A 112,827-nucleotide genomic window follows, 5' to 3' on the forward strand; every position below is an offset into this window, starting at 1 on the left:
TAACCTTGTTTGCGAAGCACGAACGCCTGCCGACGGATGTGCTCGAGGGCTTCGGGCGGTAGCTTTCTGGCGTCGATTTTCTCCATGCCAGAATTATATCAATATCTATTTGATTGCCGGGTTAATATCTACAGAACGTGCTGGCCGACGAGCCCTCGCTGTTCTTCATGCTGTGCCCTGACGAGGCCGCGCAAGCCGCCGGTGAGGACGGTCCGCCGCTGGTTTCCGCGGTGAGCGCAAGCTTCCAGGAAGCGGCCCGCTGGCTGGACGGCGGTGCGACGGTCGAACGGCTGCCGCTGCCTGCCGGCTGGAAAGAGGCGATTGAGCGCTATGGCCGTGCCAATCTCAAGCCACCGGAAGAAAAACGCCCCAAGCGGCGCTATGCAGCGAGCGGAGACCGGAATGAGCGCCCGGGACACTGAGCGCGGCGCCGCGGACGAGTTGCCTGCGGAAGAAGGCGGCTTCCTGTCCCGCTGGTCGCGCCGCAAGAAGGCTGCAGCCGCCGGCACCCCGTTGCCAGAGCCGCTCACGGCTCCACCACCGCCACAGGCAGCCGAGCCGCCCGACGCGGTGGCGGAGCCGTTGCCGGATCCGGCGCTGCTGACCTTCGACGATGACTTCACTCCCTTCCTCAAGGCCCGGGTGGCGCCCGAACTCAAAAAGGCGGCGATGAAGAAGCTGTTCGCCGAGCCGGGCTTCAACGAGATCGACGGGCTCGATGTCTATCTCGACGACTTCAATCTTGTTCCCGATCTGCCGGCTGCGGATCTGGCCACCCTGAGACATGCCAGGGAGGTGCTGTGGCCGGTCGGCGAGGCCGGCGCCGAGGAGGCCGAAGCGGTCCCGAGTACGACGCCGAGCATGATGCCGGAAGCGGATCAGGCAAGCTGCCCGCAGGAAAGCGAGTGTGCTGTTGGCGCCACATCCGGGCAGCCGCAGGCGGATGAGGAGATCGAGAACGGCGCGACGGGGCGCGATCGCGAGCGCGGACCGCGAGCGGTTTGAGACGCTTCAGCGTCCGGCCGCGGCCAGCTGGCGCGCGAGTCCGGCAACCTGGGGGTCCCGGTCGGACCGTGCCTGGGCGATGAGGCCACGCGCGAAATCATCACTGTACATGCCCAGCGCGCGCAGTGCGGCGGCCCGGATGCGTGGATCCTGGTCACCGAGGGCGAGCTGGCCGAGCAGCTGCATCGCTTCGCTGGAGCGTTGCAGGCCGAGCGCTTGCACCACCTGTTCGCGCACGTCGAAACTGCCCGAATCGATTGCCGAGGTGAGTGCGTCGATCGAGCTGCCTGGTCCCACCGCGGCCTTGCCGGCGGCAACCGGGGCGACATGTGCGTTGGCGCGGGGTGGTGGCGGTGCTGCATCGAGCGCTGCCATTGCAGCCCCATCCTGGGGTGCGGCGCGGCAGCTTCCGGATACATGGATGAAAAGTTCGGCGCGGGTCGGGGAGTTGACCATCGCCCAATTGCAGTTGCCAAGCACCGCGGCCAGCGCAGCGTCGAAACGCATTGCGCTCAGCCACCAGGCCCGCGGCGTCGGATCGAGCTTGCCCGCGACGCTCACTCTCAGGCCTGCGGCCGTGGCGATTCCCCGCAGCGCCTCCTCCTGGCTTGCCTCGCCGCGATAGGTGAATCGGCCTTGCGGATCGCGCAGCGCCTCCGCGGCGAAGGTCGGTGAGGCGAGCCCGAGCCAGCAGGCCGCGGCGAGGACTACCCGGCGGCGCTCAATGTGCGCGGTTTTCGGTGCGCTGCGCCACATGTTCGCTGACCTTGCGATCGAGTTCCGGACGCCAGGATGCCGGCATGATCGCCAGTATTTCGTCCATCAGTTTCCCGGCATCGTCACTGACCGGCCACTCTGCTCCGCGTTGCTTCAGTGCGGCCAGCCACATATAGGATTTGGCGAGGCGCTCGGCCGAGGGCCGGCCACCGTCCGCTGTCCTGCCGGCGCCGAAATACAGTTTCGCCAGGGGTAGGTAGGCGGGCAGGTAGCCCGACGACGCGGCATGTTCGATCCACCACGCCGCGGTATCCAGGGTTTCGGCGCTGGCATCCTTGTCCGTTGCCAGCAGCGTGCCGAGCTCGAGTTGGGCCGCCGGATCGTCACGTTGCGCCGCACGGGTGAGCCATGCGATCGCGCCTGCGCGGTCGGGCGGGCTACGCCGCATCAGCAGGCCGGCGAGCGTGCTATGCGCGGAGAGATCGCCTGACTCCGCTGCCTGCGTGCATAGCGCCAGGCCTCGTGCTTGCGATTCGGGTACGCCGTGTCCGTCGAAGACAAGGGCGCCGAGCGGGCACAGTGCCGCCGCGTAGCCTTGGTCGACGGCGCGCTGGTACCACTGCGCCGCCTCGGCTGGCCGGGCTTCGCCGCCGGTGCCATCGCGCAGGCAGTCGCCATAGAAGTGTTGCGCGGCAGGCAGATTGACCGCCGCGGCGCGGCCGAACCATTTGCAGGCACCAACCTCGTCCCGCGCTCGTCCCCAGCCCATGCGGTGAAACAGGCCGAGCGTGAAGTCCGCAAGGCCGTTGCCATCGCGCGAGGCCGCGAGATAGCGCGCATAGGCCAACGTGTAGTCGCCCGCCGCGAGTGCGGTCTGCGCATCCTCGAGTCCGCGGGTGAGGTCGCGCACGCGCTCGGTGGTGGTGCCCTGCGCCATTGCCGGCAGGGCCGCAAAGGCCATCGCGAGAAGAAAAACGGCCCGCCTGGCGAGCGGGCCGCATGCAGCAGAAACGCTCACTGCGTCAGTTCCGCGAAGGGAAGATGCCTTGAAGCGCGATGATGTAGTTGATCGCAATGTAGGGCGGACGGTTCTCGTGCGCCTGGCTGCCACCGGCCGCCGCGACAGCGGTGGTTGCCGTGGCGGTCAGTGCCCCGGCGGCCATCGTCACGTTCGGAGCCTGGTTCGAGTACTGCGCGCCACGCGGCTTGCTGGCCCACACGTTGCCGGTCGGAGCATCCTGGTTGCCGCTGGCGCTCTGGCCGTTGGCGGTAACGCTTACCGTGGTGCTGGCCGAGTGGCTGTGGTTGGGCATCTCGTTCAGTGTCAGCGCAACCTGCTCCTGGCCGCCGCGCTGGCCGAGCTGGTAACTGGACAGACCGGCGCCTTGCCGCGGGCCGACGACGACGCGGCCGCGGGTGTCCGGCAACGCAAAGGTGGTGCGGCCGTCGCCACCGTATGTGGTGCCGAGGAGCGAGAACAGCGCAGTGTTGGTCGAGATTGCGAGCAGCTGGCCATCGGTGAAGGCGAAGCCACGCGGCGCGAAGTTGCCGGCGAACAGGCACATGCTGCCGAGCATCGGCTCGGTGCCACTGCAGGCATGCGCACTGGGTGCGAGCATTGCACCGGAAGCCAGTGCCAGCGCAAGCGCGGAGCGGGCCGCGGCGGAGCGAATCTTGAGGGTCATGCGGTGGTACCTCCTTTGAGGGAAGGGGTGCGGGCGGCGCTGCAGCCACCCGCATGAGAGCCAATCAGAGGCGGGCGTTCCTGCGCTGCCAGCCGAGAAGGCCGAGGCCAAGCATCACGAGCAGCGCAGCCGCGGGTTCGGGGACAGTGCCACCACCGCCGCCGTTCGGCGTCTCGACATCAACGCTCTCGAGGGTAATGGACGAACGCAGTGATGAAGCAAAGGAGGCGTCTTCGTTCTGTTCGCCAATCTGCCCCTCAAGCAGGACCTCGCCCCAGAAATCAAGCATTTGCCCCGGGTTCAGGACGAAGGTAAGAAGCTCGTCAAGGGAGTCGGAGAGCTCGGCGCCTGACGTTCCGACAGGATTTCCATTCACCATGTCACGGAATCCAAGGGGAGGTGAGTCGATAACGGTGTCACTTTCGAGCGCCGAGAACAGAAGCTCATTCGGGCAATCGGGGCGGGCCGCATCGCAGAGTCGGAAGTTCGACCAGGCGAATGCGTCGGGACCGTCCGCGTCGGCGGCGTTACCGACCACTACCCGTAACTTGACCGTGTAGACGTCGGTAGCTGAGTTGTTTGTGAGCTTCAGGAGGTGATCGGCGGCGCTGAGTGCCCGACTCGTCGCATTGACAGTTGCGCCCATCGACAGATTGATTGCCGTTCCGTCACCGGTATGGGTCAATTGACCACCGATGGAAGGGCTTGGTGACGCGGCGCCACTGGCGATGGTCGATGATGATGCCGTACCGCCAACCGTGACGCTCATGTCGCCGCTCTGGGTTGTCCCGAACACCAAGGCGGATGCCGCTTCATCGAATTCGACAGTGGCATTGATCACCAGGTCCGTTGGTACAGGCATCGCCTGTGCAGCCGACCCGCCGAACAGTGCGGCGGCGGCGATGGCCAATGGTGCCGCAATCCGACGTGCCCTGCGCGCCGGTGCTCCCCACTCGAAAGCTGCTTTCATGAAATCCCCCTGTAGATTTCGACGCGGCCACCGCGGTGCCCGCAACGGATTGATTCGCAAACCGGACCCTCGGACGGCGGACAGGAAAGCGGCTTGGCTGCCCACAAAGCAAGGAGCTTGCCGATTGCGCCAAGCGGCTGTTTTTGCAATGTTTCACGAATTCCAGGGGATTGAGAATCAGTTGCGTGTAAAAATTTCCGACAAGTATATCGAACGACATAGAAGTGCGGCGTATCGGACGATTCGCCGGCGCTGCACCCGATTGGCGTATGCTTGCGCCGGACCGAACCCGGCAATTGCCGCCTCTCCGGCGGCCCAATTCTGAGGAGCAAGCGCAATGGCGATGGATGTCGTCGACTACGAGATTTTCGGCACCGACATGCAGTATGTGGAAGTGGAGCTGGACCCCGGCGAGGCTGCCGTCGGCGAAGCCGGGGCGATGATGTACATGCAGGACGGCATCGAGATGGACACCATCTTCGGTGACGGCTCCAGCCAGCAGGGCGGTCTGTTCGGCAAGCTTCTGGGGGCGGGCAAGCGGCTGGTGACCGGCGAGTCCCTGTTCACCACGGTGTTCCACAACGAAGGGCAGGGCAAGAAACGGGTGGCGTTTGCCGCGCCCTACCCCGGACGCATCATTCCGATGGACCTGAGCAGGCTTGGCGGCACGCTGATCTGCCAGAAGGACGCCTTCCTGTGCGCAGCGAAGGGCGTGGCGCTGGGCATTGCCTTCCAGCGCAAGATGGGTGCAGGATTCTTCGGCGGTGAAGGTTTCATCATGCAGAAGCTCGATGGCGACGGCATGGCCTTCGTGCATGCCGGTGGAACGCTGGTCGAGCGTCAGCTTGCCGCGGGCGAGGTGCTGCGGGTCGACACCGGCTGCGTGGTGGCCTTCACGCCCAACGTGGATTTCGACATCCTGTACGTCGGCAAGCTCAAGTCGGCGCTGTTTTCGGGCGAGGGCCTGTTCTTCGCGACGCTGCGCGGCCCGGGCCACGTGTGGCTGCAGTCGCTGCCGCTATCCCGGCTGGCCAACCGGATCGTCATGTCGGCACCTGTGGCGGGGGGCTCGAGCCGTGGCGAGGGCTCCCTGCTGGGCGGGCTCGGCGGCCTGCTCGACGGCGACAACAACTGACGACTGCCCCGGCGACAAGCCGGGGCAGTCGTTGCTGTCACAGTGCGTCGGCAATGTTGAGCGGATTGGCGGTGGTGACCACCCGTTCGTTCGGCAGTACGTCATTGGTGACCACCTGCGGACAGCGCAGGCAGGCGCTGGTGCCTTCCTGGTTCCACCACACGCAATCGCGGCGGATGGCACAGGGTGGCGGTCGGCTCACCACCACCGGCGCGAGACGCACGGTTCGGATCGCCAGCCGGCACTTGCGACGCGGTTCGTCCCAGTGCATGCAGGCGGTGCTCTGTGCGCAGGGTCCGCTGATGCGGAACACTTCCGCCGGGTCGAGCGGTGCGGTCATGGCGCGCAGCTCCGGGGTCACCGGAACCGCGCGATCCAGGTAACGTACTTCTGGCTTGTCGACGCTGCCGCCGACCACGGCAAACGCCTGCGCGCCCGGCTCGGTCGATTGCACGCTGGGGCATTGCGGAATCTTCGTGGTCATGGCGGCGATCCTCGGTCAGAAGCCCTGCATGCCGGTCATGATTCCCGGTCCCCACTTGCCGTTGATGATCACCGGCTCCTTGCCCCCGATGATGAGGCCGCCGATCTGGATGCGCGGCACCACGGTGCCGCACCAGTCGTCGTCGAGGGCGACGAGGCTGAGCCCGCCGCCGCTTACCGCAGCCGCTTGGTCGGCGTCGAGTTCACTCATCGCCTGGCGTGCGGCGCTGGCGCGCTGCAGGCCTTCGGCCGCCAGGCTGGCGATGTCGTTTGCCGATACGCGTTCGGCACGGGGAAGTTGCTTGGTAGTCATGGCAGTCACTCCTGATCGGGTTGTCGGATTCCGCCCGGCCGGTATCGCGGGAGGCGACCCTGCGGGAACGTGGGATCCAGACTAGAGGCCCGACACTTTCGTGGCTGTGGTCCGATACCGGCCGGAGTGTGAACTGCGGCGCAACCGGCGAACGAGACATTTCATGGACCCGGCGCGCCGCGCATTATCACAGCCGTCCGTCGATGACGTGCCGCCACCTGCTCTCACCGGGCTGCTCCGGGGAGGGACAAGCGTTTCGCGGATTGCGGGATGACGGGGACCGGCTCACCGCCTGCGACCGGTCTATCGATACATTGCCTGGGGCGGTAGCTCCACCGTGCAGCGGTAGCTGAGTTCGGCAACGCCTTCGCCGCGCGGTTGGCCGAAAGTTATCCATCCGCTGTCGGAGAGCACGAGTTCTTCGCGATGCAAACTGACGGTACGGCCTTCGCTGCCAGTCACGAAAGTGCCGTTGCTGCTGCAATCGATCAGCGCGAACTTCCCGGCACGCTCCTCGATGTAGCAGTGGCGTCGCGACGACAGTTCGTCCCTGAGCACGACGTCGGAAGCCGGGTCGCGGCCGATCGACAGGCTGGGCGTGGCATGGCCGAGAATCCAGTTGCGGTCGCCGAAGGCGAGATGCAGTTCGTGGGTGGCGAGGGTGAGGTCGAAGCCTTCGAATACCGCGGTCACCTTGCCGAGGTCGTCGCAGACCAGCTCCCACAACTCGAATGGCCGATTGATGCCCTTGAGCGGCCTGGGCGGCAATTGGCGCAGCATGCGCTGCTTGCCCCGGGACAGGCGGGCGGCGGTCTCGCTGGTGGTGAGTGCCCTGCCGGGCGAGGCAAGTTCGCACAGCCGTGCGGCGATGTTGACCGTCTCGCCGAACACATCCGCCTCGCTTTCGAGCACCGGGCCGAAGTGGAAGCCGATGCGGATGTCGATCGGGCTCTCGCCGCTCGAGGGCAGCTCGCCGATCTCGAAAGTCATGGCGATGGTGGTGTCGATGACCGGGCCCGCGTCGGCAAAGACCGCCAGCAGTCCATCACCGGTCAGCTTGACCACCCGGCCGCCATTGTTCGCGACCACCTTCTGCATGGCTTTCAGACAGCGGTCGACGCGGGCGAATGCTTCGCGATTGCCGAGACGCTCATACAGTTGCGTGCTGCCCGCCAGGTCGGCGAACAGGATGACGCATTCGACAGCACGGGAAGACGCGGGTAGGTTCATCTGGTCTGTATCTCGAACATGCGGAAAAGCCGCCATGCGCGAGGAAAAAATGCACGTTTTCAGATAGTTTGCCACAGCCTGAGCAGCTTGGAAGTCCCCCACTCGAGCGGGCCGGGTCCTTTCCCGCCGTGTGCCGGGGCGCAGAGCGTACGCGAACAGGGCCCGGAAAACGACGTTGGCATGTTCCGTCGAAAGCGCGGCGCGATGGTGCCGGACGAGCGGTTATCATCGGAGGGCCGAAATTGCATGATCCCTGCACCGACGATGAATCCATCCGCCCTGCTCGCCGACGATCAGACCCTGCTGCGCATCGGCGCCTCGATCCTGCTGACGATCCTGGTGCTCGCAGCGCGCCATGCCACCAGTCGCGCGATCCGCCGCCGTGCCGACATTCTCGACGGGCAACAGCGCCGCCAGCTCTTCTATGCGCGCAGCGGCTTCAACCTGCTGCTGTTCTTTTCGCTGCTCATGCTGTGGTTCGGCCAGGTACAGGATCTGCTGCTGTCGCTTACCGCCGTGATCGTCGCGGTGGTACTGGCCACCAAGGAGCTCATCATGTGCGTCAGCGGTTTCGCGTTGCGTACCGGTGCGAGCAGCTTTTCGGTGGGGGACTGGATCGAGGTCAACGGGATGCGGGGCGAGGTCGTCGAATACGATCTGCTGTCCACCACCGTGCTCGAACTCAATCCGCCGCGCCTTGGCCACAGCTACACCGGCAACAAGCTGGTACTGCCGAACAGCCTGTTTCTGACGCACCCGGTGCGAAACGAAAAGCTGCCGGGCGGCTATGTCTTCCACCCCTTCGAGATCGTTGTCGAGGGGCAGATCGATGCCCGCAGGGCGTGGCGCTGGCTCAAGGACGAGTGCGAACGGCTCGGCGCAGACTTTGCGGCCGAAGCGCAGCGTTACGGCAGGCTCATAGACAAGAAGCTGGGCGTGGACGTGCCCGGGCCGGAGGCTTCGGTGCGCATCCGCACCACGGACCAGGGCAAGCTCGCCTTCGATCTCACCCTGTTCTGCCCGGCAAGACGCGCCGACGAGCTCGAGACCGCGCTCACCGCCGGCCTGCTCGCGGAGATCGGCGCCGGACGGTTCGATCGCGCCGCCTGAAGCCGGATCAACTGCGCTGCTGGCGAAGGTCGCTGGGCGCGCCGCCTTCAAGGCGTGACCAGACCCGCCGCAGGTCGCGTGCGGAGCCGAACCCGCACAGCTCCGCGACCCGCTCGACCGCCATGCCGGTATCGAGCAGCAGGCGGCGGGCCTGGGACAGGCGCAGGCGCTGCTGGTATTCGACCACACCGATGCCGGCGTGGCAGGCGAACAAGCGCGCGAGGTGCCGGGCGCTGACGTGGGCCACATCGGCCAGCGCCTCGAGCGACCAGCGACGGTTGGGTTCGCGGGCGATCGCGTCCTGTGCACGATGAACCGCCGGATGCAGGTGATTGCGCCAGGCCAGCCACGGTGAGAGCTGTGGGTCGTGCCCGCTGCGACGCATGAACACCACCTGCCTTCGCGCCACTGCGGCCGCAAGCTCTGGTCCGCAGTGACGCTCGATCAGGTAGAGCGCCAGGTCGATGCCGGTGGTGATGCCCGCGCTGGTGAGCACCGGGCCGTCCTCGACGAAGATCCGGTCTTCGAGGACCCGGGCTTCCGGGGCGAGCCTGCGCAGGTCATCGATCAGGTTGTGATGGGTGGTGCACTGCCGCCCGCTCAGCAGGCCCGCCCGCGCCAGCAGCAGGGCCGCGGAGCAGACGCTCGCGAAGCGCGTATCCGGCCGGGCGGTGCGGCGTAGCCAGTCGATTACTGCCTGCGCTTCGGGGCGTGCGTAGTCCTCGCTTTCGCGGGCGTTGCCGGCGACGATCACCAGACTGTCCGGCGGCAGCGCCTCGGGCAGGGGGGCCAGACCGTCGAGACTCAGGCCCATCGAGGTTGGCAGCGGCGACACCGGTGCGCAGTTGACCAGACCGAGATCGCCACCCATCTCGGCCGCCATGCGCAAGGCTTCGGCCGGGCCTGCGTAATCGAGCAGCAGGACGTTGGGCGTCAGCACGAAGAACACCGAGAGGCTCATGCCGTACCCCGCAGTCTCGCCATCAGCCGGGTGCCGAAGAGGTTCACCGCCAGCCCGGCCATGAGCAGCGCGCCACCGGCAAGATGCACCGTCTGGAGACGCTCGCCATAGACCAGCCAGCCGGTGCTCAGACCGACCAGCGGTACCAGCAGCGCAAAGGGCGCCACCTGGTTGGCCGGATAGCGCGCCAGCAGCCGGCTCCACAAGCCGTAGCCGAGCAGGGTGGCGATCCAGGCGAGATAGAGCACGGCTCCGGCCGATCGCCAGCTGAAGCCGGTCAGCGCGACGAAGATCGCCTGCGGCCCCTCGATCAGCCAGGAGAGCAGCAGGAAGGGAATCGGCGGCACCAGGCTGGCCCACACAACGAAGGACTGCATGTCCACCGGTCCGTGGCGGCTCACCTCGCGGGTGACGATATTGCCCGCGGCCCACAGCGAGGCACCCGTGAGGGTCAGGAGGAAGCCCGCCAGCGGCATGGCGAGGCCGTGCGCCGAGCCGATCAGGGCCAGACCGCCCGCCGCCAGCAGCAGCCCGATCAACTGGCTCGGTCGCGAGGCCTCCTTGAGCCATAGCGCCGCGAAGATCATCGTGAAGAAGGCCTGCGACTGCAGCACCAGGGAGGCGAGGCCCGAAGGCATGCCGACGTGGATCGCGGTGAACAGGAAGGCGAACTGGCCGACCGAGATCGTCATGCCGTAGGCAAGGTAGAGGCGGATCGGAACGTTCGGCCGCTTGAACAGGAAGACGGCGGGGATCGCCGCCGCGGCGAAGCGCAGCGCACCGAGGAGCAGCGGCGGTACTTCGGTGACCCCCGCCTTGATGACGACGAAGTTCACCCCCCAGATCACCACCACGAGCAGGGCCAGCAGCACATCGGCCGGCTTCATGCCGGCCCCGCCCTGTCGGGCGCGCGCATCGCCGCAGTGATGGTCCTAGCTGTCATCAGGTCGCTCCGGTGTCCGCATCGCGCCATTGGAAGTCCATCTGCCGTGCGGTGGCAATGGACAGTTCGCGTCCGGCAAGCCGGGCCACGAGATGCAGGCTCATGTCGATACCTGCGGAAATGCCCGCAGAGGTGATGACCGCCCCGTTGTCGATCCAGCGGCCCGTGTCCTTCACCGTCAGGGCTGGAAACAGCGTGGCGAGTTCGGCGATGTCCTCCCAGTGCGTGGTCACCTCCTGCCCATCCAGCACGCCCGCGCCGGCGAGCAGGAACGCGCCGGTGCACACCGAGGCGAGCACCTCGACCCGCAATGCCTGTCGCGCAAGCCATCGACGCAGGTCGTCGCGCGTACGTTCCGGCGCATCGACGCCACCCGGCACGATCAGGACGTCGAGCGGTGGATGGTCCTCGAGGGTATGCATCGGCAAGACCTGCAGGCCGGCCCGGGCGCTCACCGCGCTCATCCCGCGGGCAATGGTCACGACCCTGAAAGGCGCCGTCACGCCGGGCGCATGCCGTTGGGTGACCCTGGACGCCGTCGAGAAGACTTCGAACGGTCCGGCAAAATCCAGTACCTCGACGCCGTCGTAGAGATAGATGCCTACCGTGCGGATTGCCTCAGTCATGAGCGCCACCTCTCGGGTCACATGGCAGCGCCGCAGGCGCGATCGTTCGGCTGGCTCTGGTCGGGGACATTCTCGTACCTCGCTATCAACGGATGATCTTCATGTTAGCGCCCGTGAAATCTGCACGGAACGCCATTAGAGGACATGCATGGGACGAATCCGGTCATCACGCGCAGGCGCGGCCGGGGCCGCTCCGTGACACGCCGCGTGAGCGAATCGATGAGCGCCCGCGCGTCGCTGCTATAGCCGATCCCCGTCGTTGTTGACCTGGATCAGAAGAGCGTCGATTTCTGCAGCCGAGCGTGAGATTGTTACTAGACTTGGATCGAACGCGGGCGTGTCGCGGCAAAGTTGCTTGACATGTTTCGATGAATCGCAATGAAAAAACAGGAGACCATCATGAGCATCCTTGACTCGCCCATCGGCCGGTGTACAGAAGTGAGGGAAATGGTCCTGCTGGACGAAACCCAGGCCCAATGCGCGGCGGAACACGGTTGTCCGCCGGGTACCGAATGCCCGCTGGATGGCTGTTTTGCCAGCGTCAGCGGTATTGCGGACGAACATCTCGAAGCGATTTCCAGGTTGCGGCACAGCTGAAACGCCCTCACCGGCAGTCGGCGCTTCGGCGCTAGAATGGCGCGAATTCAGGACTGACCGCAATCATGAAAAAACGCCATTCAAGTGCCGAGGCCAAGCGACCGGCAATGCCCGTAGCGGCCGACAGCGGTGCCCTGCCGTGGCTCGAGGTCACGCCGTTCTTTCTCGTCATCGCGGCGCTTGCGAGTTTTGCCGGTTTCATCGTGCTGACGCGTGTCTTCAACATGGGCGAGACGCGGCTTGTCATCAGCGTGCTGCTCGGCGTGTTCGTCGCCAGCCGCTGGCTCGCGCAGCCCTACACCCGTGCCCGTCCGCTGATGAGCGGTGCGGTGTGGGTGGGTTCGCAGCTCGTGCTGGTGACGCTCCTGTACTTCACCCTGCCGTAGGATCGGCACCGTGTGCCGCCATGGTGCGTCAGTCGAGCGTGGCGTCGAAGAACGCCACCGAATCGGCGCCGCGCCCCTTGATGCGGTACATCGCCTGGTCGGCGTGCTTTGACAATTCGGTGATGTCCGCGCCGTCCTCGGGGTAGAACGCAATCCCGATGCTGATCGAAAAGCTGATCGTGTGCCCATCGACGAGGAAGGGTTCGTTCACCAGGGAACGAATCTTGTTGGCAACGACGAGGGCGTCCTCGTTGTCGTGAATGTCGCGCAGAAGCACCATGAACTCGTCCCCGCCGACGCGTGCTGCGGTGTCCGATTCGCGAATGCCGCTGCGGATCCGGTCGGCAAAGGCGCCGAGCAGCGCATCGCCGATCGCGTGACCGAAGCGGTCGTTGATCGGCTTGAACTTGTCCAGGTCCATGAACATCAATGCCAGCCGCGTCCCGTCGCGGCGTGCGGCGGCGAGGGCCTGCGCCACGCGGTCGGCGAACAGGGCCCGATTCGCCAGGCCAGTCAGGGTATCGTGCTGCGACAGATGTTCGAGTTCGCTGCGGCTGCGCTGCAGTTCGGCCAGCTGCTGGCCGATCTGTTCTCTCAACTGGTTGAAGCTGCGTGCCAGCGCACCGATTTCGTCGCGTCGCTCCAGTGGCAGCCCGGGCCCGCCGCGCTGTTCCGAGAAGCCCTTCACTGCGGCGCTCATGGCGTTGATCGGATGCGTCACCGCGCGCGCGACCATGACCGCCGCCACCGCACAGGCGAGGCACAGGCCCAGCACGATCTTGAGCATGGCCGAGCCGAGCCGGTCGGCCTGTGCGACGATCGCTTCGAGCGGTTGAGCGAGACCCAGTATCAGGCTGGTGTCGCCCGATGCATTCGTCGCCTTCTTGCAGACGAAGGCGGCCACCAGCGGGGTTTGTGAATCGCCCGGCTCGTGTGTTTCGATCAGGATCTGGTCGACCCTGCCGTCGATCAGCGCCTCGGTACCGGCGAAACTGTCCTGCAGCCGGACGCGCCGCCCTCGATCGAAGCCGAAGGTCTGCGTGCTGTCCGGATGAATCAGGAAGTCGCCACGGGCGTTGGTGAGGAACAGCCGGTAATCCTGCGGCAGGTCTGCCGCCAGCAGGGCGAACATTCCGTTGAGATCGACATCGATCACTGCCACACCGAGTGAGTGGCCCTGAGCGTCGAAGACCGGCCTCGCCAGCTGCAGCGAGGGTTGTCCCACGGCGGAATGGGCGCCCTGCTCATGATTGATCACGATGCGGGACACGTAGGTTTCACCGGGTGGTAGCGCAAGGGTATCGAAGACGTAGGCGTAATGTCCCTTTTCCTGGAGATCCTCTCCCCGCACGCGAACCAGCCTGGCGCCGTCGCGGTCGATGCGGACCCGCTCCTTGCCGTTGTCGCTGGCCGAGATCAGGCGGATCTGGAAGTAACCGGGATTGACCGACATCAGCACGCGGGCGACGGTCGCCAGCGTCTCGACCGGTTCGTCGCCCCCACCTTGGAGGATCGCCAGCGCGGCAGGATGCTCGGCGAGAATGCGGACGTCGCGCGAAATCTGTTCGCGCGCGAGGACGATGCGCCGCGACAGCACCTGCGTCGAGGTCAGCAACTCGTTCTTGGCCGAGTCGATGAGCAGCGAGCGACTCGCATCGTAAGCGTAGAAGCCGGTGAACCCGGCGGCGAGAATCCCGACCAACGCGAGCAGCAGGGCCAGCCGGCTGGCAATCCCGAACTTCACCGGGCCAGGACCTTGCCGGCACCGTCACCGGAAATGATGCGTGCCCACAGGCGCGTCCTGCGCTCGATGCTTTCCGGTGGCTCGAGCCAGACCAGCTTGGCGCCCTCGGGGCCGCGGGGGACCGGTGAGGTGGTATTGGCCAGCCCCTGCCGGTTGGTCAACACCTGGCCGGGCCCGGGTTCGAGCAGAAAGTCGATCCAGGCTTCGGCAAGCGCCTTGTCACGCACTCCGCGGGAGATCGCCCAGCAATCCAGCCAGGCGAGCGCGCCCTCGCGGGGGATGGCGTAGCCTACGTCCGCTCCTGCCGCCTCGAGCAGCTTCAGTTGCTGCGAGCCGTAGTTTGCCAGCATCACTGCGACCCGTTGCCGCCTGAAGAGCTCCACCGATTCCTCGGGCTGTGTATAGAAGGTCAGGACATTGCGCCTGAGGGCGATCAGGCGCTCGACCGCGTCGCGCCAGTCATGCTCCGCAAGGGCAAACGGGGTGGCGCGCCCCAGCGACTGCGCGGCCAGCGAAAAGTTGTGGTTCGCATCGTTGAAAGCAAGCACCTTGCCACGGAAACGAGGGTCCCACAGGGCATTGATCGATTCCGGCGGCGCGGCAAGCTGGTTGCGGTCGTAGATCAGGCCCATCTCCGCAAAGGTGTAGGGAATGGCAAAGACCTTGTCGTCATGTACCAGTCCCGGAATCGCCTCGAGCTTGCGAAAGCGCGGCTGCTGGGCGGCGCGGTTGGGTATCCGCTGCAGGTCTACCGGAACGACCAGCCCTTCCCGGATGTAGCGTTGCAGCTCCGCCGTGTTCACCGCGAAGACGTCGAAATCACCGCCGCTGTTCCTGCTCATCAGCTCCCACAGGGCGCTGTCCGAGGCGATCAGGGTGAGCTCCACCCTGCTTCCCGTGCGTTGCTCGAAGGCCTTGACCACATCGGCATCTGCGTAACCCGGCCATGCCAGAACGCGCAATGTCCCGGCGGCGGCCAACAGAGGAAAGGCCAGAGTCAGGGTCAGAAATATGCGAACTGCATTGCTGCGAAAGCTCTGCATGATGGGATCGGCGGGACCGGCGAAGCGATCGCGCCAGTCTATATCAGATCATTTGTCCGGTAAGGTCGGAGTTCGCATCGGCCACTGCCGGGTCGTTCGGCGCACTTGACGTCGCACCTCGAGCGGTTGCCTACTAGATGCATTGCCGCCGCAGTCTTAGGCGGCCCGTGCTTTCTATCGTTGCGGTGAACCCATGACCTCGATCAAGCTTGTTACGCCAATTCCCGGTCCCCGGAGCATAGACATGGTCGCGCGGCGCGATGCGGCGATCGCGCGCGGCGCGGCACGCCTCACGGCGGTTGCCATCGCCAGCGGCAAGGGGGCGACGGTGACCGATGTCGATGGCAACACTTTCATCGACTTCGCCGGTGGCATCGGTACCCTGGCGGTGGGCCATGCGCCGCAGGACGTGGTCGACGCGATCCGGCGACAGAGCGAGCAACTGCTCCACATGTGTTCGATTGTCGCCACCTACGAGCCCTACGTGGCGGTCTGCGAGCGGCTCAACCGGCTGGTCCCGGGAGATCATGCGAAGAAGACGGTATTGCTCAACAGCGGAGCCGAAGCCGTCGAAGCGGCGGTGAAGATCGCCCGCGCCCACACCGGCCGCCAGGCGCTGATCGTCTTCGAGGGCGCCTATCACGGCCGCACCAACCTCACCATGGGGATGACCAGCAAGTACGCGCTGTTCAAGAAGGGCTTCGGCCCCTATCCCTCGGAAATCTACCGCCTGCCCTTCCCAAACCTCTATCGCCGCCCCGCCGGCATGAGCGAGGATGCCTACCTGGACCATTGCATCGCCCAGTTCGATCATGCGCTGGTTGCCCAGGTCGCGCCGGAGGCGGTCGCCGCAGTGGTGGTCGAGACGGTGCAGGGCGAGGGCGGTTTCGTCCCCCTGCCACCGCGCTTCGCCGAGCATCTGCGCGCACGCTGCAGCGAACACGGCATGCTTTTCGTGGCTGACGAAGTGCAGGCAGGCATGAGCCGCACCGGACGGCTTTTTGCCATCGAACACTATGGCCTGGTGCCCGACATCGTGGTGTGCGGCAAATCGATTGCCGGTGGCATGCCGCTGGCCGCGGTGACCGGTCGCGCCGACATCATGGATGCGCCGCATCCGGGCGGCCTGGGCGGCACCTACAGCGGCAATCCGGTGGCCTGCGCGGCAGCCCTGGTTGCCCTCGACAGTCTCACCTCGCCCGCCTTCCTCGAACGTGCGAGCGCGATCGGCGAGTACGTCCGCGCTCATCTCGAGCGCCTGCAGGCCCGCTTTCCCGACCTCATCGGTGAGATGCGCGGACTGGGTCCGATGCTCGCGATCGAACTCGTCAAGGATCCGGTCAGCCGCGCGCCAGCGCCCGAACTGACCAACGCGATCAACGCCGAAACCCTCAAGCGCGGGTTGATCACCATTCGTGCCGGCCTGTACAGCAACTGCCTGCGCTTCCTGCCGCCGCTCACCATCAGCGACGAGCAGATCGACGAAGGCATGGCGGTGCTTGCCGAGGCCATTGCCGCCGCGCAGGCGGGACCGGCATGAGCGCCCCGCGGGTCGTGGCGCTGGCCGGATCGCCGCGTGAGATGGGACTGGCGCACGGGCAGGCCTTTCGCGAGCAGATCCGCCGCTATACCGAAGAGCGTGTGGCACTCGCCGGCAGTGCGCTGTGGACCGGCCACGCGATGCGCCGCGAGGCGGTGCTGGCGCTGGCCGAGGCGTGCATTCCCGCCCATGCCGCCTACTCGCCCGAGCTGACCGAAGAGATGGCCGGCATCGCCGAAGCCACCGGGCTGAGCCTGGCTGAGCTGGTGATCACCAATGGCTTCACCGATTTCATCGACCTGGTCTATGCGCGCGGCAGCGGCGAGATCGTCACCGAACGGGTCGAGGACGACTGCACTGCCTTCATCGTCCCGGACCGGCTCAGTGCCGACGGCAAGGGTTTCTTTGGCCAGACCTGGGACATGCATGCCAGCTCCGCGCCCTATGTGGTGCTGTTGCACGGCCGCCCCGCCGGTGGGCGCGCATTCATGGCCTTCAGCCTTACCGGCTGTGTCGGCATGATCGGCATGAACGATGCCGGTATCGCCATCGGCATCAACAATCTGCTCGGGGCGGGCGGGCAGATCGGCGTGACCTGGCCGCTGGTGGTGCGCAAGGCGCTGCAACAGACCGACATCGAAGCCGCGCTGGCCTGCATTACCGGGGCTCGACTGGTTGGTGCACACAATTTTCAGCTCTTCGACCGGCTCGGCAACGGTATCAACGTCGAAGCCATGCCGGCGCATTGCCATGTCACGCGCACCGCGTCGGCGGCGCTGGTGCACACCAATCACTGCCTCGATCCGCGCACGCTTGCATTGTGTCGTCCCCGTGCGGCAGATTCGCAGGCCTCCAGCGAGGCCAGGCTGGCGGCTGGCGAGCGAGGCCTGCGACGCGAAGGCGTGACTGCCGAGGCGCTGATGGCGCTGACCCGCGCCCCGGAGATCTGCGTGCGCGCCGAACCGCCGCTCGACATGGAGACGTGTGGCGCAGCGATCATGCAGCCTGCGATGGGACGCTTCTGGGCCGTTCAGGGCTTGCCGACCGAGAACGATTACGCCGCGTTCTCGATATGACGAAGTGACCCGCCGGCCGGCGGTGATCCGTCGGTATCGCATGGCGGTCCGCGTGAATCGTCCGGCGGCGGCAATGGAGAAATCGGTAACGGAGAAATTGCCTCGCCCGCAGCCCGAGTGCGCCGGAAGGCGCCCGGCCAATCGACGGTGGGCGCAGGCTGGAAGCGTTGCACGGCGATAGCCGCAACGATGAAAGGATCATCATGGACAAGAATCAGGATCGTGCCGCCTTCAAGGACGGCGACGAGTTGCCGCCCTCGTGGGTGGATGAAGCGGTGTCGGTGTGGCAGGCGACGGTCGAACTGACTCCGCTTTCGGTACGCAAGGCGGTGGGCGAGGTGGTTGCGGGACAGGCCGGAGAGATCGCGGATCTCTTCTACGCGCAGATGCTGGAGCACCCGAGGGCCCGTGCCTTCCTGTCGAGCGAAGCGGTCAACCAGCGCCTGCGCAAGATGATGCAGGGCTGGATCCTGCAGATCTTTGATTACCGGAGCAGCGGTCCGGCCGCGGTGGTTGCACGTCAGATCGAGGTGGGCAGCGTGCACGCGCGGATCAAGCTGCCGGTGGATGTCTTCGGGATCGGCACCCGCGTGATGCGGCACGAGATCCGCGCGCGCCTGGCGTCGATTTCCGCCACGCCCGAAGCACTGCTGGCGGCACATCTATACGTCGCCGATCTGCTGCACATGGCCGATTCGTTGATGATCGGTGCCTATGCCTTCAACGCCCAGCGCTCGATCCGCAGCGATGAAGCGTATCGCAGCGTGGCCCTCAAGATGGATGCGACACTGGAGCGCGAACGCCAGCGCGGCGCACTGGCGGAATGGGCGCATCAGTTGCTGTTCGCATTGCGACGTCCGGGTGGCAAGCGCGCGATACAGCCGTTGGCGGAATCCGAGTTCGGGATGTGGCTGAAGCACAAGGGGCGCGTGGCTTTCGAGGGCGATCCCGACCTTGTGGCGGTGTTCCAGTCGATGGAGGCGATCGACGGGGTGCTGGTACCGTAGCTGCGTATCTGCGATGACGTCGAGCAGACCGATCATCTCATCGCCGAACTGGAGACTCAGCTCGAATTCGTGCGTTTCCAGCTGTCGGACCTGTTTCAGCGCCAGCTCGGCAGCGATCGCGGGCGTGATGCCGCAACCCAGCTCTTCAACCGACGCTATCTGCCTTCCGTCCTGAATCGCGAGATGGACGCCCACCGGGCGGCGGGCGAATCCTTCGGCGTCATCCTGCTGAGGCTGGACGCGATGGAGAAGGCGCTCTACGCGCAGGGAATCGATTCGCAGGGCGCGGTGCTCCAGCAACTGGCGTTGATCGTCAATAACCTCGCCCGGGCGGGCGACCATGTCTTTCGTTATGGCCAGGAAACCCTCATGGTGCTGGCGGTCGAGCAGGGTATGGAAGGCACCCTGCGCTCCGCCGAGCTCCTTCGCCTGCGGGTGCGGGAGCACGCTTTCATCCTGGGTGGCGGAGCGGTGATCAAGCTCACCTTGTCGATCGGAGTTGCGGTGTTCGATGGCCATCCCGACTACCAGTACCTGCTTGGCCGGGCCGAGGCGGCGCTTGATGAAGCGCGTGCTGCAGGCGGCAACCAGGTCGTCACGGCGCCGACGGTCCGCCCGGAAAGCGATGGTGCGCTGCCGAAGGGGGTGTCCTGAAGCGGTCCGCCGTTCCTCGTCCCGGCAAGGGGGTGCGTTCCGGGTGTCCGGATCGCCACTCATTGGCCGCGCATTCCGGGATCATGACACCGTAGCGGGGGGGCGGTGCCCGTGCCCATCACCGGTCCAGCCTGGTGCATGGTGCCGGTCTGCGCACCGTGACATGGCAGTTCTCTGGTCGATCGCGCGAACAAATCGTTGATTTTGTTAGGCCTGCAGTGTCGGCATGGATGTTGCGATGCACAATCTGTCGCAACGCGATTGCCGATGATGCCACGAGGAGCTACCCATGCTGCCTAGCAGGAACGATACCGCCGGCCCGCGCGAGGAATCCGGCCTGCATAACGACTCGCTCGCACCAATCCCGAAGGCGGGCCGCACCTGGGGTTGGTTCGGGATTTTCAACATCTGGGCCAACGACATACAGAGTCTGTTCGGCTACTCGCTCGTCGCTTCGCTCTTCATCTCCTACGGCGTTACCGGGTGGACCGCATTTCTGGCGCTCATCGTGGCGGGCCTGGTGGTGATGGTCCTGGTCGATGTGTCGGGCAAACCCGGGGTCGACTACGGCATTCCCTATCCAGTACTGGCGCGCGCCAGCATGGGGGTAGCGGGGGCCAGGTTGCCCGCGGTCCTGCGGGCCAGCGTAGCCGTGTTCTGGTATGGCGCGCAGACCTACTTCGCCTCGACGGCGCTCGAGCTGCTGATCCTGACGCTGAGCGGCACGCATGGCGGCGAGACCTTCCTGGGCCTCAGCGCGGTCGGCTGGACCTCCTTCGTGCTGGTGTGGGCAATCCAGATCGCGATCTTCTCTCATGGCATGGACTGGGTCGGGACCTTCCTGAACGTGGCCGGACCTTTCGTCTACCTGGTCATGATCGGGCTTCTGATCGTGCTGTGGCAGCAGTCGGACGGACAGTTGTGGTCGGCCGCACAGACGATCTTTGCGCCGGAGAATCCCACTTTCGCGTCCGAGTTCAATGGCTTCGTGGCCATCGTCGGGACCATGGTTGCCTACTTCGCCGCCGTCATGATCAATTTCAGCGACTTTTCGCGCTATGCGAAGAGCAATCGCGCCATGGTGCTCGGCAACCTCGCCGGACTACCGGCGAACATGGTGCTGTTTTCCGCGCTTGCGCTGCTGATCACCGCGGGTGCGGCGGTCATCTACGGCGAGAAGATCACCAACCCGACCGAAATCGTGGAACGTGCCGACAGTGCATTACTGAGCGTGCTCGCTGCCGTAACCTTCTTCGCCGCGACCGTCGGCATCAACCTCGTCGCCAATTTCATCCCGGCGGTCAACGGCATCGCCAACATGGCGCCACGGGTACTCGACTTCAAACGCGCGGGCTGGATCACATCCCTGTTCGCCCTCGTCATCGGTGGCTTCTGGGTCAGTTTCATCAGTCAGGTCGGGATTGCCGGCTTCGTGAATACCCTCGGCGCGACGCTCGCCCCCCTCTACGGCATCATGGTCGTGGACTACTACCTGGTGAAGAAGCAGCGACTGATCGTTGCCGATCTCTACAGCAGCAGCGCGCAGGGTGCCTATGCCTACGACGGTGGCTGGAATCACCGCGCGCTGGTTGCCTTCGCGCTCGCGGCAGTGTTCTCCATCTCCGCGGTCTGGGTCGAATCGCTGAGTTTCCTGTCGGGCTACGCGTGGTTGATCGGTGCCCTTATCGGCGGCCTGATCTACCGCCTGTTGTCGCCGGCTCCGGGGGCGGTGCGTACGGCCGCGGCCAGCGCTTCCTGAGTCCTGTCAGGCTGAGCACCGGGCGTAGAGCCCGCGGCACGCGGACGCATCGCGGAAATCCTTCCACCACCGACCGTCGATGCGCGCCGCTGGGCCATCCAGGTCTGAGTGGACGCTCAATCCGCATACCCGTGTTCGGCGAGCACCGGTATCCAGTGCCGATCGACGACCTGTCCGAAACCGGCCTTGCTCGGGTGCAGCTCGTTGTCCCAATCCTTCTTGTACTTCTCGTTGATCAGGCAGCCGCGCGAATCAATGCAATAGACCCGTGACTGAGAGGCGGCGAAATCCTTGTAGACCCTCGCGATGTGGTCGATCAGCGCGCGGCAGACTTCGGTGCGGAAGGTCAGTGTCTTATCTACCTTGCGGCTCGACATCGCGGGCTTGAGCCATGGACCGGTCACCTTGAGGTCGGCCAGCTTGAAGCCACGGCCGTCGGGAACCGGGTAGTCGTAGCAGTGGATGAAGATGTCCGGCCGTCCACTCTCTCCGCCATAGGCGAGCGTGATTCGCTGCACCAGCGCACCCATTGCCGCCATGAGCTTGCCGATGAAGCCCTGCAGCGCCGCTTCGTCGAGGCAGGCGGCCGGGTCGGTGATCGACGAGCAGTCCTTTGCCAGCGACAGCTTGTAGTCGACCGCGTCGTTGCCGGCGCCGCTGATCATGATTGCCGAATAGGCGGTGCGAAAACCCGGCGACAGGTGCTTCTCGAGGTCGCGTGCGTAGCGGCCGAAAACGTATTGTTCTAGCTTTGCGCCGTTGTAGCCGAGCAACTGCATGAAGCGGTACGGATCCTTGAGCCGCGGGTGTTCGACCAGCGCCTGCAGAACGTTGTTTCTGGGATACCAGAACCACGAATCCCCGATTGCCAGAATCGTCGGAAATTCGCCGGGTTCCCAGGTGTCGAAGGGCAGATAGACCTTTGATCTGGCCATTTGAGCTTTCTCCCTGAAGACGAGGCGCCAGCCGCCCGGCGAACTCCGGCCCGGTCTTTGCCCCAACGCCTTCAGCATAGCCGGCCGCGGGCGGATTTTCGATGCGCCGCGAGGGCGTGCGCGGCCGCACGGCCTGTCGGCGGAATTTACAGCGCTTCCGCATGGGTCGGATGTGGTGCCGCAACAATTCCGACATAACAACGGCTTGCGAGTCCTAGCACCCTTATTGCGTGCGCACGATGGTGTACTCGTTTCACCGCTCGGTGAAAGGCTTTCGGCGAGGTGATGGTCATGAGAAGGCAGCTTCTGCTCCTGTTGGCACTCGTTTGCATGGCGGGTAGCGCCGCCCATGCCGCGACGGTCACGTATTTCTCCGGTTTCAGCGGCAGCGCAGAGGCCTCTCCCAATGCCTCGGCTGGATCCGGATCGCTCAGCCTGGCCTATGACGAGGACGCAAATACGCTCAAGGTGATGCTCGACTTCTCCGGGCTGACCGGTACCACAACGGCGGCACACATCCATTGCTGCAGTGGTCCCGGGGTCAATTCCGCTGTTGCGGTGGCGCTGGACGGGTTTGCGACCGGCGTGACCGCGGGGACCTACAACGTCCTTTTCGATCTGAGCGATCCGGGCGTCTACGCGGCTTCGTTCCTCTCCGCCTCGGGAGGCACCGCGGCGGCTGCCGAGATGGCGCTGGCTACCGCGCTGGCATCGGGCCAGACCTATGTGAACATCCATACCACCGCGTTTCCGGGCGGTGAGATCCGCGCCAACCCGGTGGCGATGCGGGTACCCGAGCCGGGCGCGATCGCGCTGATCGCGATCGGCGCGCTGGCGCTGTACCTGACCCATCGCGATCGAGCCTGAGCGAACGGTTTCGTGGGATCACGCAAAGCGGCGCAGGAGCTGACCCCCAGGTCTGAGAACAGGGCCAGCGGCATGGCAGGTGAAGCCGTCGCACGTTCGGGCTGGCAGACACTTTTCTCTCGCCTTGGAATCAACCCGAGCGATGCCCTGCGGCGGGCCAGGTTGCCGGTGGCACTGTTTTCGGCAGACGAGCCCACCGTGCTCCCGGGCGCGGACTATTTCCGCCTCTGGCGAGTGCTCGACGAGCACGTCGCCGCAACGTTTCCGGCGCTCGCATTGCAGATCGGCACCACCGCTTCCGAAGATCCCTGTTCGCCGGCCCGGCTCGTCGGCCGTTGCTCGGCCGATCTCAACGCCGCATTGGGTCGCATCGCGCAGTACCGGCGACTCGTCGCGCCGATCGCGCTGCGCGTCCTGCACGAAGCCGATACCACCACCGTATCCCTCGAGTGGGTCGACGCATCGTGCGAGGCGCCCGAATCGCTGTGCACCGCCGAACTGGTTTTTATCGTGGAACTGGCCCGCGCCGCGACCGGTCTGCGAATCGAGCCGCTGCAGGTCGGCACGCCCCGTCCGCCGGCCCGGCAGGCCGAATACAAGGCTTATCTCGGCACTCCGATCAGCACCTCGGCCGCCCATTGCGTGGTGTTTTCGGCCGGCGATGCGGCGCGGCCGTTTCGGCCGCCCGGCGAGAGCATATGGTCACCGTTCGAGCCCGCCCTTCGCCCCCGTCCCGCGGTCCTGGCCGGGCGAGGTTCGATGGGGGAGCATGTCCGCGACGCATTGCTCAGGCTCCTGCCAGCGGGTGAGTCATCGGTTCAGGCCGTGGCCCGCGCGCTCGAAACCAGCGTCCGCACCCTTCAGCGGCGCTTGCAGGAGGAAGGGCACGCTTTTCAGAAAGTCCTCAGCGAGGTGCGCGAGTCGCTGGCCCGGCACTACCTCACGCGGACGCGCCTGCAGGGTGCCGAGATCGCCTTTCTGCTGGCATTTGAGGATCCCAATTCCTTCGTGCGCGCGTTTCACGGCTGGACGGGCACGACGCCGCAGCGCATTCGCGCCGCCGCCCGCTAGTTCGCGGAAGCCGGCGGGCAGCGGCCAGCGCTATCATGACCGGAGGGGTCATCGTGCCGGCTGCCGGCACATCGTCACGACTCCGGGGTGGTGAGTCCGTTTTCACCACGCAGATCCACCAGCAGCAGCGGGGGAAAACATGACGCAGGACACGGACAGGATCGAGCGCGACGTCGAAGCAGCCGTCGCCGACGACGCAAGCGGCATCTCGGAGCGGGTGAGGCAGATCACGCTCAAGGTCTTGTCGCAGGGGCAACTCGACAGCGCGGCGCTCAGGGAGGTCATGGGTGCCGTGGTGAAAGGCGCGCAGAAGGGCATCAAGCGCCCCGATGAGGCGAGCGGGACGGCACTCAGAGAGGCGGTGAAGGGCCTCGACCAGGCGCTCGCGTCCGCGGCTGAGGCGACCCAGCTGGCGGTGCGAGAGGCGGCGAGCCGCAGCAGCGAGTTCTCGAAGCAGAGCATCAGGAAGACCATGGACGAGCTTGGCTCGGTGGAGTCGATGTTCATCGACACGCTCGGCGATGCGGCTCGCGAATCGACCGGGCACGTGCGCGACACCTTGCACGGCCTCGCCGAGCACGCACGCAACAGTGGTACCGCCGTCGGCGCGCGCGTACGGGATGCCGTGTCGCAGCTGAGCCAGGCATTTGCCGGCGCGGCACACGAGCAGATGCAGGCCGGCGCGGAAACCCTGCGTCACCAGGCAGCGCTCATGGCCGGCATCGCTGCCGGCATGCTCAGGGGCATTGCAGAGCGCCTTCAGCCGCCTGCCGGCACCGCGAAGGAAGAGGACCCGAAGGACTCGCAAGACTGATGTTCTGGCAGGCGATCGGCGCGGCGCGTGACCTGTCCCGCGCCCAGGACATCGCCGTGGTGCTGATCCGCTACGGTTTTGGCGACATGGTGCGGCGCCTCGGCATGGCCGACGCATTGGCCAAGGCCGGCAAGGTGCTGCACTGGCATGTCTCCGACGAGTTCGCGCGCCTCGAGCCGCCCGCGCGGGCACGCCGGGCGCTGGAGGATCTCGGCCCGACCTTCATCAAGCTCGGCCAGATCCTCGCCACCCGGGTCGACCTCTTCGCTCCGGAGTGGATCGCCGAATTCTCCAAGCTGCAGGATGCGGCCCCCGCGGTGCCCTTCGAACAGGTCCGCGCGCAGCTTGCCGAGGATCTCGGGGAGGCGCCGGAGGCCGCCTTCGCCTCGCTTGAAACCACGCCACTGGCCGCTGCGTCGCTGGCGCAGGTCTATCGTGCCCGGCTGACCGATGGTCGCGAGGTGGTGCTCAAGGTGCGGCGGCCCGGAATCCGTCCGACGGTCGAAGCCGACCTGCGCCTGCTCGCCAGGCTGGCCGAGATCGTCAACGCCGAGATGCCCGAGCTGCGACGCTACCGACCGGCCGAGGTGGTGAGGGAGTTCACCACCTCGCTGCGCCGCGAGCTCGACTTCGGCGCTGAATGTCGCAGTGCGGAACGCATCGCCGGGCACTTTGCGGGCCACCCGGAGTTCGTGATCCCCGCGATCCACTGGCAATGGAGCGGCGAGCGGCTCAATGTGCAGGATTTCATCGACGGCATCCCGGGCCGCAACCTCGCCGCGGTCGACGCAGCCGGCATGGATCGTCGGCTGCTTGCCCGGCGCGGCGCGGCGGCGGTGCTGAAGATGATCCTCGAGGACGGCTTCTTTCATGCCGACCCGCATCCCGGCAATGTCTTCTACCTGCCCGGCAACCGCATTGCCTTCATCGATTTCGGCATGGTCGGCCGACTCACCGAGGCGCGCCGCTACGAGATCGCGGTGCTGCTGCACGGACTGGTTTCGGGGGGCGCCGAGGTGGTCGCCGAGATCCTGCTCGACTGGCGCGACGATGGCGACGCGGAAGCGCAAACCGACCCGGCCCGCCTGCGCCGCGAGATCGACACCTTCGTGGACCAGTACAAGGGCGTGCCGCTCAAGCGGCTCGACCTGGCTGCAATGCTCTCCGACGTGGTGACCATCCTGCGCGACAACCAGCTCACTCTGCCGCCCGAGCTGGCGGTGCTCGTCAAGGCCTTCATCTCGCTTGAAGGCATGGGTCGCCAGCTCGATCCGGACTTCGACATGGCCGGCGAAGCCGCGCCGTACCTGCAGCAGGCGCTGCTTGCCCACCGCTCGCCGGCGGCGTTGGCGCGGCGTGGCTGGCGTACCGTGGATGGCGCGCTCAAGCTGCTCACCGGGCTGCCGCAGGATCTCGGCCAGCTGCTGCGGGCGGCACGCCGGGGCAAGCTCAAGGTCGAGGTGGAAGTGCTGCCGCTCAAGCATTTCGGCGATCGGATCGACCGCGCCCTGAGCCGCCTGACCATCGGCATCGTCACCGCGGCGCTGATCATCGGCACCTCGATCGTGCTGACGGTACCCGGCGAAGGTATCAGTGGCCTGTCCACCGTCGCGCTGCTGGGTTTCATCGGTGCCGTGCTTGGCGCGATCTGGTTGCTGGTGTCGATCAGGCGCAGTGGCCGTGACTAGATATAGCCCCGCGCATGAAAAACCCCGGCCGCGGCCGGGGCTTGGCGTCTGTCGGAGCCTGTGTGGCTCAGCTCGCCAGGCCGGTTGCCTCGTCCACCCCGAGCATCAGGTTCATGCACTGGATCGCCGCGCCCGAGGCGCCCTTGCCAAGGTTATCGAAACGCGCCGCGAGGAGGATCTGATCCTCATGGCCGAAGACGAAGAGTTCGGCACGGTTGGTGTCGTTGCAGGTGGTGGCCGGCAGGAAACCGTTGTCGAGCAGCGGCGCGGCGTCGAGCGGCATGACCTTGACGAAGGTCTGGCCGGCGTAGTGCTCGGCGAGGAAGGCCTGCACGTCCGCCGGGGCCACCTTCTTCGACAGGGCGCGCGGCAGCAGCGGCACCGCCACCACCATGCCCTGCGCAAAGTTGCCGACGATCGGCGTGAACAGCGGCTTGTGGGCAAGGCCGGTCATGTGCTGCATTTCCGGCAGATGCTTGTGGGCGAGGCCGAGCGCGTAGAAGCGCGGGCTCTTCATCTCGTCGGCGAGGTAGGCCGGCTCCTCGTAGCTGGCGATCATTTCCTTGCCGCCGCCGCTGTAGCCGGTGATCGAATAGGTGCTGACCGGATAATCGGCCGGTACGATGCCGCCTGCCACGAGCGGGTGCACGAGCATGATGAAGCCGCTCGCATGGCAACCCGGCACCGCCACTTTCTGCGCATTCTTCACCTTCTCGCGCTGGCCGGCGTTGAGCTCGGGCAGGCCGTAGACCCAGTCCGGATGGGTGCGGTGTGCGGTCGAGGCATCGAGGAAGCGGGTGCGGGTGTTGCCCGGCGCGAGCAGCGACACCGACTCCCGCGAGGCCGCGTCGGGCAGGCACAGGAACACCATGTCGGCGCTGTTGATGTATTCGGCCTTGACCGCGGCGTCCTTGCGTTGCGCCTCCGGGATCGAGAGGATCTCGATGTCGGCGCGGCTGGACAGGCGCTCGTCGATCTTGAGTCCGGTGGTGCCGTGACGGCCGTCGATGAATACCTTGTAGCTCATGCTGTGCTCCGCTGGGATTGGCGATCAAAGCGCCATTCTAGGCGAGTCCTGTTACCGGCGTCGCCCTAGGCGACCAGATCGCGATACGCATGCCAGGTGGCGTGGCCGATGATCGGCAGCAGGACGATCATGCCGAACATCAGCGAAGCGAAGCCCAGCAACATGCCCGCAACGATGATCGCTGCCCACAGGATCATCGCGCCGGGATTGCAGCCAACCGCCCGGGCGCTGCTCATCATCGCGGTGACGACGTCGCTCTCGCGGTCCATGAGCATCGGGACCGCTACCGCGGCGAGTGCGAACACAAGTGCCGCCAATGCGCCGCCCAGCACCATGTAGGCAACCACGAAATGGACATATCGGCCCGAGAACAGGACTTCGGTGAAGAAGTTACCGGGATCGGGCGCATCGCCCCCGAAGAACATCGCGAAGAGGATTGCCGACATGCGCTCCCAGCCGATCAGAACGATCGCCAGTAGCAATCCGAACTGGAACAGTTGATCCTTGTGGCGGACGATCCCGGCCATGGATTCGACGAGCGAGCACGATCTGCCCGCCTCGTGGCGGCGCGAGATCTCATAGAGGCCCGCGGCTGCCAGCGGCCCGACCAGAAAGAAGCCCGAGATGGCAGCGGGAAACAGATGGGGTTTGTCGGATGCGAAGGCCAGGGTCAGGTACCCGAGCACCGAAAAGAATACCCCGTAGGAGAGACTGGCAACCGGGCTTTCAAGCACGTCGTTCCAGGCCTTGCGCAACCACACCAGCGGCCGCGCGGCGTCCACGGTGCGGATCGTCGGCATCGTGAAGTGGCGGTCGAGATGACTTGATGAGTTGGCCATGGTCTTCTCCTCGGTCTATGTGCCGGTGCGCGGTTGACAACAAGGTGCTTGGGAGGTTCGAGAATGAGATTGAATCGCGCCATGCCAAAGTGCCCGCCGGAGCGTCGTCTTTGCGGCCGCTCGGCCTCGATCCGCATGCACCGTGTCGAATCGTTCGATGCGGCTGGCGGGAACGCATGGACGGCCGTCACTCGCCACCGACACGTTGCCCTGCGCGTCCGCGCCGAAGTAAAGTGCCGCTTTGCCACCGGGGTCGGTGGTGCCACGAAGGAAACCTCCATGACGCTACCCGCCGACTTTGCTCACGAACTCAGTCTGCTTCTTCAATACGACGCGGACAACTCGCAGACCGGCCTCAAGGTGCACCATGATGCCGCGCCGGAAGTGATCGCTGCGGCGCAGCGCCTGTTCGAGAAGGGGCTGGTGAGTCAGCACGATGGCGGCTACCTGACCAAGCTGGGCCAGGACGCTGCCCTTCATCTGCAGTCGGTGCGCAGCATCCTCGGGTGATGCCTGCTCCGGCGGTCGGACATGCTCCCTGTCACCGGTCGATTGCGTTTCCGGTTCTTCGAGCGGGTGCGGCGGGGTGGTCTTCAGGCCGCAGGCCGGGCACGGTGTTTCCTGCCTGGACAAGCCTTTGAGCGTGGTGGGCGTGTCGACCGCGCTCGAACACCGTCGCGATCAGACGGCGCCGAGCGTCGCATAGTATTGCTCGATCGCCGGCAGGCTGCCGATGCGCTGCATATGTCCTTCGAGTTTCGGGGCGAGCCTTGCGACGAGGTCGGTCGGGATGTGATCCAGTTTGCCGGAGCATAGCCAGCGCGTGATCACGAAGACCTTGAGGTCGGCAACCGTGAGCCGCTGGTCGGCAAAGTATCGTCCGCCGTGGCGCTCGAGCTGTGACTCGAGCCAGCGGAGATATTTCGGCAGCACATCGGCGACGAGCGCTGCACGCGCGTTCTTCAGGTCGTCGCCGCTCAGGCCGAAGGTGGCGCCGACCTTGATGTTGATGTCCTCGAGTGCGCTCATTACTTCATCGCACAACAAGGCCTGGAAATCGTCATCCGGATACAAGCCGGAGCGTTTTCCGGCGTAGCGGGTGATCGCGTCGCTCTGGGTGATCTGGAGATCGCCGACGTGAAGGACCGGAACCTGGTTCAGCGGGGTGATCTTGCGCACCTCCGCAAAGTCGGCAGGCGCAAACCGGTCATCCTCGAAGGCGATGCCGCCGATGTGCAGGGCAAGTCTCGCGGGCTCGGCCCGTCCGCCGGAAAAGTCGAAATAGGTGAGTTTCAGTCTGTCCATGATCCGCTTCAGAAGTCAGGTTGGGCGGCTCGGGGCTGCCGGGTCGACGCCCGCCGCAGGTGAATGATAGGCCGGGACGCACACTCGGTACCGGGCATTTTCATATGCGTCGCGGGCGGCGACGCCGACCGCTTCAGGCGTTGCCGAACGCCAGCCGGATTGCGTGCCTGCGAACGTCGCCAGGCCAGGTCTCGATGAGCGCCTCGAACCGGCCGCGGTCGTTGGCGAAGAGCGCGCGGGTGGCTTCCTCGAAGCCGGCAAGGTCGCCCGAGATGGCGCTCATGAAGTGGTAGGCACGCTCGTGCGCCTTGCGGATTGCATCCTTGCCGCTGGCTGCGCGTCGCGCTTCCTCGACCAGCTTCCTGAGCGCAACCGAGGCCCCGCCCGGCTGGCTGGCCAGCCACTCCCAGTGCCTCGGCAGGAGCGTGACCTCGCGCGGCACGACGCCCAGCCTGGGCCGTCCGCGACCTCGCGGCCTGCCTTGGGCGTCGTCCTCGGTGGTCGCTTCCGCGGCTGGCGCGGCGGGGGCCTCGTCGGGAAAGGCGGCGGAGAGCCGCTTCGCCACGTCCACGTCGGAACCCCTGGTGTCGACATCGAGCGTGCGGCCGGTGGCGTCGTCGAAGATGAGCACCGGCCCGGCGGTCCCCTGCGCAAGTGCATCTCGTGCCGCAAGGGCGGCGGCAAGCAGGGAGCCACTGGCGATGCATTGGAAGCCGTTGAAACTGGTAAAGGATGGGTTGTGTGGAGCGGTCACCTGGAAGCCTCGTGTCGTCATGTCGCGATGGAATGCGCGAATAATACCCGGATAAAAATATCCGTCAATAAAATCCGGATAAAAATAATCGGCTAGGGTCGTTCCGTGCTCATGCGTCGGCTGCCCTCCATGCCGCTGCCAGGCTGGTGCCTTACGCCTACCCGGTATAGATTGGCGGGGGTCGGCGCCCGGACTGCGGCGCGGAGGGTTCTGCCGGGAGGATGTGATGAGGCGAGTCATGGGGCGTTTCGCGTTGATCTGTGCGCTTCTCTCGGTGGCGTCGGCGTTTGCGGGCAGCGCGATCGAGACGAAAACGGTACATTTCGCCAAGGGTGCATCGTCGGCGACACTCAAGGGAGTGCTCAAGGGCGAGCGCATCGTCGATTACCGGCTGCGCGCCGCAGCTGGCCAGACCATGAGCGTCAGACTGGAGACCAGCAATCTTGCCAACTACTTCAATGTGCTCCCGCCCGGCTCCGAAGATGTGGCGATCTTCATTGGTTCGAGTGGCGGCAACGAATGGAGCGGGCCACTCGCTGCGACCGGCGAATACACCGTTCGGGTCTATCTGATGCGCAGTGCGGCACGGCGCAACGAGACCGCCAGCTACACCCTCACCGTCGGCATCACCGGCAGTCCTACCGCGGAAAAAGCGCTCGGACCCGCTCCGTCGGGCGATGCGCGCGTCAAGGGCACGCCCTACCATGCGACCGGGCAGCTGCCATGCTCGATGGGCGATGCGCCCGAAGCTTCCGCGCAGTGCAGCTTCGGGGTGATTCGTGGCAAGCAGGGCAACGCCGAGGTGCATGTCACGCCGCAGGGCGGGCTCGAGCGGGTACTGAGCTTCATCGATGGCAAGCCCGCCACGCAGGGTGGCGAGGCGATCAAGGCCAGCCGCGAGGACGACACCTGGCTGATCAAGGTGAATGACTACGAGCATTACCGCATTCCCGATGCGGTCATCTACGGTGGTTGAGCGGCCGTCCTGCGTGGGCTCGTATCGGCGCGCAATCCCGCCCGGCCGCATCGGAGCAGTAATGCCCGGGATAATCGAATTCGACACCGAACGGCTTCGCCTGCGCCAGTGGCAGGCGTCCGACCGCGCACCCTTTGCCGCGCTCAACGCCGACCCGGCGGTGATGGCCTTCTTTCCGTCACTGCTCACCCGTGCCGAGAGCGATGCGATGGCCGATCGCTGCGCGTCCCTGATCACGCAGCGCGGCTGGGGTTTCTGGGCGGTCGAGCTGCGACGCTCCGGCGAGTTCATCGGCTTCGTCGGCCTGCACCAGCCATCAGCCGAGCTGCCCTTCGCGCCTTGCGTCGAGGTCGGCTGGCGACTCGCTGCCGCGCACTGGGGCCAGGGTTTCGCCTCGGAGGCGGCGCGCGGGGCGATCCATGTCGGCTTCCACGAGCTCGGCCTCGACGAGATCGTGTCCTTCACCACCCTCGCCAATCACCGCTCGCGTGCCGTGATGCAGCGCCTCGGCATGCGCGCCTGCGGCCACTTCGAGCATCCGCATGTGTCACACGAGAGCGGTCTGCGCCTGCATTGCCTCTACCGGCTGGCGAAGGCGCGCGCTGCGGGTGGATCATGACGGCGCGCTGCACCCTGCGCACGGCGCAGGCAGGCGATCGTGCGGCGATTCAAGCGATCTATCGCCCCGCCATGAAGGACCTCATCAGCGAGATCTGGGGCTGGGACGAGGTTTGGCAGCAAGCCGACTTTTCGGCCCACTTCATGCCCGAAGGCATCACCCTGGCATGCCTCGGGCAGACGCTGGCAGGCTATTCGCAGGTCGAGGACCGCGACGGGCGGTTGTTCATCAGGATGATCGCCGTCCATCCGCAGCACCAGCATTGCGGCATCGGCAGCGTCCTGCTCGAGTCGGTCATCGCCTCGGCCGACCGACTGTCGCGCCCGGTGAGCCTGGAGGTGTTCCGGATCAACGCCTTCGCGCGGGCGTTCTATGAACGGCATGGTTTCGTCGTCGAGGCTGCGACGCCGCATGGCTTCGTGATGTGTCGCCCTTGAGCGGCGCATCCCCGGTACGGTGAGGGTGCGGTCTTCGATTCGTCATGCCGCGCGGGTCGCTTGGGCGCTATGCTTCGAGTCTGTTCAGGGTCGCTCCAGGAGGCTTGCATGTCGCGCATCGATTTCTATACCAACCCCATGTCCCGCGGTCAGATCGTGCGCTGGGCGCTGCACGAGGTCGGGGCGGACCACGAGACGCATGTTCTTGGCTACGGCGAGCCGATGAACAGTGCGTCGTATCGTGCGATCAATCCGATGGGCAAGGTGCCCGCCATCGTGCACGACGGACAGGTGGTGACCGAGTGCGCGGCGATCTGCGCCTATCTCGCGGAGGCCTTTCCCGCGGCGGGCCTGGCGCCCGAAGCGCACGAGCGGGCCGACTACTACCGCTGGATGTTCTTCGCGGCGGGGCCGATCGAGCAGGCCAATTCGCTCAAGGCGATGGGCGTCACGCCCACCCACGAGCAGCAGCGCATGGTCGGGTGCGGCGACCCCGAACGGGTCATGGATGCGCTGACCGCCAAGTTCGAGAAAGACGCGTTCGTCTGCGGCAGCCGCTTCACCATGGCCGATGTCTACGTGGGCAGCCATGTGGATTGGGGCATCGCCTTCGGCATCATGCCCAAACGCGAGGCGCTGCTCGCCTACGCGGCGCGGCTGCGCGAACGAGCGGCCTACCAGTCGGCCAAGGCGATCGACAATGCCTTGATCGCCCAACAGGGCCAGCAACAGTGAGGTAGCCTCATGGACATGAAACGCCTCAGCTCAGGCCGGCTTCGTGCAATCGGCTACGACCGCAGGGCACGCCTGCTGCGGGTCGAGCTCGATGACGGCAGCGCGGTCGAGTATTCCGGTGTCGGCGAAGACGTCTGGCGCCGCCTCGAGCAGTCCGGCTCGGCCTGGAGCTATTACCGCGACAACATCGAGGAAGAATTCTCCGGCCGCAGGGTTTCCGCGCGCACCGCGGAGACCAAGGTGAATCCGCTGGATGCCTTGTTCGGCAAGGAATGAGCCCGCTCGCCGCAATGCACAGCGGGCCGCCTGAACCGGCCTGACCGGTGCGGGTGGGTTACAGTCGACGCTTCGAGAATGGAACGCCTGCCATGCCCACCACCGAATTCATCATCGAAGGAATCCGCAACGAGGACGATCTGCGCCTCGTCATGAACGCCATCCAGGACCTGCCCTGCATCAACTGGTCCGAGGTGTCGATGGAAAGCGGAGAAGCCGCAGTCGACCATACCGCGATGCTCGACGCGGGCGATATCCTCGCCGCGGTCGAGGACGCGGGTTTTCGCACCCGCTGAGCCGCGGCGGCCTCAGCCTTCCTGCGCGAGGCGGTATTTCTCGATGCGGTAACGCAGGGTGTCGCGGCTGATGCCGAGCAGGCGGGCGGCCTGGGTGATGTTCCAGCCGGTCTGCTGGAGCGCGCCGACCAGCATGTTGCGCTCCACATCCTCGAGACGGCCGCTGGCCGCGCCGGCGCCGGGCAGCGCCTCATCGTCGTCGAGGCCAAGCGGACTGAGGTTGAGGTGCTCCGGCCCGATCGCGTCGCCGGCGCACATGAGCACCGACTGCTCCATGAGGTTGCGCAACTCGCGCACGTTGCCGGGCCAGCGATGGCGTACCAGCATCGCCTCTGCGGCCGGCGAGAAGCGCATCCCGCTGCGTCCGTAGCGGCCGGCGTGCAGTTGCAGGAAGTGGCGCGCCAGCAGCAGCACGTCGTCGCCGCGCTCGCGCAGCGACGGCAGGCGGAATTCGACGATGCGCAGCCGGTAGTAGAGGTCGGCGCGGAAGCGGCCGTCGCGCACATGCTGCTCCATCGGCCGGTGGGTGGCGGCGACGATGCGCACATCGACCTTCTGGTCGCGCAGGCTGCCGAGGCGGCGCACCGTTTTCTCCTCGAGCAGCTTGAGCAGCTTGGCCTGCAAGCCGAGATCGAGGTCGCCGATCTCGTCGAGGAACAGGGTGCCGCCCTCGGCCGTTTCGACGAGGCCGATCTTGCGTTCGCGCGCATCGGTAAACGCACCGCGCTCATGGCCGAACAGCTCAGACTCGAGCAGCTGCGCGGGGATCGCGGCGCAGTTGATCTCGACGAAGGGCTTGCTTGCGCGCGGTCCCGAAAAATGCAGCGCGCGCGCCACCAGCTCCTTGCCGGTGCCGGTCTCGCCGGTGACCAGCGCCGCTGGCGGTTCGCCGTCGCGCAGCTTGCTCTCCGCCTCGATGAGCTGGTCGATGCGGGCCTTGAGCGCCATCATCGGTGGCGATTCGCCGATCAGCGTGCAGCGGTCGCCGAGCGCGGCCTCGCGCCGACGGTAGTAGGACAGCGCCTCTTCGCGCCGTGACTCGCCGAGGGCACGCTCGATCAGCAGCCGCAGTTTGGCGAGCGACAGCGGCTTGGTGAGAAAGTCGTAGGCCCCGTTCTTCATCGCCTCGACCGCGAGCTCGACGGTGCCGTGGCCGGTGACCATGATCACCGGGATGCCCGGCGCCTGCTCGGCCAGCCGGCCGAGCGCGGCCATGCCGTCCATGCCCGGCAGGTGAAAGTCGAGCAGCACCACGTCCGGCTTGAAGCGTTCGAGTTCGGCCAGGCCGGTCTCCGCGGTGTCGGCGGTCACCACCTCGTGGCCCTGGCGGCCGAGATAGACCGCGATGTTCTTGGCCAGGGTGGCCTCGTCCTCGATGACCAGTACTGCGCTTCCCATGATCTATCCCTGCCGGAAGGCCGGCAACCTGAACTCGGCGAGCGTGCCGCGACCCGGCTCGCTGCGCAACTCAAGTCTCCCGCCGAAGCGCTCGATGATGCGCCGGGCGAGCGGCAGGCCGACACCCAACCCCTTGGTCTTGGTGGTGAAAAAGGGCTTGAACACCTTGCCGAGCTGGGCCTGCGTGAGGCCCGGGCCGCTGTCCCGCACACGCACCCACACCTGGCGTTCGGCGTGCCCGGCCGAGACCTCGATCTCGCCGTGTTCGCGCAGCGCTTCGACCGCATTGGCGAGCAGGCTGCCGAGCACCTGGCCGAGCAGCAGCGGATCGGCGCTTACCGGCGGCAGGTCGGGCGGCACCAAACTGCGCACGGTGATCTGCCGGCGTGCGGTTTCGCGCTCGAATTCGGCGAGCCCGTGGGCGACCAGCTCGCCGACCTCCACCGCCACCGGCTGCGAAGCGACCGGGCGTGCGTAGGAGAGCAGCATGCGCACCCAGTGCTCCATGCGATCGACCTCGGCGATGATGTCGCGGGCCGGCTCGCCGGCATCGGGCGAGAGCTCGAGCGAGAGCTCCGCCGAGGAGCGGATCGAGGCCAGCGGGTTGCGGATGCCGTGCGCCACCGCCGAGCCCATCTCGCCGACCGCGGCGAGGGTTTCGCTTTGTACCAGCTGTTCCTGCTGGGTACGGATCAGCGCATCGGCGCGGCGCGCCAGCCAGAACAGGGTGAAGTAGAGAAAGAGGCCAGCCGCTACCGCCCCCAGCCACACTGCCCGGCGACCGGCGCTGATCGCCTCGTACAGCGCGCGCGGCTTCTTGTAGAGCTCGACCGCGCCGACAATCTGGCCGGAGGCATCCTGCACCGGGAAATAGATTTCGACGAAGTAGCCGACCTGGGGCTTCAGGCTGGCGTGCTCGGACTTGCGTTCGCCTTCGGAATCGTCGACTGAGTCGCCATGCACCACCAGCATTCCCGACAGGGCCTCGTCCAGTTCGTGGTTGTCGTCGAAGCGTCGGCCGACAATGGCCTTGTCGCTCGACCAGATCACCTGGCGGTCGGCGCTGTGGGCGCTGGCGCGGATCACGTCGGGCATGTTGGCGACGTGATTGAAGGCACTGTTGACCTCCTGCGCGCCAACCTGGCCTTCACGGAAATAGCGCCCGGCGTTTTCGACCAGCACCACGCTGCGGATGAACTCCATGGTCAGCACGGCTTCCTGGTGCAGCATTCGCTCGGTGAGGAAGCGCGACATCAACAGCGCACACACGGCGCTGAGCGTGGCGATCGACACCAGGCCGATGAGCGCGAAGCGGCGGCTGAGGTTGAAGGGCTTGGTCGACATGGCCGGAGTATCCATGAGCGGAATCCTTACAGGTCGATCGTCAGCGTGCAATCGAAACGGTTCAGCGAGGCTTTGGCGAGCGGATCGTTGGAACTGCGCCGGCTGCGGCTCGATTCGCAGCCGACGGTGTAGCGGGGCGACAGTGTCACCGAGGCGCCGAGCGACAGATCGGTGCGGTAGTCGGTGCGGCGATGGTCCTCGTCCGGAGTGGGCGCGCCGAATCGGCTGCGGCGGCGGGTGACGCGCATCGAGATCTCCACCGTGTCGCGCGGGTGCAGATCGAGGCCGAGCCCGAGGCGTACTTCGCGCGAGGTAAGGTCTTCGAAGTGCCAGCGATTGCGCTCCAGCGCAAGGCCACCCTCGAGCTGCAGCACGGGTTTCCAGCGTTGCGCCAGCACATGTTTGCGGCGGTGACGCAGTTGCAGCCGATCCGCGTCGTACAGGTCGTTGTCGCGGTCGTAGCGATCGCGCAGCCAGTCGAGGCTGGTGCGATGGCGCACCTTTTCGTCACCCGCCGAGAACACGCCACGAAGGCCGCCCGAACGCCGCCGCAGGAATTCGTCGCCGAGGACGAGTTGCTGCGTCAGCACGCTGAGTTCGAGCTCGCCGCCGGCTGCTTCGAGGACCGAGCCGGCCTGCAGCGCGAGGTTGCGGCGGTTGAAATCGGGTACCCGGTGCGACTGATGCAGCTCCGCTTCGGCGTTGAACAGCCAGGCACCGGCCTCGCCGCGCGGCCACTCGAGTTCGGCGAGCGCCAGCAGGTTTGTGAAAGTGCTTTCGCGGGCGATCCGCCGGCCGTTCGGACGCAGCACGTCAAAATCATCGATGAAAGCGTCGGGATTGTTGCTGCGCTCACTGCCGGCAGCGAGCTCAAGGCTGAACTCGGCCGGCCCCGCGCCGCTGGCCGGCCCGGCCGCCGGAGCGGCACCGGCAAAGCCGGCGATGGCCAGCCCCAGTGCCACCCCGCGCAAGCGTGCATCGATGGCCTGTGCCATGGCCAGCCGGCTCAGCCGCGGTCAGCGCGCCGATCGGCACGACGGTCCTCGCGACGGTCAGCCCGGCGATCTGCCCGGCGGTCGGCACGGCGGTCCGCTTGACGATCCGCGCGGCGGTCTTCCTGGCGAACGTCGCCGACGGACAGATCGTCCGCACCCTGGCGCGCGTAGGTGGTTGGCACGTAGGCGGCGGAAAGGGCGAGAAGGACGAAGGCGGTCTTGAGCAGCTTGGACATGATGATCTCCTGATTGAAGCGATCTTGATGGGATTGCCCGCGTGTTTCGGGTTGGGGCAGACCAATCAACGCAACCCCCATGCCAGCCTTTCGAGGGGTGAAAGTTAATTTATAAATCAATGATTTACGTTTTTTCGGCGAGTGCCGGTGGTGCGCGTCGGGGGATATCCCCCACCCGGTGGGGGATGCGCCCCACCGCTGCGGGTCCGGTCATCGCGCAGCGTGTGACGGATTGGCGAGCGCCGGTCGCTCCGGCTCGTCACGCGCTTGTGGGCGACGGCGCGGCGCCGCAGGCCCTCGCCGCTCAGAAGCCGTATTTCTTCAGGATCGCACCAATGCGGGCCCGTACCTGTGGGTCGCGGAAGGGAAAGGCGCGCAGGAACTCCTCGCTGCTGATGCCTGGCGCGCGCTGGCGCGCGGAAGCGGCCCATGAACGTGCGCGCGCGTCGTTGCCGTCCATGCCATGGGCGGCCACCGCGATCAATTCGATCAGCACATGGGCGCCGGGTGAGTTTGCGGCGCGTTCCGCCCATGCGGCCGCCTCGGCGGGTTCGTCGCGGCCCATGTGCGAGAACGAGCGCACCCCCAGCATGGCGTAGGCGAGCGGATCCAGCGGGCTGAGCGCCAGCGCCGCATCGGTGTTGACGAGGCTCTCGGCGGTCTCTCCCAGCAGGGACTGGCTCCATGCCCGGGAGTAGCGCGCCTGGGCGAAGTTCGGGTTGAGTGCGTTTGCGCGATCGAGCCACGACAGGCTGCCTTCGAGGTCGCCGCGCAGCATGAAGGCCCGGCCCATCGTGAAGTTCGCGAAGGGATCGACCTCGTCGTGCTCGAGCGCTTTCGCCGCGAACTGGTAGGTGAGCTGGATGGCGCGCTGCACGTTGTCGTCGTAGCGCAGCAGGGCATCCTGGAAATGGGTGAACGACAGGCCCGCGTACGCGCGGGCGAAGTTGGGTTCGAGGGCGACAGCCTGCTGGAACATGGCGGTCGCACGGGCATTGTCCAGCTTGTTGAAACGGTACATGTGGTGCAGGCCGAGGTGGTAGGCCGACCAAGCATCGAGATGTTGCGGGGAGCGCAGCCGCGCCCGTTGCGCCTCGTGCAGCGGTATGCGGATCTCGAGCGCCGTCACCACCGCGCGGACAATTTCCTCGCGAATCTCGTGAACCGCGTCGAGTTCGGCGCGAAAGCGATCGCTCCACACCACGCCCTTGTCGTCGGTGTCGCACAGTTCGACCGAGATGGTGATCACGCGGCCCAGCAGCTCGACCGCACCGCTCAGGCAGTACCTCACCTTGAGGCTGTTGCGCACCTCGTCGAGATCGGCTTCGGCGCTGCGAAAGCGGAAAGTCGACGCACGCGCGATCACGAACAGCCAGTGAAGCCGTGACAGTTCGGCGATGAGGTCGTGGGGCAACGCGTCGGCGATGGTCGAGGGTGTTTCGCCGATGCCGACCGTCTCGAACGGCAGTACTGCGATGCTCGGGCGGGTGACCAGCGCGTCTTCGCAGGTTTCGGCGGGCGGGAGGATCTCGCCTCCCCCCGTGACGGGCGTGATCGCGGTCGGAGCGTCGCTCTCCACGATGTCGACCTCGCCAACGAAGCGGAAACCCCGCCCGGATACGGTACGAATCAGCGCCTGTGCCCGCCCGGTGTCGCCGAGCGCCTGCCGGGCGCTCTTGACGCAGGTCGACAGCGTGGCGTCGGTAACGACGCGCCCCTTCCACAGTTCGGCGAGGATCTCGTCCCGGCCGACCACGCGGTGGTGGTTGCGAACCAGCAGTTCGATCAGGTTGAACACCTGCGGCTCCACCTGCCGCGGACTGCCCTGATACCGCAGTTCGAACAGTCCGGTGTCGAGCTCCCAGTCGGCAAATCTGCAAATCATGGGCATCCCCACCTGCTTGCGGCGCTGGACCAATACTAGCACCGGCCCGTACTCGCACCATCGCCGCGATACAGCGAAACCCCATCAAATCCTCAGCCAATCCTCAAGCCATCCTCAAGCGCCCGGGTCGGTCGATCGGCACAATGGTTTCACGCAACGGGGACAAGCCGAAGCGAAACCAACCAACAGATCAAGAAGGAGAATCATCATGCCACTCGTCGATATCAACGTCATCCAGGGTGTTTTTTCCGCGGCACAAAAGAAGGAGATGATCGAGAAGGTCACCAATGTCATGGTCGGCATCGAAGGCGAAGCCCTGCGCGGAGTGACCTGGGTGCGCGTACTGGAGGTCGGCAGCGGCGACTGGGGGATCGGCGGACAGGCGCTCACCGCCGCCGACGTGAAGGCGATGGCCGGCAGCTGATCGCGTCCGGGCCGGCCCGTCTTCCCGGGCGCTGCCGGCCCTTGTGCGCTTGCGGACTTCGGTTCATGTTGCGCCTTCCGACGCACATTAACGGGAGCAGTCATCATGGACCGACGCGGCTTTCTTGCCACCGCTTCCCTCGCCGGCCTCGCACAAGCGGCACCGGCGCTCGCCGGAGCGCATGCCGGCCCGGCCCTGCTCACGGTGGGCGGGGCGATCGCCCGTGGCAACAGGGGCGCGGTCGACCCGGCACTCGATCAGTTGATGGTCAGGCACGGCGTGCACTTTTCCAGCGCCTTTGCCTTCGATTCGCCGGCCTTGCTGAGCCTGCCCGCGATCACGATCCGCCCGACGCTGGAATACGACGAGACCCCGCACCGCCTGCGCGGGCCGCTGCTGACAAAGGTGCTCGAGGCGGCAGGTGTGGATACCGGCGCCGCCGCACGGGTCGGCATCCGGGCAATAGATGGTTACCGCATCGAGATCACCTCGGCCGACATCGCCGCCTACCGGATGATTCTCGCCACGCATCTCGATGATCGACCCCTGCCGCTGGGTGGCCTCGGTCCGCAGTGGGCGGTGTTCGACCCGGCCGCAGTGCCGGCCTTGCGGGACAAGCCCCTCAAGGAGCGCTTCGCGCTCTGCCCGTGGGGCGTCTATTACATCGATGTCGCGACTGGCTAGGCGAGCTGCGGAAGGTGGCCGCAGGCCGGGCGGGCGCGCGAAGGATTGAACCGATCATGAACGAACTCAAGGAAAACATTCTGTGGCGTGCGCTTGCGGGCGCCCAGCAAGGTTTTGCGACAGGTGGAGCCGAGGCCTTGCGCTACGCGCCGGGCTTTCCCCCGCTCGTCGCCTTTGCGGATTACGCCCGGCCGAACCTGGGCGCCATCGAACCGTTCTGCGAGCCCGGCGAGCACCTTTACTGCGCGGGCTGGTCCGGCGCATCGCCGGTCGGTTGGCAGGTCGAAGCCGAGACCTCGATGTTCAGGATGGTCTGGGCCGGCCCCATGCCGGCGGTCGACGAAGCCCCCGACGCGGTGCAGCTTGGCGGCGAGTATGCCGACCAGGCACTCGAACTGGGCACCCTGACGAGGCCGGGACCACTTGGCCGCCGGACGGTCGAGCTGGGCGATTATTTCGGTTACTTCGACGGTTCGCGGCTCGTCGCCATAGCAGGAGAGCGGCTGTTCACCGGCGCCTTCCGGGAAATCAGCGGGGTGTGCACGCATCCCGATTTCCAGGGGCGCGGGCTGGCGCGCAGGCTGATGCTGAAGCTCGTTCGACGCCAGCTGTTGCGCAGGGAGCAACCCTTCCTGCACGTGATGCGCGACAACGTGAATGCGCGCCGGCTCTACCAGGGAATGGGCTTCGAAGTGCTGACCGAGTCGGTGGTACGGGTGATCGCGCGGTGCGGGTGAGACCGGTCTGCAACGGGCCGGATCGGGGACATGGGCTATAACGACATGAAAGGCGCATTTTTCGATGAACCTGTGCGCTTCATGGAGGGTGCCCCATGGACCCGACTGCGAACATGCTGTTCTCGCCGATCCGCATCGGTAAGCTGGAACTGCCGGCGCGGCTGTTCAAGACCGCGACCGCCGAAACGCGGGCCAGCGCGGACGGTTTCGTCACTGATGCGGTGCTGGATTTCTACGAGCCGATGGCAAAGGCGGGCACGCCGCTGATCATTACCGGCAACATCTACATCAGCCGCCAGGCCAAATCCGCGCCCTTCCAGCTCGGTGTTGACGACGATGACAAGATTCCGGGCCTGGCCCGTCTCGTTGGCGCGGTGCATGCGCACGGCGCGAGAATGTTTGCGCAGCTTAACCATTGCGGACGCCAGGTGGTGCCGGACTTCGTAGGGGCGCGGGACGTGGTGTCGGCGTCGGGCGTCAAGGACCTGCTGACCGGTACCCGCCCGCGGGAGATGAGCGTGCCGGAGATCCACCGCATCATCGAGGATTTCGCCGATGCCGCGGCGCGCTGCCAGCGGGCCGGCTTCGACGGGGTGCAGATGCATTCGGCCAACGGGTACCTCCTCAGCCAGTTCCTCACCCCCTACACCAATCGCCGCGGCGATGCGTACGGCGGCACGCTGGAGGCGCGTACCCGCTTCGGGCGCGAGATCCTGCGGGCCATCCGCGCCCGGGTCGGTCCCGATTTTCCGGTGATCATGAAAATGAACGGCTCCGATTGGTTGCCGCTGCGCGACGGGCTGAAGACCCCTGAGCTGGTCGAGGTGGCCTGCATCATGGAAAGGGAAGGGGTCGATGCGGTCGAGATCTCGGTGGGCCACTACGAGAGCGGCTTCCCGATGGTGCGGGGCACCTTCGGCCGTTGCCTGCGGCACATGATCCGCGGCAGCATGGCGCACCTGCCGCCGCTGCGCCGAAACCTGATGCGCGTGTTCCGCCCGCTGGTGACCCTCGCCAGCAACCTGCTGTGGAGCCGACGCGAAGGCTTCAACCTGGACTACGCACGGGCGTTCAAGGCGCGGCTGAAGATACCGGTGATCTGCGTGGGCGGTTTCCGCACCCGCGCGGCCATGGAGCGTGCGCTGCGCGATGGACTCTGCGACGCCTGTTCGGCCGGTCGTCCGTTCATAGCCGATCCCTACTTCTTCGAGCACATCCGGGACCGCACGCCGGGGCCACGCTGCGTCGACTGCAATGGCTGCGTCGGTCATCTCGGCGCACAACCGGCCGACTGCTACCATCCGGCCGTGCGTGCCGAAAAGGACGCGATGATGGCGCGCCGATCAGATGGTTGAGCCGACGAATCGATAAGCGCAGGGGCGTTGGTAGCAGGCGGGCGGCCGCGCCCAGGCCGGCTTGCATCCTGGGCGCGATGCGCTGACGCAGCCTGGGTGGGGTAAACATGCCCGAACTCGAAGGGTTATGATCGTCGAGCCCTGCTACCCGGTTGCACTTGTTCCCAAGGATTCGACCCTTGGCTCCCTCATGTGTCGTGTTGCGCGCCTCCATGGTCACGCAGTGATTCACCTGCCTGCCGCGAACTTATCCTGAGCTCGACCGTTTGAGATGATGACTCCGGACGATCCCCCCAAGCCACCCTCGACGCTCGCCCCGCTGCGCGACCCGGTGTTCCGCATGCTGTGGCTGGCCTGGCTGGCGGCCAACGTCACGATGTGGATGAACGATGTCGCATCGGCCTGGCTCATGACCACGCTGACCGACAGCGTCGTCATGGTGGCGCTGGTGCAGGCGGCTTCAACGCTGCCGGTCTTCGTGCTCGGCCTGCCCAGCGGCGCGCTGGCCGACATCGTCGACCGGCGGCGCTATTTTGCGGTGACCCAGCTGTGGGTGGCGGCGGTGGCGCTGATCCTCAGCACGCTGGCCTTTGTCGGCGGCCTCAATGCGCCGCTGCTGCTGGCGCTGACCTTTGCCAACGGCATCGGCATGGCGATGCGCTGGCCGGTGTTCGCGGCGATCGTCCCCGAGGTGGTGCCGCGCAACGACCTTTCCGCGGCGCTGGCGCTCAACGGCATCGCCATGAACATGTCTCGCATCGTAGGCCCCGTGGTGGCCGGCATGCTGCTCGCCAGCTTCGGCAGCCAGTACGTGTTCCTGCTCAACGCGCTGCTGTCCGCGACGGCCTTCGTGATCATCCTGCGCTGGCGCTCGCAACCCAAGGCCAGTGCGCTGCCGGGCGAGCGCTTCTTCGGCGCGATGCGGGTCGGACTGCAGCATGTGCTGCAGTCGCCGCGGATGCGGGTGGTGCTGCTGCGCATCTTCTGTTTCTTCCTGCAATCGAGTTCGCTGCTCGCGCTGCTGCCGCTGATCGCCCGCCGGCTCGAAGGCGGCGCCACCACCTTCACCGCGCTGCTGGCGGCGATGGGTGCCGGCGCGGTGGTCACCGCGCTGTTTCTGCCGCGCCTGCGTCGCGGCATCTCGCGCGATGGCTTCGTCGCCTGGGGCACCGGCGTGCATGCGGTGGCGGCACTGCTGACGGCCTTGGCGCCGAATATCTGGCTGGCCATGCCGGCCTCGGCGCTGGCCGGCATGGCCTGGATCGCCACAGCCAACTCGCTCACCCTCGCCGCACAGCTGGCGCTGCCCAACTGGGTGCGCGCGCGTGGCATGTCGATCTACCAGATGGCGTTGATGGGTGGCAGCGCGGTGGGCGCGGCGCTGTGGGGGTATGTGGCGAGCGCAAGCTCGGTGCCGCTGAGCATCGCGGTGGCGGCGGTGCTCGGCCCGCTGGCGCTGCTGCTGACACGCCGCCTGAGCGTCGATGGCGGGCTCGATACCGATCACACGCCGGTGCGCCCCTCGGCGAGGGCGCCCGAGCCGGTGATCGACATCGCCCCTGACGAAGGTCCGGTGATGGTCACCGTCGAATACCACATCGACCCGGCCCGCGCGGCCGGTTTCAACGCGGTGATGCAGGAGACCCGCCGCGCGCGACTGCGCCAGGGCGCGCTCTCGTGGGGGCTGTTCCGCGACACCACCGTGCCGGGCCGCTACATCGAGTATTTCCTCGACGAGAACTGGATCGAGCATCAACGCCGGCTGGAACGCTTCACCGCATCCGACGCCGGCCTGCGCGAGCGCCGCCGGGCCTTCCACAGGCTGGACGAAGAGCCACGCGTGCAGCGTTATGTCGGCGAGCCGATGGTCGCCGCGCGGGCCGCGCCCGCGGCGGGCACCGACGAGCCCGCCGCGTGAGCGCGCCGCCGCGCTACCTCGCCGGCTATCCGCCTGCGCTGGTCGAACAGGTCAGCAGCCTGATGGCGCAGGATCGCCTCGCCGAAGTCCTGCTGCGCAAATACCCGCATGCCCACGCGGTACGCACCGACCGTGCGCTGTACGACTACGTGCTGGCGCTCAAGAACGAGTACCTGCGCAGCGCGGGGCCGCTCAGCAAGGTGATGTTCGACAGCAAGCTGCATGACATCCGCCAGGCGCTCGGCACCCACACCAGCATCTCGCGGGTGCAGGGCGCCCGGCTCAAGACCAAGCGCGAGATCCGCGTTGCGGCGGTGTTCCGCGAGATGCCTGAGGAATTTCTGCGCATGATCGTGGTGCACGAGCTCGCCCACATCAAGGAGCGCGAGCACGACAAGGCCTTCTACCAGCTGTGCCGGCACATGGAGCCGGACTACCATCAGTTGGAGTTCGACCTGCGCGCCTACATGTGCCATCTCGAGGCCACCGGACGCGCGTTGTGGGCGTAGGGGGATGCTGCGGCGTGCCTTGGTGACCGGCGTGGGGCGATCCCATCGCTGTGGTGTGCATGGTCGACGGCCGTTCTGGATACCGGCCTTCGCCGGTATGACGGAATCAAACGTGGGTGGCTTTCCTGAGTCTGATGCCGCCACGATCGCGACAGGCCCGAAACACGGTCACCGTGAGGGCCACCCGCCCGTCATTCCGGCGCAGGCCGGAATCCAGAAACCACGTCCGGTGCGGTTCCATGCGTCGAGCCGGGTATCGGCCTTCGCCGGTATGACGGGATCAAACGCGGGTGGCTTTCCGGAGTCTAATGCCGCCACGATCGCGACAGGCCCGAAACACGGTTACGGTGAGCGCCACCCGCCCGTCATTCCGGCGCAGGCCGGAATCCAGAAACCACGTCCGTTGCGGCTCCATGCGTCGCACCGGGTATCGGCCTGCGCCGGTACGACGGATCCGGCCGCGGCCGACATTCTTTGCTGCGACGCGATCTGCACCGCGCTGCTGCAGTATGGGTGGCAGTCCGGCCAGCCGCCTCAGTCCTCCAGCACCCTCACCCGCAGCGCCTTGCCCTTCACCTTGCCGGCCGACAGCCGTCGCACCGCGTCGCGGGCGATGTCGCGGCTCACCGCGACGTAGCTGGACTGGTCCATCACGGTGATCTTGCCGACCTGCTCGCGGCCGAAGCCGGCCGCGCCGGTGAGTGCGCCGAGGATGTCGCCGGGGCGGATCTTGTCCTTGCGCCCGCCCATGATCTGCAGCGTCGTCATGGCCGGCAGCAGCGGGCCGTCGTCGGCAATCTCCAGCGCTGCGAGGTCGTGCCACTCGGGCTCGAAGCCCATCATCTGCGCGATGTTCACCACCCGGCGCTTGTCCGGCTGGCTACACAGGCTGAGCGCCCAGCCGGCCTCGTCGCCGCGTCCGGTGCGGCCGATGCGATGGACGTGGACCTCGGGGTCGGGGGTCACGTCGACGTTGATCACCGCTTCGAGGCGCTCGATGTCGAGGCCGCGTGCGGCCACGTCGGTGGCCACCAGTACCGGGCAACTGCGGTTGGCAAAGCGGATCAGCACCTGGTCACGCTCGCGCTGGTCGAGTTCGCCGTTGAGGGTGAGTGCCGCAATGCCGTGAGCGTGCAGCACCTCCACCAGGTCGCGGCATTGCTGGCGGGTATTGCAGAAGGCCAGCGTGCTGGCCGGCCGGTAGTGCTTTAGCAGCGTTGCCACCGCCTCGAGGCGCGCCGCATGCTCGATCTCGTAGAAGCGCTGGCGGATCTTGCTCTCGGCGTGCTGCTCGAGCAGCTTCACCTCCCGCGGCTGGCGCAGGAATTCGCCCGCCAGCCGGGCGATCCCTTCGGGATAGGTGGCGGAGAACAGCAGGGTCTGGCGCTGCGCCGGACAGCGTCGCGCGACGAAGGCGATGTCGTCATGGAAGCCCATGTCGAGCATGCGGTCGGCCTCGTCGAGCACCAGCGAATCGAGCGCGTCGAGCTTCAGGCTGCCACGCTCGAGGTGGTCCATGAGCCGCCCCGGCGTGCCGACAACGATGTGCGCGCCGTGCTCGAGGCTCGCCATCTGCGGCTTCATCGGCGCCCCGCCGCACAGCGACAGCACCTTGATGTTGTCGGCGAAGCGCGCCAGTCGGCGGATCTCCTTGCTCACCTGGTCGGCGAGCTCGCGGGTGGGGCACAGCACCATGGCTTGCACTGCGAAGCGGCGCGGGTCCAGCCGGCACAGCATCGGCAAGGCAAAGGCTGCGGTCTTGCCGCTGCCGGTCTTGGCCTGGGCGATGAGGTCGTGACCGGCCAGCGCCAGCGGCAGACTGGCGGCCTGGATTGGCGTCATCGTGCGGTATTCGAGCTGACGCAGGTTGTCGAGCAGGGCGGTGGGTAGCGGCAGGGTGTCGAAAGGAATCGAGGCAGCGGGATCTGCGGCCGGGGACGGGGCGGGGGTGATTTCGGTCATGCCGGATTATCCCGCCTGCCGGCGCTTTCGAGGCAAGGAATCTGCGAGAGGGCGGGTGTGATCTTTGCGCGGCCTGCGCCGACCCGGACTTCGATGGCGGCGGTGCCCGGTGAGAACCCCGCCGGGCGCTGCGGATCAGCGGCGATTTCGTGCGGGTTTCGACCTTTTGCCGCGCCGGGGCGCGTGCCGGTCAGCGGGTCCGCCGGCGCATCCCGAAAGGCCGCCATGCAGCCGGGCGTTTCTTGTCGTCGGCAGCAGGCTTGGGCTTGGGCATCAGCAGGTTCTTGCCGGCGCCGCTGCCGGCGTCCTTGTGGGCCGCCATGGCTTCGGCGAGCTGTGCTTCGCCGATGACGATGGCGGGCTGCGGGGCTTCGGTGGTGTGGGTGGACAGGTCGTCCTTGATGCTGAAGATCTTGGCGGCGAGGCCGCCCTTCTTCGGCACCGCCGCCATGATCTTCTGCGCTTCGGGGCCGAGCGTGTAGCCGCCGTCGCGCTCGAGGATCAGGCCGTCTTCGGAGAGGTGGGCGAACGCTTCGCGCAGGCGTAGCTCCGGACCGATTTCGGTCTGCAAGAAGTCGAACGCCGCGATGATTTCGACCAGTTCGGCAGGCCGTCGCTTGGAGGCAAGCGTGGTGGCAAGCAGGAGAAGTGCATCGATATCACGTACGTGTCGCATTGAATGGCCTGTGTTCCCGTCACGCGGCAGGAAGTGTCGATGGATCCGGACGCCGCAGCGAGGGTGTCGCCGGCCGGTGCCCGCAGCGCGAGGGGGCAAGTGTAACGCCTTGCGCCCCGATTCCGCGTGGTGCTAATGCCACCGGCCCGGGGCCGGCGGGTTTGGCAAGGACTCAGAGCGGCAGTTCGTCGAAGGCTGCGTAGGTGTTCTTCAGCCAAGTCTTGACCCGCTGACGCTCGAGCAGGCCAAGCGCCTCGGGACGGTCGCGCAGATTGATTGCGGCCCAGAAGCTGGTGTTCTGGCGGTCGATCTTGCGCATGCTGGATTCGTGCAGCTGGGGCACGCTGATGACCCGGGCGCCCAGTCCGCGCGCGGTCTCCAGGGCCGCGGAGGCATCGAGTTCGGAGAAATCGGAGCCGCGGCCGAAATTCTTGACGATGATGTAATTGGGGCCGGCACCGTACTGCTCGATGAGTCCGTCGAGCAGGTCGACCGAGTCCTTGCCCGCGTCGGCCACATGCCAGAAGTTCACTGTAATGCCCATCTCGTCGAGCAGGCTCAGCAGGTCGGAGTCCTTGATCCAGCCGGCGAGCGGGGCGGCGGTCTGGGCAGCGAGGTCGACGATCACGCTGGTCTGTGCGTCGTCAGCGGATTCCTCTTCGAAGCAGGCGGCGATCTGGTCGAGTCCCTCGTAGCTGTCGACCACCACCGGCGACGCGTAGTCGGCGTAGAAGCGGGTGAAGGAGTTGTGGGAGCGATCGGTGTCGAAGCCGACGAAAGGCTTCTGTTTGTCGATGAAGTACTGGGCCAGAGCCCGTGCCACGACGGATTTGCCGACGCCGCCCTTCTCGCCGCCGATGAAATTGATGGAGCTCATGTGCTTGTCCTGTTGGCTGTTGGCGCCGATCCGGGCCGGTTGAAAGGTGCTAAGTCGGGAGCAAGAACCATGCGCGTTGGCTTGCATCCAGCAGGAATTATCCCCCGTGTCGCCAGATCCGGCCACGATACCGGCACTTCGGATGCCAGGTTTCCTCCCTGGCGTTGCGGGTCACCACCCTTCGCGCACGGCCGGTTTGTGCACCATGATGGTGCGCGCTGCACCGATGCTTAACCGCGAACCATCGACATGATCTGGTTGGCGTTGAGCGTGGCGGCCTTCTGCGTCATCTCCGGCATGTAGCGCGTCTGCATCTCCTTTGCCTGCCCGAGCATGCCGTCGAAGCTCTCCTTGAGCAGTGCGCTGCTCATCTGCCTGCCGCCGACGTAATAGCGTTTGGCGACTTGGCCGAGGGCATAGGTGGTGGCAAACGAGAAAGCCATGCCGGTCGCGGCGCGGCCCGCGCTGCGCCCCAGTCCGCCCGCGACCTTGCCGAACAGGCCACCGAGCAGTTTGCGCCCGAACTGTTCCAGATATTGCGAGGTGAGGCCTACGCCGAGGGTCGCCAGCAGCTCGCGGATGTGGCCCTGATCGAGTTCGTGGCCGCAGGCTTGGCCGATGCGATAGACCATCTTCATCTGCAGCGGAATGATCGCCATCGACGCCCACGACTGCGGTAGCAGCTCGAGGGCGCCATTGAGGATCGCGTAGTTGAGGATGCTGCGGTCCAGTGCGGCTTCGTCTGGACGCGCAGGCGGGGGCGAAGTCGCGGGTGTGAGTTGTGCCGGCGCGGCGGCTTCCAGCAGTCCGGCCATGTCTTCCGCCTGTGCCACCAGCGGCGAGGTGGTGGCGCTGTCAAGCCGCAGCGCTGTGGCGAGCTGCGCGAGGAATGCCCGTTCGGCGTCCTTGAGCTGACCGTCCGCATCACACACGCCGACCGCCATCTCATAGGCCAGCTGGCGGTGGTCGGGATCGTCGAGCGCGGTGGCGGCGTGCTCGAGACCGAAGCGCTTGAGCAGCACCTGCTGATAGAGGTCCTGCAGATCGGGTGTGCCGTCGCCGTCGCCGAGCGAGACGGCGAGGCGGCGGATCCGCTCGCGTTCGCGCTCGTCGTTGGCGCCGTCGGCAAAGGCGGCGAGCAATGCGATGCCGAGGATGGCCTGTTGCTGTTGCGGGTTCATCGTGGCTCCTGCTTGGAATGTCGATCGGGTGGTGCCGGCCACGCAATGGAGCGGGCCGGCGGGTGAAGGGTTCCCGACGATTCTGGCAGTTCGGCCTGAACCCGCGATGAACGCGGCGGCATCGGTCCCGAAATGACGGCGCAGCGCCACCGCATGGTTGAAGCCGGCATACGCCGCCCGTCGAGTCCGCTTTCGCAATGGCGCGCGGTTCTTACAGGTGTTGTTGCGATGCAACATAATTGTTGACATGCCGCATCATCCTCGTATAATTCGCCCCATGCTGCACTGCAACATAAAGACGCGAGGAAGTGATGTCTGATGTTTCAGTGCCTGATTTTGAAACCACATCGAGGAATGAGACCATGACCAAATTCGCTGCTCCCGAGCAACTCGTCGCCGCTGGCAAAGCCAATATCGAAACCATGCTGAGCCAGGCCAATTCGGCCTTCGTCAAGGCCGAGCGTCTGACCGCGCTGAACCTCAACACCGCCCGTTCGGTGCTGGAAGACGGTGTTGCCAACGCCAAGGCCGTGCTGGCCGCCAAAGACCCGCAGGAACTGCTCAAGCTGCAGGCCGGCCTTACCCAGCCGATGGTCGAGAAGGCTGTTGCCTATGCCCGCAGCGTGTATGAAATCGCTTCCGAAGGTCAGGACGAGTTCACCAAGGTCTTCGAGGCTCAGCTGGCCGAACTGAACAAGTTCTTCGTGACCTCGCTCGACCAGGCTGCCAAGTCCGCACCGGCCGGTTCCGAGCCGATCTTCGCCGCTGCCAAGCAGGCAATCGCTACCGCGAACAACGCCTACGACAGCATGACCAAGGCCGCCAAGCAGGTTTCCGACCTGGCCGAAGCCAACGTTGCCGCTGCAACCAAGGCGCCCGCCAAGACGACCCGCGCTCGCAAGGCCAGCTAAGCTGCCCGAATCGTTCCGGACGGAGCCTTCCGTCCGGGCCTGAATGCCGCACGGTCTTCGATCGGGCGGCATTTTTCCGGATATTCATACTGCGGTGAAGCGTTCCCCGAAGGGGCGCCGTTTCATGGATCCACGCACCGCAGGGTTGCCAGTTCGCACTTGTGCGACAGGCGATTCGAGACCCGTCGCCCGGCGGGACAGTCTCATGCCCGAAGGCTTGCCAGCGGCAGCCTTTGGCACATGTGCTTGCCCCGGGGCCGGACGAGGAGGAACACATGAAACAGGCGAATCACGATCACCGTCGCGTCGACCAGTCGGGCGGCGCGTTCCTGAACCTGACCTATGCTGCCGTGCTGGCCGCCGGGATTGCCGCACTGGCCATGATCGGTACCGATTCGCGCGAGCCCGAACCCGTGCTCGCGACGGTATCGCAGAGCGCGGTTGAGGCGCAGGCCGTTGCCGATTCTTCCGGCTTGATGAAGAAGGTCCGCAAGGCGGTCAAGCTTGCCGTTGCGCCCAAGCACGCGCAACCGACAAGCGAACTCACCGCGGTCGGCGGCGATCTCAGCGTCGAGATGGCACGAGTCCGCGACTGGGTGGCGAGCCGCTACCGGGTGTCGTCCGACGGCCTCGAGCCAGCCCTCGTGGCGGCCGAAGAGGCGGCCCGCAGCCGGGGCTTCGACCCGTTGCTGATCGTCGCGATCATGGCCGTCGAGTCGAGTTTCAATCCGCGTGCGGTCAGTCACGTAGGTGCCCAGGGGCTCATGCAGGTCATGCCGCGCTATCACCAGGACAAGCTGGGTGCGCGGCGCGGCAAGAAGAATGCGCTCTTCGATCCCACCCTCAACGTCCACGTCGGTACCCAGGTGCTGCAGGAAGGACTGACCCGCTACGGCAGTCTTCCGCGCGCGCTCCAGTACTACAACGGATCGCTGGGTGACCGCTCGCAGCGTTATGCCCGCAAGGTCATGGCGGTGAAGCGGCGGCTGGTTTCCGTTGCCACCAGCGCTGAGGCGACGCCCAACGGCTGATCCCGCTTCGCGTCGCGATCCGCGGCGCGGCAGACACGCGCCGGCCACCTTCAGGCGGCGCTTTCCACCTCGATCTCTTCCGACACCTCGAGCCAGCGTTCTTCCTGCGCGTCGAGGTCGGCCTGGATGGCCTGAAGCTCGAGTCCCAGCGCGCCGATCTCCTGCGGCGGCAGCGGCGTCGCAAGGCGCGCCTCGAGCGCGTGCTTCTTCGTCTGCAGGTCGAGAATGCGCTGCTCGAGCTTGCCCAGATCGCGCCTGAGTGTCTTTAGCCGGTCGCTGATCTTCTTGTTGGCCACCGGCGCGGCTTGCACCGGCACCGGCGTCTCTTCGCGGGTCGCCTTGAGCGACTCCTTGAGATCCTCGCGCGCGCGCCGCGCCTCGTCGAGCAGATAGCGCTGGTAGTCGTCGAGGTCGCCGTCGAAGGGTTCGATGCCGCCGCGCGATACCAGCCAGAACTCGTCGCATACCGAGCGCAGCAGTGAGCGGTCGTGGCTGACCAGCATCACCGTGCCCTCGAACTCGTTGAGCGCCACCGCCAGCGCCTCGCGAGTGGCGAGATCGAGGTGGTTGGTCGGCTCGTCGAGCAGCAGCAGGTTAGGGCGCTGCCAGACGATCATGCACAGCACCAGCCGCGCCTTCTCCCCGCCGCTCATGGTGCCGACCGGCTGCTTGACCATGTCACCACTGAAATTGAAGGTGCCGAGGAAGGTGCGCAAGTCCTGCTCGCGGCCGCTCTGCCCCGCGGGCAGGCCGGCGCGAGCCATGTTCACCATGTGCTCGAGCGGATTCTCCAGCGGTCGCAGCACGTCGAGTTCCTGCTGCGCGAAGTAGCCGATGTTCAGACCCTTGCCTTCGAGCACCGTGCCGCCGGTCGGCTTGAGCGTGCGCGCGATCGTCTTGACGAGGGTCGACTTACCCTGGCCGTTGGCACCGAGGATGCCGATCCGTTGGCCCGCCATCACCGACTTGTTCACGTTGCGCACGATCACGGTGGGCGCGTTGCCGGCCGGTGCGTCCGCGGGTGGCGGATAACCGAAACTGGCGTTCTCCATGACCAGCATCGGATTCGGCAGGTTGGGCGGCTCCTTGAACTCGAAGGTGAAATCGGCGCTGGCCAGCACCGGCGCGAGCCGCTCCATGCGGTCAAGCGCCTTGACACGGCTCTGCGCCTGCTTGGCCTTGCTGGCCTTGGCCTTGAAGCGGGCGATGAACTTCTGCAGGTGGGCGATCTTGTCCTGCTGCTTGGCGTAGGCGTTCTGCTGCAGCTCAAGCTGCATCGCGCGGGTGTCTTCGAAGGTGCTGTAGTTGCCGCCGTAGCGGGTCAGCCGGCCGTTCTCGATGTGCAGCGTGACGTTGGTGATCGCGTCGAGGAACTCGCGGTCGTGGCTGATCACCACCAGGGTGCCGGCGTAACGCTTGAGCCACGACTCGAGCCACACCAGGGCGTCGAGGTCGAGGTGGTTGGTGGGTTCGTCGAGCAGCAGCAGGTCGGACGGGCACATCAGCGCACGCGCCAGCTGCAGGCGCATGCGCCAGCCGCCCGAGAAGCTGTTGACCGGGTTGCACAGCTCGGTGGTCTTGAAGCCGAGGCCGAGGATCAGTGCCTGTGCGCGGGCCTGGGCGTCGTGGGCGCCGGCGTCGTGCAGTGCCATGTAGGCGTAGGCCATGCGCTCTCCGTCGTCTGCGGCTTCGGCGGCGTGGACTTCCTTCTGTGCGGCGACCAGCGCCACGTCGCCCTCGATGACGAAATCGGTGGCCGACTGGTCGGTCTCGGGCATGTCCTGCGCCACCTGGGCCATGCGCCACTGGGCCGGCATGCTGAAATCGCCGGCGTCTTCGTGAAGGTTGCCGTTGAGCAGCGCGAACAGGGTGGATTTTCCGGCGCCGTTGCGGCCCACCAGGCCCACCTTCTCGCCGGGGTTGAGGCTGACCGAAGCGCCGTCGAGCAACACCTTGGCGCTGCGACGCAGGGTGACGTTCCTGAGGGTGATCATGCGGGCGAAACTCCAGTGACTTGTCCCGCAACGGCGTGCAGCAGGAAGGGTTCGGGGTGCCTCGGCCGACGGGACGTCGAGCCGGGCGATATTGTCCCGCAACATGCTGGTGCTTCCAAGTTTCGTGCGGATTTTGCAGCGCCGACGCAGGCCATCTCGATCGGCATACCGGGGATCGACGGTCCGCTCCGGTCGCCAGGGTCTCCCCGCCAGGTACCGGAGGGCGTATATTCCGCGCTTCGCCGAAGCGCCCGAACATCGATCCAAGCCATGCCCCTGTCCAGCATCAACCCTGCCGAATATCCGTCACAACTGGCGGAGAAAGTGGCGCGCTTCAAGCACAGCTTCGCCACCCTGGATCTGCCCGAGCCGGCGGTCTTCGCTTCGGAGCCTTTGCATTACCGGCTGCGCGCGGAGTTCCGAATGTGGCACCAGGGGCCGCGGGTGGATTACGCAATGTACGCTGCCGAAGACCCCAAGACACCGGTCACCCTGCTGGACTTTCCGCCCGCCTGCGAGCCGATCTGCGCCCTGATGCCGCGTCTTCGCGAGCGGCTCGAAGGTAGCGACACGCTCGGGCGGCGCCTGTTCCAGGTCGAGTTTCTCGCCACCTTGAGCGGCGAGATGCTGGTCAGCCTGATCTATCACCGGCCGCTCGGCGAGGCGTGGGAGGTGGCAGCCCGCGAGCTCGCCGAAACATTGCAGGTGCGCCTCATCGGCCGCAGCCGCAAGCAGAAGATCGTGCTCGACCGCGACTGGCTGCTCGAGGCGTTCGAACTCGACGGCCGGCAGCTGCGCTACCAGCAGATCGAAGGCAGTTTCACCCAGCCCAACGGCGGGGTTAACCGCCAGATGCTCGGCTGGGCCCGCGCCTGTGCCAACGGGCTTGGCGGCGACCTGCTCGAGCTTTACTGTGGCAACGGCAACTTCACGGTCGCCCTGGCGCCGCTGTTCGGACGGGTGCTGGCAACCGAGGTGAGCAAGTCATCGGTGAAGGCGGCAGATTACAACCTCGCGGCTAACGCGATCGACAACGTTGCCATGGTGCGCATGTCGAGCGACGAGATCAGCGGCGCGATCGCCCGGGTGCGCGAATACCGGCGGATGAAGGACGTCGATCTGGATGCCTACCGCTTCACCACCCTGTTCGTCGATCCGCCGCGCTGCGGGCTTGATGCGGCCACCCTGTCGCTGGCCCGTGGTTTCGACAACATCCTTTATGTTTCCTGTAATCCGCAGACGCTGCACGAGAACGTCGTTGCCCTGTCGGACACCCACCGCATCGCTGCGGCAGCGGTGTTCGACCAGTTTCCCTACACCCATCACCTCGAGTGCGGGTTGCTGCTGAAAAAGCGCTGACTCAGCCGGGGCGGTACATCCTGAACAACTGTTCGGGACCGATCGAAAAGTAATCGGCGGCGCCACCGCCCCGCAGGATGTGGCCGGCGGCGGCAGTGTCGTATACGCCGTCACGGAGCAGCCGGGTGGCGATATGCACCGCGACCACCTCACCCAGCACCAGCCAGGTCGGTACCTTGGCTCCGTCTAGACCCGACAGCTGCAGGATCTGGGTCGATCGGCATTCGAAGGCTACCGGGCTTTCCGCGACCCTGGGCGGTGTCACCAGGCGCGATGCGGCCGGCGTCAGTCCGGTCAGCGAAAACTCGTCAACCTCGGGCGGAACCGCGGCGCAGCTCTGGTTCATCGCCTCGGCGAGTTCCCGGGTAGCCAGGTTCCAGACGAACTCACCTGTGGCCTCGATGTTGCGCAGCGTGTCTTTGCGCCCGATGCTGGCGAAGCCGACGATCGGCGGGGTGTAGTTGAACGCGTTGAAGAAGCTGTAGGGCGCGAGATTGAGGACTCCGTCGCTGCTTGCGGTCGAGATCCAGCCGATCGGGCGTGGTCCGACGATTGCATTGAAAGGGTCGTGCGGCAGGCCGTGGCCCTTGCGGGGTTCGTAGAAATGCATCGCTTCGGGCATGAGGCCTCCACGTAGCGGCGGGCCACCGCAGGGAAAGACGGAAATGACGACGGGGACCGAAGTCCCCGCCGGCTGTCTTGGGTTACAAGGCTTCAGCGGCCCCGGCTCTGACCTTAAGCGGCCAGTGCGAAACGCTCATCGTTGGCGTTTACAGATTTGCGCGGATTACGTCCGTCGCCTCTCGGGTTGCCTGCTCACCTTCGCCCGCCCTGTCGAAACCGGTACACCCCCACCTAAGCACACCCCGATGCGCTTAGGTGGAGGTGAGGGGAATCGAACCCCTGTCCAGAACGCCTCCAGATTGCCGGAGTTACAACCATGCAGACAATATGGGGGATGTGCCGTCGGATTTCAAGGGCGTACCGTGCGCGATCGCTTGCGGCGGTTGCCGATCCGGCGGCAAGCCTCCGGGAGCATTTCGATTTCCGCGGTGATTTTTCGCGTTCCTGCATACTGCGCCCTTGAGTAATTTTCTTTCGAGCACCGCCGCCGTGATGTATAGAAAGCCCTTCGCGATCCTCCTCTGCGCACTTGCCCTGGCCGGCTGCAACAGTGAGCCGGAGGATACCCGGCCCGGGCAGCCGGTTGCCCATCGTCGCGCCGCGTTCAAGGAAATCATCAAGGCTTTCGAGCCGATGGGCGTGATGATGCGAACCGACAGCTACGATGCGGCCAAGTTCAAGGTGCTGACGGCGCAGCTCATGGCGCGTCGCGATGTCCCCTGGCAGTATTTCACCGCGGACACGCTGTACCCGCCGAGCCATGCGCGCGCCGAGGTATGGAGCGAGGCCGACAGGTTTGCCGCTGACAAGAAGGCTTTCTTCGATGCGACCGATGCCCTGGCGAGGGTCGTCGATGCGGCAGGTGGTGCGCCCGATGAAGTGACCGCACGAAATGCTTATCGGGACGTCGAGGCTGCCTGCGAGAACTGCCACAAGACCTTCAAACGCCGGTGAGTCGATCATCCGGAGTCGTCCTGCATTGACCGGATGCGCCCCCCGCGACAAGTTCTCGTCATGTTGTCGAGACCATGTGCTTTTTGTGCTCAAGGATCGACCGGCGACTGCCGATAGGCTATGACATCGCCCTGCAGGATCGCCGTCATTCCGATGTCCACGCCGCCGTCCGCAACCCCTGTCGTCGTTTCCACCAGTCACGGACGCTCTGCCACGGCGGTGCCGGCGTGCATCGTGCGCCGGAATTTCTCCACCTTCTACCGCGCAGGCTTCAGATCCGGCGCCGATGACTCGACAGGGGTTCGGACGAGGCGGTACGGCTACCGAGATGTCCAACCGAAGCGTTCCCGTGCCAGGCTGGTCCGAGAGGACGCGGAATGAGCGATACGGCCGGACATTTCCTCGAATGGTCGTCGTATTTCGAAACCGGTCTGGAAAGCATTGACGATCAGCATCACCGCCTTGTCGAGCTGATCAACCTGCTCGGCAATCGGGTCGCGTCGACGCAGGGTGCCAGTGTGCAGACCGTCGAGCGGGTGCTGGATGGCTTCAGCCGATACGTCAGCTTTCATTTCGCCGGCGAAGAGACGCTGATGTGCGAAGCGCGTGTCGACCCGCGGCACGCCGTGCCGCATTGCAAGGCACATGCGGCTTTCCTGGTTGAGATCGAGCGGATGCGCATTGCCGCGCTGAGCGATGACGCAAGGTCGGCACCGCTACTGCTACGGTTCATCGCGAGCTGGTTGAGCGTTCACATACTCGACGCCGATCAGGCCATGACACGGCAGATTCGCGCGATAGGTTCCGGTGTCGAACCGGCGGAGGCGTTCGTTCTGCATGCAGTGCCGTCCGATCCAGGAACTGCGGCAGTGCTCGACGCGGTGGGCGTCCTGCTTGATGCGGTGACCGAACGGAATGCCGCGTCGGTTGCGGTGGAGCGGGAAGGGCAGACCTGCGTTGCCACGCCGGGGCTTGTCGGGCACGCAGTTTCGAAAGCTGGGAAGCTTGATGCATTCGGCCACTTCGCGGTCTGTTTGGCGGACGGGCTTGATGCGCCACTGGCTCGTGCTGCATCGAGGCTCGAGGCCCTGCGGGGCTGCGCGGAAAAGCTGCTCGCGTCCGACAGCGCCCAGGCTGATTCCGGGCACGACGCGGTCCGCAACGAATTCGTCAGCGCGCTCGGCGAGATCGGCAAGGAAGTGGAAGGGCTGACCGGAATCGCTTCGGCAATGCGCGACATGGCCGGGCTGGAAGTGCCGCCAACCGAGCCTGGGCGGCTGGAGAACGTACTGCAGGCGGCCGTCTCCGCGAGCGCCTGCGCGAGGGCGCCTGGCCTGGTGGTGTCATGCAACTGGGACACCCTGCCGCCGGTCCGGTTGAGCAGGTCGAGGTTGCAGCGGGCCTTCCAGGCATTGCTGGACAATGCCGCCCGTGCGGTCGGGGCGCGTGGGGCGATCCGGGTGCTGGCAGGTCGGGAGCGCGAAGAGGTCTGGGTGGACATCATCGACAATGGATGCGGCATGACGGACGACGTTCAGCACCGGATCTTCGAGCCGTTCTTTACGACCCGATCGGCCGAGGGCGGGCGCGGGCTTGGCCTGACCATGGCGCGACAGGTGGTGCTGGCTCATGGCGGGCGGATCGAGGTAAAAAGTGCGCTGAATCAGGGAAGCCGTTTTCGCGTGGTACTGCCGCGGATCGCGGCCACCGAGAATGTCGCGGCGCCGGATCTGCCAAAAAGCGAAAAGGCCCGGTCGGGTGACCGGGCCGTCGGGCGTCTCGGACCTGGCTCCTAGCGACCGGCCGCGATCGCGTTCAGTCGCGCGATCCGCTCTTCGGTGGCCGGGTGGGTCGAGAACAGCCCCCGGAGACCGCCGCCCGAGAGCGGATTCATGATCATCATCTGCGCCGTTTCGGGGTGGGCATCGGCGGTATGCATCGGAATCCCGCGAGCATAGGCATCGATCTTGGCGAGCGCGCTGGCCAGCGCCTGAGGGTCGCCGGAGATCTCGGCGCCACCGCGGTCCGCACCGAACTCGCGGGTACGCGAGATGGCCATCTGGATAAGCATGCCAGCCAGTGGCGCAAGGATCATGATGATGATCGCCACGATCGGGTTGGGTCGATCCTCCCCGTCCCGCGAACCGCCGAAGAACATGCCGAACTGTGCCAGCGAGGAGATCGCGCCAGCGACTGTCGCGGAGATGGTCGAAATGAGGATGTCCCGGTTGCGCACGTGTGCCAATTCGTGGGCCATCACGCCGCGGAGCTCACGCTCGGAAAGCATCTGCATGATGCCGGTGGTGGCCGCCACCGCGGCATGCTCGGGATTGCGTCCGGTGGCGAAAGCGTTCGGCTGGGCCTCGTCGATGACGTATACCTTCGGCATCGGCAGGCCCGCCCGGCCGGCCAGTTCCTTCACCATGTTGTAGAGATAGGGCGAGCTGGTGGCGTCCACCTGCCGCGCGTTGTACATGCGCAGCACCATCTTGTCCGAGAACCAGTATGCCCATACGTTCATTCCACCCGCAAACACCAGCGCGATCAGCATGCCTTGCTGGCCACCAAGCATGCCACCCACCGCGCCGAACAGCGCGACGATGCCAGCCATCAGGATTGATGTCTTGACCCAGTTTCCGAACATGGTCGTGTTCCGTCCTTTAACGAGTTTCCAATCGTAGCCTCAGATCAGGGTTACGCCGGAAAATTCAACGACGTCGATGTAACTGCTGGTTACGGCGTAGATTCAGCACGCATTCCGGGTATGAGTCCACCGGACTGCACGAACTGTCGTGCATCGAGGCGCCGACCCCCGGGGCGCTGCAATTCGGTGCACTTCAGTGCTCCATCGCCGCAGGCGATGGTCACGCCGGTTTCGTCACAGGCGAGGATCTCGCCGGGCTCCCCCTGGCCTGTCGTGGCAAAGGCATGCCAGATCTTTACTGCGTTCTGGTCGAACAGCGCCTGGGCCCCCGGAAACGGATTGAACGCGCGTACCGCGCAGGCGAGCTCGGTTGCGCTGCGTCGCCAGTCGAGCCGCGCCTCCGCTTTGCCGATCTTGTGCGCGTAGGTCACGCCCTGGGGCGGCTGCGGGGTGGCGTCGAGTCCACCAGGCAGCCGTGCCAGCGCCTCGACGATCAGTTCTCCGCCGAGAACGGCCAGCCGGTCATGCAGACTCCCGGTCGTATCGTCCGGATGGATCGCGATCGGCTTGCGCAGGAGCATTGCGCCGGTGTCGAGCCCCGCATCCATCTGCATGATGGTGATGCCGGTTTCCCGGTCATCGGCTTCGATCGCTCGGTGGATCGGCGCCGCGCCGCGCCAGCGCGGCAGCAGTGAGGCGTGAATGTTGAGGCAGCCATATTGGGGCAGGTCCAGAACGGGCTGCGGCAGGATGATGCCGTAGGCAGCCACGACGAGAACATCCGGCATTGCGGAGACAAGCGCTGCGCGTTCGACCTCGCTGCGAAGCCGCTGCGGTTGGGCCACCGGAATACCATGCTCGAGCGCGAGCTGCTTGACCGGGCTCGGCTGCAGCTTCATCCCGCGTCCGGCCGGGCGGTCCGGCTGCGTCAGTACCAGGGGCACCTCGTGTCCGGCAGCAAGAATGGCACGAAGTGCCGTAGCAGCGAATTCAGGGGTTCCGGCAAATGCTACTTTCATTTTCTGGGTCCGGTGATGCTGGCCCGACGTCGCCCATTGAGACTGGCGTTCAGGCAGTGATGCGGGACTTCTTGGCAAGCCGACTCTTGATCCGGTTCAGCTTCAGGCGCGAGAGATATTCGACGAAGACCTTGCCATCGAGGTGATCGAGCTCATGCTGGATGCAGACCGCGAGCAGGCCCTCTGCCTCGAGTTCGAAGGCTTCGCCCTTTTCGTCTAACGCCCTTACCTTCACCCGTTCGGCGCGGGTGACCGTTTCGTAAATGCCGGGCACCGACAGGCAGCCCTCCTCGCAGCTTTGTTCGCCCGATCGCTCGACGATCTCGGGATTGATGAAGGCGAGCAGCTTCGATCTGTCCTCGCTGGTATCGATGACGACAACCCGTAGGTGCACATTTACCTGCGTGGCGGCCAGGCCGATGCCCGGCGCCTCGTACATGGTCTCGGCCATGTCGGTGACAAGTTTGCGGATCGAATCATCCACTTGCGGGACCGGTTTCGCCTTGGTGTGAAGCCGCTCGTCGGGGTATCGAAGGATGGGGAGTAGAGCCATTTTTGCTTGCTGCGTTAAGTATTTGGATGCAGAATCTCATGCAATTTGCGAGAACCGGAGGCGTGCAGTCGGAACGAATGCACCCGATGGCGGTGCCGGCCTCTTGATGCCCCGGTCGCGCCACGATTTGATTTCCACATGGAGCCGGGGTTCCATGTTCACCTCGAGAGCGAGCGCAATGATTCGCATTATATTCCCTCTGTTGCTAGGAATTGCCACCCTGCTGCCGCTGGGGGCGGTTGCCGCGCCGGTGACGCTCGCCGACAACGCGCCCGACAGCTATGTGGTGAAGCGCGGAGATACGCTCTGGCACATATCGGGCCGCTTCCTCAAGCAGCCATGGCGCTGGCCGGAGGTGTGGCGAATGAACCGCGACCAGATCCGCAATCCGCACCTCATCTATCCGGGGCAGATCGTCTATCTCGACCGGAGCGGCCCATATCTTCGCCTTGGCAAGCCGGTCGGCTCGCTGTACGAGAAGCGCTTCCCGCAGGCCTACTCCGAGCAGCTGGGTACGCCTGTTCCAAGCATTTCGCTGGCGGCGATCAAACCTTTCCTGACGAGGCCTCTGGTTGTCGACGATGGCGTGCTGGCGCAGTCGGCAACGATCATCGCGGTCGACGAGAAGAGTGTTTACGCGGGGCCGGGTGATACCGTTTTCGCGAAGAACGTGAAACCGGGCATCGGCTCATGGCAGGTCTATCGGCCGGCAAAGGCGCTCAAGGACCCGCTCACTGGCGAGATTCTGGCTTACGAGGCCTTCCATCTCGGTGCCGCACAGGTGATTGCAGACGGCTCCCCTGCAACGCTGCGGCTCAGCGAAGCCTATCAGGAGGTGGGACGGGACGATCTGCTGGCGCCCGCAGTGGCAAGCGAGTTCTTCAGCTATGTGCCGCATGCGCCTGAATCGAAAGTCGAGGCGCGCGTGGTGTCCATCTATGACGGTGTAGACGAGGCCGGCCGCAACAACGTGATTTCGCTGAGCTTCGGACAGCGTGACGGCGCCGAAGTCGGTCATGTGCTGGCACTCTATCGTGAGCGCGGCTCGGTCGATTACCGTGACGCGGAAGGCAAGCAAACCTACAAACTCCCCGAGAAGCGCTCGGGTCTGGTGTTCGTGTTCCGGACTTTCGATCGTGTCTCCTACGGCCTGATCCTTGAGAGCGATGGCCCGGTGACCGTCGGTGATTCGGTCCGGCAGCCCTGAGCGCGGGTCGGATTCGAGGCGCGAACTTGCGGACTGGTTGCGGCTGACGCTGGCCCCCGGCGTTGGTGGGGGCCGCCAACGCCAGTTGCTGAGCGCTTATGGCCTGCCGGGCAACATTCTGTCGGCTGATCGGGGGGCGCTCGAGCGCCTGGTGGGGGCAAAGGCTGCATACGGCCTGCTCGAACACGACAGCAGCAAGCAGATAGAGGATGCGTTCGCCTGGCTCGACGAAGGCGGCAACCACATCGTTACGCTCGCTGATCCGGCCTATCCGGCAAGCCTGCTCGAAATGGCCGACCCGCCGACGCTCCTCTACGTGAAGGGTCGTATCGAGTTGCTTTCCGCACCATCGATCGCGATGGTCGGTGCGCGCTCGGCGACGGCGCAGGGTCTGGCCGACGCACGTGCGTTCGCTGCTGCGCTGTCGGCCGCCGGCCTGTGCGTAGTGAGTGGTCTGGCAATCGGCATCGATGCGGCCGCGCATGAAGGTGGGCTCAAGGCCGAGGGCGCTACGGTCGCAGTGATTGGGACCGGGGCTGATCGCATCTACCCGGCACGCAATGCAGCGCTGGCCCGTCGGATTGCAGCGGAAGGTGCAGTCGTGAGCGAATATCCGCTCGGGGCCCAACCGCTGCAACATCACTTTCCGCGGCGAAATCGCTTGATTGCCGGACTTTCGCGTGGCGTTCTGGTGGTCGAGGCCGCGATCGGCAGTGGGTCTCTGATAACCGCGAGGCTGGCCGCCGAGCAGGGTCGCGAGGTCTTCGCGATTCCCGGTTCGATACATTCGCCACTTTCAAAGGGGTGTCACCGTCTGATCAGGGACGGCGCCAAGCTCGTCGAAACCGCCGAGGATGTCCTCGAGGAGCTGTGTTGGCCCCACCGCGAGACGCCTCAGGGTGGCGCTGACGCGGCGGTTGACCGGGGCGGTGACGATGCGCCGGACGCAGCCAAATTGCTCGCGGCCCTCGGTCATGACCCCGTGACCCTCGACACCTTGCTGCAGCGCAGCGGGTTGACGCCCGAGACGCTGTCGGCCATGCTCTTGACCATGGAACTAGATGGGCGGGTCAGCCGCTTGCCGGGTGGCCGGTTCCAACGTCTTCATGTGTGAGCAAAGGCCATGTTCGATATCCTCGTCTATTTGTTCGAAACCTATGTCCATGCCGGTGCGTGTCCGGAATCGGATCAGCTCGCCCGCAAGCTCTCCGCCGCGGGCTTCGAGGAAGAAGAGATTTCCGAAGCGCTCAGCTGGCTCGAAGGGCTGCGCGGCGAAATTTCGATTCCCGATATCGGCAGCGACAGCGACTCGGTGCGTGTCTACGCCGATGAGGAGATGCGGCGGCTCGATGCCGAATGCCGCGGCTTTTTGACCTTTCTCGAGAACGCAGGCGTACTCGATGCGCTGACGCGCGAGATGATCATCGAACGGGCGATGGCGCTGTCCGACCATCGTTTGACGCGCTCGCGGCTCAAGGTGATCGTGCTGATGGTGTTGTGGCAGCAGGAACAGTCGATCGATACCCTGATCCTCGACGAACTGCTCACCGAAGAAGACGAAGATCTCGCGCTTACCTACCAGTAAGCGCCTACCGTCCGGCGCGCTTTTTTGCATGCTCCGGCGGACCTGCCTGTCCGGGCCGGCTTGCATGCGTTGCGGCGCCTTCCTTATCATGCCGTGCTTTTACAACCCATTCGGGAACCGTCCTTCGGTGCCCCTGTCAGCCACGGCATGAGCAAACAACTGATCATTGCGGAGAAACCCTCGGTTGCGCAGGACATCGCGCGTGCGCTGGGCGGCTTCACCAAGGAGAAGGACTACTTCGAGTCGGACGATTATGTTCTTTCGTCCGCGGTGGGCCATCTGCTCGAGCTGACCGTTCCGGAGGAGTACGAGGTCAAGCGAGGCAAGTGGTCTTTTGCCCATCTGCCGGTGATTCCGCCGCACTTCGCCCTGTCGCCGATCGAAAAGACCGATGATCGTCTGAAACTGCTTTCGCGGCTGATCAAGCGCAAGGACGTTACCGGCCTCATCAACGCCTGCGATGCGGGGCGTGAGGGCGAGTTGATCTTCAATTACATCGCCCAGCACGCCAAGACCACCAAACCGATCAGGCGTTTGTGGCTGCAGTCGATGACTGCGGCGGCCATCCGCGACGGGTTTGCCCAGTTGCGCAGTGCCGACGAGGTGGAAGGGCTGCGACAGGCGGCGATGTCCCGTGCCGAGAGCGATTGGCTGATCGGCATTAATGGCACCCGCGCGATGACGGCCTTCAACTCGAAGACCGGAGGATTCCACCTTACAACGGTCGGGCGCGTGCAGACCCCGACGCTGGCGCTGGTGATCGAGCGCGAAGAGAAGATCCGTGCATTCAGATCACGGGATTACTGGGAGCTTGACGCGACCTTCGGCGCCAGTGAGGGCAGTTATGCCGGACGGTGGTTCGACGAGAAGTTCAAGAAACCCGAGGGCGACGAGCATGCCGCGGCCAGCCGGTTGTGGGAAAAGGCGCAGGCCGAAGCAATCAAGGCGAAGTGCGAGGGCAAGATCGGCACGGTTGAGGAGGAGGCCAAGCCATCGACGCAGCTCTCTCCGCTGCTCTTCGACCTCACTTCGCTGCAGCGCGAGGCCAACGGCCGGTTCGGTTTCTCGGCCCGCAATACGCTCGGCCTTGCCCAGGCGCTTTACGAAAAGCACAAGGTCCTGACATATCCTCGTACCGACGCGCGTGCGCTGCCCGAGGACTATATCGGCACCGTCGGCCAGGTTCTGGCCGGCCTGCCGGCCGACTATGCGCCGTTCGCGAACAAGATCGTGGAGCACGGTTGGGTCAAGCCGAACAAGCGGATATTCAACAATGCCAAGATTTCAGACCACTTCGCGATCATCCCCACCGGTACGCAGCCAAAGAACCTGACCGAAGCGGAGCAGAAGATCTACGATCTTGTGACGCGGCGTTTTCTCGCGGTGTTCTTTCCACCTGCGGAGTACCAGGTGACCACGCGGATCACCCGCGTCGAAGGCGAGGCCTTCAAGACAGAAGGGAAGGTGTTGGTCAACCCCGGCTGGCTTGCGGTATATGGCAAGGAGGCAGCTGGCGACGACAAGGATGGCGGTGCGCAGCTGATCGCCGTGAAGGCCGGCGAGCAGGTCAGTACCGAGGACATCCTGATCAAGGCGCTCCAGACCAAGCCACCAGCCCGTTTCAATGAAGCGACGCTGCTGTCGGCCATGGAAGGTGCCGGCAAGATGGTGGACGACGAGGAGTTACGGGCGGCGATGGCCGGTCGCGGCCTCGGCACGCCGGCGACCCGGGCGCAGATCATCGAGAACCTGATCGGCGAAAACTACATGACGCGAGACGGCCGTGAGCTGGTTCCCACGGCCAAGGCGTTTTCCCTGATCACGCTACTTCGTGGCCTCGGCATCACCGAGCTTTCCTCCCCGGAGCTGACCGGCGAGTGGGAATACAAGCTTGCCCAGATGGAACGCGGCGCCCTGTCGCGGACCGAGTTCATGAATCATATCCAGGCAATGACGCGCGAGATCGTCGAGCGTGCCAAGGCCTACGAGTCGGACACGGTGCCAGGAAACTTTGCCACCCTGAGGACCCCTTGTCCCAAGTGTGGTGGTGTCGTGAAGGAGAATTACAAGAAATTTGCCTGCCAGGCCTGTGACTGGAGCGCCTGGAAGATCGTGGCTGGGCGGCAGTTTGAACTCGATGAGATCGAGACCCTCCTGTCTGAAGGCAAGGTTGGCCCGCTGATGGGTTTTCGCAACAAGATGGGGCGTCTTTTCAACGCCGAGATCAAGCTCAACGAGGACAAGCAGCCGACCTTCGATTTCGGCCAGCCCAAGGAAGACGAGAACGCCGAGCCGGTCGATTTCTCGAGTCAGGAAAGTCTCGGGGCCTGTCCGAAATGCGCTGCGCGGGTATTCGAGCACGGCATGTCGTATGTATGCGAAAAGTCTGTCGGGCCGGAAAAGAGTTGCGATTTCCGCTCGGGCAAGATCATCCTGCAGCAACCGATTGAACGTGGGCAGATGACTAAACTGCTCGCGGAAGGCAAGACCGATCTGCTCAGGGGCTTTGTATCGGCGCGGACCAACCGCAAGTTCTCGGCCTTTCTCAAATGGGATGCCTCGAGCGGCAAGGTAGGCTTCGAGTTCGAGCCAAGGGCACCCAAGGCAGCGACTGCCGCCAAGAATGCCACTGAAAAAACCCAGGCGCCCGCCACGAAGAAACCGGCACCGAAGCGGAAAAGGGCGACCGGTGAATGACTTGAAGCGGTGGGATCCGGAAGCGGTACTGGCCTTCTGGTTTCCTCGCGACAGTGTGACCGGGAGGCTGACGCCCCTCAAGCACTGGTTTGCAAAGGATCCCGACTTCGATGCGATGCTCCGGGCGAGTTTTGGCTACCTGCTGGACGATGTTTTCCGGCAGGGGGCGGCGCCTGTCTGCGTCTGCGCGCGCGAGCGCCTTGCCGGGATCGTCCTGCTGGACCAGTTCACCCGCAACGTCTTCCGTGATACGCCGAAGGCCTTCGCGGGTGATGCGCTGGCACGGACGCTTGCCGTCGAGTTGCTCGCGGATGGAGGGGATATGTCGCTGGAGCCGCTCGAACGGGTTTTTGCGTACCTGCCTTTCGAGCATTCGGAGTCAATGGCAGACCAGGATCGGGCGGTGGCGCTGTTCGATGATCTGAGCAGGCACGGCAACGAATTCACAGGGTATCTCGAGTATGCCCATCGACATCGCGATGTGATTCGTCAGTTCGGTCGATTTCCGCATCGCAATCGCATACTCGGCCGGGTCTCCACGCCGGCGGAGATCGAATATCTTGCGAGGCCGGGTTCGGGTTTCTAGCCCGTTTTCGGGACGGCATTCGGGTATCCGCAGTGTCGGGCGATGAGTGACCCGCGTTCGCGGACTCAGGCAATCGTCAGTTTTGCCAGCCAGCGATCGCGGCTGTCGACCGCTCCGCCTTCGAGCACGAAACCCCTGAGTTGCCCGCGCATGTCATGGAACAGGGCCGTCACGCCCCGCTTGTTGGCGTTTTCGTGCCATTCGCCGGGTACGTGAGGCGGGGCCATCAGCACCATGGCGCAGGCCGGCGTATTCAGGCGCAAGGGGATGGGTCGAGGATCCGGTCGGGTCGGTGTGCCGAGCAGCGTGGCGGCAAGTGCTTCGGCCTGGGCATCGACGGAAGCCGCATGGATCGGTCCTGGAAGCGCCGCACAGGCCCCGAGGGCGTAGATACCGGATGTGGAAGTGAGCAGTCGGTCGCTTACCCGGATTCCGTCCTTGCCGACCTTGATTCCCGCAGCTGCCGCAAGCTCGGTGCGTGCCCGCGGGATGGGGGCGGCGAAAACCATGTCGGCGTCGAGTTCCGAACCTCCTGCGGTCCGAATGACGAAACCGCTGTCTCCCCGGGAGTCGATCTGAACGACTCTATCGTCCATCAGCATGCGTACGCCAGCATGTGCCAGACGGGCCATCAGGCGCTGGCCTGCCAGAGTAGGGATACGATCTGCAAGCGGATAGGGTGCGGGGTCGACCATCGTGACGGTGTAGCCGCTACTCACCAGGTCGTTGGCAAACTCGCATGCCGGCACACTGGCGCCGATCAGAACAAGCGAACGGACACCCTGCAGCTGGTGATGCAGATAGGCGTAGTCACTGAGCCGGTTTACGGTCAGGACACGACTTGCTGCATCGCCTGCAAGCCTGGGTTTGGGCAACTCCGCGCCAAGAGCCAGGGCGAGCTGACCGAATGGGAGCCGTGATGTCTTGAGTACGACTTCCGATGCGCCAATATCGATTGAATGCGCGGGACTGTGCTGGTGGATCGTGATCCCCAAGCGATCCTGCATCATGCGTGCGGTGGCTTGAACGAGCTCCACGGGACGGCGGTTTGCGCCCATCGCGTAGGGCAAGGCCGATTTCGGATAGACGTCTCCGTCGTGGGCGGCCAGCAGACCGATCGGGATCGTGGCGTCACGGCGTCGGAGCGCGCGCGCCAAGGTGTAACCGGCAATGCCGGCACCGACGATCAGGATCGGTGCTGCACCCACATTTCATTCCTTTCTCCCGGCGTGATCCGGAAGTGCCGTGTCAATCCTCGAGCAGGCTGCGAAGCATCCAGGCATTCTTTTCGTGCACCTGCATCCGTTGTGTCAGCAGGTCCGCAGTCGGCTCGTCGTGGACCTCGCCGACCGCGTCCATGAGGCCGCGTGCAGTCCGTACCACGGCTTCCTGGCCGGCGACGAGCTGGCGGATCATGGTCTTAGCGTCAGGCACACCTTCGGGCTCATCGATACTGGTAAGTGCCGCAAAGGCCTTGTAGGTGCCGGGCGCGGGGAAGCCCAGTGCGCGGATGCGCTCGGCGATTACGTCAACTGCGAGCGCCAGTTCGGTGTATTGCGCCTCGAACATGAGGTGAAGCGTATTGAACATCGGACCGGTCACGTTCCAGTGGAAGTTGTGGGTCGTCAGATAGAGCGTGTAGCTGTCCGCAAGCAGGCGCGAGAGGCCTTCCGCGATCCTCGAGCGATCGTTCTTGCTGATGCCGATATTGATATCCATGAAATGCTCCTTGCCGTTGATTTTGAGTTGTCCGCCTGGTTCCTGCCCGGAACTAGCTAACGGAAGCGATGATTCATCTTATTGCGCGGGCCCGGATTTTCCCAATTGCGAATCCGGATCACCGGGATGCGGTCACGCTATCAGAGTGGCCGAGGGCTTCAGGGTTCCATCGACCGGTCGCGTTTATGGCCGTGCCGGAGGTTCAGGTGACCGGTGTGACGCCGGGCAGCGTGCTTCCGAGTATCGCCTTGCGCAACACGTCGATCGCTCCGCCGCGAGGGTATGTCACCCTCCAGGCGATGGCTACGCGTCGTGCAGGCTGAGGGTCGGCGAAGGGGCGTACCGTCAGCAGCGCATTCTGCTCGGGCAACTCGTCGGCGGCCGAGCTTGGCAGGATGGTGACACCGATTCCGGTTGCCACCATGTGGCGGATCGTCTCCAGGGAGCTGCCTTCGAGCGTGCGCTGCAGGCCGCTGCTCGTCCTGCAGTGTGGGCACACTTCGAGAACCTGGTCGCGAAAGCAGTTACCCGCACCAAGCAGCAACAACTGATCGTCGGCAAGGAGTTCGGGTTCTATCGCCTTGCTCGTACGCCATCGATGCTCGGCGGGCATGAGCACCCGGAAAGGTTCATCGTAAACCACCTGCGTGACGATGCCCTGCTCTTCGTAAGGCAGCGAGATGATGATCACGTCGAGTTCGCCACGCTTGAGCGCATCGGTCAGCCGCGCCGTGTAGTTCTCCTGGATTATCAGCGGCATTCGAGGTGCCATTTCGTGCATCAGCGGAATCAGCCTGGGCAGCAGATAGGGGCCGATGGTGTAGATCACCCCCAGCCGCAGCGGCCCGGTCAGGGGATCCTTGCCCGATGCTGCGATCTCTTTGATCTGCGCGGCTTCGAGCAGTACCCGTTCGGCCTGTTCGATGATCTGGCGGCCGATCCCGGTGATCTTGACATCGGCCGCGCTACGCTCGAAAAGCAGCACGCCGAGCTGCTCCTCAAGTTTCTTTATCGCCACCGACAGGGTCGGCTGGCTCACATGACAGCGTTCGGCCGCACGTCCGAAATGGCGTTCGCGCGCGAGGGCAACAAGGTATCTCAGATCGGTCAAGGTCATCGAAATGCGTTCCGCAGAAGTTTCAGGCTATCGATCAAATCTTACTCCAGCGCAGTTGCAGGTGTGGGTCCATGGTCGCGGAAGCGATATTCCGCCCTCTGAAAATGCAAAAAGCGTATTCAGTGGCTGACGCACTTGTCCCGATCGGCTCGAATGCGTGTCTGGGTGCGGTCAATATCATCTCCTGCCACAGCTGTTCTGGCGAAGCGGTGCGGCTTGCTCCACGGGTCTTTGCCAACTTGCAACCCGAGCACCACCAGAGCCGGCGTGTTGGCGTGTCGCACGCCTGGCGACAGCCAACACTTTTCGAACGCCACGGCGATGTAGCACACATCGTCGATCCCGGGTCGAGTCGGGCCTGCAGCAGCGCCGGATCCACAATCCGGACCCTTGCCCGCAAATGCCTTCCAGCTTGAAAGTCGGCTTTTCGCGGCGCTCGTGAGCCACTACGTGATCCGTGCGCCGCAGCCTCGCCCACTCACCTATCGATTCGCTGTCCTGGCCGGTGCCTGGCTATTCCGGAGTCCAAAACTGCCACAAGGCGATCCGCTTGAAAGGGCGGGAGTATCAATTGCGGTGGCAACCATGGTCGGGTGGGTGAATGCGGTTTGCGCAAGCGTCATCGACCGGAAGATCGACAGCACGCATGTCAAGCCCTGGGTGTGCCCCTTGGCAAGCCTTATATGGCGAAAGGATCATGGCTCGGGCTGACGAAGTACGGGCCGACCTTCAGCACGGTTTCGCTCCGATCGGAGATCGGTTACGACCCGGGCTGGCATCGTCGGATGCGCGGATTGTGCAGAGGCCCTGGTGAGCGGGACTGGCGCCCGAGGTGGCGCCGGGTGGCACGGACCTGTTTGGGCGGTGCCTGGAGGTGTGTTCGCGTGGTTCGGGTCCGAGCGCAACGCAAGCCCGCCGAACGAGGCGCCGCCGCGTGCCCACCTCAGCCTCAGGTCCAATGTCTGAGCTTCAGTTAATCGCGCCGGCCCACTCGATACAGCGGTGCTGCTGAACGCCGAGACCACTGATGCCCGCCGTCACACTGTCACCCACCTCGAGCCAACGCGGCGGATCGAAGCCCATTCCCACGCCCGGCGGTGTGCCAGTGGCAATCACGTCACCCGGATAGAGCGGCATGAAGTGGCTGATATAGCTGATCAGGCGCGGTACGCGGAATATCATTTGTGCCGTGTTGCTCGCCTGCACGCGCTCACCATTCACATCAAGCCACAGATCGAGCGCAGCAGGGTCCTCCATCGAATCCGGAGTGACCAGCCACGGGCCGATCGGCGCGAAGCCGGGAAAACTCTTGCCCTTGACCCATTGTCCGCCGCGTTCAAGCTGGAAACTGCGTTCCGACATGTCGATGAAGGTCGAATAGCCGGCCACGTGTTGGAGCGCTTCGCTTTCGCTGACGCATATTGCCTCGCGCCCGATGATCACTGCGAGTTCGATTTCCCAGTCCACCTTGCTGTGGCCGGGTGGCATCTGAATCGGGTCAGTGGGGCCGCTGGGTCGGCAAGCCTTCATGAACAGCACCGGCTCCGTTGGAATCGCCATGCCGGCTTCGCGTGCGTGATCGGCGTAATTCAGGCCGACGCAGATGATCTTGCCGCCGTTCGGTACGCAGGCGCCGATGCGCCTGTCGGGTGGGAGCCGCGGCAGCCCGGAGGGGGACCGTGCGGACAGCTGCGCCAGCACTGCGGGCTCGAGCGCCGAGGCATCCAGATCCTGCAGCCATGGGGAGAGATCGCGTTCGATTCCCTCGTCATCGACGAGGCCGGGCTTCTCGGCGCCAGGCGCCCCCCACCGCAGTAATCGCATAATCGCTCCTCCAGCTCGTTCGCCATGTTAGCAGCCTGCCCGGACGGCTTGACAATCACCGCCGCTGCCCCCAGTTTGTGGTCCGCAGGACTGCGCGACCGGCTCTGCCACCGGATCGCGTCGGCTATCGTCGCAAGACAGGAGAAATCATGAAAGATGGCATGACCCGCATTGCCCCGTTCCTGGGCAGTCTCGCTCTGGCGTTCGGCCTGACCCTGCCGGTTCCGGGGCTTGTCGCCCCCGCCAATGCCGCCACGGCAGGCGCGTCGGCGTCGCTCGCCGGCCGCCACGGGCTCCCGGATTTTGCGGACCTGGTCAGCGAGGTTGGCCCGGCAGTGGTCAATATCAGCGTGACCCAGCAGATCGCGCGGGGTGGCGTGTCTCCGGACGATCCCTTCTACGATTTCTTGCGCCGCTTCGGCGTGCCCTTGCCGCAGATGCCGCCCGGCAGCGGTCCGCGCGGCGGGAACGGGCCGGTACAGCGCGGTGTGGGATCCGGTTTCATCGTCAGCGGAGATGGCTACGTGCTGACGAATGCGCATGTCGTCGACGATGCCAGCGAGGTAACCGTGAAGCTCACCGACAAGCGCGAATTCAGGGCGAAGGTGGTTGGTGTCGACAAGCGGACCGACGTTGCCTTGCTCAAGGTCGACGCCAGCGGCTTGCCCGTGGTCAGGATCGGCGACGCGGAGCAGTCGCGCGTGGGTGAATGGGTGGTGGCCGTCGGTTCGCCTTTCGGGTTCGAAAGCACGGTCACCGCCGGCATCATCTCGGCCAAGGCCCGTCGCCTGCCGGACGAGAACTACGTCCCGTTCATCCAGACGGATGTCGCGATCAACCCTGGCAACTCAGGCGGCCCCCTGTTCAATCTGGCCGGCGAGGTGATTGGCATCAACTCGCAGATCTACTCGCGCTCGGGCGGGTTCATGGGCATTTCCTTTGCGATTCCGATCGACGTGGCGATGAAGGTCAAGGAGCAGCTGCGGCAGTACGGCAAGGTTCAGCGCGGCCGGCTGGGCGTGGCAATCCAGGGTGTCGACAAGGACCTCGCCCAGTCATTCGGCTTGCCAGATGCGAACGGCGCGCTGATTGCCAGCGTCGAGCCGGACAGTCCGGCTGCGCGGGCCGACCTGCGTGCGGGTGACGTGGTCCTTTCGGTCAATGGCGAGAAGGTAGGCGAGAGTTCGGACCTGCCGAGAATGATCGGCGACCTGCGCCCCGGAACCCGTGCCCGACTCGGCATCTGGCGGGATAACAAGGCCCGGGAGGTGTCGGTCACGCTCGGAGCGATGGGCGGTGAAGAGCAAGCCTCGGCGGGCAGGAAGGGGGAGGATGCTGGCGGCAAGCTCGGACTGTCGGCACGCCCGCTGTCCGGCCAGGAGGCGGCGCAGCTCGGCATCGAAGGCGGTGGCTTGGTAATCGAGTCCGTCGAGGGGCCGTCGGCACGTGCCGGGTTGCAGCCGGGCGATGTGTTGCTCGCGCTCAACAATCAGCCGATTACCGGTGTCGCCCAGTTCCGGAAACTGTTGTCAGCGGCCGGCAAGCGCTTTGCGTTGCTCGTCCAGCGGGGGTCGAGCCGCATCTTCGTGCCGATCAGGCTCGAGTGAGCCGCCCCGCTTCGGAATCGCTACGGCCCCGTTGATACGGGGCCGTTTCACATTCTGCCCGGGTCTATTTGAGATTGCCGGACAGGAACTGCCTGAGCCTTTCGCTGCGGGTGTTGCCGAAGACCTCGGCGGGCGGGCCGTATTCTTCGGCAGTACCCTGGTGCAGGAACATCACCTTGCTCGAGACCTCGCGGGCAAAGCCCATCTCGTGGGTGACGACGACCATGGTGCGTCCCTCTTCCGCGAGACCACGCATGACCTTGAGCACTTCGCCGACGAGCTCCGGATCAAGCGCCGAGGTGGGTTCGTCGAAGAGCAGCACCGCCGGCTCCATCGCCAGCGCACGGGCGATCGCCACACGTTGTTGCTGGCCGCCCGAGAGGTGCGCAGGATAGCTGTCCTTGAAACGGATGATGCCGACCTTGTCGAGGTAGGCCTCGGCGCGTTCGCGTGCCTCTTTCCGGCCGAGCCCGAGGACGTGGGTCGGCGCTTCGGTGACGTTCTCGAGTACCGTCATGTGAGCCCACAGGTTGAAATGCTGGAACACCATCGCCAGCTGGGTGCGAAGTCGTTGCAGCTGCTTCGCGTCCGCCACCTTGAGATGGCCGTTTCGGTCGGGCGTCAGCCGGATCTCTTCGCCGGCGACGGTGATGCGACCGGCGTCGGGCTGCTCGAGAAAGTTGATGCAGCGCAGGAAGGTGCTCTTGCCCGAGCCAGACGAGCCGATGATGCTCACCACGTCGCCCGCCTCGGTATCCAGCGAGACGCCCTTGAGCACTTCGTGATCGCCGTAGCGCTTGTGCAGGTCTTCGACGGAAAGCTGGGTCATGTCCTGTCCTCGAGGGGCATCGTTCATTGTCTCGTTGCGGTCGCTTTGCGCGGTTGCAGATGGCTCAGCCATCGCCGCTCGGCGAGCCGGAAGAGGCCGACCAGGGCGAATGTGATGCATAGGTAGATCAGGCCGGCAAAGATGAAGGCTTCGAAGGGCGCGAAGTGCTGAGAATAGGCATTGCGGGCCGCGCCGGTGATGTCGACGAGGGTGACGGTCGAGGCGATCGCGGTACCGTGCAGCATGAAGATCGCCTCGTTGCTGTACGCCGGCAGGGCGCGCCGCAGCGCGCCCGGAACGAGAATGCGGCGGATCATCGTCAGCCGGCTCATGCCACAGGCAAGGGCCGCCTCGATCTCGCCGTGTGGCGTGGTGCGCAGCGCGCCGGCAATGATCTCGGTGGTATAGGCACAGGTGTTCAGCGTGAAAGTGATCAGCGCACAGCCATAGGGTTCGCGCAGCACCAGCCAGAGCGGATTTCCCTCGGCCCAGCGTGCCTGTATCCATTCGAACTGGCCGAGCCCGTAATAGATGAGCAGCAACTGCACCAGCATCGGTGTGCCGCGGAAGAAATAGGTGTAGGCCCATACCATCCGTGAAACCGCGGACGGGCCGGAGCTGCGGAGCACCGCCAGCGGGATGGCGAGCAGCAGCCCGGCGCACAGCGACAGAAAGGTGAGCTGCAGGGTGAGCCACAGGCCGGCCGCGTATTCCGGCAGATTGTCGGTGATCACCGCCCACTCGATCATGCCGCGGCCCGCCTTACGCCGACGTTGAAGCGCCGCTCGAGGTGACGGAAGAACACGCTCGACGCCGCCGTCATGGCGAGGTAGAAAACGCACACCACGGCGTAGAACAGGAAGGGCTGGTGGGTGCTGCGCCCGGCTTGGTCAGCCAACCAGGTGAGGTCCGAGAGGCCGATGATGGAGACCAGCGCAGTGCTCTTCTGCATCACCTGCCAGTTGTTGCCGAGGCCGGGCAGGGCGTGGCGCAGCATCTGCGGGAAGAGGATCCGCCGGAATACCTGCCAGCGGGTCATGCCGTAGGCGTAGCCGGCCTCGAGCTGTCCGGCCGGTACGGCGAGGAAGGCGCCACGGAAGGTCTCGGTGAAGTAGGCGCCGAAGATGAAGCCGAGGGTCGCCACGCCGGCGGCGAACGGGTTGACGTCGACATAGTCCCACCCGAGCCGGTCGGTGATCTCGTTGATGCCAATCTGTCCGCCGTAGAACACCAGCAACATCATCACCAGATCGGGGATGCCCCGCACCACGGTGGTGTACGCGAGCGCGGGAATCCTCAGCAGGGCGATCCGCGAGAGCTTGGCCGATGCGCCGACGAGCCCCAGCAGCAAGGCCAGCACGAGCGACAGCACGGCCACCTGGAGGGTCAGCCATGCGCCCTCGAGCAGCGAGACGAGGTAGCCTTGAAGCATCCTGTCGGCCCAGCCGGGGCGGGCTTACTCGCCGTAGATGTCGTGGGGGAAGTACTTCTTGCGGATCTGCTCGTAGGTGCCGTTGGCACGGATCGCGGCGAGCGCCTTGTTGAGCTTGTCGCGCAGCTCGGTGTCGCGCTTGCGCACCGCGATACCGACGCCTTCGCCGATCACCGCCTTTTCGTCGGCGTTGCGGCCGTAGATCTTGCTGCCTGAAAAGTCATAGTCCTGGCCGGCTGGCTTGGTGAGGAAGCCCGCATCCGCCTCGAGGGCATCGACCCAGGTTGCGTCGATGCGACCGGTTGCGAGATCCAGATAGGCTTCTTCCTGCTTGGCATAGCGGACCAGTTCCACGCCGTGGTCGGCCCAGAAGCGGCCCGCGAAATTGTCGGCGACGGTGCCACGCTGCACGCCGATACGCTTGCCCTTGAGGGCCGTCAGGTCGGGCTTGAGGGGCGAGCCCTTGCGGGCCACCAGGGCGAGTGGCGTGGCGTAATACTTGTCGGTGAAATCCACCTTCTTCCGGCGCTCGGCGGTGATCGACATCGAAGCGGCAATGGCATCGAACTTGCGGCTCATCAGGGCCGGGATCATGCCGTCCCACTCCTGCTTGACCCAGCTGCATTTCGCCTTCATCTCGGCGCACAGGGCGTTCGCGATGTCGACATCGAAACCCTGTACCGAGCCGTCGGGCGCGGTGACGTTGAACGGGGGATAGGCACCTTCGGTGGCGAAGCGGATCTGATCCCAGTCCTTCGCCAACGCGCCCTGGCCTGCCAGGACGAGCCCGGCCAGCAGCAGAATTTTCCTGATCATCGTTTTCTCCGTTCCGGTGTGCAGCGCCGGTGTGCATGCAGCGCGGAGCCGTGGCTGCCGGCGCATTGGTCGCATGATCGCAGGATCATCCCGCGACCTCAATGTCCGAAGGCCACCAGGGGGTCAGGCGCCGTCGTTCAGTCGTTCGTGCAGCGCTTCCGCGAGTGCCGCGGCGGCGGGCGGGTGGAAGCGGAAGAACAGTTCGGGCTCGATCAGTTCGAGCTCCATGAGGCACAAGCCACCGTCGGGGGCACGAACGAAATCCACCCGTGCATAAAGCGGAAGTGCGGGGCAGGCCGCGACTGCCGCTTCCGCGAATGCCCGTTCATCATCGCCGGGGTGATGCGCATGGACGGTGCCGCCATGATCGTCCTGGACGCGAAAGTCGCCAGCTGCGGCAGTCTTGCGGATGGCGTGGGTGGTGCGACCCTCGATCACGATCAGCGATAGTTCGCCCTCGCCAAGCACGGCGGGCTGGAAGGGTTGAACCATCATCGCTTCGGCTGAGGTGCAGCGCAGGAACAACGCCTCGTGCGCGGCCAGCGTGTGCCGGTCTACCCGGTAGGTAAGACGTGCCGCACCGGACACGATCGGCTTGAAGACGATCTCGTCCCAGCCGGCATCGTCCATGATTCCGCCGAGGCTGTCGGTCCGGCCGGCAGCGACGTAACGCGTGGGAACGATGCGGATGCCGGCGCTCGAGAGATCCAGCAGATAGTGCTTGTCGAGGTTCCAGCGGATCAGCTCGGCGGGGTTGAACAGCCGCGTCTGCTGCGCCGCAGCCTCGAGCCAGGGCGCGAACCGGTCGAAGCGGTCGAAATAGTCCCAGGTGCTCCGAAACACCGCCGAGCGGGTGTGCCGCCAGGGGAAATCGGGATCGGACCAGCTCGCCCGGCCGACCCGCAGGCCGCGTTCCGTCAAGGCGCGGGAAACGAGCCCGTCTTCGTTGCGGATCTGCGCCTGATACCAGTCGTGGGGGTCAGGGTCGAGATAGCGGTCCTCGGTGAGAATGACGACGTCCCAGCTGTGGGTGCTCATGATCGGTGGCGAATCGTGACTGGCCACGGATTCTAGCCCGGAAGCGGGACGCGATCATCGCGCGGGTGCTTCGATGGACCGCTTCAGCGGTCCGATGTGTCGTTATACTCGGAGGCTTCGAATCCCGGTATGCGTCATGTCCGAAGGTGCTGCTGTTCGTGCGGGTGTCGTGCTGCTGGCAGTGCTGTCGGCCCCGCATGCCATGGCGGAGTCGACCGAAGCGCTGTTCTTTGACCCGATGCCGGTGGTGTTGAGCGTTTCTCGTCTCCCGCAGCCTTTGCCCGAAGTGCCGGGGGCGGCAACGATGATCGATCGCAGCTTCATCGAGGCGACCGGCTATCGCGATCTGGCACGTGTGCTGCGTCTCGTTCCCGGGATGATGATCGGACAGGAGCGCGGGCATTATCAGTGGGTCACCTACCACGGTCTGGGTAACGACTTTCCGACCGAGATGCAGGTCATGATCGATGGCAGATCGGTTTATTCTCCGAGTTCCTTCGGCGGCGTTGACTGGTATGCATTGCCGCTCGCGATGGACGAGATTGACCGGATCGAGGTGGTTCGCGGCACGAACACCAATGCTTATGGTGCAAATGCCTTTCTCGGCGCGATCAACATCCTCACGCGTCATGCTTCCGAACTGCCCGAGCGTCGCGTTCACGTGCGAATGGGTGGTGATGGCATCCGTGACCTGAGCGCGAGCGTCAGCAACGCGGCCAACGGCGCGGCGTTCAGACTCAGCGCGGTGTCCCGCCGCGACGGTGGATTCGAGGAGCTCGAGGACAACAGCCAGCTCGACGTGCTCACGCTGCGCGGCGATGTACAGATCGATACCGACAACGCGCTGGTGCTGAGAGTCGGTATCTCGAGCGCGCTTCGCGGAGAGGGCTACGCCGCGTCTTCGCTCAACAACAATGGCCTGCGCAATTCCCGGTCGTTTGCCGATACCCTGCACCTGCAATGGCGCCGTACCACCGGGGCCGACGAAGAATGGATGCTCAACCTGTACCGCAACCATGAGCGGATCCGTGATCGCTGGGCCGCCAGCACGGCAGCCGAGTCGCCCCCCCTGCCCTACTATGACGGGGTGCCGCTCGATCGCGACCGGGACAGCGTCCGCCACGGTGTCGAACTGCAGCGTCGCCAGTTGCTGGCACCGGGGATCAAGGCCGTGTGGGGGCTGGAATGGCGCCGCGACGAGGTGGATGCCCCCTTTCTGTTCAGCCAGGGCCGCCCGGATCATCTCGATCTGCAGCGGCTCTTTGCCAACCTCGAATGGCGATTGCGCGAGGATCTCAACCTCAATGCCGGCGTCTTGCACGAGAAGTATCAGGGCGAGGCGGCGCATTTCACGCCGCGGGCCTTCCTCAACTGGCAGGCCACCGCGAACGACACCCTGCGCGCCGGGTATGCACGGGCGTACAAGCAGCTCACCCTGTTCGAGAAATACGGCGATATCCGCGCGGTGGATCCGGTGTCCGGCGACGTGCTGGTGCGACCCTACCTGCCCAACCCGGGGTTGCGCCAGAGCAGGGTGGACAGTGTCGAAGTCGGCTACTTCGGCCGTCTCCCGCAGTGGCGCGCCAGCCTCGACGTGCGAGTGTTCAACGAGCGTATCCGCGACTTCATCCTGCGCGTGCCGCAACCCGATCCGTTCCCGGCGCCGGTGCTCTCTCCGGTGCTGGGCTCCGCGCGGTACGAGAACTACGGGCACGCCTTCGACTTGCGCGGCCTCGAATATCAGCTAGAGGCCGAACCGCAGGTCGGCTCCCGCTTTCGCCTGACCCATACACTGGTGGATCCACGCGCCGGCGACCCCGACGTAGACCGGCGGGTTTCGCCCTACGCGGCGAGCATGAGCTGGTTGCAGGACTGGCGCGGTGGCTGGCACAGCATGGTCAGCATGCTGCGCATGGGTGCGCTGGCGGGTGGCGACGGCTTCGTACCCCGTTTCAGATACAGCGCCGAACCCTATACCAGCTGGGATCTCAACCTGTGGCGCACCGTGCGCGTGCGTGACACGGCGGTCCGCTACAGCCTCTCGGCGATCAACGTTGGTGCCAGGCACCAGGAAATCGCCGATCGCTCGATGCAGTTCCTGAATCCAGGTCGCCCGATCAATCCGGTTTCGGCGATGGTGTGGCTGGGGCTCGCGCTCTCGTTCTAGACTCCGTCCCTTACAGCCACTGGGCGAGCGAGATGCCGAGGCCGAAGACGGTCTGGCGATGGTTGTAGTCGATGAGGCTCTCGCCATAACCGGTAAACAGCTGCATATGCCCCTTCAGGAAACCCTGCAGCGGGAAAGCCCAGTCGATCGCGGCCGAACCACGGCTGACCTCGCCAAGGCGCAGCGAGTGCCGCAGGGTCAGCGACAGCACGTGGCCATCACGCTTCCAGATGCCGAGCACTTCGCCGCGTCCCATGTAATCGAGGATGTCTCGGTTGTCGTCCGTCGAGGCCTTCTCCGGGATCCGGTACCAGGGTTTGACCAGCAGCGCGAAGTCCTTGCCCTCGAGACCGAACTGCGCGTAGATGCGATTCCAGCTGCGCGAATAGGGGTCGGAACGGCCGTTCGACTGGTGGTTGACGCCGATATTGAGGAAGCGCCATTTCATCCCCAGCACGTCGATGTTGGTACGCAGCACGCCCATGAATTCGGGCTCGAACACGGTCTCGCGGAAGGGCGATGATTCGCCCTTGCTGTATAGCTGCCAGTTCGACTGCTGGGTGTAACCGAACCACAGGTCGCCGTTGTCTCCCAATACGTTCTCGAGCAGTTTGGTCTTGAAGCTGAGCTGGAACTTGGCTTCGATCTGCTTCACCGGGCTCGCTTCGTCGGCGGTGCTGCGGGCGGTGTAACCGCGGGGTTGTTCGTTGGGATTGTCCGACCAGCGCAGCGGCAGGAGATACACGGGTTTGTATGGCCGGAAGAGGAACAGGCCGCGTTTGTCGTCCGCGGCGAGTTCCCAGCGTTCGGACAGCGTACTGCCGCGCGATTCACGCGCCGTGACGCGCAGATGAGCGGGCGGGCCGGACTGTTCCATGCTCACCGCGTCGCTGGCGCGGGGCGCGCGACCCGCAATCCGGTCGTAGCAGGCCAGACGGCGGGTGTCGTTCTTCTCGGTAATGCACGATTCCAGCGTATCGGCCCCGAATGCCGGCAACGCAAGAACCAGACTGCCACTCAGGCAGAGGGTTGTCAGTCGCATGACGTCGCTCCGTCCCGCAGAGGCGATACCGTCCGCGGCGAAATTTCGAGCCTGCATTTTCACACGAAGCGGTCTGCCCTGCCGGGCAGCTGACTCAGCCGGGCTTGCCGTCGATGCGGGGACGCCAGAGGATCGGGCCGTAGCGCGTCAGGTAGAGCAGGAAGGCAGCGCTCCAGGCGACGCCAGCCAATACCAGGCCCGGCCAGTACAGCGCGGGTGCGAGCAGGGTCGGCAGCACGCGGGCAAGCACGGCCAGATGGATCAGGGCATAGCATGTCGTCTCGATCCCGCCCGCAACCAGCGTGCGGCCGGTGTGACCGAGCGCGGTGCGGGTGATCATGCCCATGATGAGGCCGGCCATCGCACCGATTCCCAGTGCATGTACCGCGACGCTCCGCGGAACCCAGCCGAGTTCCGAGGCAGCGATCAGCAATAACCCCGGCACGATCCAGCCATGGGAAAGATGCAGTATCCACAGCAGTGGCGTCTTCAGCGTCGCGCCCGGATGCCAGCTCAGGCTCCGCGCGAACTGCAGTGCGGCGGCAAGCGTCGCGCCGGGCACCACCAGCCAGCCCGGCGCACCGAGTGCCCAGGCCAGCAGTGCGACGATGCTGAGTGCGAGTGCCGCCTTTTCGAGTGCCTGATTGCGATCGATCTTCAGGCCGCCAAGGCCGTTGCTGGTGAAATTTGGAATGATCCTGCCGCCGATTATCGTTTCGAGGACCGTCACCAGCGCAAGACCGATGATGACGCCCTGCAAGGGGTCGCCGCCCATGATTCCCGATACGCGCAGATGAAAGAGAAGATTGGCAGCCGCAAGTGCGGCGAGAAGCAAAGGTGCAAAATAGTTGCGCTTGTTGCCGGCCCGGACGAGCACGCGCGCGAGCGCGATCGCCACCGCGGGAAGAAAGGCGAAGTCGAGTGGTGCCGCAATCCAGATCGGGGCGACGATGAACGCCAGGCGTCCCGCAAGCCACAGCAGGGCCAGCATTGCGAGCGGGATGCCGGTTGGCGTGGGTTGGCCAGTCCAGGCACGACCCGCGGTAAACAGAAAACCCGCGATGACCGCGCAGGCGAAGCCGAAGAGCATCTCGTGGGCGTGCCATAGCAATCCCGGGATCGCGCTGGGCGGCGCCAGAAGCCCGGCGAAGATTGCCAGCCAGGCAGGGATCACGATGGCCGCGAAAGCGGCAGCAAGCAGGTAGAAGGGGCGAAAACCGAGTGCCAGCAGCGCGATCTTGCCTTGACTGGTGGCGCTGGATGGCCGGGGTTCTTCGAGTGGCACGATGCCCATGAATGCACCTGAAAGGAATGGCTGGGTCGAGCCTATGTCGCGGTTGGCCGCATTACCTTGCCCGGGGTCAAGTGCGTGCCGGATGAAGATATGCCAACGTTATGGTATGCCGCAGTGTCGGTGGTCGTCCTATACTTCCGAGGCTGTTCCGGTGCCGTGGAATCCAGCGGGTTATCGAAAAACGCGTGCGGGGGTGGCCGATGCCGTCACTGGTCCTGTCGAGTGCAGGTGAAACCGAATTGCTGAAGGTCTTGTGCGAGCGCCTGCCCGACGCGGTGTACCTCATTGATCCGGACACCTCGCGGATCGTCTTCTGCAATGGACCCGCATACCTTGAACTCGGCATGGAGCGCGATGAAGTTCTCGGTCATTCCGTCCTGAGCCTGCAGATGGACGTGGTCGGCCCGGAGCAATGGCGGGAAATCGCCAACGTGATCCGGCAGGGCAGTTCCTACGTCTTCGTCGGGCGGCACCGCCACAAGGCCGGTCACGAGGTCTCGGTCGAGGTGCATACCCGAACCCTCATGTTCGACGGGCGGGAGTATTTCCTGTCGGTGGCCCGCAACATCGGCGGCCGCCTGGCCCAGGGGAATGATCTGCTGTCCCGCGACGTGCAGTTGCGGTACGCGCTCAACGAAGCAACCGACGGGTTATGGGACTGGGATATCCAGACCGATCACGTCTACTTCAGTCCTCAACTGAAGCGCATGCTAGGTTATGGGCCGCACGAGATGGCGTCGCCGAAACTCTCCGACTGGAGCGACAACATCCACCCCGACGACAAACGGCGCGTCTTGCAGACGGTGTCGGACCACCTCAGCGGTCTGCGTGAGCGCTACGATGCCGAATACCGTCTGCGCAACCGCAACGGGCACTATGTGTGGGTGCGCGACCGTGGCCGGATATGCGCGCGGGACGATCAGGGCAGGGCGCTTCGAATGGCGGGCATGGTGCACAACACGACCGAGCAGAAGCAGATCGAGATCGAACTCCAGCGCCTGGCCAGTCACGACAGCCTGACAGGTCTGCTCAACCGACGTGAGAGCGAGGTAATCGTTCCGGCACAGCTGAGGCTGTGCCAGCGTCTCGGACTCGGTCTGGGGCTGGCCATGATCGACGTCGACCATTTCAAGCAGATCAACGATGTGCACGGCCATCTCGCCGGGGACTACGTCTTGCGCGGCGTGGCGGAACTGCTTGGCAGCCTGATCCGGAACGCCGATTACCTCTTTCGATGGGGTGGGGAGGAGTTCCTGCTCCTGTGCGTCGATGTCACCGAGGAAGAAATGCTTACGCTGGCAGGAAAGCTGCGGCAGCACCTCGCCTCGGCGTCCTGGCCTGGCGTGCCGAAACTCGAGACGGTCGATGTCAGCATCGGCGTTGCGTGTTTTCCGAGCTTTACCGAAACATCCGAACTGATGCTCGCGGCCGACCGCGCGCTTTACCGCGCCAAGACACTGGGGCGCGGTCGCGTGGAGCTCGCAATGCGAATGCCGGCGGCATCCTGAGCGCGCACCCCGCCGTGTCGGCTCACTCTTTTCCGGCCTGTTTTTCCTCGTAGGCACGCTGGCGTGCGTCGTAGCGGGTGCGATCTGCCCTTGCCTGCGCGGCGCGACGCGCTGCTGCGGCCTCTTCCTGGTGCCGCGCTGCCGCGAGCCGAGCTTCGTGGGTCTGGCGTGCGCCTGCGGCGTCCGCTGGATCCCGTGCCGACCCGTTCGGACCATTGCGCATTCTGATGCGTAATGGCGGCGCAGGTGTTTTCGTCTCGTGTGGCCGGACAGGTTCCGCGTGGGGGGCGCTGGCTGCCTGTCTGCGCTTTACGCCGAGTTCCAGCTGATGGGCCTGATGTTCGAGGTTGCGGGCCTTTCGTACATCGACGAGGCGCGCCTCCCGGGCCTCCTGCAGACACCGGTTCACCTGAAAGGCGCGATCGCACTCAGGTTTTCTGAGCGTTTCGTCTCGCTCTGCCCGTGCCCGTAGCTCGGCGGCTTCCCTGCGCAAGGTGGTCGCGCGTTCGATGGCCTGTGCATCGCTGGATTGGGGAGGGTCGGCGGCCAGACAAGGGGCGGCCAGCAAGGCGAGACAGAAGAGGGAGGCTGTTCTCATCACCACGAGGGCAGATTTGGGGAAGAGCGCATAAAATACCCGATTTCGCTGTTCCGGCAGCGCTTCGTCACGCTATTTCGAGCGCTGCGCAGATTTTTTCTGCCGCGAAGATCAAGCGAGAATCCCGCCACGCATATCGGTCGGGAATCCCGTTCGGGGCGGCAGGGAGCATCGGCGGGTTTGCCCGTCGATAGGCAAGGCCAATCGATGTAATTTCTACAATCAATTGGATTCATTTTTCGACGCTTTCTAAGATGTCGCTGTTGTCTTTAAAACCACTCACGGAGAAACACTGATGGCAAGTCTCATCAATACCGAAATCAAGCCCTTCAACGCAACCGCCTACCACAATGGCAAGTTCGTGCCGGTCAGCAGCGAGGACCTCAAGGGCAAGTGGTCGGTGGTGTTCTTCTACCCGGCCGACTTTACCTTCGTGTGCCCGACCGAACTCGGCGACCTTGCCGACAACTACGCGCAGCTGAAGGACATGGGCGTCGAGGTGTACTCGGTTTCGACCGACACCCACTTCACCCACAAGGCCTGGCATGACGCTTCCGAGACCATCCAGAAAATCCGTTACCCGATGATCGGCGACCCCACCGGTGTGATCTCGCGCAACTTCGACGTGATGATCGAGGAAGAAGGCCTGGCCCTGCGCGGTACCTTCGTGATCAACCCCGAAGGCCAGATCAAGGTTGCCGAGATTCACGATCTGGGTATCGGCCGTGACGCCAAGGAGCTGATCCGCAAGGTGCAGGCAGCCCAGTACGTGGCCGCTCACCCGGGTGAAGTCTGCCCCGCCAAATGGACCCCGGGCGAAGCAACCCTCGCTCCGTCGCTCGATCTGGTCGGCAAGATCTAAGTTCATGCGTTGCCGGAGGTCGCCACCAGGCGGCCTCCAGGCCCGGATTTCAGCGCAAAGGCGCCAGCAGGGAAGCTCAGTCTGCCTCCTGGCGCCTTTTCATTGGGATTCCTAAGAGGGGAGAAAGCCATGCTCGACGCAAACATCAAGACGCAACTCAAGGCCTATCTCGAGCGCCTGCAGCAACCGATCGAACTGGTTGCATCGCTCGACGACAGCGCGAAATCGCAGGAAATGCACGCGCTCCTGCAGGACATTGCGAGCCTTTCCGACAAGGTCGCAATGCGCAGCGACGGCAGTGCGGACTTGCGGCCGTCGTTCAGCGTCGGACGTCCCGGCGAGACGGCCCGGGTGAGTTTCGCGGGTATCCCGATGGGCCATGAATTCACTTCGCTGATACTCGCCCTGCTGCAGACGGGCGGCCACCCGCCCAAGGTGGAAGAAGCGGTGATCGAACAGATCCGGGCGCTCGACGCCGAGATCCACTTCGAGACCTACATCTCCCTGTCCTGCCACAACTGTCCGGAAGTCGTTCAGGCGCTCAACCTGATGTCGATCCTGAACCCGAAGATCAGCCACACAATGATCGACGGCGCGCTTTTCCAGGATCGGGTCAACGAACTCAAGATCATGGCGGTGCCGACGGTGATCGCCAACGGCGAAGCCTTCGGTCAGGGCCGCATGCTGCTCGAGGAGATTCTCGCCAAGGTCGATACCGGGGCTGCGACGCGTGATGCGGCGAAACTTTCCGCCAAGGAAAGCTTCGACGTGCTCGTGGTCGGCGGCGGTCCGGCGGGCGCGGCGGCGGCGATCTACGCGGCGCGCAAGGGAATCCGCACCGGGGTGGTGTCGGAGCGCTTCGGTGGCCAGGTGCAGGACACCATGGCGATCGAGAACTTCATCTCGGTCAAGGAGACCGACGGACCGAAGCTGTCGATGGCGCTCGAGGAGCACGTCAAGAGCTACGAAGTCGACGTGATGAACCTGCAGCGTGCGGAGTCGCTCAAGGCGGGGGACATGATCGAGATCACGCTTGCCAACGGCGCGGTACTGCGCAGCCGCTCGGTGATTCTCGCAACCGGCGCGCGCTGGCGCGAGATGAACGTCCCCGGTGAGCGCGAGTACCGCGGTCGCGGCGTGGCCTACTGCCCGCACTGCGACGGTCCGCTGTTCAAGGGCAAGGATGTCGCGGTGATCGGCGGTGGCAATTCCGGTGTCGAAGCAGCGATCGACCTCGCCGGCATCGTGGCCCATGTGACCCTGCTGGAGTTCGACAGCAAGCTTCGCGCCGATGCGGTGCTGCAGACCAAGCTGCGCAGCCTGCCCAACGTCACCATCATCACCGACGCCCAGACCACCGAAGTGACCGGCAACGGCGAGAAGATGAACGGCTTGGTATACAAGGATCGCAAGAGCGGTGAAATGCATTCGCTTGCGCTCTCCGGCGTGTTTGTGCAGATCGGCTTGCTGCCCAACACCGACTGGCTCAAGGGCACCCTCGCCCTTTCGAAACATGGCGAGATCGAGATCAACAGCCGTTGCGAGACTTCGCTGCCCGGTGTGTTCGCGGCGGGCGATGCGACGACCGTTCCGTACAAGCAGATCATCATCGCCATGGGCGAGGGCTCCAAAGCTGCCTTGTCGGCTTTCGATCACCTGATTCGAAGCCCCGCGCCGGCCGAGGAGGCCGCGGTCGTCTGAGCGAGCGCGGGCCGCGATGCGGCTTGCGAGGCCTGCCCGGCCGCGCGGATAATGCGGAACCCGAGCGCCCCTTCGGCCACAAGCCGCAGGGGCGTCACGACATGAAGGAGACCCCGCATGACCCGCACCCTGCCACTTGATCTGGCGGCCCTCGAACTCGCGCGTGAGCGCATAGCCGACGCGGTGATCCGCACCGCCCAGTGGCAGAACGATCCGCTCTCCGAAGAGTTCGGTGTTCCGCTGCAGCTGAAACTCGAAAACCTGCAGCGTACGGGTTCGTTCAAGATCCGCGGCGCCACTCACAAGATCGGGCGCTTGATGGCCGGGGATCATCCGCCAGGCGGTGTAATAGCCGCTTCTGCGGGCAATCACGCGCAGGGCGTGGCGCGGGCCGCGATCCTTGCCGGCCTGCACGCGGTGGTGGTGATGCCGGTGAGCGCACCGCTTACCAAGATCCAGTCATGTCGCAAGATGGGCGCGGATGTGCGCCTGTTCGGTGACAATTTGGAGCAGGCGGCCGACGAAGCCCGGCGTATCGCGGCGGCCGACAAGCTCGAGTTCCTGCATCCCTACGATGACTGGGACGTGATCGCTGGGCAGGGCAGTTGCGGCCTCGAAATGCTCGAAGATGCGCCCGACATGACGGTCGCGATCGTTCCGCTGGGCGGTGGTGGGCTGATCTCTGGGATCGCCCTTGCGCTCAAGTTGCAGAACCCGGCCATCCGCATCATCGGCGTGCAGACCGAGACGGTCGCGCCCTATCGTCGCTTCCTGATCGACGGTTCGCTCGAAGAGGTTTCGCCGGCTGCCCACACGATCGCCGACGGCATCAAGGTCAAACGGCCGGGGCAGTGCAATCGCCAGGTGATCGCGCGCCATGTCGACCAGATCGTCACCGTCGACGACAACGCCATTGCCGAGGCGATCGTCACGCTGCTCGAGCGCACCCGTACCATTGGCGAGGGTGCGGGCGTGGTCGGCCTTGCCGCGCTGATGCAGAAGAAGATCCGCCTCAATGCGGCGGACCGGGTGGTGTGCGTGATCTCCGGCGGCAATGTGGACATGACCCTGGTCGGGCGCTCGATCGACTATGGCCTTGCCTCGAGCGGGCGCCTGATGAGCGTCGCGGTCACCATCGCGGACACGCCGGGCAGACTCATGGCACTGATCAAGTCGGTTGCCGAGTTGGGCATGAACATCCGTCATGTCGAGCACCGTCGGGGCGAGCTGCACGTGCCGGTAGGCATGACCGAGGTGATCCTGCAGATGGAAACCCGTGACTTCGAGCACCAGCGCGAACTGCTTGCCCATCTCGCCGGTGAAGGCATGACGGTGCGCAATCTGCTCGGTCTGTAGTGCCTGTGCAGGTGCAGCACTGGCGCAAGGCGCGTTGCCGGGCTATTGTAGTACCCGCAGCCCGGATCCCCGGGCGCCCGCAATGCAGAGGACGCCATGTCACGTATCGAGTGGAGCGATTACGCCTGTTCGGGTTTGTATGATGAGCTGCTGACGGAGGGCGGCGTGCCCCGGGAGGCGGCGCTGGAATTGTGCAGGTACCTGGCGAGCCTGTCCGCGCAGGAGGTGGCGGAACTCAAGAGCGCGGCAGAGGTGGCGATCCAGGTCATGGGGATCACCTTCACGGTCTATTCCGACGGAAACATGATCGACCGGGCGTGGCCCTTCGATATCGTTCCGCGGATCATTCCACTTGCCGAGTGGCAACGTGTCGAAGCCGGCCTCAAGCAGCGCGTTCATGCCCTCAACCTCTTCATCGACGATCTCTACCACGATCAGCGCATCATCAAGGATGGCGTTTTTCCCGCCGAACTGCTCGAGCAATCGGTGAATTTCCGTCCGCAATGTGTTGGCGTCAGTCCGCCTCACGGCATCTGGGCGCACATCTGCGGATCTGATCTGGTGCGGGACAAGGACGGCACCATCTACGTCCTCGAGGATAATCTGCGCATTCCCTCGGGCGTCTCCTACATGCTCGAGAACCGCAACGTCATGAAGCGCGTGATGCCCGAGATGTTCGAAACCGGCCGCATCATGCCGGTCGACGACTATCCCGCCCAGCTTTACGACATGCTCGCCGCGATGTCGCCGCGACCAGGCGACGTGCCGTCCATCGCGATCATGACGCCGGGTATCTACAATTCAGCTTATTTCGAGCACGCATATCTCGCCCAGCAGATGGGCGTCGATCTGGTGGAAGGTTCGGATCTCATCGTCGGCACCGACGATTGCGTCTACATGCGCACCATCGATGGCCTCAAGCGGGTGGATGTGATCTATCGACGGGTGGATGACCTGTTCATCGACCCCGAGGCATTCAATCCCGAATCAATGCTGGGCGTGCGCGGACTGATGCGAGCCTGGCGTGCCGGCAATGTTGCGCTGTGCAATGCACCGGGTGCCGGCGTTGCCGACGACAAGGTGGTGTATGCCTTCGTCCCCAAGATCATCAAGTACTACCTCGGGGAAGAGGCGATCGTCCCCAATGTGCCGAGTTACCTGTGCATGTATGACGAGGACCGGCGCTATGTGCTCGACAACCTCGACAAGCTGGTCGTCAAGCCGGCGAACGAATCGGGCGGTTACGGCATGCTGGTGGGGCCGCATTCGACTGCGGGACAGCGAGCCGAGTTCGCCGACCGCATCAAGGCCGATCCGCGCAACTACATGGCCCAGCCGACGCTCATGCTGTCGGCGGCACCAACGCTGTGTGCGGAAGGCATCGAGCCGCGACACGTCGACCTGCGGCCCTTCATCCTGTCCTCGGGCAGCGACACTTACGTGACGACCGGCGGGCTCACGCGGGTGGCCCTGGTGAAGGGGTCGCTGGTGGTGAATTCATCGCAGGGTGGCGGCAGCAAGGACACCTGGATCGTGGATACGGAGGGAGCCTGACCATGTTGTCCCGAGTCGCTGAAAACCTGTACTGGCTGGGCCGCTACCTGGAGCGGGCAGAGGATACTGCCCGCCTGATCCAGGTAAGTCGCCATGTGATGCTGGATTTTCCGGGCGCGGCCGTGATGGGCTGGTCCTCGTTGATCAACATCACGGGCAGCCATGAACTGTTCGACGAGCATTACGGCAAGCGGGACGAAGCCAGCGTGCTGGCCTTCCTGTGCGCCGATCGCCGTTATGGCGGATCGATCGTCTCCGCACTTGCCGCGGCGCGCGAAAACCTGCGTACCACGCGCGAAGTCATGCCCCGCGAAGTCTGGGAGGAAATCAACCAGCTCTACCATTCGGTAACCGAACAGGTCAGCCGGGGCATCGCGATGCGGCGCATGGATGGCTTCCTGAAAAGCGTGATCCGCGGCTGCCAGACCGTCACCGGCATGATCATCGGTACCTTGAGTCACACACCGGCGCGCACTTTCATCGGCATCGGTTGCTATCTCGAGCGCGCCGACATGACGACCCGCACCCTTGACGTCCGTTCCGCGAATCTGCTGCCGCGCACGCCGGGTGATCTCACCCCGTTCGAGAATCTGCAGTGGATGGGTGTGCTCAAATCGCTCTCGGCCTACCAGATGTACCGTCAGCAGATGCGCCACCGAGTGCGTGGGCCCGATGTGGTGGCCTTCATCCTCAAGGACCATCTGTTCCCTCGCTCGATCAATCGTTGCCTCATGGATCTGCATCGCAACATGTACAGCCTGCCGCGCAATGGCGAGGCTTGCGCCGTGGTGACCGCGCTGCAGAATCGCCTGGAGTCGGTGGACGCCGGCTGGCTGGCCGGTTCCGCGGATGATCTGCACCGTTTTGTCGACGACCTGCAGGTGGGTATCGGCGAGATTCACGACGTCATCAAGTCGACCTGGTTTGCCGGTGTCGACGAGCCGGCACCCGTCATCTCGACCTGATTCCTTCACGTGATGGGCGAAGGTGCGGTGGATTCCCCGTCCGTCGTTCCTCCAAGCTGGCGGCCGTCGACGGAGCGGCGCTCGGGTCGAGGACGGCTGCGGCCGTGATTCGACCGGCTGGCGGCCGCCATGCTCGCCAGCGTCGTCGGGTCCAGCGGCGCCAGTTCAAGTTTTCGGTCCGGCTGTCGATACAGGCTGTCATCGAATCTCTGGCATCTTGCCAAAATCATGGACCCTCGAATCGAGGTTGCGTCGGCGCGTGAAGATGCGCAGCGTGGCGCCTGCCGGCAGGCGTGCGCCGGTGGACAATGGGCGGCCCGGCAATGGAAGGCATGAAAGGCCCCTCTCCAGCGCTGCGGATCTGTCTCGTATATTCGTTGTTCGCGTGCCTGTGGATACTGTTTTCGGACCGGCTGCTGAACGCGACGGTCCACGACCCGGAGCGTGTCGCCATGCTTGCCACGCTCAAGGGGTGGCTGTTCGTGGCGGTCACCAGCGTGCTCCTGTGGGTACTCATGAGGCGTTACGGCGGGCAGCTGGCCGTGCGCGAGCAGCAGGCCCGCTTGCTGCTCGGCCAGGCAGGCGAAGCAATCTGTGTGGTCGAGCGCGACGGTCGCAGGTTGTTGCGAGCGAATCCCGCACTGGCCGTCCTGCTGCAGCGCTCGCCCGAGGCGCTCCAGAACGATGACATCTCGGCGTGCTTCGCCGAATCCGACCGGCAGTCCTTTCAGGAATATCTGACGACGCTGCCCGGCGGACGGTCCGATACGCGCAACTGGCGGCTGTTGCGTGCCGACGGCGTGGTACTGCAGGTCGACCTGCTGGCTCAGCGCCTCGACGATGGGTGCTATCTGCTGATGGGGCGCGATGTAAGTGCGACGCGCGCCGCCCAGGACGCGCTCGAGGCCGAGCGCGCCCGCTTACGGATTCTGATCCGCAGTATTCCGGACATGATCTGGCTGAAGGATGACGGCGGCGTCTATCTTGCGTGCAATCAGGCGTTCGAGCATTTTTTCGGGGTGTCCGAGACGGACTTGATCGGCCGTACCGACTACGATCTCGTGGATGCCGGGCTGGCTGAGCATTTTCGACGAAAGGATCGCGAGACGCTGGGGCGCGGCAGCCCGGGAACATATGAGGAATGGATAGGTTCGGCGGGGGGCGAACGCAGCTTGCTCGAGACCACCAAGACCCCCATGTACGATCAGGGCGGCCTGCTCGTCGGAGTTCTCGGCGTCGCCCGCGACATTACCCGGATGCGCCGCAACGAGACCCTGTTGGCCGACGAGATTTCGAGTCGTTCGCTGCTCCTCGAGCAGCTCGAGGACGGCGTGGTGGTGCTCGACACGGATGGCGGGGTGGTGGAACTCAACGAGGGGTTTGCGCGTCTGCTTGGGTACAGCCGTGGCGAGGCCGCAGTGCTTCACGTGTGGGATTGGGAATGCAGCTGGTCGCGGGAAGACGTGCTTCATGCCCTGCGTGACGAATCTCGCGGGAACACCGTCTTCGAGACCCGGATGCGCCGTCGAGACGGCGCGTTGCGCGACGTGGAAGTGCGCAGCTCTCGTCTGTACCGCGAAGGCGGAAGGGTATGGTTGTGCCTGTGCCACGACATTACCGAGCGAAAGGATGCGGAGCGGGCCTTGCAGGCCAGCGAAGCACGAAACCGTTCCGTATTGTCCGCCCTGTCGGAAGGAATCCTCGTCTTTGACCCGGCAGGCCGTGTCATCAGCGCCAACCACGCGGCCACGGCCGAGGCGTTCTGTGGCAGCGCGGCCGGTGCGGGCGGATCGCTTCAGGAATGGCAGGTGTTCGGTGAAGACGGTCGGCCGATCGCGGTCGCCGATCTGCCCGTGACGGTGACCTTGCGCGAGGGCACACCGCAGCGCGACGTGTTGCTCGGCCACAAGCGCCGAGACGGAGCCACCGTCTGGCATATCGTCAATTCGGAGCCGATTTTCGATCCTGAGACCGGAAATCTGGGCGCCGCGGTGGTGTCCTTCTTCGATGTCACCGATCGGCGGGCGGCGGAAGAAACCGTGCGGACGCTCTCGCTCGTGGTCGAGCAGAGCCCCGGCGCCATCGGGATTACCGACCTGACCGGGCGTTTCGAATATGTCAATGAGGCGATGGTGCGCTCGACCGGACACAGCCGGGACGAACTGCTCGGCCGTCATGTTGAATTCCTGGCCGGCACGGGGGCGGAGCTGGGCGCCTACCGGGCGATGTCCGCGACCGTGAAATCGGGTGCCAGCTGGAGCGGTGAACTGATCTGTCGCAACCGCAGCGGCGGACGCATCGTCGGCCTTGCCCTGGTGGCGCCGGTACGGCGAGCGGACGGCAATGTCAGCAACTATTTCATGATCATGCAGGACGTTACCGCCGCCAAGGCAGTCGAGGCCGAGCTCGAGCGGCATCGACGCGATCTCGAAGCGCTGGTGAATGCCCGTACCGGCGAGCTGGCCGCGAGCAACCGGGCGCTCGAGGGCCGGGTGAAGGAAGTGGCGGAGCTCAATGCGCGGCTGATGGCCTGGACAGAAGAGCTCAGGCAGGCACGGGATGCCGCCGACGTGGCAAGCCGTGCCAAGAGTGCGTTTCTCGCCAATACGAGCCACGAGATCCGCACCCCGATGAACGCGATCCTCGGCCTTGCACATCTGATGCGGCGTGGGGAAATGAATTCCCAACAGATCGAGCGACTCGACAAGCTCACCGTTGCGGCTACGCACCTGCTGAGCATCATTGACGACGTGCTGGATCTGTCAAAGATCGAAGCAGGCAAGCTGACGCTCGAATGCCTGCCGTTCACACTTGCTGAGCTATTCGGCACGGTTACCGGCCTGCTCGGCGGCAAGGCGAGCGAAAAGGGCTTGCGGATCGATACCCGGATTGGTCCGGGGCTCGATGGCAGCCTGCTTGGCGACCGTCAACGGCTCACCCAGGTGTTGCTCAACTATCTCGGTAATGCGATCAAGTTCACCGAGCGTGGCGAAATCGTGCTGTCCGCGGAGCGGCTACCGGAGGAAGGGGGGGCTCGTATGTCCGCTTCGCGGTAGCGGACACCGGCATCGGTATCGCGCCGGAAGTGATGGCCCGAATCTTCAAACCCTTTGAACAGGCGGATTCTTCGACCACGCGCAGCTACGGCGGGACCGGCCTGGGCCTGACGATCAGCAAGCGCCTTGCCGAGATGATGGGTGGCGAGGCCGGTGGCAGCAGCACGCCGGGTAAAGGCAGCACGTTCTGGTTCACCGCGAAGCTCGAACCCGCCCCCGTGTCGCTGCGTCGGCCGACGCCACTCGAATCGGCCGAGCGGCCGGCGCGGGCGCGGCGCGATTGCCGTCTGCTGGTGGTGGAAGATCACCCGGTGAACCAGGAGGTCGCGGTGGCGATCCTTGCCGACGCGGGTTACCGCGTCGATGTCGCAGGAAATGGCCGGGAGGCGGTCGAGAAGGTCAGCGGCGCGCACTACGACCTGATTCTCATGGACATGCAGATGCCCGAGATGGACGGTCTTGAGGCGACCCGCGCGATCCGCGCACTTCCCGGGCGCGATCGGCTGCCGATCGTTGCCATGACGGCAAACGCGTTTGCCGAGGATCGTGACAATTGTCTCGCTGCCGGAATGAACGATCACATCGCCAAGCCGGTCGATCCCGCGCTGCTTGAATCCACCGTTGCTTACTGGCTCGGTACGACGCAGCCGGCGAAACCGGTGACGATCGCCCCCGATGCGGCCGTCACGGGCGAGGAAGACGATCTGGAGGGGCGGCTGCGGCGCTGTGGCCTGATGGACGTTGATCGAGGCATGCGCCTGATGCGCAACCGCCCCGCACGCTATGCCGCGATGCTGCGATTGTTTTCCGAGGAGTACGTGACCCATCCGCAAAAGTTGCGAGCAAGGCTTGCCGCGGGTGATCTGCGGGAGGCCGAGCGGCTTGCGCATTCACTCAAGGGCTCGGCCGCAACCATTGGCGCAGACCAGTTGGCTGCCGCAGCGGCCAATCTGGAGAGCGCGCTGCGCAACGCGGCGCCGGCCGGCCGGATCGAAACCTTGATGGAGGAGCTCGAGCGCAACAGCGAGGCACTTCACGCACCGCTCGCGAGCGCACTAAATATGCAAATTTGATGTTAAGTTAGCGCTGCGCGAATCGTTAACAGCGCTATCGGATAGAGATCAAAAAATCGTGTTGTCAGCGCCTTTTGTCGGGCGTGTGCAGGAGTGCAAACATGTCGTCCCAATTGTCGGGTGCAGGCGACGAATACGTCGGATTCCTGCCCGAGGAGCCGAATGCCGGCGTATCGGCAGGGCCTGCATGGCGTGTGCTGGCAGTCGATGACGACGAGTTGTTCCAGCGAGCGACGGCGCTCGCGCTTCGCGATTTCACGATCTTCGACCGCCCGGTCGAGTTGCTTCAGGCGGGAAGTCTTGCAGAGGCGGCACGCGTGCTGGCCCGCGAGCGGGATATCGCGGTGATTCTTGCCGACGTCGTCATGGAGACCGACGATGCCGGCTTGCGACTGGTCAAGGGCGTGCGTGAAATGCTCGGTTTTGCGGAGACGCGAATCGTCCTGCTCACCGGTCAGCCCGGTTTTGCACCGATCGAAAACGTGATGGTGGACTATGACATTTCGGACTACTGTCTGAAGAGCGATCTTGCCCACCGTGGGATCAAGAACGTGCTCGTGGCAGCGGTGCGTGGGTATCGCGACCTATGTACCCTGAGTGCCGCGCGGCGCGGCCTGCAATTGATCCTCGAATCCAGCAATCGCCTCTCCTGCGCGCGCGGCATCGGCGAACTCGCCCACGGCATGCTGGTGGAGATCGCAGGCCTGCTCAGGATTTCGCCGGAAGGGATCGTCTGTGCCGGTGCCGCGGACGAGCGCTCGAATCGAACCGGTGCCTTGGCCGGCGAGCGTGAGCCGATCGTGATCGGGGCCGCGGGTTCGCAGGCTGACTGGATCGACCGTCCGCTGTCGCACATTGGCGAGGCATCCATTCGCGATCTGATCATGCAGGCCTTTCGCGCGCATGCGTCGATCGAGCGAAGCGATGCGCAGGTCATCTACTTCCCCGCCCAGCAGGCGCTTGCCGAATATGTGGTCTATGTCCAGACGCCCCGCTCGCTCGCGCGTGACGAGATCGAGTTGCTGAGGGTCTTCATGGCCAATGTCTCCAAGGGCTTCGGCAACCTGGCGCTGATCGGCCGGCTTGACCGGCTCGCCTTCGAGGATGAACTGCTCGGCATTCCCAATCGCAGTGCCGCGATCCGCGAGATTGAACGCCTGCGCATCAGTGCGCTGGGGCGCGGGGCGCGTCTGGTGCTTATCGACCTGGACAACTTCGGGGGCCTCAATGATGCGTTCGGGGTCAGCGTCGGAAACGAACTCCTCAAGGCGGTACGGGGGCCACTGCAGCAGGCGTTCCCACCCCCGGTATTTCTTGCTCGCTTGAGTGCCGACCTTTTCGCCGTGGTCGGCGATGCGGAAGCGGTCACCATGGAGCGCGCACTGGAGGCGCTGTCCCAGCCGTTCAGGCTCGGCGGGACAACGCTTCGCGTAAGTGCCTGCGCGACACAGATCGATCTCGACGCCACCGATGGCGACGGCGCGGAGTTGCTGCGCGCCGCGCGCAGCGGCCTGAGGGCGGCCAAACGCCGGGGTACCGGCGTAGCCCTCGCGTACGATCCCGCGTTCGAGCAGATGGCCGCCAAGCGCTTCGAGCGGGCGTCCGAACTTGCAGGGGCGATCGCCGCCGGGGAATTGCGCCTGGTGTTCCAGCCACAGGTGGCGCTTGCGACGGGGCGGCTGGCCGGTGCCGAGGCCCTGTTGCGCTGGTCGCGGTGCGGGCGCGAGATTTCACCCGCGGAATTCATCCCGATCGCCGAAGAATCCTCGCTGATTCATGCCATCGGCGAGTTCGTTGTGCGCGAGGCCTGCCGCGGCCTGTGTGCACTCGCCGAGGCCGGCGTCGATCTTCCCGTGCTTGGTGTCAATATCTCGGCGCGACAGTTCGAGATACCGGGCCTCGTGGACGATATTCAGGCGATCTGCCGCGAACATGGCGTGGCTCCGGGCAGCCTCGGCATCGAGGTCACTGAAACCGCGGTCATGGGGTCCTTCGACCGCGTGGCGAGTGCCCTTCAGCAGTACCGCGATGGCGGCGGCAAGGTGGCGATTGATGATTTCGGCACCGGGATGTCATCGCTCGAATATTTGCTCAGACTGCCGATGGACCACCTGAAGATCGATCGTGCCTTTGTTTCCGGTCTCGAGAGCGACGAGCGCAGCAGGCAGATTGCCCGGCTGATCATCGAATTCGGTCGGCGTCTCGGCGCATCGCTGATCGCCGAAGGCGTGGAGACTCAGGCCCAGGCGGAGTGGCTGCGCGGGCAGGGCTGTCATATTGCGCAGGGATGGCATTTCGGCAGACCGATGGGGCTCGACGCGTTCATTGCGTATGCGCGAACGGCAGGGCGGAGTCCGGGCACCTAGCCATGGTGGCGCCCGAAAAGGGGGGGCGAAACGGCGGCTTCCGGCGCCACGCGAAAAGGGCGTTGCTCTACCTGCTGCCCTGGTGGATTCTGGTGCCGGTGATTGCGGTCCTGCTGCACGGTGCCCGTGTCGATGCCGAACTGACGCCGATCCGCGAAGCAGAGGCGATCAAGGTGCGCGGGGCCATGCGTGGTCTGCACCGGACTGTCGATCAGCTCAGTCATGACATCCGCCTCCTGTCACGTGTCGTACACGACCTCGGTCCCGACCCCGGCGCCGTTGGCTGGCGTGACGCGGTGGCGGGTTTCATGGTGCAGTTTCTCGGAACCTTCCCGGATTACTCGCAGGCACGTTTTCTCGACAACGCATGCCGCGAGATCGTGCGCGTCGACCGTAAGGGGGCGGAACTTGTCCGCACGCCGCCCGAGGCTCTGCAGGACAAATCCGGTCGCGACTATTGTGTCGCCGGCCAGGCGCTGAAGACCGGCCAGGCCTATGTTTCGCGGCTCGATGCGAACATCGAGCATGGGCGCGTGGTGTTTCCCATCGAGCCGACGCTCAGGATCATCGCGCGTGTCTCGGGTGATGCAATGGGACCCGGCGGGATGGTGATCCTGAACCTGGATGCAACGTCCTTGCTGGCGCGATTTCGCCTCACCGATCGGCAGACCCTGAGCTTGTTGGACGACGCCGGCTACTGGCTTCACTCGCCGGATGCGGCCGACGAAATGGCGTTTGCCCGGGGAGATTCCGCACGCCGCATGCCTGTTCGTCATCCGCACGAGTGGCAGCGGATTGTTTCCGGGGGCGAAGACACCGCCCAGTTCGAACTGTCATCAGGGCTGTGGACATCCCTGGTGTTCGTTGCACGCGAGGGCGAGAAATCGTTGATCTCCCCCACACTGTACGTGGTCGGTTTCATTCCCGAGGCCAGGCTGGAAGCGATTCGTGTACGCTCCGCCCAGACCTTCTGGCTGCTGGGTGGCTCGGTGATCATGGTCGTTACGGTGCTCACCCTCGCGCTTGCCCGCGCGCGTTTCCGCATGTCGGGCATGGTCGATGATCTGGCGCGTCAGGACGTCGAGTTGGCCGAGGCGGGCGATCTGCTCAAGGCCTCCCGGGACGAACTGGTCCGCAGCGAGCGGCTCTCCTCGCTCGGTCTCATGGTGGCCGGTGTGGCGCACGAGCTGAATACGCCGATTGGCGCAGCGATGATGGCTGGCGGTGTGCTCAAGGAGCAGCTCGATGCTTTCCGCCAGGCCTGCGCAGCGGGCCTGCGTCGCTCGGATCTGGCGCAATTCGATGGTGATCATGCCGAGGCGCTTTCCCTTCTTGAGGCGAATCTGCAGCGTGCAGCCCATCTCATCAAGCTCTTCAAGCAGGTCGCCACCGAGCGTGCCTCGGTGTCGCGGGAACGCTTCGACCTCGCGCAGCTGGTCGACGACGTGGTGACCTTGATGGGCGGGGCGCTGAAACGCACGCCGCATTCGGTCGAATGTGCGATCGAGCCCGGCCTCCAGATCGACGGTTATCCGGGTCCGCTCGGCCAGATCGTCCAGAATCTGGTGCAGAACGCAGTGATGCATGCCTTCCCGCAGGGCCGCGTCGGCCATATCGAGATCGGCGCGCGGCGCGATGGTTCGTGGATAAGGCTATGGGTGCGTGATGATGGCTGCGGGATTCCGCGCGAGGACGCCGAACGGGTCTGGGATCCCTTCTACACCACAGGACGAAACCGTGGCGGAACCGGACTGGGGTTGCATATCTGCCACAAGCTGGCGGTCGATGTGCTGGGCGGGTGCATCGATATCGCGACCAGCGGCGAGAGTAGCGGGACGACTTTCGAGGTCCGGTTTCCATGCGTGGCACCGGGGCCGGACGCAGAATCCGGGAACTCCACACCAGGCGGCGGCGCGCTGTCGAGTGGCTGAAACGGCAATCCGGTCAACAGCGGAAATGCAGCGCGCGTCGGCAGCTCAGGGGGTGCCCGCTGCGCTGCCTTCGCGACGCGGGTCCGCGCCGCCGGCCCACCGGCCGCGGCCGGGGTCGTGGGCGAACAGCCCGCCCCGTCCGTCTTCACGCCGGCCGTTGAAAACGATCCCGTGCAGCCCGCTGGTGAGATCCATGAACCGCACCGTGTGGCCGCGGCGTTCGAGTTCAGGCTTGAGCGCCTCGAGCCGGGTGTTCTTCTCGAGGTAGGTCACCGCGCTGGTCTGGGCGCCGAAATGCGGCAGATCGATGGCTTGCTGGATGTCGAGGTGCCAGTCGATCAGCCCGGTGAGGCTGCGCGTCACGAACTGGATGATGGTGCTGCCGCCGGGCGAACCGATGATTGCCTCGAGTTCACCGTTGCGGTTGAAGACCATGGTCGGCGACATCGAGCTGCGCGGTCGCTTGCCGGCCTCGACGCGGTTTGCGACCAACCGCCCCTGATCGTCGCTGGCGCGGAAGGAAAAATCGGTGAGCTGGTTGTTGAGCAGGAAGCCGCGCGCCATCTGGAAGCTGCCGAAGGCCGATTCGATGGAGGTGGTCATCGACACCGCGTTGCCGTCGCGGTCGACGATCGAGATATGGCTGGTCGAGGGCAGCGGCTGGCTGTAGTCGGTGCCGCGTGCGGTGCTCGCGCCGGGCGGCTGGCCAGCCTCGGGCGTGCCCATCGAGCGGTCCATGCGGATCAGGCTTGCGCGACGGGCGAGATACGCGGGGTCGAGCAGGCCGGCGAGCGGCACATCGACGAAATCGCTGTCGGCCATGTAACGGGCACGGTCCGCGTAGGCGAGCCGATAGATTTCGGAGATCAGGTGCACCGTGTCGGCGGAGTCGGCCTGCATCGCGGCGAGGTCGAAATGCTCGAGCATGCCCAGGCTCATGCCCATCGTCGCCGCGCCCGAACTCGGCATGCCCATGCCGCAGATGTGATAGGCCGCGCGATACTCGAAACACACAGGCATACGCTTGATCGCCCGGTAGCCGGCCAGGTCCGCGGCGCTGAGCAGCCCCGGATTGTCGTGGTGCCCACGTACCGCGGCGACGATGTCGGCGGCGATATCGCCGTGGTAGAGCGCGTCTGCACCGCCTCTTGCGATGCGCCGCAGGGTGTCGGCCAGGGCGGGGTTGCGGAGCGGTGCGCCGACCGCTAGCGGCTGGCTGTCGGGTGTCAGGAAATAGCGCGCTGCGTCGGGCTGGCCGGCAAGCTCTGCGGCATTGGCCGCGATCAGCGCATGCAGGCGTGGCGAGACCGGAAAGCCTTGCGTGGCAAGCGTGATCGCCGGCTCGAAGAGTCGTGCCCAGGGCAGCCGGCCGTGTTCCCGATGGGCGAGCTCGAGCATGCGCAGCACCCCGGGCACCCCTACGGAGCGGCCACCAATGACCGCCTGTCTGAACGGCATTGGCTTGCCGCTCGCGTCCGAGAACAACGCTGCGGTGGCGGCCGCGGGGGCCGTTTCACGGCCGTCGTAGCTCGCCAGCTGCCGGCCGTCGGCATCGAAATGGAGCATGAAGGCGCCGCCACCGATCCCCGAGGATTGCGGCTCCACCAGGGTCAGTACCATTTGCACCGCGATCGCCGCGTCGACCGCAGTGCCGCCCGCAGCAAGTATCCCGACGCCTGCGTCGACAGCCAGCGGGTTGGCTGCGGCGACCATGTCACGGGGGGCAAAGCTGATCTGTCGGTCCTGCCAGCCGGAGGGGTGTTCGGGTGCGATGAAACCCGCGGGCGGCGTGGTCGGGACGATCGCGCTGCAGGCGCCTAGCAGCGCTGCCGCTATGGCGAGCCCGGTGCGGAGCAGGAGGCGTTCGATGGCCAACATCCTCGCTCTCAGGGCCGGATGTAGGACCAGCCTTCGCGCTGGCGCTGCATGATCTCCAGTACGCCGGCGCTGACCGTCCTGACGCCGGCATGCAGTTCGGCTTCGGTGACATGCTGGGCGCGCATGGTGTTGCTGCACGCCGACAGGGCGATACCGTGGCTGCTCGCGTCGCCAAGACGCTCGCCCACCACCGAATCGTCCTTGAGCATTGCGAGTCCGGGGCCGTAGGCCACGATCTCCACCTCGACCTTGTCGGGCCCGCCCAGTGCGCTGATCAGGTTGTTGGCATTGTTGAGTGCCAGGTTCCACTTTGCGGGGTCGTTGTCGCTTACCTGGATGACCACGCCGGGTCTGTCGGCCGCGTGGGCAAGCGGGGCGGCGAGAAAGACTGCCAGCAAGGCCGGCAGTACACGAATCCGAAGGCCTGGAAACGGGATCGTCATGAGTGTCTCCGCGATGACGTCGTTCGATTTTTCTGGCCGGGCGGCGGGCGTCCGGTATCGGAAGCACCCACCTTGTCTGCACACCCGGTCGCCTAGATTGATTGAGCGCTGAGAATTTCGCAACACGAAGGACCGCTCGGGGCGGTCCGGGGACGTGCCGGTTTGCGCCGGCAAGGCCGGTGATGTGCCCTCAGTTGCGTTCGGCCCAGAAGGCGGCGTTCTTGATGCCGAGCTTTTCGGGGTTGAAGGTGGGGTCCTTGCCGGCCTTCTTCTGCGCCTCGTAGTCCTTGAGGGCGAGCAGGGCGGGTTTCTGGATGATGAGGATGGCGATGATGTTGAGCCAAGCCATCAGGCCGACGCCGACGTCACCGAGGTCCCAGGCCGCGCCCGCGCTCTTGACCGAGCCGTAGGTGACCGCGGCCATGATGCCGATCTTGAGCACGAAGGACAGCCAGGGGCGGTGCACCTTGCGGTTGATGTAGGCGATGTTGGTCTCGGCCATGTAGTAGTAGGCGACGATGGTGGTGAAGGCGAAGAAGAACAGCGCCAGTGCGACGAAGGTCGAGCCGAAGCCGGGCAGCACCGATTCGACCGCCGCCTGGGTGTAGCCCGCGCCGGCCTCGACGCCGGGCAGACCGTTGGCGAGCATCGAGCCGTCAGGTGCCTTGACGTTGTACATGCCGGTCGAGAGCAGCATGAAGGCGGTGGCCGAACACACGAAGAGGGTGTCGATATACACCGAGAAGGCCTGCACATAACCCTGCTTGGCCGGGTGCGAGACCTCGGCGGCGGCGGCCGGATGCGGGCCGGTACCCTGGCCGGCCTCGTTCGAATAGACCCCGCGCTTGACACCCCACTGCACCGCCATGCCCAGCACCGCCCCGAAACCGGCCTCCAGGCCGAAGGCGCTCTTGAAGATCAGCGCGATCATCGAGGGCAGGTGATCGATGTTCAGCAGCACGATCACCAGCGCCACGAGGATGTAGGCGAGCGCCATGAAGGGCACCACGATCTCGGCGAACAGCGCGATGCGCTTGACCCCGCCGAAGATGATGAAGCCGAGCAGGATGACGATGCAGGCGGCGCTCACCGCGGTATCGACCCCCCAGGCGTTGGCCAGCCCCGAAGCGATGCTGTTGGCCTGCACGCCGGGCAGCAGGAGGCCGGTGGCGATCACCGTGGCGACCGCGAAGATCCAGGCATACCACTTCTGGCCCATGCATTTCTCGATGTAGTAGGCCGGGCCGCCGCGGTACATGCCGTCGTCGTCGCGCTCCTTGTAGATCTGGGCGAGGGTCGATTCGACATAGGCGGTGGAGGCGCCCAGGAAGGCCACCATCCACATCCAGAACACCGCGCCGGGGCCGCCGAAGGTGATGGCGGTGGCCACGCCGGCGATGTTGCCGGTGCCGACCCGTCCGGACAGTGACATGGCCAGCGCCTGGAAGGACGAGACGCCCGACTCGGAGCTCTTGCCGGAGAACATCAGGCGGATCATCTCGCCAAAGCCACGCACCTGCATGAAGCGGGTGCGGATCGAGAAGTACAGGCCGGTGCCCAGGCACAGGTAGATCAGGGCCGGGCTCCAGATGATGCCGTTGAGCATGCTGACGAATTCGTTCATTTTCTTGCTCCCTTGGATTCTTGGGCCTTTGGGCGGTCAGGTGGGGGTGACGAGTGCAATGGCTTCGATCTCGACGCGTGCGCCGGTCGGAAGGGCCGCGACCTGGACAGTAGAGCGGGCCGGACGGTGTTCGCCGAAACGTCGTGCAAAGACGGTGTTCATGGCCGCGAACTCGCCGAGGTCGGTCATGAACACGGTGACCTTGACGACCTTGCCGAGGCTGCTGCCCTGGCTCTCGAGGATCGCGGAGAGGTTATCGAAGACCTGTTCGGTCTGGGCAGCGATGTCGCCCTTGAGCTTGCTGCCGTCGGCACGCAGGGGGATCTGCCCGGAAGTGAAAATCATGCCTCCGGTAACCATGGCCTGTGAGTAGGGCCCGATTGCCTGCGGTGCGGTGGGGGTTGAAACGATCTTCATGTGTGGTTCTCTCCGATGGTCTTGGGGGTTAGCGATAGCGGGCCAGGGTCAGGCCCTCCATGTCGATTTCGGGCGTCTTGCCGCTGATCAGATCGGCCATCACGCGACCGGTACCGGCGGCCATGGTCCACCCCAGCGTGCCGTGACCGGTGCTGAGGTAGAGATTGGTGAAGGGGCTGGCGCCGATGATCGGCGTGCCGTCCGGCGTCATCGGCCGCAGGCCGGTCCAGAATTCCGCCTTGGCGACGTCACCGCCGCGCGGGAACAGGTCGCTGACCACGAATTCCAGGGTCTTGCGCCGGGACGTGTCGAGGCGCAGATCGTAGCCCGACAGCTGGGCGGTGCCACCGACGCGGATGCGATCGCCCAGACGGGTGACCGCTACCTTGTGGGTTTCGTCCATGATGGTCGATTCGGGGGCGAACTCGGGCTGGCTGATCGGCACGGTGATCGAGAAGCCCTTGACCGGATAGATTGGCAGATCGATGCCGAGTGGCTTGGCGAGCAGCGGCGAGTAGCTGCCCAGTGCGAGGATGTAGCGGTCGGCAGTGAGCAGCCCTCGGTCGGTGCTGACGCCGGTGATTTCGGTGCCGCTTCGCTCGATGCTGCTGATATTGACCCCGAAACGGAATTTCACGCCGAGCGCCTCGGCCATCTTTGCGAGATTCCGGGTGTATTTGAAGCAGTCGCCGGTTTCGTCGCCGGGCAGGCGCAGCGCGCCGACGAATTTCTCCTTGACCAGCGCCAGTGCCGGCTCGTGCTCGAGATAGCCGGAGCGGTCGAGTACCTGGAAGGGCACACCGTATTGCTGCAGGATCTCGACGTCCTTGCCGACCCCGTCGAGCTGCTTCTGGGTGCGGAACAGCTGCAGCGTGCCCTGGCTGCGCTCGTCGTAGGCGATGCCGGTCTCGGCGCGCAGCGCCTTGAGGCAGTCGCGGCTGTATTCGGCGAGGCGCACCATGCGGCTCTTGTTGATCCGGTAGCGCGCCTCGGTACAGTTGGCCAGCATCGACATGCCCCAGCGCCACATCGCCGGGTCGAGCATCGGCTTGATCACCAGCGGGCTGTGATGCATCAGCATCCACTTGATCGCCTTCAGCGGTACGCCGGGGCCCGCCCAGGGGGCCGAGTAGCCGGGAGAGACTTCGCCGGCATTGGCGAAGCTGGTTTCCATGGCCGGCGCGGCCTGCCGATCCACCACCGTGACCTCGTGACCTGCGCGGGCCAGGTAGTAGGCCATCGAAACGCCGATTACCCCGCTGCCGAGTACCAGAACCTGCATCGCTTTTCCTCACGGTCGATCCAGACTCGGGATGGCCTGGCTGAAGCGTATTACGCAATTACGGTGCCAGTCTGGAAATGTGCTTAAAAAACAAGGTGTTGTTGAATTTTCATGGGCTGTGGCGTATGGCCGTTGTAGCGAAATCGATACAGATGATCCGTCTCGAACGGCGAATAAATCAATTGTCTTAATTAAAACAATCAGTTATATTTTTGTAACGAATTCATTGCGACGTATCGAAAAGGATACATGGCGTATGAGGATCGACGTCCATTTCACCGACCGTGTCGGCATTGCCCAGGAGATTCTCTCGGTGCTCGCGGTCCGCGCGCTCAATGTCGTCGCGGTGGAGGTCGATCCGCCCCACATCTACATCGATGTCCCCGATCTCTCCGAGTCCGGCTTTCGAATATTGCAGCAGGCCTTGCGTGCAGTGGATGGGGTGCAGGCCGTCACCGAACTGGCGATGCTGCCGGGCGTGCGGCGGCGGCTGTATCTCGATGCCCTGATGCGTGCGCTGGCCGACCCGGTGCTGGCGGTCGATCATCAGGGCGTGGTGCAGGTTGCGAACGGGGCGGCGGAGGCCGCGGCCGGTGTCAGCGGTGCGTCGCTGGTCGGGCAGCCGATCGACAGCTTGCTGGCTTCAAGCGGTCTTGCAGAGCGGCTCGCCGACAGCGGCTACCACCTGCCGCCCTGCGAAGTGGAGCTCGGAGGCGAATCCTTCCTGCTGGAAACGGTGCCGCTTGCCGAACAGGATGGTCGGGCGGTCGGGGCGGTGGCCACATTGCACGCGCCGCATCGGCTCGGCGAGCGTCTGAGCGCACTGCAGAATTTCGATGCGGGCGGCTTCGAGGCAATCCTCGGCGAGTCGCCGCCGCTGCAGCAACTCAAGCAGCGCGCTGCGCGCATGGCCGCGGTCGATGCGCCATTGCTGATCACCGGCGAGACCGGTACCGGCAAGGAACTCATTGCCCACGCCTGCCACACCGCGAGTTCGCGCAATGGCGAACCCTTCTTTGCGCTCAACTGCGCGGCAGTGCCCGAGAACCTGGCGGAAAGCGAGCTCTTCGGTTATGCACCGGGCGCCTTCTCCGGGGCGCTGCGCAGCGGCAAGCCCGGCCTGCTGGAACTGGCCGACGGGGGCACCGTGTTCCTCGACGAGATCGGCGAGATGTCGCCCTACCTGCAGGCCAAGCTGCTGCGATTTCTCAATGATGGCCGCTTCCGCCGGGTCGGAGGCGACCGCGAGATCGGGGTGGACGTGCGCATCATCAGCGCCACCCACCGCCAGCTCGAAAAGATGGTGGCCGAGGGGGCGTTCCGGCAGGATCTGCTGTTCCGGCTCAATGTGCTGCATCTCGATGTACCACCGCTGCGGGCGCGACCCGACGACATCCTTCCGCTGGCGCGGCATTTCGTGGCGCGCGCCTGCGCCCAGGCCGGTCAGCCGGTGGCACGGCTCACCGGTGCGGCCTCCGCGGCCCTGCTGACCAACCCGTGGCCGGGCAACGTGCGTCAATTGCAGAACGTGATTTTCAGGGCGGTGACGATGGCGGAGACGCCAGTGATCGATGCACCGGCGCTGGAACTGGCCGGTGCGGCTTCCGGCGGGCCCGAGTCGATGCTCGGTGCCGACTCGCTCGAAGCGGCGGTGGCGGGCTTCGAAAAGGCACTGCTTTCGCGGCTCTATCTCGAGTTCCCATCTACCCGACTGCTCGCCCGGCGCCTGGCGACCTCGCATTCGGCGATTGCCATGCGGCTGCGCAAATACGGAATAGGGCGCGGCTGAGGGCCTTCCCCGTGCATTCCCGTCCGTGCAGTGTGCGATACCGTGGCACATCGACAGACTGGTAGAATTCGCGGCTTGTCCAAGCTGCCACAGGAAAATTGCCGTGCAGATCGTCTGTCTCGACCTCGAAGGGGTTCTCGTTCCCGAAATCTGGATCGAATTTGCCGAACGCACCGGCATTTCCGAACTGCGTCGCACCACTCGTGACGAGCCGAATTACGACACCCTGATGAAATACCGGCTCGACATCCTTGCCCGCAACAAGCTTGGATTGCCGGATATCCAGGCGGTGATCGCAAGCATGGGGCCGATGCCGGGGGCGCGGACCTTCCTCGATGCGCTGCGCGAGAGCTACCAGGTGATCATCCTCTCCGACACCTTCTACGAGTTTGCCAAGCCGCTGATGCTGCAACTGGGTCTGCCGACCCTGTTCTGCCACAGCCTCGAGGCCGACGAGAACGGGGTGCTGGTCAATTACCACCTGCGCATGCCCGACCAGAAGCGCGAAGCGGTCAAGCGTTTCAAGGAGCTCAATTTCACCGTGGTGGCGGCTGGCGACTCCTACAACGACACCGCGATGCTCGGCGAAGCGCATGGCGGCATCCTGTATCGCCCGCCCGAGAACGTGGTGCGCGAGTTCCCGCAGTATCCCGTTACCCGCGACTATGACGCCCTGCGGGTCGAGATCGACCGCGCCTTCGCCCGACAGTGATGTTTCCGGGGCGCGATCCGGCGCCCCGCCCGTCGGCCCCCCTCATGGAAAGCAACCAGATCATGCACCGCGAACGTTTCTACACCCTGTCCGCCTCCTGTCCCGACCGCACCGGCATCGTCGCCAGAGTGTCGGGTTTCATCGCGGAGCACCGGGGCTGGATTCTCGAAACCGCACTCCATGCGGAGCCGGCAGTGGACGCCGAACATCGTGGTCGCTATTTCATGCGCATCGAGATCCGTGCCGACTCACTGCCCTTCATGCTCACCGAGTTCCGCGAGCGCTTCGCGCCGATTGCGGCGGAACTCGAGATGGACTGGAAGATCACCGACAGCGCGGTCAAGAAGCGGGTGGTGGTGCTGGTCTCGAAACAGGAACACTGCCTCTACGACCTGTTGGCGCGCTGGCAGTCGAAAGAACTCGACATCGAGATTCCCTGCGTGATCTCCAACCACGATACCTTCCGTGGTTTCGTGGAGTGGCACGGTATCCCCTTCCATCACGTACCGGTCACGCCGGACAACAAGGCGCGGGCCTACGCCGAGGTGCAGCGGATCTTCGACGAAGTGCGCGGCGATACCATGGTGCTGGCGCGCTACATGCAGATTCTCTCGCCCGAGCTGTGCGCCGGCTACCCCGGCCGCATCATCAACATCCATCACAGCTTTCTGCCGAGTTTCGTCGGCGCCAAGCCCTACCACCAGGCCTACGCCAAGGGCGTCAAGCTGATCGGTGCCACCTGCCACTACGTGACCGCCGATCTCGACCAGGGGCCGATCATCGAGCAGGACGTGATCCGCATCGACCACTCCGACTCGGTGGAGGACATGGTCCGCTACGGCAAGGACATCGAAAAGGCAGTGCTGGCCCGTGGTCTGCGTTACCACCTCGAGGACCGGGTGCTGGTGCATGGCAACAAGACGGTGGTGTTCCGCTGAGCGCCTCTCGCTGATCGCCGGGAAGCGCCGTCCCGGTCTTTGCCCGATGCGCTTGCGCAGGCGGCCCGATTCCGGCTCAGTGTCGCGGGGCGCTCTTTTCCACCCGCCCGCGCAGGGCCGCGAGCTTGACGTACAGCGTGCTGCGCGAGATGCCCAGCGTTCTCGCCGCCCGCGAGATGTTGCCCTGGGCATTCGAGATCGCGGCGAGGATGGCCTGCTGCTCGAGGTCTTCGAGGCGCGTGCCGCTCATTGCGGCAGGCGCCGCCGCAATCTCCGCCTGTGCGCTTGAACGCAACTCGTCGGGCAGCAGCGCATGGTCGATCATGCCGCTGTCGCTGAGCGCAAATACGCCTTCGAAGACGTTCTGCAGTTCACGGACGTTGCCCGGCCAGTGGTAATGCAGAAATGCCTGCCTCACCTCCGCCGTGAGCGCCTTTGTCGGGCAGCCGTACTTGCAGGCCAGCCGCTCGTTGAGATGGTCCACGATGCGCGTGATGTCGTCCGGTCGCTCGCGCAGTGCCGGCAGGCGGACGGTGGTCACGCAGAGCCGGTGGAACAGGTCTTCGCGGAAGCGTCCTGCGCTCACTTCACCGCGCAGGTCGCGGTTGGTGGCGGCGATGATGCGGACCGTCACATGGCGCTCGCGCGTATCGCCCATGCGTACCACGATCCCGTCCTGCAGGACGCGCAGCAGGTGCGGCTGCATGTCGAGCGGCAGTTCGCCGATTTCGTCAAGGAACAGGGTCCCCTGGTCGGCCAGCTCGAACTTGCCCGGCAGGCCGTGGCGGCGCGCGCCGGTGAAGGCGCCTTCGACGTAGCCGAACAGCTCGCTGGCAAGCAGTTCGCGGGTCAGGGCACCGCAATTGACCGCAACGAACGGCGCCTCCGGTTTCTCGCCGGCCTTGTGGATGGCGCGCGCGAAGACCTCCTTGCCGACGCCGGTCTCGCCGAGCAGCATGACCGGTAGGTCGAGCTGGGCGAGGCGGCGTGCGCGGGATTTCGCGGCCAGCAGCGCTTCCGACGATCCGATGATTTCGGCAAAGGGGTCATCGTCCGGGGTGGCGGTCCGGCGGGGTGACGTCTCCAGGCGCGTGGCGAGCGGCGGATTGCTGCTCGCGTGATGCAGCGGGACCACGACGATGCTGCCGTAGGCACCGCTCGTCGAGCCCACGACATGGACCCATTCGCCGCGCAGCCAGCGCGGCATCCGGATCGCGCGTTCGCCCGCGGGTAACTCCAGATCCAGCGCTTCGAGCTGCCCCGTGGCGGTCAGCGGGACCTGCACGCCATGCTGCTCGCGCGCCTCCTGGAGCCGCCCATTGCTTTTGAGCAAACGACCACGCGGATCGAAGAGCATCACGCAGTCGTTGCTGTAGCGCACGAAGCAGTCCATCGATTGCTCGAGCAGACGGGCGCGAAGGTCGCGTTCGCGACTCGCGAACATTGCCTTGATCTGCTTGGCTGCGGCGATGACCAGACCGAGGCTGTGACCGTGGAAGGTGTCCTTCACGCCCGAGACGTCGATCACGCCGAGCAGTGTGCTGCCGGTGGGGTCGAGAATTGGCGCCGCGGCACAGGTCCAGCGCTTGACGTCCAGGCAGTAGTGTTCGCTGGCGTAGATCTGCACTGGCCCGAATGCGGCGATTGCGGTGCCGATCGCATTGGTGCCCATCACGTTCTCGTCCCAGCGTCCGCCCCGCGCCAGATTCACGCGCTCGCCGGCATGGCGTGTCCGCGAATCGCCGTGGAGGTCGATGATCGTGCCGCCGGGGTCGGTGAGCATGATGATGCTGCCCGATTCCCGCAGGACCTCCTGCAGGCTGATCAAGACCGGACGCGCAGCCTCCTGCAGCTGTCGATGCTTTTCCTGCAGCAGCTTGACACCGTCGTCGTCCGCGGCCGGCGCACTGCTGCGGGTGGGGTCGACTGCCTCGGTGCGGCAGCGCCGCCACGACTCCAGGACGACCTCGCGCACCGGTGCCCCGACGAGCGGATCGTTGTGTACGAACCGCTCCCAGGATTCGGCAACCGCCTTTTCGTTACCGGTCTGGGGGATCAGCGGGTGGGAGTGATGCATGTTGCGCCTGGTATGGCCCTGTAGCGGGAATGGGGATTCCGAATCGGGGAAAACTAATGCCTTTGTGCCGTGACGTCAACAAAAGGCTTTTAAGATCAATGGCTTGTGCGATGCAGCATGAGGCTTTGGAAGTGTCCGGATTCCGGACACCCGGACACATTTGTCCAGACTCCAGACAGTTCGACAGCTTGTCGGAGATTGCGATTCCAACCCGATAAAAAATTTTAAGACGTTGATTCAATTTGCGATTGTCGCTCGATTTTGCATCGCCGGCCCGAACTGGAACGCCGCTTGCGGTATTGGCCACCGGGGATAACCCGGTCGCTTGAGACGGCCTGCCGGCCCGCAGTCGCGGGGGGCGGACAGGACTCAAGGTCCAACACACCAATGACAGGAGGCGACATGCAAGTCCAGGACTCAACCGTACAGGTGATGGGCATCGATGCCGGTGGCACGATGACTGACACCTTCTTTGTTCGCGCCGACGGGCGCTTCGTGGTGGGCAAGGCACAGAGCAATCCGGGGGATGAATCCCTGGCGATCTTCAATTCATCCGAAGATGCGCTGGCCCACTGGAACCGCACGGTGGACGACGTCTACCCGGAGCTGGCGACCTGTGTCTATTCCGGCACCGCCATGCTCAACCGCATCCTCATGCGCAAGGGTCTCGATGTCGGTCTGATCTGCAATCGCGGCTTCGAACAGATCCATTCCATGGGTCGCGCCCTGCAGAGCTACCTCGGCTATGCGCTGGAAGACCGTATCCACCTCAACACCCACCGCTACGACGAGCCGCTGGTGCCGGTGTCGCGTACCCGCGGCGTCACCGAGCGCACCGACGTGCAGGGCAAGGTCGTGATTCCGCTGCGCGAGGAAGAAGTGCGCCAGGCGGTACGCGAACTGGTGGAGGTGGGTTCGCAGGCGATCGTGATCTGCCTGCTGCAGTCCCACAAGAACGAGGCCAGCGAGCAGCGCGCCCGTGATCTCGCGATCGATGAGCTGCAGAAGCTCAAGGTGGACATTCCGGTCTTTGCGTCGGTGGATTACTACCCGTCGCGCAAGGAAAGCCACCGCATGAACACCACCATTCTCGAAGCCTATGGTGCCGAGCCGTCGCGCCAGACGCTCAAGAAGGTGAGCGACCGCTTCAAGAAGCACGGTGCCAAGTTCGACCTGCGGGTGATGGCCACGCACGGTGGCACGATCAGCTGGAAGGCCAAGGAACTCGCCCGCACCATCGTCTCCGGCCCGATCGGCGGCGTGATCGGTTCCAAGTTGCTCGGTGAATACCTCGGCGACGAAAACATTGCCTGCTCCGACATCGGCGGCACCAGCTTCGACGTGGCGCTGATCACCAAGGGCAATTTCGCGATCAAATCCGATCCGGACATGGCCCGCCTGGTGCTTTCGCTGCCGCTGGTGGCGATGGATTCGGTGGGTGCCGGTGCCGGCAGCTTCGTGCGTCTCGATCCGTACAGCAAGTCGATCAAGCTCGGTCCGGACAGTGCCGGTTACCGCGTCGGCACCTGCTGGCCGGACAGCGGACTCGACACGGTTTCGGTGTCGGACTGCCACGTCGTGCTGGGCTACCTCAACCCCGAGAACTTCCTCGGCGGTGCGATCAAGCTCGACGTGCAGCGCGCCCGCGATCACATCAAGGCGCAGATCGCCGATCCGCTCGGCCTGTCGGTCGAAGACGCGGCAGCCGGCGTCATCGAGCTGCTCGACCTCACCCTGTCGGAATACCTGCGCGCCAACATCAGCGCCAAGGGCTACAACCCGGCCGAGTTCACCTGCTTCTCCTACGGCGGCGCCGGCCCGGTCCATACCTACGGCTACACCGAAGGCGTGGGTTTCAAGGATGTCGTGGTGCCTGCCTGGGCGGCCGGTTTCTCCGCCTTCGGCTGCGCCTGCGCCGATTTCGAGTACCGCTACGACAAATCGGTCGACCTCGGGGTCGCGCAGTTTGCCAGCGATGAAGAGAAGGCCGCGGCCTGCGTCAGCCTGCAGGAAGCCTGGAGCGAGCTGGCGGTGAAGGTCATCGAAGAGTTCGTGATCAACGGCTACAAGGCCGAAGACGTGATGCTGATCCCAGGCTACAAGATGCAGTACATGGGCCAGCTCAACGACCTCGAGATCGTCTCGCCCGTTTCTACCGCTGCGACCGCTGACGACTGGAACCGGATCATCGAGACCTTCGAGACCACCTACGGCCGCGTCTATGCCAATTCCGCGCGTTCGCCGGAGCTCGGCTTCTCGATTACCGGCGCGATCCTGCGCGGCATGGTGGTGACCCAGAAGCCGGTGCTGCCGGAGGATCCGGATGCCGGTCCGACCCCGCCGAAGGAAGCCTACCTCGGTACCCGTCCGTTCTATCGCCACAAGAAGTGGGTGGAAGCAACGCTGTGGAAGATGGAATCGCTCAAGGCCGGCAACCACATCGTCGGCCCCGCGATCATCGAATCCGACGCTACGACCTTCGTCGTGCCGGACGGCTTCGAGACGACCATCGACAAGCATCGCCTGTTCCATCTCAAAGAAGTCAAGTGAGGAGACAAGACATGAACATGATGAGCCAGAAGGAAATCGGCATCGGCAACCTGCTCAGGAACGGCCTGACCCTCAAGCAGAACCGCGATGCAATCATTGCCCGTACCAAGGAGACCGGCTACTACGACGGTCTGGAAAAGCTCGAGCTGCGTGACAGCGATCCGATCGGTTACGAGAAACTGTTCTCCAAGCTGCGCGGTGGCCTGGTGCACGCACGGGAAACCGCCAAGAAGATCGCGGCCAGCCCGATCGTCGAGCAGGAAGGCGAGCTCTGCTTCACGCTGTACAACGCCG

104 protein-coding genes and 1 other RNA gene (1 of these 105 only partly in view) are annotated in these 112,827 nt (G+C 65.0%); 55 read left to right on the plus strand and 50 right to left on the minus strand.

Annotation, left to right across the window (positions count from 1 at the left end):
• Positions 1–137: 137 nt before the first annotated feature.
• Both GQB03_RS04935 and GQB03_RS04940 read left to right on the plus strand, forming a co-directional pair.
• A complete protein-coding gene (locus GQB03_RS04935; RefSeq protein WP_200832111.1) occupies positions 138–422 on the plus strand; it encodes a DUF3305 domain-containing protein in 285 nt (94 codons plus the stop codon).
• Complete coding sequence (locus tag GQB03_RS04940) at positions 403–1,005, plus strand: DUF3306 domain-containing protein (protein ID WP_159685347.1); 603 nt, start codon at positions 403–405, stop codon at positions 1,003–1,005. Before GQB03_RS04935 ends, GQB03_RS04940 begins: the two co-directional genes overlap by 20 nt.
• A gap of 6 nt (positions 1,006–1,011) precedes the next feature.
• Here GQB03_RS04940 and GQB03_RS04945 read toward each other — a convergent pair whose 3' ends face one another.
• The 4 genes from GQB03_RS04945 to GQB03_RS04960 all read right to left on the minus strand — a co-directional run bounded on the left by GQB03_RS04945 (position 1,012) and on the right by GQB03_RS04960 (position 4,317).
• On the minus strand, positions 1,012–1,761 hold the full coding sequence (locus tag GQB03_RS04945) for a HEAT repeat domain-containing protein (RefSeq protein WP_159685352.1): 750 nt from the start codon (positions 1,759–1,761) through the stop codon (positions 1,012–1,014).
• Positions 1,727–2,740, minus strand: coding sequence for a tetratricopeptide repeat protein (locus GQB03_RS04950; protein WP_159685357.1), 1,014 nt, complete (start codon positions 2,738–2,740; stop codon positions 1,727–1,729). Before GQB03_RS04950 ends, GQB03_RS04945 begins: the two co-directional genes overlap by 35 nt.
• A gap of 4 nt (positions 2,741–2,744) precedes the next feature.
• The gene (locus tag GQB03_RS04955; protein WP_235026953.1) at positions 2,745–3,407 is read right to left on the minus strand and encodes a phage tail protein; all 663 of its coding nucleotides are present in this window, start codon (positions 3,405–3,407) and stop codon (positions 2,745–2,747) included.
• A gap of 64 nt (positions 3,408–3,471) precedes the next feature.
• Entirely contained in the window at positions 3,472–4,317 is an 846-nt protein-coding gene (locus tag GQB03_RS04960) for a PEP-CTERM sorting domain-containing protein (protein WP_159685361.1), read from the minus strand.
• Positions 4,318–4,714: 397 nt separating this feature from the next.
• On the opposite strand from GQB03_RS04960, the gene GQB03_RS04965 reads away from it, so the two are divergent.
• On the plus strand, positions 4,715–5,512 hold the full coding sequence (locus GQB03_RS04965; RefSeq protein WP_159685366.1) for a TIGR00266 family protein: 798 nt from the start codon (positions 4,715–4,717) through the stop codon (positions 5,510–5,512).
• A gap of 37 nt (positions 5,513–5,549) precedes the next feature.
• Here GQB03_RS04965 and GQB03_RS04970 read toward each other — a convergent pair whose 3' ends face one another.
• From GQB03_RS04970 to GQB03_RS04980, 3 genes are all read right to left on the minus strand, one after another.
• Positions 5,550–5,996 carry a nitrogen fixation protein gene (locus GQB03_RS04970; protein WP_159685370.1) on the minus strand — a complete coding sequence of 149 codons (447 nt, stop codon included), beginning with the start codon at positions 5,994–5,996 and terminating at the stop codon, positions 5,550–5,552.
• Positions 5,997–6,011: 15 nt separating this feature from the next.
• Entirely contained in the window at positions 6,012–6,308 is a 297-nt protein-coding gene (locus GQB03_RS04975; protein ID WP_159685374.1) for a hypothetical protein, read from the minus strand.
• A gap of 303 nt (positions 6,309–6,611) precedes the next feature.
• Positions 6,612–7,538, minus strand: a complete 927-nt coding sequence (locus GQB03_RS04980; protein ID WP_159685379.1) for an adenylate/guanylate cyclase domain-containing protein — start codon at positions 7,536–7,538, stop codon at positions 6,612–6,614.
• A gap of 264 nt (positions 7,539–7,802) precedes the next feature.
• Here GQB03_RS04980 and GQB03_RS04985 point away from each other — a divergent pair, with 264 nt between their 5' ends.
• Entirely contained in the window at positions 7,803–8,648 is an 846-nt protein-coding gene (locus GQB03_RS04985) for a mechanosensitive ion channel domain-containing protein (RefSeq protein WP_159685383.1), read from the plus strand.
• Positions 8,649–8,655: 7 nt separating this feature from the next.
• Here GQB03_RS04985 and GQB03_RS04990 read toward each other — a convergent pair whose 3' ends face one another.
• From GQB03_RS04990 to GQB03_RS05000, 3 genes are read right to left on the minus strand one after another with little or no spacing between them, the layout of a single operon-like run.
• Complete coding sequence (locus tag GQB03_RS04990) at positions 8,656–9,609, minus strand: GlxA family transcriptional regulator (protein WP_159685386.1); 954 nt, start codon at positions 9,607–9,609, stop codon at positions 8,656–8,658.
• A complete protein-coding gene (locus GQB03_RS04995) occupies positions 9,606–10,496 on the minus strand; it encodes an EamA family transporter (protein ID WP_159685391.1) in 891 nt (296 codons plus the stop codon). The genes GQB03_RS04990 and GQB03_RS04995 overlap by 4 nt, the downstream gene beginning before the upstream one ends.
• 55 nt (positions 10,497–10,551) lie before the next feature.
• Positions 10,552–11,178 carry a DJ-1/PfpI family protein gene (locus GQB03_RS05000; RefSeq protein ID WP_159685395.1) on the minus strand — a complete coding sequence of 209 codons (627 nt, stop codon included), beginning with the start codon at positions 11,176–11,178 and terminating at the stop codon, positions 10,552–10,554.
• A 399-nt stretch (positions 11,179–11,577) separates the two neighbouring features.
• Here GQB03_RS05000 and GQB03_RS05005 point away from each other — a divergent pair, with 399 nt between their 5' ends.
• Together GQB03_RS05005 and GQB03_RS05010 are read left to right on the plus strand one after the other, a co-directional pair.
• Positions 11,578–11,775 (plus strand): hypothetical protein, encoded by a 198-nt coding sequence (locus GQB03_RS05005; RefSeq protein ID WP_159685398.1) that lies wholly within the window; start codon positions 11,578–11,580, stop codon positions 11,773–11,775.
• A gap of 65 nt (positions 11,776–11,840) precedes the next feature.
• On the plus strand, positions 11,841–12,161 hold the full coding sequence (locus tag GQB03_RS05010) for a hypothetical protein (protein ID WP_159685403.1): 321 nt from the start codon (positions 11,841–11,843) through the stop codon (positions 12,159–12,161).
• Positions 12,162–12,189: 28 nt separating this feature from the next.
• Here the strand turns inward: GQB03_RS05010 and GQB03_RS05015 are convergent, their stop codons facing one another.
• A complete protein-coding gene (locus tag GQB03_RS05015; RefSeq protein ID WP_159685408.1) occupies positions 12,190–13,905 on the minus strand; it encodes a diguanylate cyclase domain-containing protein in 1,716 nt (571 codons plus the stop codon).
• Positions 13,902–14,948: an extracellular solute-binding protein gene (locus GQB03_RS05020; RefSeq protein ID WP_159685411.1), complete on the minus strand. Its 1,047-nt coding sequence runs from the start codon at positions 14,946–14,948 to the stop codon at positions 13,902–13,904. Before GQB03_RS05020 ends, GQB03_RS05015 begins: the two co-directional genes overlap by 4 nt.
• 244 nt (positions 14,949–15,192) lie before the next feature.
• Here GQB03_RS05020 and gabT point away from each other — a divergent pair, with 244 nt between their 5' ends.
• The 5 genes from gabT to GQB03_RS05045 all read left to right on the plus strand — a co-directional run bounded on the left by gabT (position 15,193) and on the right by GQB03_RS05045 (position 20,984).
• The gene (gene gabT / locus GQB03_RS05025; protein WP_200832112.1) at positions 15,193–16,488 is read left to right on the plus strand and encodes a 4-aminobutyrate--2-oxoglutarate transaminase; all 1,296 of its coding nucleotides are present in this window, start codon (positions 15,193–15,195) and stop codon (positions 16,486–16,488) included.
• Positions 16,485–17,564, plus strand: coding sequence for a C45 family autoproteolytic acyltransferase/hydolase (locus GQB03_RS05030; protein WP_159685420.1), 1,080 nt, complete (start codon positions 16,485–16,487; stop codon positions 17,562–17,564). Before gabT ends, GQB03_RS05030 begins: the two co-directional genes overlap by 4 nt.
• 203 nt (positions 17,565–17,767) lie before the next feature.
• A complete protein-coding gene (locus GQB03_RS05035; RefSeq protein ID WP_159685424.1) occupies positions 17,768–18,571 on the plus strand; it encodes a protoglobin domain-containing protein in 804 nt (267 codons plus the stop codon).
• A 69-nt stretch (positions 18,572–18,640) separates the two neighbouring features.
• Positions 18,641–19,225 carry a GGDEF domain-containing protein gene (locus GQB03_RS05040; protein ID WP_159685429.1) on the plus strand — a complete coding sequence of 195 codons (585 nt, stop codon included), beginning with the start codon at positions 18,641–18,643 and terminating at the stop codon, positions 19,223–19,225.
• Positions 19,226–19,514: 289 nt separating this feature from the next.
• Positions 19,515–20,984 (plus strand): NCS1 family nucleobase:cation symporter-1, encoded by a 1,470-nt coding sequence (locus GQB03_RS05045; protein WP_159685434.1) that lies wholly within the window; start codon positions 19,515–19,517, stop codon positions 20,982–20,984.
• A 116-nt stretch (positions 20,985–21,100) separates the two neighbouring features.
• On the opposite strand, the gene GQB03_RS05050 is transcribed toward GQB03_RS05045, so the two are convergent.
• Positions 21,101–21,919, minus strand: a complete 819-nt coding sequence (locus GQB03_RS05050) for a hypothetical protein (RefSeq protein ID WP_159685437.1) — start codon at positions 21,917–21,919, stop codon at positions 21,101–21,103.
• 291 nt (positions 21,920–22,210) lie between these two features.
• On the opposite strand from GQB03_RS05050, the gene GQB03_RS05055 reads away from it, so the two are divergent.
• The 4 genes from GQB03_RS05055 to GQB03_RS05070 all read left to right on the plus strand — a co-directional run bounded on the left by GQB03_RS05055 (position 22,211) and on the right by GQB03_RS05070 (position 26,359).
• Positions 22,211–22,786: a CHRD domain-containing protein gene (locus GQB03_RS05055; RefSeq protein WP_159685442.1), complete on the plus strand. Its 576-nt coding sequence runs from the start codon at positions 22,211–22,213 to the stop codon at positions 22,784–22,786.
• A gap of 72 nt (positions 22,787–22,858) precedes the next feature.
• Positions 22,859–23,857 carry an AraC family transcriptional regulator gene (locus GQB03_RS05060; RefSeq protein WP_159685447.1) on the plus strand — a complete coding sequence of 333 codons (999 nt, stop codon included), beginning with the start codon at positions 22,859–22,861 and terminating at the stop codon, positions 23,855–23,857.
• Positions 23,858–23,996: 139 nt separating this feature from the next.
• Entirely contained in the window at positions 23,997–24,671 is a 675-nt protein-coding gene (locus GQB03_RS05065; protein ID WP_159685452.1) for a DUF6781 family protein, read from the plus strand.
• Positions 24,671–26,359 carry an ABC1 kinase family protein gene (locus GQB03_RS05070; RefSeq protein ID WP_159685457.1) on the plus strand — a complete coding sequence of 563 codons (1,689 nt, stop codon included), beginning with the start codon at positions 24,671–24,673 and terminating at the stop codon, positions 26,357–26,359. The genes GQB03_RS05065 and GQB03_RS05070 overlap by 1 nt, the downstream gene beginning before the upstream one ends.
• A 67-nt stretch (positions 26,360–26,426) precedes the next feature.
• On the opposite strand, the gene argC is transcribed toward GQB03_RS05070, so the two are convergent.
• Together argC and GQB03_RS05080 are read right to left on the minus strand one after the other, a co-directional pair.
• A complete protein-coding gene (gene argC / locus GQB03_RS05075; protein WP_159685462.1) occupies positions 26,427–27,386 on the minus strand; it encodes an N-acetyl-gamma-glutamyl-phosphate reductase in 960 nt (319 codons plus the stop codon).
• A 65-nt stretch (positions 27,387–27,451) separates the two neighbouring features.
• Complete coding sequence (locus GQB03_RS05080; protein ID WP_159685467.1) at positions 27,452–28,225, minus strand: DUF2189 domain-containing protein; 774 nt, start codon at positions 28,223–28,225, stop codon at positions 27,452–27,454.
• A 63-nt stretch (positions 28,226–28,288) separates the two neighbouring features.
• Between GQB03_RS05080 and GQB03_RS23135 the strand changes: the two genes are divergently transcribed.
• Positions 28,289–28,735, plus strand: a complete 447-nt coding sequence (locus GQB03_RS23135; RefSeq protein ID WP_235026954.1) for a TIGR02647 family protein — start codon at positions 28,289–28,291, stop codon at positions 28,733–28,735.
• Positions 28,736–28,906: 171 nt separating this feature from the next.
• Here GQB03_RS23135 and GQB03_RS05090 read toward each other — a convergent pair whose 3' ends face one another.
• Both GQB03_RS05090 and GQB03_RS05095 read right to left on the minus strand, forming a co-directional pair.
• Positions 28,907–29,530: a glutathione S-transferase family protein gene (locus GQB03_RS05090; protein ID WP_159685472.1), complete on the minus strand. Its 624-nt coding sequence runs from the start codon at positions 29,528–29,530 to the stop codon at positions 28,907–28,909.
• 133 nt (positions 29,531–29,663) lie between these two features.
• Positions 29,664–30,284, minus strand: coding sequence for a DUF2239 family protein (locus tag GQB03_RS05095; protein ID WP_200832113.1), 621 nt, complete (start codon positions 30,282–30,284; stop codon positions 29,664–29,666).
• Between the two features lie 226 nt (positions 30,285–30,510).
• Here GQB03_RS05095 and GQB03_RS05100 point away from each other — a divergent pair, with 226 nt between their 5' ends.
• The 6 genes from GQB03_RS05100 to GQB03_RS05125 all read left to right on the plus strand — a co-directional run bounded on the left by GQB03_RS05100 (position 30,511) and on the right by GQB03_RS05125 (position 33,623).
• On the plus strand, positions 30,511–31,260 hold the full coding sequence (locus GQB03_RS05100) for a hypothetical protein (RefSeq protein WP_159685481.1): 750 nt from the start codon (positions 30,511–30,513) through the stop codon (positions 31,258–31,260).
• 61 nt (positions 31,261–31,321) lie between these two features.
• Positions 31,322–31,879 carry a GNAT family N-acetyltransferase gene (locus GQB03_RS05105; protein ID WP_159685522.1) on the plus strand — a complete coding sequence of 186 codons (558 nt, stop codon included), beginning with the start codon at positions 31,322–31,324 and terminating at the stop codon, positions 31,877–31,879.
• The gene (locus GQB03_RS05110; RefSeq protein WP_159685526.1) at positions 31,876–32,316 is read left to right on the plus strand and encodes a GNAT family N-acetyltransferase; all 441 of its coding nucleotides are present in this window, start codon (positions 31,876–31,878) and stop codon (positions 32,314–32,316) included. Before GQB03_RS05105 ends, GQB03_RS05110 begins: the two co-directional genes overlap by 4 nt.
• Positions 32,317–32,424: 108 nt before the next feature.
• Positions 32,425–33,051, plus strand: a complete 627-nt coding sequence (locus GQB03_RS05115) for a glutathione S-transferase family protein (RefSeq protein WP_159685530.1) — start codon at positions 32,425–32,427, stop codon at positions 33,049–33,051.
• 9 nt (positions 33,052–33,060) lie between these two features.
• Complete coding sequence (locus GQB03_RS05120) at positions 33,061–33,327, plus strand: KTSC domain-containing protein (protein WP_159685535.1); 267 nt, start codon at positions 33,061–33,063, stop codon at positions 33,325–33,327.
• A 92-nt stretch (positions 33,328–33,419) separates the two neighbouring features.
• Positions 33,420–33,623, plus strand: a complete 204-nt coding sequence (locus tag GQB03_RS05125; protein ID WP_159685539.1) for a heavy-metal-associated domain-containing protein — start codon at positions 33,420–33,422, stop codon at positions 33,621–33,623.
• Between the two features lie 12 nt (positions 33,624–33,635).
• Here GQB03_RS05125 and GQB03_RS05130 read toward each other — a convergent pair whose 3' ends face one another.
• The 5 genes from GQB03_RS05130 to GQB03_RS05150 all read right to left on the minus strand — a co-directional run bounded on the left by GQB03_RS05130 (position 33,636) and on the right by GQB03_RS05150 (position 39,481).
• Positions 33,636–35,021, minus strand: coding sequence for a sigma-54-dependent transcriptional regulator (locus GQB03_RS05130; protein WP_159685543.1), 1,386 nt, complete (start codon positions 35,019–35,021; stop codon positions 33,636–33,638).
• Positions 35,022–35,024: 3 nt separating this feature from the next.
• The gene (locus tag GQB03_RS05135) at positions 35,025–36,380 is read right to left on the minus strand and encodes a sensor histidine kinase (protein WP_159685547.1); all 1,356 of its coding nucleotides are present in this window, start codon (positions 36,378–36,380) and stop codon (positions 35,025–35,027) included.
• 11 nt (positions 36,381–36,391) lie between these two features.
• Entirely contained in the window at positions 36,392–37,360 is a 969-nt protein-coding gene (locus GQB03_RS05140; RefSeq protein ID WP_159685551.1) for a hypothetical protein, read from the minus strand.
• A gap of 11 nt (positions 37,361–37,371) precedes the next feature.
• Complete coding sequence (locus tag GQB03_RS05145) at positions 37,372–37,596, minus strand: hypothetical protein (RefSeq protein ID WP_200832114.1); 225 nt, start codon at positions 37,594–37,596, stop codon at positions 37,372–37,374.
• 304 nt (positions 37,597–37,900) lie between these two features.
• A complete protein-coding gene (locus GQB03_RS05150) occupies positions 37,901–39,481 on the minus strand; it encodes a winged helix-turn-helix domain-containing tetratricopeptide repeat protein (protein ID WP_159685555.1) in 1,581 nt (526 codons plus the stop codon).
• Positions 39,482–39,689: 208 nt separating this feature from the next.
• On the opposite strand from GQB03_RS05150, the gene GQB03_RS05155 reads away from it, so the two are divergent.
• The 6 genes from GQB03_RS05155 to GQB03_RS05180 all read left to right on the plus strand — a co-directional run bounded on the left by GQB03_RS05155 (position 39,690) and on the right by GQB03_RS05180 (position 45,108).
• On the plus strand, positions 39,690–39,905 hold the full coding sequence (locus GQB03_RS05155) for a tautomerase family protein (protein WP_159685560.1): 216 nt from the start codon (positions 39,690–39,692) through the stop codon (positions 39,903–39,905).
• 105 nt (positions 39,906–40,010) lie between these two features.
• A complete protein-coding gene (locus GQB03_RS05160) occupies positions 40,011–40,589 on the plus strand; it encodes a molybdopterin-dependent oxidoreductase (RefSeq protein WP_159685565.1) in 579 nt (192 codons plus the stop codon).
• Positions 40,590–40,645: 56 nt separating this feature from the next.
• On the plus strand, positions 40,646–41,326 hold the full coding sequence (locus tag GQB03_RS05165; RefSeq protein ID WP_159685569.1) for a GNAT family N-acetyltransferase: 681 nt from the start codon (positions 40,646–40,648) through the stop codon (positions 41,324–41,326).
• A 95-nt stretch (positions 41,327–41,421) separates the two neighbouring features.
• The gene (locus GQB03_RS05170) at positions 41,422–42,681 is read left to right on the plus strand and encodes an oxidoreductase (protein WP_200832115.1); all 1,260 of its coding nucleotides are present in this window, start codon (positions 41,422–41,424) and stop codon (positions 42,679–42,681) included.
• A 271-nt stretch (positions 42,682–42,952) separates the two neighbouring features.
• Positions 42,953–44,599, plus strand: coding sequence for an MFS transporter (locus GQB03_RS05175; RefSeq protein WP_235026955.1), 1,647 nt, complete (start codon positions 42,953–42,955; stop codon positions 44,597–44,599).
• Positions 44,596–45,108: a YgjP-like metallopeptidase domain-containing protein gene (locus GQB03_RS05180; RefSeq protein ID WP_235026956.1), complete on the plus strand. Its 513-nt coding sequence runs from the start codon at positions 44,596–44,598 to the stop codon at positions 45,106–45,108. Before GQB03_RS05175 ends, GQB03_RS05180 begins: the two co-directional genes overlap by 4 nt.
• Positions 45,109–45,642: 534 nt before the next feature.
• Here the strand turns inward: GQB03_RS05180 and dbpA are convergent.
• From dbpA to GQB03_RS05200, 4 genes are all read right to left on the minus strand, one after another.
• Positions 45,643–47,070: an ATP-dependent RNA helicase DbpA gene (gene dbpA, locus GQB03_RS05185; protein ID WP_159685573.1), complete on the minus strand. Its 1,428-nt coding sequence runs from the start codon at positions 47,068–47,070 to the stop codon at positions 45,643–45,645.
• A gap of 190 nt (positions 47,071–47,260) precedes the next feature.
• A complete protein-coding gene (locus GQB03_RS05190) occupies positions 47,261–47,746 on the minus strand; it encodes a hypothetical protein (RefSeq protein WP_159685578.1) in 486 nt (161 codons plus the stop codon).
• A 172-nt stretch (positions 47,747–47,918) separates the two neighbouring features.
• Positions 47,919–48,623 carry a nucleotide-binding protein gene (locus GQB03_RS05195; RefSeq protein WP_159685582.1) on the minus strand — a complete coding sequence of 235 codons (705 nt, stop codon included), beginning with the start codon at positions 48,621–48,623 and terminating at the stop codon, positions 47,919–47,921.
• A gap of 230 nt (positions 48,624–48,853) precedes the next feature.
• Positions 48,854–50,053, minus strand: coding sequence for a YcjF family protein (locus GQB03_RS05200; protein ID WP_407644531.1), 1,200 nt, complete (start codon positions 50,051–50,053; stop codon positions 48,854–48,856).
• Positions 50,054–50,166: 113 nt separating this feature from the next.
• On the opposite strand from GQB03_RS05200, the gene GQB03_RS05205 reads away from it, so the two are divergent.
• The gene (locus GQB03_RS05205) at positions 50,167–50,715 is read left to right on the plus strand and encodes a phasin family protein (protein ID WP_159685592.1); all 549 of its coding nucleotides are present in this window, start codon (positions 50,167–50,169) and stop codon (positions 50,713–50,715) included.
• Between the two features lie 275 nt (positions 50,716–50,990).
• On the plus strand, positions 50,991–51,746 hold the full coding sequence (locus GQB03_RS05210) for a transglycosylase SLT domain-containing protein (protein ID WP_159685597.1): 756 nt from the start codon (positions 50,991–50,993) through the stop codon (positions 51,744–51,746).
• A gap of 50 nt (positions 51,747–51,796) precedes the next feature.
• Here GQB03_RS05210 and GQB03_RS05215 read toward each other — a convergent pair whose 3' ends face one another.
• Positions 51,797–53,740 carry an ABC-F family ATP-binding cassette domain-containing protein gene (locus tag GQB03_RS05215; RefSeq protein ID WP_159685602.1) on the minus strand — a complete coding sequence of 648 codons (1,944 nt, stop codon included), beginning with the start codon at positions 53,738–53,740 and terminating at the stop codon, positions 51,797–51,799.
• Positions 53,741–54,010: 270 nt separating this feature from the next.
• Between GQB03_RS05215 and trmA the strand changes: the two genes are divergently transcribed.
• Positions 54,011–55,099 carry a tRNA (uridine(54)-C5)-methyltransferase TrmA gene (gene trmA / locus GQB03_RS05220; protein ID WP_159685607.1) on the plus strand — a complete coding sequence of 363 codons (1,089 nt, stop codon included), beginning with the start codon at positions 54,011–54,013 and terminating at the stop codon, positions 55,097–55,099.
• 1 nt (position 55,100) lies between these two features.
• On the opposite strand, the gene GQB03_RS05225 is transcribed toward trmA, so the two are convergent.
• Complete coding sequence (locus GQB03_RS05225) at positions 55,101–55,721, minus strand: flavin reductase family protein (RefSeq protein ID WP_159685611.1); 621 nt, start codon at positions 55,719–55,721, stop codon at positions 55,101–55,103.
• Between the two features lie 44 nt (positions 55,722–55,765).
• Positions 55,766–56,089, minus strand: a transfer-messenger RNA (tmRNA) gene (ssrA, locus tag GQB03_RS05230).
• Positions 56,090–56,182: 93 nt separating this feature from the next.
• Here ssrA and GQB03_RS05235 point away from each other — a divergent pair.
• Positions 56,183–56,677, plus strand: coding sequence for a c-type cytochrome (locus GQB03_RS05235; protein ID WP_235026957.1), 495 nt, complete (start codon positions 56,183–56,185; stop codon positions 56,675–56,677).
• Between the two features lie 377 nt (positions 56,678–57,054).
• Positions 57,055–58,473 (plus strand): hemerythrin domain-containing protein, encoded by a 1,419-nt coding sequence (locus GQB03_RS05240; protein WP_159685616.1) that lies wholly within the window; start codon positions 57,055–57,057, stop codon positions 58,471–58,473.
• On the opposite strand, the gene htpX is transcribed toward GQB03_RS05240, so the two are convergent.
• The 3 genes from htpX to def form a co-directional block, all read right to left on the minus strand.
• Complete coding sequence (gene htpX, locus GQB03_RS05245) at positions 58,470–59,321, minus strand: zinc metalloprotease HtpX (RefSeq protein WP_159685620.1); 852 nt, start codon at positions 59,319–59,321, stop codon at positions 58,470–58,472. The two genes, GQB03_RS05240 and htpX, sit on opposite strands and share 4 nt — an antisense overlap.
• Positions 59,322–59,410: 89 nt before the next feature.
• A complete protein-coding gene (fmt, locus tag GQB03_RS05250) occupies positions 59,411–60,340 on the minus strand; it encodes a methionyl-tRNA formyltransferase (protein WP_159685624.1) in 930 nt (309 codons plus the stop codon).
• A 49-nt stretch (positions 60,341–60,389) separates the two neighbouring features.
• Entirely contained in the window at positions 60,390–60,893 is a 504-nt protein-coding gene (def, locus tag GQB03_RS05255; protein ID WP_159685629.1) for a peptide deformylase, read from the minus strand.
• 178 nt (positions 60,894–61,071) lie between these two features.
• On the opposite strand from def, the gene GQB03_RS05260 reads away from it, so the two are divergent.
• The 5 genes from GQB03_RS05260 (at position 61,072) to GQB03_RS05280 (ending at position 66,968) form a co-directional block, all read left to right on the plus strand.
• The gene (locus GQB03_RS05260; protein WP_159685633.1) at positions 61,072–62,100 is read left to right on the plus strand and encodes a LysM peptidoglycan-binding domain-containing protein; all 1,029 of its coding nucleotides are present in this window, start codon (positions 61,072–61,074) and stop codon (positions 62,098–62,100) included.
• Complete coding sequence (gene dprA, locus GQB03_RS05265) at positions 62,078–63,214, plus strand: DNA-processing protein DprA (RefSeq protein WP_235026958.1); 1,137 nt, start codon at positions 62,078–62,080, stop codon at positions 63,212–63,214. The genes GQB03_RS05260 and dprA overlap by 23 nt, the downstream gene beginning before the upstream one ends.
• A gap of 9 nt (positions 63,215–63,223) precedes the next feature.
• Positions 63,224–63,685, plus strand: coding sequence for a DUF494 family protein (locus tag GQB03_RS05270; protein WP_159685637.1), 462 nt, complete (start codon positions 63,224–63,226; stop codon positions 63,683–63,685).
• 147 nt (positions 63,686–63,832) lie between these two features.
• Entirely contained in the window at positions 63,833–66,382 is a 2,550-nt protein-coding gene (locus tag GQB03_RS05275; RefSeq protein ID WP_159685642.1) for a DNA topoisomerase III, read from the plus strand.
• Entirely contained in the window at positions 66,375–66,968 is a 594-nt protein-coding gene (locus GQB03_RS05280; protein ID WP_200832116.1) for a DUF924 family protein, read from the plus strand. The genes GQB03_RS05275 and GQB03_RS05280 overlap by 8 nt, the downstream gene beginning before the upstream one ends.
• 65 nt (positions 66,969–67,033) lie before the next feature.
• On the opposite strand, the gene GQB03_RS05285 is transcribed toward GQB03_RS05280, so the two are convergent.
• The 4 genes from GQB03_RS05285 to GQB03_RS05300 all read right to left on the minus strand — a co-directional run bounded on the left by GQB03_RS05285 (position 67,034) and on the right by GQB03_RS05300 (position 71,628).
• Positions 67,034–68,176, minus strand: coding sequence for an FAD-dependent oxidoreductase (locus tag GQB03_RS05285; RefSeq protein WP_159685652.1), 1,143 nt, complete (start codon positions 68,174–68,176; stop codon positions 67,034–67,036).
• A gap of 40 nt (positions 68,177–68,216) precedes the next feature.
• On the minus strand, positions 68,217–68,687 hold the full coding sequence (locus GQB03_RS05290) for a Dps family protein (RefSeq protein WP_159685657.1): 471 nt from the start codon (positions 68,685–68,687) through the stop codon (positions 68,217–68,219).
• Positions 68,688–68,889: 202 nt separating this feature from the next.
• The gene (locus GQB03_RS05295) at positions 68,890–69,804 is read right to left on the minus strand and encodes a hydrogen peroxide-inducible genes activator (protein WP_159685661.1); all 915 of its coding nucleotides are present in this window, start codon (positions 69,802–69,804) and stop codon (positions 68,890–68,892) included.
• Between the two features lie 969 nt (positions 69,805–70,773).
• The gene (locus tag GQB03_RS05300; protein WP_159685665.1) at positions 70,774–71,628 is read right to left on the minus strand and encodes a fumarylacetoacetate hydrolase family protein; all 855 of its coding nucleotides are present in this window, start codon (positions 71,626–71,628) and stop codon (positions 70,774–70,776) included.
• A gap of 149 nt (positions 71,629–71,777) precedes the next feature.
• On the opposite strand from GQB03_RS05300, the gene GQB03_RS05305 reads away from it, so the two are divergent.
• Positions 71,778–73,235 (plus strand): DegQ family serine endoprotease, encoded by a 1,458-nt coding sequence (locus tag GQB03_RS05305; protein WP_235026959.1) that lies wholly within the window; start codon positions 71,778–71,780, stop codon positions 73,233–73,235.
• A 64-nt stretch (positions 73,236–73,299) separates the two neighbouring features.
• Here the strand turns inward: GQB03_RS05305 and GQB03_RS05310 are convergent, their stop codons facing one another.
• The 5 genes from GQB03_RS05310 to GQB03_RS05330 form a co-directional block, all read right to left on the minus strand.
• A complete protein-coding gene (locus tag GQB03_RS05310) occupies positions 73,300–74,064 on the minus strand; it encodes an ABC transporter ATP-binding protein (RefSeq protein WP_159685669.1) in 765 nt (254 codons plus the stop codon).
• Between the two features lie 23 nt (positions 74,065–74,087).
• Positions 74,088–74,813: an ABC transporter permease gene (locus GQB03_RS05315; protein ID WP_159685673.1), complete on the minus strand. Its 726-nt coding sequence runs from the start codon at positions 74,811–74,813 to the stop codon at positions 74,088–74,090.
• Positions 74,810–75,496: an ABC transporter permease gene (locus GQB03_RS05320; protein ID WP_159685677.1), complete on the minus strand. Its 687-nt coding sequence runs from the start codon at positions 75,494–75,496 to the stop codon at positions 74,810–74,812. The genes GQB03_RS05315 and GQB03_RS05320 overlap by 4 nt, the downstream gene beginning before the upstream one ends.
• A 24-nt stretch (positions 75,497–75,520) precedes the next feature.
• Positions 75,521–76,312, minus strand: a complete 792-nt coding sequence (locus GQB03_RS05325) for an ABC transporter substrate-binding protein (protein WP_159685679.1) — start codon at positions 76,310–76,312, stop codon at positions 75,521–75,523.
• Positions 76,313–76,435: 123 nt separating this feature from the next.
• A complete protein-coding gene (locus GQB03_RS05330) occupies positions 76,436–77,350 on the minus strand; it encodes an ATP-grasp domain-containing protein (protein WP_159685681.1) in 915 nt (304 codons plus the stop codon).
• Positions 77,351–77,486: 136 nt separating this feature from the next.
• Here GQB03_RS05330 and GQB03_RS05335 point away from each other — a divergent pair, with 136 nt between their 5' ends.
• On the plus strand, positions 77,487–79,517 hold the full coding sequence (locus tag GQB03_RS05335) for a TonB-dependent receptor plug domain-containing protein (protein ID WP_159685684.1): 2,031 nt from the start codon (positions 77,487–77,489) through the stop codon (positions 79,515–79,517).
• A gap of 10 nt (positions 79,518–79,527) precedes the next feature.
• Here the strand turns inward: GQB03_RS05335 and GQB03_RS05340 are convergent, their stop codons facing one another.
• Together GQB03_RS05340 and GQB03_RS05345 are read right to left on the minus strand one after the other, a co-directional pair.
• A complete protein-coding gene (locus GQB03_RS05340) occupies positions 79,528–80,559 on the minus strand; it encodes a phospholipase A (protein ID WP_200832117.1) in 1,032 nt (343 codons plus the stop codon).
• 94 nt (positions 80,560–80,653) lie between these two features.
• On the minus strand, positions 80,654–81,853 hold the full coding sequence (locus GQB03_RS05345; protein ID WP_159685688.1) for an NnrS family protein: 1,200 nt from the start codon (positions 81,851–81,853) through the stop codon (positions 80,654–80,656).
• Positions 81,854–82,053: 200 nt separating this feature from the next.
• Here GQB03_RS05345 and GQB03_RS05350 point away from each other — a divergent pair, with 200 nt between their 5' ends.
• Complete coding sequence (locus GQB03_RS05350) at positions 82,054–83,361, plus strand: sensor domain-containing diguanylate cyclase (RefSeq protein ID WP_159685690.1); 1,308 nt, start codon at positions 82,054–82,056, stop codon at positions 83,359–83,361.
• A 22-nt stretch (positions 83,362–83,383) separates the two neighbouring features.
• On the opposite strand, the gene GQB03_RS05355 is transcribed toward GQB03_RS05350, so the two are convergent.
• Positions 83,384–83,959 carry a hypothetical protein gene (locus tag GQB03_RS05355; protein WP_159685692.1) on the minus strand — a complete coding sequence of 192 codons (576 nt, stop codon included), beginning with the start codon at positions 83,957–83,959 and terminating at the stop codon, positions 83,384–83,386.
• Positions 83,960–84,254: 295 nt separating this feature from the next.
• Here GQB03_RS05355 and ahpC point away from each other — a divergent pair, with 295 nt between their 5' ends.
• The 9 genes from ahpC (at position 84,255) to GQB03_RS05400 (ending at position 98,823) form a co-directional block, all read left to right on the plus strand.
• Positions 84,255–84,821 (plus strand): alkyl hydroperoxide reductase subunit C, encoded by a 567-nt coding sequence (gene ahpC, locus GQB03_RS05360; RefSeq protein ID WP_159685694.1) that lies wholly within the window; start codon positions 84,255–84,257, stop codon positions 84,819–84,821.
• Positions 84,822–84,950: 129 nt separating this feature from the next.
• Positions 84,951–86,522: an alkyl hydroperoxide reductase subunit F gene (gene ahpF, locus GQB03_RS05365; RefSeq protein WP_159685697.1), complete on the plus strand. Its 1,572-nt coding sequence runs from the start codon at positions 84,951–84,953 to the stop codon at positions 86,520–86,522.
• Between the two features lie 117 nt (positions 86,523–86,639).
• Positions 86,640–87,878, plus strand: a complete 1,239-nt coding sequence (ilvA, locus tag GQB03_RS05370; RefSeq protein WP_159685700.1) for a threonine ammonia-lyase — start codon at positions 86,640–86,642, stop codon at positions 87,876–87,878.
• 96 nt (positions 87,879–87,974) lie between these two features.
• Positions 87,975–89,432 (plus strand): circularly permuted type 2 ATP-grasp protein, encoded by a 1,458-nt coding sequence (locus tag GQB03_RS05375; protein WP_159685702.1) that lies wholly within the window; start codon positions 87,975–87,977, stop codon positions 89,430–89,432.
• A 2-nt stretch (positions 89,433–89,434) separates the two neighbouring features.
• On the plus strand, positions 89,435–90,397 hold the full coding sequence (locus GQB03_RS05380) for an alpha-E domain-containing protein (protein ID WP_159685705.1): 963 nt from the start codon (positions 89,435–89,437) through the stop codon (positions 90,395–90,397).
• Between the two features lie 323 nt (positions 90,398–90,720).
• Positions 90,721–93,453: a PAS domain S-box protein gene (locus tag GQB03_RS05385; RefSeq protein ID WP_159685707.1), complete on the plus strand. Its 2,733-nt coding sequence runs from the start codon at positions 90,721–90,723 to the stop codon at positions 93,451–93,453.
• 32 nt (positions 93,454–93,485) lie between these two features.
• The gene (locus tag GQB03_RS05390) at positions 93,486–94,526 is read left to right on the plus strand and encodes a response regulator (protein ID WP_159685710.1); all 1,041 of its coding nucleotides are present in this window, start codon (positions 93,486–93,488) and stop codon (positions 94,524–94,526) included.
• 101 nt (positions 94,527–94,627) lie between these two features.
• Positions 94,628–96,892 carry a two-component system response regulator gene (locus GQB03_RS05395; protein WP_159685713.1) on the plus strand — a complete coding sequence of 755 codons (2,265 nt, stop codon included), beginning with the start codon at positions 94,628–94,630 and terminating at the stop codon, positions 96,890–96,892.
• Between the two features lie 2 nt (positions 96,893–96,894).
• Positions 96,895–98,823, plus strand: coding sequence for a sensor histidine kinase (locus GQB03_RS05400; protein ID WP_159685715.1), 1,929 nt, complete (start codon positions 96,895–96,897; stop codon positions 98,821–98,823).
• 45 nt (positions 98,824–98,868) lie between these two features.
• Here GQB03_RS05400 and ggt read toward each other — a convergent pair whose 3' ends face one another.
• The 5 genes from ggt to GQB03_RS05425 form a co-directional block, all read right to left on the minus strand.
• Positions 98,869–100,701 carry a gamma-glutamyltransferase gene (ggt, locus tag GQB03_RS05405; protein WP_200832118.1) on the minus strand — a complete coding sequence of 611 codons (1,833 nt, stop codon included), beginning with the start codon at positions 100,699–100,701 and terminating at the stop codon, positions 98,869–98,871.
• Positions 100,702–100,709: 8 nt separating this feature from the next.
• Positions 100,710–101,144 (minus strand): DsrE family protein, encoded by a 435-nt coding sequence (locus tag GQB03_RS05410; protein WP_159685718.1) that lies wholly within the window; start codon positions 101,142–101,144, stop codon positions 100,710–100,712.
• Between the two features lie 190 nt (positions 101,145–101,334).
• Complete coding sequence (locus GQB03_RS05415; RefSeq protein WP_159685721.1) at positions 101,335–102,768, minus strand: alanine/glycine:cation symporter family protein; 1,434 nt, start codon at positions 102,766–102,768, stop codon at positions 101,335–101,337.
• Positions 102,769–102,804: 36 nt separating this feature from the next.
• Positions 102,805–103,185 carry a RidA family protein gene (locus tag GQB03_RS05420; protein ID WP_159685723.1) on the minus strand — a complete coding sequence of 127 codons (381 nt, stop codon included), beginning with the start codon at positions 103,183–103,185 and terminating at the stop codon, positions 102,805–102,807.
• Positions 103,186–103,213: 28 nt separating this feature from the next.
• On the minus strand, positions 103,214–104,467 hold the full coding sequence (locus GQB03_RS05425) for a D-amino acid dehydrogenase (protein WP_159685726.1): 1,254 nt from the start codon (positions 104,465–104,467) through the stop codon (positions 103,214–103,216).
• Between the two features lie 256 nt (positions 104,468–104,723).
• Here GQB03_RS05425 and GQB03_RS05430 point away from each other — a divergent pair, with 256 nt between their 5' ends.
• The 3 genes from GQB03_RS05430 to purU all read left to right on the plus strand — a co-directional run bounded on the left by GQB03_RS05430 (position 104,724) and on the right by purU (position 107,906).
• A complete protein-coding gene (locus GQB03_RS05430; RefSeq protein ID WP_159685729.1) occupies positions 104,724–106,256 on the plus strand; it encodes a sigma 54-interacting transcriptional regulator in 1,533 nt (510 codons plus the stop codon).
• A gap of 103 nt (positions 106,257–106,359) precedes the next feature.
• Positions 106,360–106,968: a bifunctional phosphoserine phosphatase/homoserine phosphotransferase ThrH gene (gene thrH, locus GQB03_RS05435; RefSeq protein WP_159685732.1), complete on the plus strand. Its 609-nt coding sequence runs from the start codon at positions 106,360–106,362 to the stop codon at positions 106,966–106,968.
• Positions 106,969–107,030: 62 nt separating this feature from the next.
• Positions 107,031–107,906 (plus strand): formyltetrahydrofolate deformylase, encoded by an 876-nt coding sequence (gene purU / locus GQB03_RS05440; RefSeq protein WP_159686254.1) that lies wholly within the window; start codon positions 107,031–107,033, stop codon positions 107,904–107,906.
• 76 nt (positions 107,907–107,982) lie between these two features.
• Here purU and GQB03_RS05445 read toward each other — a convergent pair whose 3' ends face one another.
• Positions 107,983–109,983, minus strand: a complete 2,001-nt coding sequence (locus GQB03_RS05445) for a sigma-54-dependent Fis family transcriptional regulator (protein WP_159685735.1) — start codon at positions 109,981–109,983, stop codon at positions 107,983–107,985.
• A 402-nt stretch (positions 109,984–110,385) separates the two neighbouring features.
• Here GQB03_RS05445 and GQB03_RS05450 point away from each other — a divergent pair, with 402 nt between their 5' ends.
• Positions 110,386–112,533 (plus strand): hydantoinase/oxoprolinase family protein, encoded by a 2,148-nt coding sequence (locus GQB03_RS05450; protein ID WP_159685738.1) that lies wholly within the window; start codon positions 110,386–110,388, stop codon positions 112,531–112,533.
• Positions 112,534–112,544: 11 nt separating this feature from the next.
• A protein-coding gene (locus GQB03_RS05455) for a hydantoinase B/oxoprolinase family protein (protein ID WP_159685741.1) crosses the window boundary here: on the plus strand, positions 112,545–112,827 show its 5' end (the start). It continues 2,042 nt past the right edge of the window; the window shows 283 of its 2,325 coding nt (coding positions 1–283); its start codon is at positions 112,545–112,547; its stop codon lies beyond the right edge, outside the window.

This window comes from Cognatazoarcus halotolerans (genome assembly GCF_009800965.1).
Taxonomy (GTDB): domain Bacteria; phylum Pseudomonadota; class Gammaproteobacteria; order Burkholderiales; family Rhodocyclaceae; genus Cognatazoarcus; species Cognatazoarcus halotolerans.

Excerpts from the sequence above, each read along its gene's own strand:
- GQB03_RS04940 (WP_159685347.1), top strand. The coding sequence starts at position 403 with ATGAGCGCCCGGGACACTGAGCGCGGCGCCGCGGACGAGTTGCCTGCG.
- GQB03_RS04945 (WP_159685352.1), bottom strand. The coding sequence starts at position 1,761 with ATGTGGCGCAGCGCACCGAAAACCGCGCACATTGAGCGCCGCCGGGTA.
- GQB03_RS04955 (WP_235026953.1), bottom strand. The coding sequence starts at position 3,407 with ATGACCCTCAAGATTCGCTCCGCCGCGGCCCGCTCCGCGCTTGCGCTG.
- GQB03_RS04965 (WP_159685366.1), top strand. The coding sequence starts at position 4,715 with ATGGCGATGGATGTCGTCGACTACGAGATTTTCGGCACCGACATGCAG.
- GQB03_RS04970 (WP_159685370.1), bottom strand. The coding sequence starts at position 5,996 with ATGACCACGAAGATTCCGCAATGCCCCAGCGTGCAATCGACCGAGCCG.
- GQB03_RS04975 (WP_159685374.1), bottom strand. The coding sequence starts at position 6,308 with ATGACTACCAAGCAACTTCCCCGTGCCGAACGCGTATCGGCAAACGAC.
- GQB03_RS04980 (WP_159685379.1), bottom strand. The coding sequence starts at position 7,538 with ATGAACCTACCCGCGTCTTCCCGTGCTGTCGAATGCGTCATCCTGTTC.
- GQB03_RS04985 (WP_159685383.1), top strand. The coding sequence starts at position 7,803 with ATGAATCCATCCGCCCTGCTCGCCGACGATCAGACCCTGCTGCGCATC.
- GQB03_RS04990 (WP_159685386.1), bottom strand. The coding sequence starts at position 9,609 with ATGAGCCTCTCGGTGTTCTTCGTGCTGACGCCCAACGTCCTGCTGCTC.
- GQB03_RS04995 (WP_159685391.1), bottom strand. The coding sequence starts at position 10,496 with ATGAAGCCGGCCGATGTGCTGCTGGCCCTGCTCGTGGTGGTGATCTGG.
- GQB03_RS05000 (WP_159685395.1), bottom strand. The coding sequence starts at position 11,178 with ATGACTGAGGCAATCCGCACGGTAGGCATCTATCTCTACGACGGCGTC.
- GQB03_RS05005 (WP_159685398.1), top strand. The coding sequence starts at position 11,578 with ATGAGCATCCTTGACTCGCCCATCGGCCGGTGTACAGAAGTGAGGGAA.
- GQB03_RS05010 (WP_159685403.1), top strand. The coding sequence starts at position 11,841 with ATGAAAAAACGCCATTCAAGTGCCGAGGCCAAGCGACCGGCAATGCCC.
- GQB03_RS05020 (WP_159685411.1), bottom strand. The coding sequence starts at position 14,948 with ATGCAGAGCTTTCGCAGCAATGCAGTTCGCATATTTCTGACCCTGACT.
- gabT (WP_200832112.1), top strand. The coding sequence starts at position 15,193 with ATGGTCGCGCGGCGCGATGCGGCGATCGCGCGCGGCGCGGCACGCCTC.
- GQB03_RS05030 (WP_159685420.1), top strand. The coding sequence starts at position 16,485 with ATGAGCGCCCCGCGGGTCGTGGCGCTGGCCGGATCGCCGCGTGAGATG.
- GQB03_RS05035 (WP_159685424.1), top strand. The coding sequence starts at position 17,768 with ATGGACAAGAATCAGGATCGTGCCGCCTTCAAGGACGGCGACGAGTTG.
- GQB03_RS05045 (WP_159685434.1), top strand. The coding sequence starts at position 19,515 with ATGCTGCCTAGCAGGAACGATACCGCCGGCCCGCGCGAGGAATCCGGC.
- GQB03_RS05050 (WP_159685437.1), bottom strand. The coding sequence starts at position 21,919 with ATGGCCAGATCAAAGGTCTATCTGCCCTTCGACACCTGGGAACCCGGC.
- GQB03_RS05055 (WP_159685442.1), top strand. The coding sequence starts at position 22,211 with ATGAGAAGGCAGCTTCTGCTCCTGTTGGCACTCGTTTGCATGGCGGGT.
- GQB03_RS05060 (WP_159685447.1), top strand. The coding sequence starts at position 22,859 with ATGGCAGGTGAAGCCGTCGCACGTTCGGGCTGGCAGACACTTTTCTCT.
- GQB03_RS05065 (WP_159685452.1), top strand. The coding sequence starts at position 23,997 with ATGACGCAGGACACGGACAGGATCGAGCGCGACGTCGAAGCAGCCGTC.
- GQB03_RS05070 (WP_159685457.1), top strand. The coding sequence starts at position 24,671 with ATGTTCTGGCAGGCGATCGGCGCGGCGCGTGACCTGTCCCGCGCCCAG.
- argC (WP_159685462.1), bottom strand. The coding sequence starts at position 27,386 with ATGAGCTACAAGGTATTCATCGACGGCCGTCACGGCACCACCGGACTC.
- GQB03_RS05080 (WP_159685467.1), bottom strand. The coding sequence starts at position 28,225 with ATGGCCAACTCATCAAGTCATCTCGACCGCCACTTCACGATGCCGACG.
- GQB03_RS23135 (WP_235026954.1), top strand. The coding sequence starts at position 28,289 with ATGAGATTGAATCGCGCCATGCCAAAGTGCCCGCCGGAGCGTCGTCTT.
- GQB03_RS05090 (WP_159685472.1), bottom strand. The coding sequence starts at position 29,530 with ATGGACAGACTGAAACTCACCTATTTCGACTTTTCCGGCGGACGGGCC.
- GQB03_RS05100 (WP_159685481.1), top strand. The coding sequence starts at position 30,511 with ATGAGGCGAGTCATGGGGCGTTTCGCGTTGATCTGTGCGCTTCTCTCG.
- GQB03_RS05105 (WP_159685522.1), top strand. The coding sequence starts at position 31,322 with ATGCCCGGGATAATCGAATTCGACACCGAACGGCTTCGCCTGCGCCAG.
- GQB03_RS05110 (WP_159685526.1), top strand. The coding sequence starts at position 31,876 with ATGACGGCGCGCTGCACCCTGCGCACGGCGCAGGCAGGCGATCGTGCG.
- GQB03_RS05115 (WP_159685530.1), top strand. The coding sequence starts at position 32,425 with ATGTCGCGCATCGATTTCTATACCAACCCCATGTCCCGCGGTCAGATC.
- GQB03_RS05120 (WP_159685535.1), top strand. The coding sequence starts at position 33,061 with ATGGACATGAAACGCCTCAGCTCAGGCCGGCTTCGTGCAATCGGCTAC.
- GQB03_RS05125 (WP_159685539.1), top strand. The coding sequence starts at position 33,420 with ATGCCCACCACCGAATTCATCATCGAAGGAATCCGCAACGAGGACGAT.
- GQB03_RS05130 (WP_159685543.1), bottom strand. The coding sequence starts at position 35,021 with ATGGGAAGCGCAGTACTGGTCATCGAGGACGAGGCCACCCTGGCCAAG.
- GQB03_RS05135 (WP_159685547.1), bottom strand. The coding sequence starts at position 36,380 with ATGGATACTCCGGCCATGTCGACCAAGCCCTTCAACCTCAGCCGCCGC.
- GQB03_RS05140 (WP_159685551.1), bottom strand. The coding sequence starts at position 37,360 with ATGGCACAGGCCATCGATGCACGCTTGCGCGGGGTGGCACTGGGGCTG.
- GQB03_RS05145 (WP_200832114.1), bottom strand. The coding sequence starts at position 37,596 with ATGTCCAAGCTGCTCAAGACCGCCTTCGTCCTTCTCGCCCTTTCCGCC.
- GQB03_RS05150 (WP_159685555.1), bottom strand. The coding sequence starts at position 39,481 with ATGATTTGCAGATTTGCCGACTGGGAGCTCGACACCGGACTGTTCGAA.
- GQB03_RS05155 (WP_159685560.1), top strand. The coding sequence starts at position 39,690 with ATGCCACTCGTCGATATCAACGTCATCCAGGGTGTTTTTTCCGCGGCA.
- GQB03_RS05160 (WP_159685565.1), top strand. The coding sequence starts at position 40,011 with ATGGACCGACGCGGCTTTCTTGCCACCGCTTCCCTCGCCGGCCTCGCA.
- GQB03_RS05165 (WP_159685569.1), top strand. The coding sequence starts at position 40,646 with ATGAACGAACTCAAGGAAAACATTCTGTGGCGTGCGCTTGCGGGCGCC.
- GQB03_RS05170 (WP_200832115.1), top strand. The coding sequence starts at position 41,422 with ATGGACCCGACTGCGAACATGCTGTTCTCGCCGATCCGCATCGGTAAG.
- GQB03_RS05175 (WP_235026955.1), top strand. The coding sequence starts at position 42,953 with ATGATGACTCCGGACGATCCCCCCAAGCCACCCTCGACGCTCGCCCCG.
- dbpA (WP_159685573.1), bottom strand. The coding sequence starts at position 47,070 with ATGACCGAAATCACCCCCGCCCCGTCCCCGGCCGCAGATCCCGCTGCC.
- GQB03_RS05190 (WP_159685578.1), bottom strand. The coding sequence starts at position 47,746 with ATGCGACACGTACGTGATATCGATGCACTTCTCCTGCTTGCCACCACG.
- GQB03_RS05195 (WP_159685582.1), bottom strand. The coding sequence starts at position 48,623 with ATGAGCTCCATCAATTTCATCGGCGGCGAGAAGGGCGGCGTCGGCAAA.
- GQB03_RS05200 (WP_407644531.1), bottom strand. The coding sequence starts at position 50,053 with ATGTCAACAATTATGTTGCATCGCAACAACACCTGTAAGAACCGCGCG.
- GQB03_RS05205 (WP_159685592.1), top strand. The coding sequence starts at position 50,167 with ATGACCAAATTCGCTGCTCCCGAGCAACTCGTCGCCGCTGGCAAAGCC.
- GQB03_RS05210 (WP_159685597.1), top strand. The coding sequence starts at position 50,991 with ATGAAACAGGCGAATCACGATCACCGTCGCGTCGACCAGTCGGGCGGC.
- GQB03_RS05215 (WP_159685602.1), bottom strand. The coding sequence starts at position 53,740 with ATGATCACCCTCAGGAACGTCACCCTGCGTCGCAGCGCCAAGGTGTTG.
- trmA (WP_159685607.1), top strand. The coding sequence starts at position 54,011 with ATGCCCCTGTCCAGCATCAACCCTGCCGAATATCCGTCACAACTGGCG.
- GQB03_RS05225 (WP_159685611.1), bottom strand. The coding sequence starts at position 55,721 with ATGCCCGAAGCGATGCATTTCTACGAACCCCGCAAGGGCCACGGCCTG.
- GQB03_RS05240 (WP_159685616.1), top strand. The coding sequence starts at position 57,055 with ATGAGCGATACGGCCGGACATTTCCTCGAATGGTCGTCGTATTTCGAA.
- htpX (WP_159685620.1), bottom strand. The coding sequence starts at position 59,321 with ATGTTCGGAAACTGGGTCAAGACATCAATCCTGATGGCTGGCATCGTC.
- fmt (WP_159685624.1), bottom strand. The coding sequence starts at position 60,340 with ATGAAAGTAGCATTTGCCGGAACCCCTGAATTCGCTGCTACGGCACTT.
- def (WP_159685629.1), bottom strand. The coding sequence starts at position 60,893 with ATGGCTCTACTCCCCATCCTTCGATACCCCGACGAGCGGCTTCACACC.
- GQB03_RS05260 (WP_159685633.1), top strand. The coding sequence starts at position 61,072 with ATGATTCGCATTATATTCCCTCTGTTGCTAGGAATTGCCACCCTGCTG.
- GQB03_RS05270 (WP_159685637.1), top strand. The coding sequence starts at position 63,224 with ATGTTCGATATCCTCGTCTATTTGTTCGAAACCTATGTCCATGCCGGT.
- GQB03_RS05275 (WP_159685642.1), top strand. The coding sequence starts at position 63,833 with ATGAGCAAACAACTGATCATTGCGGAGAAACCCTCGGTTGCGCAGGAC.
- GQB03_RS05290 (WP_159685657.1), bottom strand. The coding sequence starts at position 68,687 with ATGGATATCAATATCGGCATCAGCAAGAACGATCGCTCGAGGATCGCG.
- GQB03_RS05295 (WP_159685661.1), bottom strand. The coding sequence starts at position 69,804 with ATGACCTTGACCGATCTGAGATACCTTGTTGCCCTCGCGCGCGAACGC.
- GQB03_RS05300 (WP_159685665.1), bottom strand. The coding sequence starts at position 71,628 with ATGCGATTACTGCGGTGGGGGGCGCCTGGCGCCGAGAAGCCCGGCCTC.
- GQB03_RS05305 (WP_235026959.1), top strand. The coding sequence starts at position 71,778 with ATGAAAGATGGCATGACCCGCATTGCCCCGTTCCTGGGCAGTCTCGCT.
- GQB03_RS05310 (WP_159685669.1), bottom strand. The coding sequence starts at position 74,064 with ATGACCCAGCTTTCCGTCGAAGACCTGCACAAGCGCTACGGCGATCAC.
- GQB03_RS05315 (WP_159685673.1), bottom strand. The coding sequence starts at position 74,813 with ATGATCGAGTGGGCGGTGATCACCGACAATCTGCCGGAATACGCGGCC.
- GQB03_RS05320 (WP_159685677.1), bottom strand. The coding sequence starts at position 75,496 with ATGCTTCAAGGCTACCTCGTCTCGCTGCTCGAGGGCGCATGGCTGACC.
- GQB03_RS05325 (WP_159685679.1), bottom strand. The coding sequence starts at position 76,312 with ATGATCAGGAAAATTCTGCTGCTGGCCGGGCTCGTCCTGGCAGGCCAG.
- GQB03_RS05330 (WP_159685681.1), bottom strand. The coding sequence starts at position 77,350 with ATGAGCACCCACAGCTGGGACGTCGTCATTCTCACCGAGGACCGCTAT.
- GQB03_RS05335 (WP_159685684.1), top strand. The coding sequence starts at position 77,487 with ATGTCCGAAGGTGCTGCTGTTCGTGCGGGTGTCGTGCTGCTGGCAGTG.
- GQB03_RS05340 (WP_200832117.1), bottom strand. The coding sequence starts at position 80,559 with ATGCGACTGACAACCCTCTGCCTGAGTGGCAGTCTGGTTCTTGCGTTG.
- GQB03_RS05345 (WP_159685688.1), bottom strand. The coding sequence starts at position 81,853 with ATGGGCATCGTGCCACTCGAAGAACCCCGGCCATCCAGCGCCACCAGT.
- GQB03_RS05350 (WP_159685690.1), top strand. The coding sequence starts at position 82,054 with ATGCCGTCACTGGTCCTGTCGAGTGCAGGTGAAACCGAATTGCTGAAG.
- GQB03_RS05355 (WP_159685692.1), bottom strand. The coding sequence starts at position 83,959 with ATGAGAACAGCCTCCCTCTTCTGTCTCGCCTTGCTGGCCGCCCCTTGT.
- ahpC (WP_159685694.1), top strand. The coding sequence starts at position 84,255 with ATGGCAAGTCTCATCAATACCGAAATCAAGCCCTTCAACGCAACCGCC.
- ahpF (WP_159685697.1), top strand. The coding sequence starts at position 84,951 with ATGCTCGACGCAAACATCAAGACGCAACTCAAGGCCTATCTCGAGCGC.
- ilvA (WP_159685700.1), top strand. The coding sequence starts at position 86,640 with ATGACCCGCACCCTGCCACTTGATCTGGCGGCCCTCGAACTCGCGCGT.
- GQB03_RS05375 (WP_159685702.1), top strand. The coding sequence starts at position 87,975 with ATGTCACGTATCGAGTGGAGCGATTACGCCTGTTCGGGTTTGTATGAT.
- GQB03_RS05380 (WP_159685705.1), top strand. The coding sequence starts at position 89,435 with ATGTTGTCCCGAGTCGCTGAAAACCTGTACTGGCTGGGCCGCTACCTG.
- GQB03_RS05385 (WP_159685707.1), top strand. The coding sequence starts at position 90,721 with ATGGAAGGCATGAAAGGCCCCTCTCCAGCGCTGCGGATCTGTCTCGTA.
- GQB03_RS05390 (WP_159685710.1), top strand. The coding sequence starts at position 93,486 with ATGGCCCGAATCTTCAAACCCTTTGAACAGGCGGATTCTTCGACCACG.
- GQB03_RS05395 (WP_159685713.1), top strand. The coding sequence starts at position 94,628 with ATGTCGTCCCAATTGTCGGGTGCAGGCGACGAATACGTCGGATTCCTG.
- GQB03_RS05400 (WP_159685715.1), top strand. The coding sequence starts at position 96,895 with ATGGTGGCGCCCGAAAAGGGGGGGCGAAACGGCGGCTTCCGGCGCCAC.
- ggt (WP_200832118.1), bottom strand. The coding sequence starts at position 100,701 with ATGTTGGCCATCGAACGCCTCCTGCTCCGCACCGGGCTCGCCATAGCG.
- GQB03_RS05410 (WP_159685718.1), bottom strand. The coding sequence starts at position 101,144 with ATGACGATCCCGTTTCCAGGCCTTCGGATTCGTGTACTGCCGGCCTTG.
- GQB03_RS05415 (WP_159685721.1), bottom strand. The coding sequence starts at position 102,768 with ATGAACGAATTCGTCAGCATGCTCAACGGCATCATCTGGAGCCCGGCC.
- GQB03_RS05420 (WP_159685723.1), bottom strand. The coding sequence starts at position 103,185 with ATGAAGATCGTTTCAACCCCCACCGCACCGCAGGCAATCGGGCCCTAC.
- GQB03_RS05425 (WP_159685726.1), bottom strand. The coding sequence starts at position 104,467 with ATGCAGGTTCTGGTACTCGGCAGCGGGGTAATCGGCGTTTCGATGGCC.
- GQB03_RS05430 (WP_159685729.1), top strand. The coding sequence starts at position 104,724 with ATGAGGATCGACGTCCATTTCACCGACCGTGTCGGCATTGCCCAGGAG.
- purU (WP_159686254.1), top strand. The coding sequence starts at position 107,031 with ATGCACCGCGAACGTTTCTACACCCTGTCCGCCTCCTGTCCCGACCGC.
- GQB03_RS05445 (WP_159685735.1), bottom strand. The coding sequence starts at position 109,983 with ATGCATCACTCCCACCCGCTGATCCCCCAGACCGGTAACGAAAAGGCG.
- GQB03_RS05450 (WP_159685738.1), top strand. The coding sequence starts at position 110,386 with ATGCAAGTCCAGGACTCAACCGTACAGGTGATGGGCATCGATGCCGGT.